General features: G+C 69.5%; 107 protein-coding genes, 1 tRNA gene, 1 pseudogene and 1 riboswitch (1 of these 110 running past the window's edge). Of the genes and pseudogenes, 69 read left to right on the forward strand and 40 right to left on the reverse strand.

The window, feature by feature from the left end:
• A pseudogene (locus CMO28_RS08880) lies at positions 1-84 on the forward strand (IS5/IS1182 family transposase); the annotation flags it as partial.
• 9 nt (positions 85-93) lie between these two features.
• Here the strand turns inward: CMO28_RS08880 and CMO28_RS08885 are convergent.
• Entirely contained in the window at positions 94-987 is an 894-nt protein-coding gene (locus CMO28_RS08885) for a porin (protein ID WP_296712692.1), read from the reverse strand.
• Positions 988-1,521: 534 nt separating this feature from the next.
• Here CMO28_RS08885 and CMO28_RS08890 point away from each other — a divergent pair.
• The 4 genes from CMO28_RS08890 (at position 1,522) to holA (ending at position 6,402) form a co-directional block, all read left to right on the forward strand.
• Positions 1,522-2,070: a DUF3576 domain-containing protein gene (locus CMO28_RS08890; protein ID WP_296712695.1), complete on the forward strand. Its 549-nt coding sequence runs from the start codon at positions 1,522-1,524 to the stop codon at positions 2,068-2,070.
• 131 nt (positions 2,071-2,201) lie between these two features.
• Positions 2,202-4,787, forward strand: a complete 2,586-nt coding sequence (gene leuS, locus CMO28_RS08895) for a leucine--tRNA ligase (protein WP_296712698.1) — start codon at positions 2,202-2,204, stop codon at positions 4,785-4,787.
• Positions 4,753-5,352, forward strand: a complete 600-nt coding sequence (gene lptE, locus CMO28_RS08900) for an LPS assembly lipoprotein LptE (protein ID WP_296712700.1) — start codon at positions 4,753-4,755, stop codon at positions 5,350-5,352. Before leuS ends, lptE begins: the two co-directional genes overlap by 35 nt.
• Before the next feature lie 15 nt (positions 5,353-5,367).
• A complete protein-coding gene (gene holA, locus CMO28_RS08905) occupies positions 5,368-6,402 on the forward strand; it encodes a DNA polymerase III subunit delta (RefSeq protein WP_296712703.1) in 1,035 nt (344 codons plus the stop codon).
• Between the two features lie 63 nt (positions 6,403-6,465).
• Here holA and CMO28_RS08910 read toward each other — a convergent pair whose 3' ends face one another.
• From CMO28_RS08910 to CMO28_RS08940, 7 genes are all read right to left on the reverse strand, one after another.
• The gene (locus CMO28_RS08910) at positions 6,466-7,398 is read right to left on the reverse strand and encodes a ParB/RepB/Spo0J family partition protein (protein WP_296712705.1); all 933 of its coding nucleotides are present in this window, start codon (positions 7,396-7,398) and stop codon (positions 6,466-6,468) included.
• The gene (locus tag CMO28_RS08915; protein ID WP_296712708.1) at positions 7,395-8,219 is read right to left on the reverse strand and encodes a ParA family protein; all 825 of its coding nucleotides are present in this window, start codon (positions 8,217-8,219) and stop codon (positions 7,395-7,397) included. The genes CMO28_RS08910 and CMO28_RS08915 overlap by 4 nt, the downstream gene beginning before the upstream one ends.
• Positions 8,191-8,910 (reverse strand): 16S rRNA (guanine(527)-N(7))-methyltransferase RsmG, encoded by a 720-nt coding sequence (gene rsmG, locus CMO28_RS08920; RefSeq protein WP_296712711.1) that lies wholly within the window; start codon positions 8,908-8,910, stop codon positions 8,191-8,193. The genes CMO28_RS08915 and rsmG overlap by 29 nt, the downstream gene beginning before the upstream one ends.
• Positions 8,911-8,915: 5 nt before the next feature.
• A complete protein-coding gene (gene mnmG / locus CMO28_RS08925) occupies positions 8,916-10,865 on the reverse strand; it encodes a tRNA uridine-5-carboxymethylaminomethyl(34) synthesis enzyme MnmG (protein WP_296713132.1) in 1,950 nt (649 codons plus the stop codon).
• A gap of 221 nt (positions 10,866-11,086) precedes the next feature.
• Positions 11,087-12,472, reverse strand: a complete 1,386-nt coding sequence (gene mnmE, locus CMO28_RS08930) for a tRNA uridine-5-carboxymethylaminomethyl(34) synthesis GTPase MnmE (protein WP_296712714.1) — start codon at positions 12,470-12,472, stop codon at positions 11,087-11,089.
• A 156-nt stretch (positions 12,473-12,628) separates the two neighbouring features.
• Complete coding sequence (locus CMO28_RS08935) at positions 12,629-13,039, reverse strand: (2Fe-2S) ferredoxin domain-containing protein (RefSeq protein WP_014746929.1); 411 nt, start codon at positions 13,037-13,039, stop codon at positions 12,629-12,631.
• 7 nt (positions 13,040-13,046) lie between these two features.
• Positions 13,047-13,301 carry a DUF6489 family protein gene (locus CMO28_RS08940; protein WP_014746928.1) on the reverse strand — a complete coding sequence of 85 codons (255 nt, stop codon included), beginning with the start codon at positions 13,299-13,301 and terminating at the stop codon, positions 13,047-13,049.
• Positions 13,302-13,431: 130 nt separating this feature from the next.
• Here CMO28_RS08940 and CMO28_RS08945 point away from each other — a divergent pair, with 130 nt between their 5' ends.
• The 4 genes from CMO28_RS08945 to CMO28_RS08960 all read left to right on the forward strand — a co-directional run bounded on the left by CMO28_RS08945 (position 13,432) and on the right by CMO28_RS08960 (position 18,034).
• Positions 13,432-15,498 (forward strand): thioredoxin domain-containing protein, encoded by a 2,067-nt coding sequence (locus CMO28_RS08945; protein WP_296712719.1) that lies wholly within the window; start codon positions 13,432-13,434, stop codon positions 15,496-15,498.
• Positions 15,495-16,070 (forward strand): methylated-DNA--[protein]-cysteine S-methyltransferase, encoded by a 576-nt coding sequence (locus tag CMO28_RS08950; protein WP_296712720.1) that lies wholly within the window; start codon positions 15,495-15,497, stop codon positions 16,068-16,070. The genes CMO28_RS08945 and CMO28_RS08950 overlap by 4 nt, the downstream gene beginning before the upstream one ends.
• 109 nt (positions 16,071-16,179) lie before the next feature.
• The gene (locus CMO28_RS08955) at positions 16,180-16,866 is read left to right on the forward strand and encodes a dienelactone hydrolase family protein (RefSeq protein ID WP_323755078.1); all 687 of its coding nucleotides are present in this window, start codon (positions 16,180-16,182) and stop codon (positions 16,864-16,866) included.
• Positions 16,867-17,059: 193 nt separating this feature from the next.
• Entirely contained in the window at positions 17,060-18,034 is a 975-nt protein-coding gene (locus CMO28_RS08960; RefSeq protein WP_296712727.1) for a quinone oxidoreductase family protein, read from the forward strand.
• A gap of 116 nt (positions 18,035-18,150) precedes the next feature.
• Here CMO28_RS08960 and rho read toward each other — a convergent pair whose 3' ends face one another.
• The 4 genes from rho to hemE all read right to left on the reverse strand — a co-directional run bounded on the left by rho (position 18,151) and on the right by hemE (position 22,772).
• Complete coding sequence (gene rho, locus CMO28_RS08965; protein WP_014746923.1) at positions 18,151-19,410, reverse strand: transcription termination factor Rho; 1,260 nt, start codon at positions 19,408-19,410, stop codon at positions 18,151-18,153.
• A gap of 706 nt (positions 19,411-20,116) precedes the next feature.
• Entirely contained in the window at positions 20,117-20,563 is a 447-nt protein-coding gene (gene hemJ, locus CMO28_RS08970; protein ID WP_014746922.1) for a protoporphyrinogen oxidase HemJ, read from the reverse strand.
• 56 nt (positions 20,564-20,619) lie between these two features.
• On the reverse strand, positions 20,620-21,711 hold the full coding sequence (gene hemH, locus CMO28_RS08975; protein WP_296712731.1) for a ferrochelatase: 1,092 nt from the start codon (positions 21,709-21,711) through the stop codon (positions 20,620-20,622).
• A gap of 8 nt (positions 21,712-21,719) precedes the next feature.
• The gene (gene hemE / locus CMO28_RS08980; protein WP_014746920.1) at positions 21,720-22,772 is read right to left on the reverse strand and encodes a uroporphyrinogen decarboxylase; all 1,053 of its coding nucleotides are present in this window, start codon (positions 22,770-22,772) and stop codon (positions 21,720-21,722) included.
• A 752-nt stretch (positions 22,773-23,524) separates the two neighbouring features.
• On the opposite strand from hemE, the gene CMO28_RS08985 reads away from it, so the two are divergent.
• From CMO28_RS08985 to dnaQ, 5 genes are read left to right on the forward strand one after another with little or no spacing between them, the layout of a single operon-like run.
• Entirely contained in the window at positions 23,525-24,478 is a 954-nt protein-coding gene (locus CMO28_RS08985; protein ID WP_296712735.1) for a pyruvate, water dikinase regulatory protein, read from the forward strand.
• A 4-nt stretch (positions 24,479-24,482) separates the two neighbouring features.
• On the forward strand, positions 24,483-25,121 hold the full coding sequence (locus tag CMO28_RS08990) for a Maf family protein (protein ID WP_296712737.1): 639 nt from the start codon (positions 24,483-24,485) through the stop codon (positions 25,119-25,121).
• A 14-nt stretch (positions 25,122-25,135) separates the two neighbouring features.
• Positions 25,136-26,032 (forward strand): shikimate dehydrogenase, encoded by an 897-nt coding sequence (locus CMO28_RS08995; RefSeq protein WP_296712740.1) that lies wholly within the window; start codon positions 25,136-25,138, stop codon positions 26,030-26,032.
• On the forward strand, positions 26,026-26,694 hold the full coding sequence (gene coaE / locus CMO28_RS09000; RefSeq protein WP_062766657.1) for a dephospho-CoA kinase: 669 nt from the start codon (positions 26,026-26,028) through the stop codon (positions 26,692-26,694). Before CMO28_RS08995 ends, coaE begins: the two co-directional genes overlap by 7 nt.
• Before the next feature lie 42 nt (positions 26,695-26,736).
• Positions 26,737-27,423, forward strand: coding sequence for a DNA polymerase III subunit epsilon (dnaQ, locus tag CMO28_RS09005; protein WP_296712744.1), 687 nt, complete (start codon positions 26,737-26,739; stop codon positions 27,421-27,423).
• Between the two features lie 4 nt (positions 27,424-27,427).
• Here dnaQ and CMO28_RS09010 read toward each other — a convergent pair whose 3' ends face one another.
• The 3 genes from CMO28_RS09010 to CMO28_RS09020 all read right to left on the reverse strand — a co-directional run bounded on the left by CMO28_RS09010 (position 27,428) and on the right by CMO28_RS09020 (position 29,568).
• Complete coding sequence (locus tag CMO28_RS09010) at positions 27,428-28,285, reverse strand: penicillin-binding transpeptidase domain-containing protein (RefSeq protein WP_296712748.1); 858 nt, start codon at positions 28,283-28,285, stop codon at positions 27,428-27,430.
• Between the two features lie 135 nt (positions 28,286-28,420).
• Positions 28,421-28,903, reverse strand: coding sequence for a protein-export chaperone SecB (secB, locus tag CMO28_RS09015; protein ID WP_062761288.1), 483 nt, complete (start codon positions 28,901-28,903; stop codon positions 28,421-28,423).
• Between the two features lie 140 nt (positions 28,904-29,043).
• Positions 29,044-29,568, reverse strand: coding sequence for an FxsA family protein (locus CMO28_RS09020; protein WP_296712751.1), 525 nt, complete (start codon positions 29,566-29,568; stop codon positions 29,044-29,046).
• Between the two features lie 201 nt (positions 29,569-29,769).
• Here CMO28_RS09020 and CMO28_RS09025 point away from each other — a divergent pair, with 201 nt between their 5' ends.
• The 8 genes from CMO28_RS09025 (at position 29,770) to CMO28_RS09060 (ending at position 37,065) form a co-directional block, all read left to right on the forward strand.
• Positions 29,770-30,459 (forward strand): Tim44/TimA family putative adaptor protein, encoded by a 690-nt coding sequence (locus tag CMO28_RS09025; protein WP_296712753.1) that lies wholly within the window; start codon positions 29,770-29,772, stop codon positions 30,457-30,459.
• On the forward strand, positions 30,456-31,748 hold the full coding sequence (locus CMO28_RS09030) for a murein transglycosylase A (protein WP_296712756.1): 1,293 nt from the start codon (positions 30,456-30,458) through the stop codon (positions 31,746-31,748). Before CMO28_RS09025 ends, CMO28_RS09030 begins: the two co-directional genes overlap by 4 nt.
• A 120-nt stretch (positions 31,749-31,868) precedes the next feature.
• Complete coding sequence (locus tag CMO28_RS09035) at positions 31,869-32,687, forward strand: (Fe-S)-binding protein (RefSeq protein WP_062761281.1); 819 nt, start codon at positions 31,869-31,871, stop codon at positions 32,685-32,687.
• 16 nt (positions 32,688-32,703) lie between these two features.
• A complete protein-coding gene (locus CMO28_RS09040) occupies positions 32,704-34,185 on the forward strand; it encodes a LutB/LldF family L-lactate oxidation iron-sulfur protein (protein ID WP_062761279.1) in 1,482 nt (493 codons plus the stop codon).
• Complete coding sequence (locus tag CMO28_RS09045; RefSeq protein WP_062761276.1) at positions 34,182-34,877, forward strand: LutC/YkgG family protein; 696 nt, start codon at positions 34,182-34,184, stop codon at positions 34,875-34,877. The genes CMO28_RS09040 and CMO28_RS09045 overlap by 4 nt, the downstream gene beginning before the upstream one ends.
• A gap of 8 nt (positions 34,878-34,885) precedes the next feature.
• Positions 34,886-35,764, forward strand: a complete 879-nt coding sequence (locus tag CMO28_RS09050; protein WP_296712764.1) for a Smr/MutS family protein — start codon at positions 34,886-34,888, stop codon at positions 35,762-35,764.
• Positions 35,761-36,174 (forward strand): helix-turn-helix domain-containing protein, encoded by a 414-nt coding sequence (locus CMO28_RS09055; RefSeq protein WP_296712767.1) that lies wholly within the window; start codon positions 35,761-35,763, stop codon positions 36,172-36,174. Before CMO28_RS09050 ends, CMO28_RS09055 begins: the two co-directional genes overlap by 4 nt.
• 18 nt (positions 36,175-36,192) lie before the next feature.
• Positions 36,193-37,065 carry a carbohydrate kinase family protein gene (locus tag CMO28_RS09060; RefSeq protein WP_296712770.1) on the forward strand — a complete coding sequence of 291 codons (873 nt, stop codon included), beginning with the start codon at positions 36,193-36,195 and terminating at the stop codon, positions 37,063-37,065.
• Here the strand turns inward: CMO28_RS09060 and CMO28_RS09065 are convergent.
• Complete coding sequence (locus CMO28_RS09065; protein WP_322111323.1) at positions 37,043-38,257, reverse strand: MFS transporter; 1,215 nt, start codon at positions 38,255-38,257, stop codon at positions 37,043-37,045. The genes CMO28_RS09060 and CMO28_RS09065 overlap by 23 nt on opposite strands.
• Positions 38,258-38,385: 128 nt before the next feature.
• On the opposite strand from CMO28_RS09065, the gene CMO28_RS09070 reads away from it, so the two are divergent.
• The 10 genes from CMO28_RS09070 to mbnC all read left to right on the forward strand — a co-directional run bounded on the left by CMO28_RS09070 (position 38,386) and on the right by mbnC (position 46,851).
• On the forward strand, positions 38,386-39,357 hold the full coding sequence (locus tag CMO28_RS09070) for an AraC family transcriptional regulator (RefSeq protein WP_296712776.1): 972 nt from the start codon (positions 38,386-38,388) through the stop codon (positions 39,355-39,357).
• 125 nt (positions 39,358-39,482) lie between these two features.
• Positions 39,483-39,851 carry a hypothetical protein gene (locus CMO28_RS09075; protein WP_296712779.1) on the forward strand — a complete coding sequence of 123 codons (369 nt, stop codon included), beginning with the start codon at positions 39,483-39,485 and terminating at the stop codon, positions 39,849-39,851.
• Entirely contained in the window at positions 39,844-40,368 is a 525-nt protein-coding gene (locus CMO28_RS09080) for an ImmA/IrrE family metallo-endopeptidase (RefSeq protein ID WP_062761497.1), read from the forward strand. The genes CMO28_RS09075 and CMO28_RS09080 overlap by 8 nt, the downstream gene beginning before the upstream one ends.
• Before the next feature lie 92 nt (positions 40,369-40,460).
• Positions 40,461-40,898, forward strand: coding sequence for a DUF2946 family protein (locus CMO28_RS09085; RefSeq protein WP_296712782.1), 438 nt, complete (start codon positions 40,461-40,463; stop codon positions 40,896-40,898).
• 135 nt (positions 40,899-41,033) lie between these two features.
• Positions 41,034-43,112, forward strand: coding sequence for a TonB-dependent hemoglobin/transferrin/lactoferrin family receptor (locus CMO28_RS09090; protein ID WP_296712783.1), 2,079 nt, complete (start codon positions 41,034-41,036; stop codon positions 43,110-43,112).
• 13 nt (positions 43,113-43,125) lie between these two features.
• Positions 43,126-43,983 (forward strand): MbnP family copper-binding protein, encoded by an 858-nt coding sequence (locus tag CMO28_RS09095; protein ID WP_296712785.1) that lies wholly within the window; start codon positions 43,126-43,128, stop codon positions 43,981-43,983.
• Entirely contained in the window at positions 43,980-45,098 is a 1,119-nt protein-coding gene (locus tag CMO28_RS09100) for a methanobactin export MATE transporter MbnM (protein WP_296712786.1), read from the forward strand. Before CMO28_RS09095 ends, CMO28_RS09100 begins: the two co-directional genes overlap by 4 nt.
• A gap of 168 nt (positions 45,099-45,266) precedes the next feature.
• Complete coding sequence (gene mbnA, locus CMO28_RS09105; protein WP_082828188.1) at positions 45,267-45,356, forward strand: methanobactin; 90 nt, start codon at positions 45,267-45,269, stop codon at positions 45,354-45,356.
• A gap of 90 nt (positions 45,357-45,446) precedes the next feature.
• The gene (gene mbnB / locus CMO28_RS09110; protein WP_416370964.1) at positions 45,447-46,253 is read left to right on the forward strand and encodes a methanobactin biosynthesis protein MbnB; all 807 of its coding nucleotides are present in this window, start codon (positions 45,447-45,449) and stop codon (positions 46,251-46,253) included.
• Positions 46,246-46,851 (forward strand): methanobactin biosynthesis protein MbnC, encoded by a 606-nt coding sequence (gene mbnC, locus CMO28_RS09115; RefSeq protein ID WP_296712792.1) that lies wholly within the window; start codon positions 46,246-46,248, stop codon positions 46,849-46,851. The genes mbnB and mbnC overlap by 8 nt, the downstream gene beginning before the upstream one ends.
• Here the strand turns inward: mbnC and CMO28_RS09120 are convergent, their stop codons facing one another.
• From CMO28_RS09120 to hisB, 11 genes are all read right to left on the reverse strand, one after another.
• Positions 46,852-47,484, reverse strand: coding sequence for a 2-dehydro-3-deoxy-6-phosphogalactonate aldolase (locus CMO28_RS09120; RefSeq protein WP_296712794.1), 633 nt, complete (start codon positions 47,482-47,484; stop codon positions 46,852-46,854).
• A gap of 42 nt (positions 47,485-47,526) precedes the next feature.
• Positions 47,527-48,441, reverse strand: coding sequence for a 2-dehydro-3-deoxygalactonokinase (locus CMO28_RS09125; protein ID WP_296712795.1), 915 nt, complete (start codon positions 48,439-48,441; stop codon positions 47,527-47,529).
• A gap of 73 nt (positions 48,442-48,514) precedes the next feature.
• On the reverse strand, positions 48,515-49,879 hold the full coding sequence (locus tag CMO28_RS09130) for a ferredoxin reductase family protein (RefSeq protein WP_296712797.1): 1,365 nt from the start codon (positions 49,877-49,879) through the stop codon (positions 48,515-48,517).
• A 128-nt stretch (positions 49,880-50,007) separates the two neighbouring features.
• Positions 50,008-50,376, reverse strand: a complete 369-nt coding sequence (locus tag CMO28_RS09135; protein ID WP_014746880.1) for a histidine triad nucleotide-binding protein — start codon at positions 50,374-50,376, stop codon at positions 50,008-50,010.
• Between the two features lie 100 nt (positions 50,377-50,476).
• Positions 50,477-50,851, reverse strand: a complete 375-nt coding sequence (locus CMO28_RS09140; protein ID WP_296712801.1) for a phosphoribosyl-ATP diphosphatase — start codon at positions 50,849-50,851, stop codon at positions 50,477-50,479.
• Positions 50,832-51,290, reverse strand: coding sequence for a phosphoribosyl-AMP cyclohydrolase (gene hisI, locus CMO28_RS09145; RefSeq protein WP_296712802.1), 459 nt, complete (start codon positions 51,288-51,290; stop codon positions 50,832-50,834). The genes CMO28_RS09140 and hisI overlap by 20 nt, the downstream gene beginning before the upstream one ends.
• A 104-nt stretch (positions 51,291-51,394) precedes the next feature.
• Positions 51,395-52,162 carry an imidazole glycerol phosphate synthase subunit HisF gene (gene hisF / locus CMO28_RS09150; protein ID WP_014746877.1) on the reverse strand — a complete coding sequence of 256 codons (768 nt, stop codon included), beginning with the start codon at positions 52,160-52,162 and terminating at the stop codon, positions 51,395-51,397.
• Between the two features lie 54 nt (positions 52,163-52,216).
• A complete protein-coding gene (gene hisA / locus CMO28_RS09155) occupies positions 52,217-52,948 on the reverse strand; it encodes a 1-(5-phosphoribosyl)-5-[(5-phosphoribosylamino)methylideneamino]imidazole-4-carboxamide isomerase (RefSeq protein WP_296712803.1) in 732 nt (243 codons plus the stop codon).
• 70 nt (positions 52,949-53,018) lie between these two features.
• The gene (gene hisH / locus CMO28_RS09160) at positions 53,019-53,663 is read right to left on the reverse strand and encodes an imidazole glycerol phosphate synthase subunit HisH (RefSeq protein ID WP_296712804.1); all 645 of its coding nucleotides are present in this window, start codon (positions 53,661-53,663) and stop codon (positions 53,019-53,021) included.
• Positions 53,664-53,803: 140 nt separating this feature from the next.
• A complete protein-coding gene (locus CMO28_RS09165) occupies positions 53,804-54,262 on the reverse strand; it encodes a DUF2628 domain-containing protein (protein WP_296712806.1) in 459 nt (152 codons plus the stop codon).
• 65 nt (positions 54,263-54,327) lie between these two features.
• Complete coding sequence (gene hisB / locus CMO28_RS09170; protein ID WP_014746873.1) at positions 54,328-54,933, reverse strand: imidazoleglycerol-phosphate dehydratase HisB; 606 nt, start codon at positions 54,931-54,933, stop codon at positions 54,328-54,330.
• Between the two features lie 152 nt (positions 54,934-55,085).
• Here hisB and CMO28_RS09175 point away from each other — a divergent pair, with 152 nt between their 5' ends.
• Positions 55,086-56,015 carry a LysR family transcriptional regulator gene (locus CMO28_RS09175; RefSeq protein ID WP_296712808.1) on the forward strand — a complete coding sequence of 310 codons (930 nt, stop codon included), beginning with the start codon at positions 55,086-55,088 and terminating at the stop codon, positions 56,013-56,015.
• On the opposite strand, the gene CMO28_RS09180 is transcribed toward CMO28_RS09175, so the two are convergent.
• Entirely contained in the window at positions 56,012-57,415 is a 1,404-nt protein-coding gene (locus CMO28_RS09180; RefSeq protein WP_296712810.1) for a PLP-dependent aminotransferase family protein, read from the reverse strand. The genes CMO28_RS09175 and CMO28_RS09180 overlap by 4 nt on opposite strands.
• Positions 57,416-57,530: 115 nt before the next feature.
• Here CMO28_RS09180 and CMO28_RS09185 point away from each other — a divergent pair, with 115 nt between their 5' ends.
• From CMO28_RS09185 to CMO28_RS09225, 9 genes are all read left to right on the forward strand, one after another.
• Positions 57,531-58,253 (forward strand): GNAT family N-acetyltransferase, encoded by a 723-nt coding sequence (locus CMO28_RS09185; protein ID WP_296712812.1) that lies wholly within the window; start codon positions 57,531-57,533, stop codon positions 58,251-58,253.
• The gene (locus CMO28_RS09190) at positions 58,250-59,173 is read left to right on the forward strand and encodes a DMT family transporter (protein ID WP_296712813.1); all 924 of its coding nucleotides are present in this window, start codon (positions 58,250-58,252) and stop codon (positions 59,171-59,173) included. The genes CMO28_RS09185 and CMO28_RS09190 overlap by 4 nt, the downstream gene beginning before the upstream one ends.
• A 4-nt stretch (positions 59,174-59,177) precedes the next feature.
• Complete coding sequence (locus CMO28_RS09195; protein ID WP_296712814.1) at positions 59,178-59,636, forward strand: GNAT family N-acetyltransferase; 459 nt, start codon at positions 59,178-59,180, stop codon at positions 59,634-59,636.
• A gap of 472 nt (positions 59,637-60,108) precedes the next feature.
• Positions 60,109-60,939, forward strand: a complete 831-nt coding sequence (locus CMO28_RS09200; RefSeq protein WP_014746867.1) for an alpha/beta fold hydrolase — start codon at positions 60,109-60,111, stop codon at positions 60,937-60,939.
• A gap of 57 nt (positions 60,940-60,996) precedes the next feature.
• On the forward strand, positions 60,997-61,710 hold the full coding sequence (locus CMO28_RS09205) for a hydrolase (protein WP_296712818.1): 714 nt from the start codon (positions 60,997-60,999) through the stop codon (positions 61,708-61,710).
• 113 nt (positions 61,711-61,823) lie between these two features.
• Entirely contained in the window at positions 61,824-63,476 is a 1,653-nt protein-coding gene (locus tag CMO28_RS09210; protein ID WP_296712820.1) for an MFS transporter, read from the forward strand.
• Positions 63,477-63,589: 113 nt separating this feature from the next.
• Positions 63,590-64,150 carry an ATP-dependent protease subunit HslV gene (gene hslV, locus CMO28_RS09215; RefSeq protein ID WP_014746864.1) on the forward strand — a complete coding sequence of 187 codons (561 nt, stop codon included), beginning with the start codon at positions 63,590-63,592 and terminating at the stop codon, positions 64,148-64,150.
• Positions 64,150-65,463 carry an ATP-dependent protease ATPase subunit HslU gene (gene hslU / locus CMO28_RS09220; protein ID WP_296712824.1) on the forward strand — a complete coding sequence of 438 codons (1,314 nt, stop codon included), beginning with the start codon at positions 64,150-64,152 and terminating at the stop codon, positions 65,461-65,463. Before hslV ends, hslU begins: the two co-directional genes overlap by 1 nt.
• 208 nt (positions 65,464-65,671) lie before the next feature.
• Positions 65,672-67,168: an ABC transporter substrate-binding protein gene (locus CMO28_RS09225; protein ID WP_296712826.1), complete on the forward strand. Its 1,497-nt coding sequence runs from the start codon at positions 65,672-65,674 to the stop codon at positions 67,166-67,168.
• A gap of 61 nt (positions 67,169-67,229) precedes the next feature.
• Here the strand turns inward: CMO28_RS09225 and xth are convergent, their stop codons facing one another.
• The 5 genes from xth to CMO28_RS09250 all read right to left on the reverse strand — a co-directional run bounded on the left by xth (position 67,230) and on the right by CMO28_RS09250 (position 73,508).
• Positions 67,230-68,036 (reverse strand): exodeoxyribonuclease III, encoded by an 807-nt coding sequence (gene xth, locus CMO28_RS09230; protein WP_197465138.1) that lies wholly within the window; start codon positions 68,034-68,036, stop codon positions 67,230-67,232.
• An 83-nt stretch (positions 68,037-68,119) separates the two neighbouring features.
• The gene (locus CMO28_RS09235) at positions 68,120-69,130 is read right to left on the reverse strand and encodes an AraC family transcriptional regulator (protein WP_062763711.1); all 1,011 of its coding nucleotides are present in this window, start codon (positions 69,128-69,130) and stop codon (positions 68,120-68,122) included.
• A 179-nt stretch (positions 69,131-69,309) separates the two neighbouring features.
• The gene (locus tag CMO28_RS09240; RefSeq protein ID WP_296712828.1) at positions 69,310-70,017 is read right to left on the reverse strand and encodes a sulfite exporter TauE/SafE family protein; all 708 of its coding nucleotides are present in this window, start codon (positions 70,015-70,017) and stop codon (positions 69,310-69,312) included.
• Between the two features lie 35 nt (positions 70,018-70,052).
• Complete coding sequence (locus CMO28_RS09245; RefSeq protein ID WP_296712830.1) at positions 70,053-71,975, reverse strand: primary-amine oxidase; 1,923 nt, start codon at positions 71,973-71,975, stop codon at positions 70,053-70,055.
• Between the two features lie 69 nt (positions 71,976-72,044).
• Complete coding sequence (locus tag CMO28_RS09250; protein ID WP_296712832.1) at positions 72,045-73,508, reverse strand: APC family permease; 1,464 nt, start codon at positions 73,506-73,508, stop codon at positions 72,045-72,047.
• 363 nt (positions 73,509-73,871) lie between these two features.
• On the opposite strand from CMO28_RS09250, the gene CMO28_RS09255 reads away from it, so the two are divergent.
• Entirely contained in the window at positions 73,872-75,380 is a 1,509-nt protein-coding gene (locus CMO28_RS09255; RefSeq protein ID WP_296712834.1) for an isocitrate/isopropylmalate family dehydrogenase, read from the forward strand.
• Between the two features lie 102 nt (positions 75,381-75,482).
• Here the strand turns inward: CMO28_RS09255 and CMO28_RS09260 are convergent.
• Positions 75,483-75,557: transfer RNA gene (locus tag CMO28_RS09260), tRNA-Gly, on the reverse strand.
• A 157-nt stretch (positions 75,558-75,714) separates the two neighbouring features.
• On the opposite strand from CMO28_RS09260, the gene CMO28_RS09265 reads away from it, so the two are divergent.
• The 7 genes from CMO28_RS09265 (at position 75,715) to folE (ending at position 83,328) form a co-directional block, all read left to right on the forward strand.
• Positions 75,715-76,575, forward strand: a complete 861-nt coding sequence (locus CMO28_RS09265; protein WP_296712836.1) for a hypothetical protein — start codon at positions 75,715-75,717, stop codon at positions 76,573-76,575.
• 68 nt (positions 76,576-76,643) lie between these two features.
• Complete coding sequence (locus CMO28_RS09270) at positions 76,644-77,927, forward strand: ABC transporter substrate-binding protein (protein WP_296712838.1); 1,284 nt, start codon at positions 76,644-76,646, stop codon at positions 77,925-77,927.
• A 7-nt stretch (positions 77,928-77,934) separates the two neighbouring features.
• The gene (locus CMO28_RS09275) at positions 77,935-79,635 is read left to right on the forward strand and encodes a hypothetical protein (protein WP_296712840.1); all 1,701 of its coding nucleotides are present in this window, start codon (positions 77,935-77,937) and stop codon (positions 79,633-79,635) included.
• Entirely contained in the window at positions 79,632-80,282 is a 651-nt protein-coding gene (locus tag CMO28_RS09280) for an ATP-binding cassette domain-containing protein (RefSeq protein WP_296712841.1), read from the forward strand. The genes CMO28_RS09275 and CMO28_RS09280 overlap by 4 nt, the downstream gene beginning before the upstream one ends.
• A 69-nt stretch (positions 80,283-80,351) precedes the next feature.
• Positions 80,352-80,431, forward strand: a riboswitch (SAM riboswitch).
• A 56-nt stretch (positions 80,432-80,487) separates the two neighbouring features.
• Entirely contained in the window at positions 80,488-81,768 is a 1,281-nt protein-coding gene (gene metZ / locus CMO28_RS09285; protein WP_296712843.1) for an O-succinylhomoserine sulfhydrylase, read from the forward strand.
• A 161-nt stretch (positions 81,769-81,929) separates the two neighbouring features.
• On the forward strand, positions 81,930-82,337 hold the full coding sequence (apaG, locus tag CMO28_RS09290; protein WP_062767251.1) for a Co2+/Mg2+ efflux protein ApaG: 408 nt from the start codon (positions 81,930-81,932) through the stop codon (positions 82,335-82,337).
• Positions 82,338-82,692: 355 nt separating this feature from the next.
• Entirely contained in the window at positions 82,693-83,328 is a 636-nt protein-coding gene (folE, locus tag CMO28_RS09295) for a GTP cyclohydrolase I FolE (RefSeq protein ID WP_051045408.1), read from the forward strand.
• Positions 83,329-83,442: 114 nt separating this feature from the next.
• Here folE and CMO28_RS09300 read toward each other — a convergent pair whose 3' ends face one another.
• Positions 83,443-85,686, reverse strand: coding sequence for a glycosyl hydrolase family 28-related protein (locus CMO28_RS09300; protein ID WP_296712846.1), 2,244 nt, complete (start codon positions 85,684-85,686; stop codon positions 83,443-83,445).
• A 239-nt stretch (positions 85,687-85,925) separates the two neighbouring features.
• Between CMO28_RS09300 and CMO28_RS09305 the strand changes: the two genes are divergently transcribed.
• The 8 genes from CMO28_RS09305 to CMO28_RS09340 all read left to right on the forward strand — a co-directional run bounded on the left by CMO28_RS09305 (position 85,926) and on the right by CMO28_RS09340 (position 96,259).
• Positions 85,926-87,377 (forward strand): TrkH family potassium uptake protein, encoded by a 1,452-nt coding sequence (locus CMO28_RS09305; protein ID WP_014746846.1) that lies wholly within the window; start codon positions 85,926-85,928, stop codon positions 87,375-87,377.
• A 153-nt stretch (positions 87,378-87,530) separates the two neighbouring features.
• Entirely contained in the window at positions 87,531-88,817 is a 1,287-nt protein-coding gene (argE, locus tag CMO28_RS09310) for an acetylornithine deacetylase (RefSeq protein ID WP_296712850.1), read from the forward strand.
• A gap of 55 nt (positions 88,818-88,872) precedes the next feature.
• Positions 88,873-89,274, forward strand: a complete 402-nt coding sequence (locus CMO28_RS09315; RefSeq protein WP_296712851.1) for a DUF952 domain-containing protein — start codon at positions 88,873-88,875, stop codon at positions 89,272-89,274.
• Positions 89,271-90,353, forward strand: a complete 1,083-nt coding sequence (locus CMO28_RS09320) for a quinone-dependent dihydroorotate dehydrogenase (RefSeq protein WP_296712853.1) — start codon at positions 89,271-89,273, stop codon at positions 90,351-90,353. The genes CMO28_RS09315 and CMO28_RS09320 overlap by 4 nt, the downstream gene beginning before the upstream one ends.
• The gene (locus tag CMO28_RS09325) at positions 90,322-91,611 is read left to right on the forward strand and encodes an EAL domain-containing protein (protein ID WP_014746842.1); all 1,290 of its coding nucleotides are present in this window, start codon (positions 90,322-90,324) and stop codon (positions 91,609-91,611) included. Before CMO28_RS09320 ends, CMO28_RS09325 begins: the two co-directional genes overlap by 32 nt.
• 69 nt (positions 91,612-91,680) lie before the next feature.
• Positions 91,681-92,553 carry a TIGR01459 family HAD-type hydrolase gene (locus tag CMO28_RS09330; RefSeq protein ID WP_062768945.1) on the forward strand — a complete coding sequence of 291 codons (873 nt, stop codon included), beginning with the start codon at positions 91,681-91,683 and terminating at the stop codon, positions 92,551-92,553.
• A gap of 120 nt (positions 92,554-92,673) precedes the next feature.
• Positions 92,674-95,427: a bifunctional acetate--CoA ligase family protein/GNAT family N-acetyltransferase gene (locus CMO28_RS09335; RefSeq protein WP_062768986.1), complete on the forward strand. Its 2,754-nt coding sequence runs from the start codon at positions 92,674-92,676 to the stop codon at positions 95,425-95,427.
• A 4-nt stretch (positions 95,428-95,431) separates the two neighbouring features.
• The gene (locus CMO28_RS09340) at positions 95,432-96,259 is read left to right on the forward strand and encodes a glycerophosphodiester phosphodiesterase family protein (RefSeq protein ID WP_296712857.1); all 828 of its coding nucleotides are present in this window, start codon (positions 95,432-95,434) and stop codon (positions 96,257-96,259) included.
• A gap of 295 nt (positions 96,260-96,554) precedes the next feature.
• Here CMO28_RS09340 and CMO28_RS09345 read toward each other — a convergent pair whose 3' ends face one another.
• The gene (locus CMO28_RS09345) at positions 96,555-98,111 is read right to left on the reverse strand and encodes a PLP-dependent aminotransferase family protein (protein WP_296712859.1); all 1,557 of its coding nucleotides are present in this window, start codon (positions 98,109-98,111) and stop codon (positions 96,555-96,557) included.
• A 172-nt stretch (positions 98,112-98,283) separates the two neighbouring features.
• Here CMO28_RS09345 and CMO28_RS09350 point away from each other — a divergent pair, with 172 nt between their 5' ends.
• From CMO28_RS09350 to CMO28_RS09365, 4 genes are all read left to right on the forward strand, one after another.
• Complete coding sequence (locus CMO28_RS09350) at positions 98,284-99,519, forward strand: benzoate/H(+) symporter BenE family transporter (protein ID WP_296712861.1); 1,236 nt, start codon at positions 98,284-98,286, stop codon at positions 99,517-99,519.
• A gap of 77 nt (positions 99,520-99,596) precedes the next feature.
• Positions 99,597-100,754: an aspartate aminotransferase family protein gene (locus CMO28_RS09355; RefSeq protein ID WP_322111324.1), complete on the forward strand. Its 1,158-nt coding sequence runs from the start codon at positions 99,597-99,599 to the stop codon at positions 100,752-100,754.
• A 35-nt stretch (positions 100,755-100,789) separates the two neighbouring features.
• Complete coding sequence (gene glyA, locus CMO28_RS09360; protein WP_296712865.1) at positions 100,790-102,091, forward strand: serine hydroxymethyltransferase; 1,302 nt, start codon at positions 100,790-100,792, stop codon at positions 102,089-102,091.
• Positions 102,088-102,432 (forward strand): antibiotic biosynthesis monooxygenase family protein, encoded by a 345-nt coding sequence (locus CMO28_RS09365; protein WP_014746834.1) that lies wholly within the window; start codon positions 102,088-102,090, stop codon positions 102,430-102,432. The genes glyA and CMO28_RS09365 overlap by 4 nt, the downstream gene beginning before the upstream one ends.
• Here the strand turns inward: CMO28_RS09365 and CMO28_RS09370 are convergent.
• The gene (locus CMO28_RS09370; protein ID WP_296712867.1) at positions 102,426-102,944 is read right to left on the reverse strand and encodes a SixA phosphatase family protein; all 519 of its coding nucleotides are present in this window, start codon (positions 102,942-102,944) and stop codon (positions 102,426-102,428) included. The two genes, CMO28_RS09365 and CMO28_RS09370, sit on opposite strands and share 7 nt — an antisense overlap.
• A 145-nt stretch (positions 102,945-103,089) precedes the next feature.
• Between CMO28_RS09370 and CMO28_RS09375 the strand changes: the two genes are divergently transcribed.
• Both CMO28_RS09375 and CMO28_RS09380 read left to right on the forward strand, forming a co-directional pair.
• Positions 103,090-105,477: an RNA degradosome polyphosphate kinase gene (locus CMO28_RS09375; RefSeq protein WP_323755080.1), complete on the forward strand. Its 2,388-nt coding sequence runs from the start codon at positions 103,090-103,092 to the stop codon at positions 105,475-105,477.
• A 69-nt stretch (positions 105,478-105,546) separates the two neighbouring features.
• Positions 105,547-107,085 carry a hypothetical protein gene (locus tag CMO28_RS09380; RefSeq protein ID WP_296712869.1) on the forward strand — a complete coding sequence of 513 codons (1,539 nt, stop codon included), beginning with the start codon at positions 105,547-105,549 and terminating at the stop codon, positions 107,083-107,085.
• 4 nt (positions 107,086-107,089) lie between these two features.
• On the opposite strand, the gene CMO28_RS09385 is transcribed toward CMO28_RS09380, so the two are convergent.
• Together CMO28_RS09385 and CMO28_RS09390 are read right to left on the reverse strand one after the other, a co-directional pair.
• Positions 107,090-107,815 (reverse strand): MarC family protein, encoded by a 726-nt coding sequence (locus tag CMO28_RS09385; protein ID WP_296712871.1) that lies wholly within the window; start codon positions 107,813-107,815, stop codon positions 107,090-107,092.
• Positions 107,816-107,914: 99 nt separating this feature from the next.
• Complete coding sequence (locus tag CMO28_RS09390) at positions 107,915-108,343, reverse strand: nuclear transport factor 2 family protein (protein ID WP_296712872.1); 429 nt, start codon at positions 108,341-108,343, stop codon at positions 107,915-107,917.
• A gap of 138 nt (positions 108,344-108,481) precedes the next feature.
• On the opposite strand from CMO28_RS09390, the gene CMO28_RS09395 reads away from it, so the two are divergent.
• Positions 108,482-109,222, forward strand: coding sequence for an alpha/beta hydrolase (locus CMO28_RS09395; protein WP_296712873.1), 741 nt, complete (start codon positions 108,482-108,484; stop codon positions 109,220-109,222).
• A gap of 37 nt (positions 109,223-109,259) precedes the next feature.
• Positions 109,260-109,964, forward strand: coding sequence for an alpha/beta hydrolase (locus tag CMO28_RS09400; RefSeq protein ID WP_296712874.1), 705 nt, complete (start codon positions 109,260-109,262; stop codon positions 109,962-109,964).
• A gap of 6 nt (positions 109,965-109,970) precedes the next feature.
• Here the strand turns inward: CMO28_RS09400 and CMO28_RS09405 are convergent, their stop codons facing one another.
• Positions 109,971-110,828, reverse strand: a complete 858-nt coding sequence (locus CMO28_RS09405) for a LysR family transcriptional regulator (RefSeq protein WP_296712876.1) — start codon at positions 110,826-110,828, stop codon at positions 109,971-109,973.
• A 121-nt stretch (positions 110,829-110,949) separates the two neighbouring features.
• Here CMO28_RS09405 and CMO28_RS09410 point away from each other — a divergent pair, with 121 nt between their 5' ends.
• The 3 genes from CMO28_RS09410 to CMO28_RS09420 all read left to right on the forward strand — a co-directional run.
• Positions 110,950-112,074, forward strand: a complete 1,125-nt coding sequence (locus tag CMO28_RS09410) for a nitronate monooxygenase (protein WP_296712877.1) — start codon at positions 110,950-110,952, stop codon at positions 112,072-112,074.
• Between the two features lie 107 nt (positions 112,075-112,181).
• Positions 112,182-112,526 (forward strand): TM2 domain-containing protein, encoded by a 345-nt coding sequence (locus tag CMO28_RS09415; RefSeq protein ID WP_296712879.1) that lies wholly within the window; start codon positions 112,182-112,184, stop codon positions 112,524-112,526.
• 69 nt (positions 112,527-112,595) lie between these two features.
• A protein-coding gene (locus CMO28_RS09420) for a mechanosensitive ion channel family protein (RefSeq protein ID WP_296712880.1) crosses the window boundary here: on the forward strand, positions 112,596-113,273 show its 5' portion. 225 nt of this gene lie beyond the right edge of the window; the window shows 678 of its 903 coding nt (coding positions 1-678); the start codon lies at positions 112,596-112,598; the stop codon falls past the right edge of the window.

The following is a 113,273-nucleotide window of genomic DNA, read 5'->3' on the forward strand; positions in this document are numbered from 1 at the left end:
GCCACTCGCTACGACAAGCGACCGGAGAACTATCTCGCCGCCGTCAAGCTCGTGGCCGCGAGGATCTGGTGCCTGAGCTTATGAGTCTACGCCCTAGGTCAGGCCCACATTCCACTGCTCCATGTCCTCATCGAGCTGCAGGCCCATATTGTTCTTCTGGTAGCCACCGCCGAAGGTGAAGCCGGCATAGCCCAGCTGCGCGCCCACGGTGAAGGCTTCCTGATCATCGGAGCCTGCCCGGTCCGCTTCCTGCTGCCCCGTGAGATAGCCAACCGCGATGGCCACGTCGACGCCACCGAAGCTGTTCACGTAGTTGGCACCGATTTCCACGATCTTCTCTTGACGGGAAGGATCAGCGGGATCAACACCGCCATTGTTGTTCGGCAGGTTGCCATAGGAATTCGACGAGCCGCCCGTACCGCCCGCGAGGCTGGGCGTATACGACAGACCCAGCTGAAAGCCCGAGAAGCGTGGGGTGAAGTAGGTCAGCTTGTTGGCGTCGCCGGTGGTGTTCAGGAAGGTGTAGTTCGACGCCAGCACATTGGTGCCCGGCTGCGAGGCGTGGAAGAAGTTCGGGCTGTCGACGCCATGGCCGGCAATGGCGGTCGGGGCCGAATAGTGCATCAGATAGGCGGCCGAGTCGGCGGCACCCAGCTGCACCCGACCGAAGCCGCCTTCGAAATAGACGAAATGCTCGTCGATCTGGTCGCCGGGACCGCTCGCGCTGGCAGTGGTATAGGCCTCGAGCTGCACGTTCACGCCGACGGTGACACCGTTGTCGAGCGTGGTCTCACCCAGGAAGTAGATCTCGCCTTCCTGCTTGATGCTGTCGGTGCGGGTATCTGCCACATCCTCGTCGATCAGGACGAAGGCGCTCTGATAATAGCCGCCGAGGCCGAGCTTGATGTTCTCGGCCGCCGAAGCGGGAGCGGCGAAAGCGGCGGCAGCGGCGACGATGGCAGTGCTGCCGAGCAGGATCTTCTTCATCGGGTCGGGTCCCCTGGTGAGAACGTTCAGAAATTTTCAGTCCGGCCGGGTGCCGGGACGTCCGGGATACAAGTCTGGTCGGCCGGCCCGCTTCGGGTTCCGGCCTGGTCGTGATTGGCCTGATGCTGGCCGGAAGCTCTTCACGGTCGGCGGTCTTGGCCGCCATCCGGACGCCGGGCGTGCGGGGAATTCGCCCATGCGGCAAGTTCATGTTCTTCCGCAGCGCACGCGCCGTCAACGCGGCGCAATACGACGCGTCAGTGATTTCCGTCACAATGTAGCAGGATTGCAACAGGGATGACACGGCGGCGTCACGGCCCCCTGATCCGGTTACCGGGGCTGCCCGGTGCCGCGGACGGCCTGCTATCGGCTTCGGTTGAGGCAGGAAGCGGCTTGCCATATAGTTCAGCCGACCGAAGCATCCGACGGAGCGCAAATGCCTCTCTCGGACAGATTTCGGCGACGCCCTGTCGGGACCAGAGACAACGCCGGCGGGACCACGTCGGACAATAGCCAGAGAGGTTTGGAACGGCCATGGCAGTCACGGGCAAGGATCTGTTGCGGTACGCGACGCTCGCAGGCGCGCTCGCGCTGCTCGCGGGCTGCAGCGGCGTGGAGACCGAAGCCAGCTATCCGCGCTCGATCCCCGGCGGAACCGGCGGCACCTACGAGACCCAGCGCCAGACCATCTTCGGCGACGGCGGTCTCAACATCTTCGACAATGAGAAGAGCCGCGACGGCACCGGCGGCGCCTCGCCGATCGGCGTGAACAGCTTCCTGTGGCGGGCCTCGCTCGACACCATCAGCTTCATGCCGCTGGCCTCCGCCGACCCCTTCGGCGGCGTGCTGATCACCGACTGGTACAGCGCCCCCGAGACGCCGGGTGAGCGGATGAAGCTCACCGTCTATATCCTCGACCGCCAGCTCCGGGCCGACGGCATCCGCGTGGCCGCCTTCAAGCAGCGCCGCGACGAGACCGGCACCTGGGTCGACCAGCCCGTCGAGCCCGCGGTCGCGACGCGCATCGAGGACGCCATCCTCACCCGCGCCCGCCAGCTGCGCGTTTCAAGCTCGGCGAGCTGACGGCGCCTCCCAAGCCTGGCGGCAGGGAGGCCCCCGCCGCCATCCTCTCCAACCGGGTGACCGGCAGCGGCATGCCCCTTTCGACAAGGGGGCGGTGCCGGTTGCGGTCACCCGCACTTCGTACCGGAAAAATGGCCCGCTACAACCCCAAGGCGATCGAGCCCAAGTGGCAGCAGGTGTGGGACGAGAACGGCACCTTCACGACCGATGAAGCGTCGTCGAAGCCGAAATACTATGTGCTCGAGATGTTCCCCTACCCCTCCGGCCGCATCCATATCGGCCATGTCCGCGTCTATACGCTGGGGGACGTGACGGCACGCTACCGCCGCGCCAAGGGGTATAACGTGCTGCATCCGATGGGCTGGGACGCCTTCGGCATGCCGGCCGAGAATGCCGCCATCGAGCGCGGCATCCATCCGGGCAAATGGACCTACGACAACATCGCGGCCATGCGTGGTCAGTTGAAGTCGATGGGCCTGTCCTATGACTGGAACCGGGAGATCTTCACCTGCGCGCCGGATTATTACGTCCACGAGCAGCGCATGTTCCTGAAGTTCCTGGAAGCCGGTCTCGCCTATCGCAAGGAAAGCTGGGTCAACTGGGACCCCGTCGACCAGACGGTGCTGGCCAATGAACAGGTGATCGAGGGCCGCGGCTGGCGCTCGGGCGCCCTGGTGGAACGGCGCAAGCTGTCGCAGTGGTTCCTGAAGATCACCGCCTTCGGCGACGATCTGCTGGACAGCCTGTCGACGCTGGACCGCTGGCCCGACCGGGTGAAGACCATGCAGGAGCGCTGGATCGGCCGTTCCGAAGGTGCCCGGCTGAGCTTCCGCCTTGAGGGCGCGCCCGAGGGGCTGGACGGGCTGGAGGTCTTCACCACCCGCCCCGATACGCTGTTCGGCGCCGCCTTCTGCGGCATCGCCCCCAACCACCCGCTGGCCGAGGCGCTGGCGGCATCCGCCCCCGAGCTTGCCGCCTTCATCGAAGAGTGCAACCGCACCGGCACCAGCGAAGAGGTGCTGGAGAAGGCCGAAAAGAAGGGCTACCGGCTGCCGGTCGATGCCGAACATCCCTTCGTGCCGGGGCTGAAGCTGCCGGTCTATGTGGCGAATTTCGTGCTGATGGAATACGGCTCGGGCGCGATCTTCGGCTGCCCGGCCCACGACCAGCGCGACCTGGATTTCGCCCGCAAATACGACCTGCCGGTGAAGCCGGTGGTCCGGCCCGCGGGCCTGGAGGACGCGTCCCCGCTGGAGATCGGCAGCGAAGCGCTGACCGGCGACGGCGTGATCGTCAATTCGGGGTTCCTGGACGGGCTGTCGGTCGCGGATGCCAAGCGCCGCGCGATCGAAGAGCTTGAGAAGATCGGCATCGGCAAGGGTGAAACCACTTTCCGCCTGCGCGACTGGGGCGTGTCGCGCCAGCGCTATTGGGGCTGCCCGATCCCGGTGATCCACTGCCCGGATTGCGGCGTGGTGCCGGTGCCGGAAGACCAGCTGCCGGTCACCCTGCCCGAGGATGTGGTGTTCGACGGCCAGGGCAACCCGCTGGACCGCCACCCCAGCTGGGCGCATGTCGATTGCCCGAGCTGCGGCAAGCCCGCCCGGCGCGAGACCGACACCTTCGATACCTTCTTCGAGAGCAGCTGGTATTTCGCCCGCTATACCGGCCTGACCACCGACCGGCCCTTCCCGCGCGAAGCGGCCGATAAGTGGATGCCGGTGGACCAGTATATCGGCGGCATCGAACATGCCGTGCTGCACCTGCTCTATTCCCGCTTCTTCACCCGCGCCATGCGCGAGGTGGGACTGCTGGACGTGAAGGAGCCCTTCGCCGGGCTGCTGACCCAGGGCATGGTGGTGCACGAGACCTACAAGGACGATCAGGGCCGCTGGGTCTTCCCCGAAGAGGTGACCAAAGACGCCGACGGCCAGCTGGTCCATGTGGAAACCGGCCGACCGGTTACCCGCGGCCGCATCGAGAAGATGAGCAAGTCCAAGCGCAACGTCGTGGACCCGATGGCGATCATCGAGGCCTATGGCGCCGATACCGCGCGGCTGTTCATGCTGTCCGACAGCCCGCCGGAACGCGACCTGGAATGGACCGATGCGGGCGCCGAAGGCGCGCACCGCTATCTGGCCCGGCTGTACCGGCTGGTGGATGAATGGACCGCCGCCCTGCCCGCCCCCGGCACCGATATCGGCGCCGACCTGGCGGCGGCCGAGGGCGCGGCGCTGGAGATCCGCCGCAAGCTGCACCGGACGATCCGCGACCTGTCGGAGGATCTGGAGCGCTTCCACTTCAACAAGGGTGTGGCGCGGCTGCGCGAGCTTTCGAACGCGCTGTTCGACTTCACCCCGGCCTCGCCCGCCGATGCCGCCGTCGCCCGCGAGGCGGTGGATGCCGTCATCCGGCTGATCGGGCCGATGACCCCGCATCTGGGCGAAGAGCTGTGGCGGATGGCCGGCCATGACGGCTTGCTGGCCGAACAGCCCTGGCCCGATTTCGACCCGACGCTGGTGACGGTGAACACCATCACCCTGCCGGTGCAGGTCAACGGCAAGGTGCGCAGCAAGCTGGATGTCGCGCCGGATCTGGATCAGGATGCGGCTGTGGAACGTGCCCTCGCCGACCACAAGGTCAAGACCGCTCTCGACGGCCGCACCCCGCGGAAGGTGATCTATGTCCCGAACCGCATTCTCAACCTCATCGGCTGATCGCATCAGCCCGACCGGGCCCGCCAGCCGCCGCAGCCGGCGGCTGGTGCTGGCGGCGGCCATGGCCGCGGCGGCGCTGACGCTGTCGGCCTGCGGCTTCCGGCCGCTCTATGGCGACACCGCCGCCAACCGCCCCGCGGTCACCGAACAGCTGGCCGCGGTGGCGGTCGGACCGGTGCCCGACCGGGCTGGCCAGATCTACCGGAACAGCCTGGAACGCCTGCTTGCCGGGGAGGGCCGCGGTCATCCCGGGCGCTACCGGCTCGACAGTTCGATCAGGATCACCGAGACCGGGCTTGCCATCAACGAAGACGCCACCGCCAGCCGCTATAATGTGCGGATCGTGGTGAGCTATCGCCTGATGGCGCCCCATGCGGGCGAGAACAACGCCGACAGGCTGCTGGCCGACGGCACGGTCACCCAGATCAACGGCTATGACCAGATCTCTGCCCCCTATGCGACGCTGGTATCGCGGCAGGATGCGATCGAACGTGCGCTGAAGGAAGCCGCGCGCGAGGTCCACACCCGGCTGTCGATCTATTTCGACCAGCATGGCGAGGTTTAGGGCGGCGGCGAGCGGATGGTGAAGGTCGCCCCCCGTGATGCGGAAACCAAAAGCGGCCGGCCCGATGCCGCCTGGCGGGCGGTTCTGGTCTATGGTCCCGATCGCGGGCTGGTGAAGGAACGGGCCGACCGGCTGGTGCGTGCGGTCGTGCCGGACCCCACCGATCCGTTCCGGATCGCCACCCTCGACGGCAAGACCCTGTCGGATGATCCGGCCCGGCTGGCGGACGAAGCGGCCGCCATCGCCTTCGGCGGCGGCCGGCGGGTGGTCCGCCTCAGGGATATCGGCGATGCCCAGGCGCCGGCGCTGGCCGGTTTTCTGGACGATCCGGCCGGCGATGCGCTGATCGTGGTCGATGGCGGCGAGCTGGGACCGGGATCCAAGCTTCGCAAGCTGTTCGAAACCGCCGCCAATGCGGCCGCCATCGCCTGCTATGCCGATGAAGGCCGTGATCTGGCCGAGGTGATCCGCAACCACCTGTCGGAAGCGGGGCTCCAGGCCGATGCCGATGCGCTGATGGCGCTGGCCGGCTCTCTGGGCGCCGACCGGGCGATGACCCGGATGGAGCTGGACAAGCTGGCCCTCTACGCCCATGGCCGCGGCCGGGTCACGCTTGAAGATGTCGAAGCGGTGATCGGCGATGCCCGGACCGTGGCGCTGGACGATGTGGCGCTGGCGGCGGCCGGCGGCGATGCCGCGGCGCTGGACCAGGCGCTCGACCGCGCCTTTGCCGAAGGCACCTCCGCCATTGCCCTGCTGCGCGCCGTTTCCCGCCATTTCGGCCGGCTGCTTCAGGCCCGCGCCGAGATCGATGCCGGTGCGGATCCGGAGATGGCGATGAAATCGCTGAAGCCCCCGGTGTTCTTCAAGCAGACCGGCAGTTTCAGGGCCGCCCTGGCGGTGTGGCCCACCGCGGCCCTTGCCCGGGCCCTGGGCCGGCTGGCCGATGCCGAGGCGCGGGCCAAGCAGGGACTGCCCCAGGAGACCCTGGTCGGCCAGGCATTGCTGGGTATTGCCGCCGAAGCCGGGCAGCGCAAACGCCGCCGCTGAGGCCTGAAAACCCGCCTCCACGATCGATAATTTTTGACCGGAAATCTGCCCGCGATCGGGGCGTCAGCCGCGCCCGCCCAACCGGGCCAGCAGGTCGTCGAGGTCTTCGAGCGAGCCATAGGCAATGGTCATCGACCCCGCCGTCGGCGAGACGGGGTTGATCGACACCTTCAGGCCCAGGCTCTCGCTCAGATCCTCTTCCAGGCGCAGCGTGTCGCTGTCTTTGGTCGAGCTGCCGGCGGCATCGGCACGGCGCGGCCGGCCGCCCACGGGCTTGCGCTGCGCGCCCTCCCGATGAGCCCGCTTCTCGGCCTCGCCCCGGGCGAGGGTCTCGGCCTCGCGCACCGTCAACCCGCGATCGACGATCCGCTTCGCCAGGGCCGAGGGGTCGTCGGCGGTCGCGATCGCCCGGGCATGCCCCATGGACAGCCGGCCGTCGTCGAGCATCTCTTTGACCGCCTCGGGCAGGTTCAGCAGGCGGAGCATGTTGGCGACATGGGCGCGGCTCTTGCCGATCACCCGGCCGAGTTCCTCCTGGGTGTAGGAGAACTCGCCCATCAGCCGGCGATAGCCGTCGGCTTCTTCCAGCGGCGTCAGATCCTGGCGCTGGATGTTCTCGACCAGGGCGATTTCCAGCGCGTCATGATCCGCCATATGGCGGACGATGACCGGAACCTCATGCAGCCGGGCAAGCTGCGCCGCCCGCCAGCGCCGCTCGCCGGCGACGATCTCGAAACCGCCGTCATCGAGCGGCCGGACCAGGATCGGCTGGACCACGCCACGTTCGCGCAGGCTGGCGGCCAGCTGCGACAGGGCCTCTTCGTCGAAATGCCGGCGGGGCTGATAGCGGCCGGGGCGCAGCCGCTCGACCGGCATCATCCGGACATCGGCCGTTGCGGTCGCAGGGGCCGCATCCTCGATCGCCGTATCCCCGAGCAGCGCAGACAGGCCACGCGCCAGGCCGCGCTTGCGGCCGCCGGTTTCTTCCGCACTCACGCGGCCACCCCCCGTTCGCGCTTCAGCACCTCACCTGCCAGATGGATATAGGCCTTGGCCCCGGCGCAGCGGTGATCATAGAGCAGCACCGGCTTGCCATGGCTGGGCGCTTCCGACACGCGGACATTGCGCGGGATCACGGTCTTGTAGACCTTGTCGCCGAAGAAGTTGCGCACATCCGCCGCGACCTGGTTGGACAGGTTGTTGCGGTTGTCGAACATGGTCAGCACCACGCCCTGAATGTCGAGCCGCGGGTTGAGCGAGCGGCGCACCCGGTCGACCGTCCGCACCAGCTGGCTGACACCCTCCAGGGCGAAGAACTCACACTGCAGCGGCACCAGCACCGCATCGGCGGCGACCAGGGAATTCAGGGTCAGAATGCCGAGCGAGGGCGGGCAGTCGATGAAGATGTAGTCGTACTGCGGTAGTCCCTCGGCACCCAGCGCCATGCGCAGCCGGCGCTCGCGGGCCGGGCGCTCGATCAGCTCGATTTCGGCACCGGTCAGATCGACCACCGCCGGCACCCCCGCCAGCCCGGGCACATCGGTTTCGACGATCGCCTCGGCAAGGCTCGCCTCGCCCATCAGCACATCATAGCTCGACGGATTCCGCTGGCTGGCACCGATGCCCAGCCCGGTCGACGCATTGCCCTGCGGATCGAGATCGATCACCAGAACCCGCTTGCGCGCCGCGGCCAGCGCGGTCGCCAGGTTGATCGCGGTCGTGGTCTTACCGACGCCGCCCTTCTGGTTTGCGATGGCCAGCACGCGACCGGTGCCCTGAGGCGCCGCATCAGCGGGATTGGTCACGGTCTTGGACACGAGACAGCCCCTTCGCTTCAAGGATGACGCCACCCTCGTCGGTCATACTTCTATGGCATACCACCTGCATTGTCCAGCGGGTGCGGGCGGCTGCAATCTCGGCCTCGGCCTGGGCGCCTTTCAGGAACCAGAATACGGCATCCGGGCGGGCAAGCGGAATGGCCATCTCAAGAAGCTTGTCCAATGGGGCGAGCGCGCGGGCGGAGACCAGCTCGGCGCCCAGGGCTTGCAGGCGTTCGATCCGTTCGGCATGGACGGTGACGGTGATGCCCATCGCCCGGGCCGTCTCCCGCAGGAAGATCGCCTTGCGGGTGTCGCTTTCGACCAGATGAACATCCAGATCGGCCAGCGCCGCCAGCACCAGCCCGGGAAAGCCGGCGCCGGAGCCCAGATCGACCAGACGCCGGCCGGCAGCCGGGCCGATCAGCGGCAGAAGCTGGGCCGAATCGAGCATGTGCCGCCGCCACAGTTCGGGCAGGGTCGCCGGGCCGACCAGATTGATCGCCCCCTGCCAGCGGATGAGCCTTTCGGCGTAAATCTCCAGCCGGTCGAGAGTTTCACGTGGAACCCCGGCGAGCAGCGCATCGATCCGCGGCCGGATGATGTCGTGGTCGGCGCCGGCGGGGCCGGCCGTGCGCGGCTGAGCCGCCGGCCTGGAGCTGAAGCGGCGGGGATCGGGCCTGCGTGCCATCTGCCCTACTCCGCCGCCAGTGCCGCGCCGCGCCGGATGGCGCCGATCACCAGGCTGAGCGCCGCCGGGGTCACGCCGGGGATCGCCTGGGCGGCGGCGATGGTCGCCGGCCGGCTGCGGTTCAGTTTTTCCTGCATCTCGGCCGACAGGCCGCCGACCCGGCCATAATCGAACCCGTCGGGAATGGCGAGTCCGCCTTCCCGGCGCCAGGCCGAGACATCCGCCTCCTGCCGGCCGAGATAGCCGTCATAGCGGGCCTCGATCTCGATCTGCTCGTAGACGTCGGCGCGGATCCGGGCCAGCTCGGGCCAGATCGCGGTCAGCACGGGACGGGTCGCCTCGGCATGCACCAGCAGCTGGTGCAGCGTGCGCGGCCGGCCGTCGCGGTTGGCGGGGATGCCGTGACCGCGGGCCCGTTCGGGGGTGAGGGTCAGGCTGCGGGCCAGCCTGCGGGCCTCGTCGAGGGCGGCCAGCTTGGCCTCGTGGGCGGCACGGCGTTCGGCCCCCACCAGCCCCAGGGCCATCGCTTCGGCGGTCAGCCGCAGATCGACATTGTCTGCCCTGAGCAGCAGCCGGTATTCGGCGCGCGAGGTGAACATTCGATAGGGCTCGTCGGCGCCACGGGTGGTGAGGTCGTCGATCATCACACCGGTGAGCGAGCGGCCGCGATCGGGCAGCAGCCGGGCGCCCTGGCGACGATCGCCCCCCGCCTCGCCCGCCGCCAGCGCGGCATTGGCGCCGGCCAGCACACCCTGCGCCGCCGCCTCTTCATAGCCGGTGGTGCCGTTGATCTGGCCGGCCATGTAAAGCCCGGGCATCACCCGGCTCTCCAGCGTCGGCAGCAGCGACCGCGGGTCGACGAAATCATATTCGATGGCATAGCCCGGACGGATGATCGACACCCGCTCCAGCCCCGGGATATGGCGGAGCATCCGGGCCTGGGCCTCGGCCGACAGGCTGGTAGAGATGCCGTTGGGATAGACGGTGTGATCGTCCAGCCCCTCGGGCTCCAGGAAGATCTGATGGCTGTCGCGGTCGGCGAAGCGCACGACCTTGTCTTCGATCGACGGGCAGTAGCGGGGGCCGCGGCCGGCGATGCGGCCGGAATAGACCGCGCTCTCGTGCAGATGATCGCGGATCACCTGATGGGCCGCCGGCGTGGTCGCGGTGATATGGCAGGCGATCTGCGGCACGGTGATCCGGTCGGTCAGCACCGAGAACGGCTTGGGCGGCGTGTCGCCATGCTGCTCGGCCAGCGCAGCCCAATCGATGGTCCGGCCGTCGAGCCGGGGCGGCGTACCGGTCTTCAGCCGACCCATCGGCAGGCCCAGGGCTTCGAGACGCGCCCCCAGCGCCACGGCCGGCGCCTCCCCCACCCGGCCGGCGGGGATGCGCTGATCGCCGATATGGATCATGCCGCGCAGGAAGGTGCCGGTGGTCAGCACCACCGCAGCCGCCCGGATCCGGCGGCCATCGGCCAGCACCACCCCGGCGACCCGCGGGCCCGTGCCCTCTTCCGCCACGATCAGATCATCGACCGCGCCTTCGACGATGCGGAGCCCGGCGGTGCCGGCGACGAGGTCCTGCATCGCCGCGGCATAGAGCCGGCGGTCGGCCTGGGCGCGCGGCCCGTGGACCGCAGGGCCGCGGCTGGCATTCAGCACCCGGAACTGGATACCCGACCGATCGATCGCCCGGGCCATCAGCCCGTCGAGAGCATCGACCTCTCGCACCAGCGTCCCCTTGCCGATGCCACCGATCGCCGGATTGCACGACATGGCGCCGATGGTCGCAAAGGCATGGGTGACGAGGACAGTCCGCGCGCCCACCCGCGCCGCGGCGGCGGCCGCCTCCACACCGGCATGGCCGCCGCCGATGACGATGACATCGACCGCCGACGGATCGACGACGGCCTCTGGCGTGGCCGGGGTGGAACGGGGCAGATCGCTGGGCATCATGGTCTCGTCTGGTCGTCGGGTGAGGTGGTCGGATGATGGCGGGCGGGCTGGTGATGGCGGGCGGGCGGATGATGGCGGGCGGGCCTGGGACCCTCCGGCGGAGCCGCGCGTTTCACGTGGAACATCCGCCGCCAACCCCCTGTGCCACACACGAAAAGCCGGGGCAGTTCAGACATGGTCTGAAGGGGCGGATACCGCGCGGGCTCGCCCTTCAGATATCATTTCCCGATGCAGAACTCACGGAAGATCGCATCCAGAAGGTGTTCGACATCGATCCGGCCGGTGATCCGGCCCAGCGCGTCGCAGGCCCGGCGGAGGTCTTCGGCCACCAGCTCCAGCATCGGCAGCGGATGGGTGAGCCCGGCCGCGGCGGCGTCGAGCGCCATCGCCGCCTGATCGAGCGCCGCCCGGTGGCGGGCCCGGGTGATCATCGCCCCCTCCCCGCCGCCGGTGAGCCCGGCGGCAAGCCCGGCCAGAGTGGCGGCCAGATCGCCCATGCCGGCGCCGGTGACGCAGGAGACCAGCACCATCGGATGGTCCCTGGCCACCACCGCCCGAAGCCGGTCGGCGGCATCACCCGCCAGACGGTCCCGGCGGGTGAAGACGATCGGGTCGCCCGGCAGCACCCCTGCTTCGGCCATCGCTTGGGCCGGGTCGGTGGTCTCGGGATCGATCACCACCAGACGCAGATCCGCCTCGGCCGCCCGGGCCCGGGCGCGACGCACCCCCTCCTGCTCGATCGGGTCGTCGGTGTCGCGCAGCCCGGCGGTATCGATCAGGGTCAGCGCCACCCCGTCGAGGTCGAGCGCCACCTCGATCGCATCGCGGGTGGTGCCCGGACGATCGGTCACGATCGCGATCTCGCGGCCGGCCAGCGCATTCACCAGGCTCGACTTGCCGGCATTGGGGCGGCCGACCACGGCCACGACCACGCCTTCGCGCAGCCGCTCCCCCGATCGGCCATCGGCCAGACAGGCGCGAAACTCGGTCGCGATCGCCTCAAGCTCGGGTGCCACCGTCAGGGCGATGCCGTCGGGCACCTCTTCGTCGGGGAAATCGATCTCGGCCTCGATCATGGCGGCGGCGCGGATCAGACGCACGCGCCACCCCTCCACCTGCCGCCCCAGCCGGCCGCCCAGCTGGGCCAGGGCCTGCGCCGCCTGGCCGGCGGTATCGGCGGCGATCAGATCGGCGACGGCTTCGGCCGCGGTCAGATCCATCCGGCCGGACAGCACCGCCCGTCGGGTGAACTCTCCCGCCTCGGCCGGCCGGAGCCCGGGCAGACGGCCCAGCACCTCGATCCCCGCCGCCACAACCGCCGGGCCGCCATGCAGCTGCAGCTCGGCCGCGTCCTCGCCGGTATAGCTGGCCGGGGCGGGGAAGCGCAGCACCAGCGCCTCGTCGATCACCCGGCCCGAGACCGGATCGGCGATCCGGCGGAGGCTGGCCAGGCGGGGTTCGGGCAGCGCGCACCCGGGCGTCAATGCCCCGAGGGCAGCATCGGTGTCGGGGCCGGACAGGCGGATGATCGCCACGGCACCACGGCCGGGCGGGGTCGCCCGGGCGAAGATGGTCCCGGGGCGCGAGGTCGCCGATGTCGTCATGGGAATTCAGGGTCCGATCAGGCAGGCGCAGGACAAGAAAGGCCGGCATCCCGTCCCTCGGGATGCCGGCCCATCATAGCCCGATGGCCCTGCATGAACAGCAGCCCGAACAGTCGGAGCGGGCCGTATGGTCAGCAGGCCGAACGGCCGGAACCGTCAGCCGCCACTCGCCGCCGCGCGAGCGGCCTTTTCGGCGGCGCGCCGCTCGGCGATGTCGGCCTTGGCGATCTCGTCATCGCCCGGCTTCAGCATCAGCCGATCGACCCGGCCGCCTTCGGCGACATGGGTGGTCAGGATCTCGTCGATATCGTCGGTGCTGCGATAGCCGTACCAGACGCCTTCGGGATAGATCACCAGCGTCGGGCCCAGTTCGCAGCGGTCCAGACAGCCGGAATTGTTCACCCGCACGCCCTTGAGCCCCATCTCCTTGGCGCGGGCCTTCATGTAATTGCGCAGCTTCGTCGCCCCGCCGGCCTCGCAGCAGCCGCGCGGATGGCCCTCGGGCCGCTCGTTGGTGCACACGAAGATGTGCCGCTCGTAATAGAGCGGCGGGTCGTTGCGGACCACACTCACCTCAGCCGTCCTTCTTCACGCCCCCGGTGGTGCCAGCGGTGGCGAGCCCCGACCAGAATTTCTGCATCTGGTCCCAGCCCTGCCCGCCCGGCATCCAGCTCCGGATGATGTTGTCGCCATCCATGGTCTTCATGGCCTGAGCCATCTGCTTTTGCATCTCGGTCAGGAACATGTTGTGCAGCGGCGTCAGATCCGGAAGGCCAACGGCGCGGCGGGCCTCTTCGGGGGTGCAATCGAGGTCGATGGAGATCTTCATCGGGCAGATTCCCTGATCTTTGCTTTGGCTCGTCTGCGCTTGCCGATGGTCGCCACTGACGCCACGTACCCTGGACAGTCCGCGATCCCCGCACCGATTGCAAGCGCCAACACACTCTCGGGTTTAAAAGATGTCCGGAAACTCACTCCACAGGGAAGTCAGCCCGTACCTCCTTCAGCATAAGGACAATCCGGTGAACTGGCTGCCCTGGGGCCCGGAGGCCTTCGCGCGCGCCAGGGCGGAGAACCGGCCGATCCTGCTGTCGATCGGCTACGCCGCCTGCCATTGGTGCCATGTGATGGCCCATGAGAGCTTCGAGAACCCCGAGACCGCCGCCGTCATGAACCGGCTGTTCGTCAACGTGAAGGTCGATCGCGAAGAACGACCCGATGTCGACGACGTATACATGGCCGCTCTTCAGGCTCTCGGCCAGCCGGGGGGCTGGCCACTCACCATGTTCCTCACGCCCGATGGTGCGCCCTTCTGGGGCGGCACCTATTTCCCGCCCGAACCTCGCCACGGACTTCCCGCCTTCCGCGACATGCTCGAGCAGATCGCGACAATATATCACGATCAGGCGGAAGACGTCCGCCACAACGCATCGGCGATCGGTGCCCGTCTGGGCCGGCTGGCGGCCCGCCGTCCGGGGCCCGTGCCATCGGCCGATACCGTGGCCGGCGCGGCCGCCCGGATCGCCGGGGTGTTCGACATGGAGCGCGGCGGCGTGCGCGGTGCGCCCAAATTCCCCAACGCGCCGCTGCTGGCCCTGTTCGATGCGCTGGCGAGCCCGGGCGGCCCGGCTATCGGGCGAGAGAATGGGACCGAGGCCGCCCGCGCGGCCCTGGACCGGACGCTGCGCCGCATGGCCGCGGGCGGCATTCACGACCATCTGGGCGGCGGCTTCGCCCGCTATTCGGTCGATGCCGACTGGCTGGTCCCCCATTTCGAGAAGATGCTGATCGACAACGCCCAGCTGCTGCCGCTCTACGCCCGCGCCTGGGCCCGGGCCGGCAGCGCGCCCCATGCCGCGGTCTTCGCAGAGGCCGCCCAGGGGATCATGGCCTGGCTGGCGCGCGAGATGGAGACAGGTGACGGCGCCTTCGCCAGCAGCCTGGATGCCGACAGCGAGGGCGAAGAAGGCCTCTATTACCTCTGGACGGCCGACGAGATCGCGGCGGTTCTGGGCGCGGACGATGCCGCCCTTTTCGGCCGGGTCTACGACATCCGGCCGGGCGGGAATTTCGAGGGCCGCGCCATCCCCAACCGGCTGGCCCATCCCGACCCGCTGAGCGGAGAGGACGAGGCGCGGCTTGAGGCGATGGCGGCACGGCTGCACGAGCGGCGCTGGTCGCGCAGCCATCCGGGCCGCGACGACAAGGTGCTGGCCGACTGGAACGGGCTGATGATCGCGGGCCTCGCCGAAGCCGGCATGATCTTCGACCGGCCGGACCAGGTGGCCCGGGCCGCCCGGGCCTTCGACGCGGTGCTGGCGAGCCATGACCGCAACGGCCGTCTGGGCCATGCGGCGCGGGACGGCCGGCTGGTCTGGCCGGGGCTGCTGGACGATCACGCCGCCATGATCCTGGCGGCACTGGCGCTGGACCAGGCCGAGGGCGGTACGGCACGCCTGGCCCGGGCGGAAAGCTGGGCGGAGGTAGTGATGCGGCATCACATGGCCGAGGGCGGGGGCTGGCACATGACGGCAGACGATGCCGAGGTGCTGCCGGTGCGCAGCCGCCCCGGCACCGATGCCGCCCAGCCCTCCGGCAACGGGCTGATGGCGCAGGCCCTGGCCCGGCTGGCGCTCGCCACCGGCAACCCCGCCTATGCCGAGGCGGCCCGCGCGACCATCGCGGCCTTCGGCGCCGAGGTCGACGGCAACCCCTTCGGGGTGGCATCGCTGATGGTCGCGGCCCTGCTGCTCGAGACCGCGGACCAGGTGGTGGTGGTGGGCCCCGCCGGCGACGAGGCGACCCGCGCGCTGCTCAGGGCGGCGGCGGCCAGCGGCAGGCCCCTGCTCGATCTGCGCCGGATCGAGCCCGGCGCCCCCCTGCCCGCCGGCCATCCCGCCTATGGCAAGGGCATGGCAGACGGCCGGCCCACGGCCTATCATTGCCGAGGCCCGCGCTGCGGGCTGCCGCTGCACGACCCCGCGGCACTGGCCGCCGCCCTTGCTCCGGAGCCTGTCCGATCATGACATCCACCCAGCCGGGTGCCCGCATCCGCGACGCCATCCTGCGCACGACCGGCCCCCGCGCCGCCGCAACGCGGCTGATGGCCGACACCCCGCTGGGGCCGATCCGCCTGGCCGCCGACGGCGAGGCGCTGCTGGCGCTGGACTGGATCGACCCCAGCGATGCGGCATCGGCCGCAGAGGCGGCAAAGGCCGGGCCCGATGCCGCGCGGATTCTGGACGAGACCGAGACCCAGCTCCGGCAGTATTTCGCCGGCACGCGCAACCGTTTCGACCTGCCGCTCAACCCCGCCGGCACGGAATTCAGGCGCGCCGTCTGGACCGCGATGCTCGATATTCCATATGGTGAGACGGAAACCTATGGCGACATGGCCCGCCGGGTGGGGTCGGTGGCCCGCGCCGTGGGCGGGGCCTGTGGCGCCAATCCGATCCCGATCGTCATCCCCTGCCACCGGGTGGTGGGGGGTGGATATTCAATCGGAGGTTTCTCTGCGCGGGGTGGCGTTGACACCAAACGGTTTCTGCTTCACCTTGAGCGGGCCCGGACGCCGGAACGGCAGCCGCGGCTTCTGTGACGCCTCGTGTTCCGCACACCGGAAAGCGGGCTGCCCCACGGAAACCTGGCGCCGGGCCGTTCATTCCGCATCCCGACCAGACAAGCAAAGGGGCCGAACAGTGGGCAGCATGGTGCAGATCACCGCCAGGGACGGCGGTACGTTTGACGCATATCTGGCGACGGCGCAGGGCGGCAGCGGCCCGGCGCTGGTTCTGATTCAGGAGATTTTCGGCGTCAATCACCTGATGCGCTATCAGGCGGACTGCTTCGCCGCCAAGGGCTTCACCGTCATCGTCCCCGACCTGTTCTGGCGGCAGGAGCCGGGCGTGATGATCACCGATCAGAGCGAGGCCGACTGGCAGAAGGCCTTCCAGCTGTTCCAGGGTTTCGACGCGGACAAGGGCGTCGAAGACATCGCCGCGACGGTGGACTATATCCGCGGCCAGAGCAGCACCGGCAAGGTGGGCGCCATCGGCTGGTGCCTGGGCGGCCGCCTGGCTTTCCTGACCGCAGCCCGCACCAATATCGACGCGGCGGTCGCCTATTACGGCGTGGCGCTGGACGACAATCTGGGCGAGGCGGCGTCGATGGGCGGCAAGCTGCTGATGCATGTGGCGGCCAAGGATGATTTCGTGCCGCCGGAGTCGCAGGAGAAGATCAAGTCGGCGCTGGCCGACAACCCGAAGGTGGAGCTGCATGTCTATGAGGGCTGCAACCACGCCTTCGCCCGCCCGGGCGGTGCCAATTTCGTGCAGGAGGCGGCGCTGAAGGCCGATGACCGCACCCTCGCCTTCCTGAAGAGCACGATCGCCTGACAGACGGCGGCATGACGCAGACAAAGGGGGACGGTCCTGACGGGCTGTCCCCCTTTCTTTTGTCGTGGCGGAAACAGGCCGTTCCGGCGGCGGATCCGGCAGGGGCATTGCACGATCGCCCGGCCTCGCCGATCATCGGGAACCGAAACACCCCTGCGTCCCCAGAGACGTGCGCATATGGAGGAGATACCCGATGGTGAAGGCGATCCGGATCGAACGGACCGGCGGCCCCGAGGTGATGGCGTTTGTCGAGGTCGAGGTCGGTGGGCCCGGGCCTGGCCAGATCCGCATCCGTCACACGGCAATCGGCCTGAACTTCATCGACGTCTATTTCCGCACCGGTCTCTACCCCGCCCCCCTGCCCGCGATCCTGGGCATGGAAGGTGCCGGCGTGGTGGTCGCGGTGGGCGACGGCGTCGACGATCTGAAGCCCGGCGACCGGGTCGCCTATGCCAGCGGCCCGATGGGCAGCTATTCGGAAGAGCGGCTGATGCCGGCCGACCGGGTGGTGCCGGTGCCCGATGCCATCGACGACCAGACCGCCGCCTCGATGATGCTGAAGGGCATGACCGCGCAGTATCTGCTGCGCCGCACCTTCCCGGTCCAGGCCGGCCAGACGATCCTGATCCACGCCGCCGCCGGCGGTGTCGGCCTGATCGCCTGCCAGTGGGCCAAGGCGCTGGGCGCCACCGTCATCGGCACCGTCGGTTCGCCCGAAAAGGCCGAGCTGGCCCGCGCCCATGGCTGCGACCACCCGATCCTCTATCGTGAGGAAGACCTGGTGGCGCGGGTGAAGGAGCTGACCGGCGGCAAGGGCGTGCCGGTGGTCTATGACTCGGTCGGCAAGGACACCTTCATGGCCTCGCTCGACTGCCTGCAGCCGCGCGGCTATATGGTGAGCTTCGGCCAGTCCTCGGGCCCGGTCGGCCCGGTGGATCTGGTGGTGCTGAACCAGCGCGGCGGCCTTTATGTCACCCGCCCCTCCCTCTTCCACTACACCTCGACCAAGGAAGAGCTACGCGCCACGGCGAAGGATCTGTTCGATGTGGTCGGCTCGGGCAAGGTGAAGGTCGGTGCCGCCCGCACCTATCCGCTGGCCGAAGCCGCCCAGGCCCATCGCGATCTGGAAGCCCGCGCCACCACCGGCGCCACCGTATTGCTGCCCTGAGCGCCCCGGGATCGGGCGACCATATCGTTCCACGTGGAACACAGACGAGAAAGGCCGCCGTCCCATCCCGGGGCGGCGGCCTTTTCCATACGGCGTTCCACGTGGAACAGCGGCGGTCAGCTGTTCATGGAATCGAAGAAGTCCGCATTGCTCTTGGTGTGCTTGAGCTTGTCGAGCAGGAAGTCCATGGCGTCGATGGTGCCCATGGGCATCAGCACGCGGCGCAGCACCCACATCTTCGACAGCGTGCCGCGGTCGACCAGCAGCTCTTCCTTGCGGGTACCGGACTTGCCGATATCGATCGCCGGGAAAGTGCGCTTGTCGGCCAGCTTGCGGTCCAGGATCAGCTCGGAATTGCCGGTGCCCTTGAATTCTTCGAAGATGACCTCGTCCATGCGCGAGCCGGTGTCGATCAGCGCGGTGGCGATGATGGTGAGCGAACCGCCCTCTTCGATGTTGCGGGCGGCACCGAAGAAACGCTTCGGGCGCTGCAGGGCATTGGCATCGACACCGCCGGTCAGCACCTTGCCGGAGGACGGCACCACGGTGTTGTAGGCGCGCGCCAGGCGGGTGACCGAGTCGAGCAGGATCACGACGTCGCGCTTGTGCTCCACCAGCCGCTTGGCCTTTTCGATCACCATCTCGGCGACCTGGACATGACGCGAGGCCGGCTCGTCGAAGGTGGAGCTGATCACCTCCCCCTTCACCGAGCGGATCATGTCGGTGACCTCTTCCGGGCGCTCGTCGATCAGCAGAACGATCAGATAGCACTCGGGGTGGTTGGTGGCGATCGCATGGGCGATGTTCTGAAGCAGCACCGTCTTGCCGGTGCGCGGCGGCGCCACGATCAGCGCGCGCTGGCCCTTGCCGAAGGGCGCCACCAGGTCGATCACCCGGCTGGCGGTGGTGGTCTTCTTCGACGGGTCCGAGAGTTCCAGGTTCAGCCGTTTGTTGGGATAAAGCGGCGTCAGATCATCGAAATTGATCTTGTGCCGGGCATTGTCCGGCGCGTCGAAATTGATGCTGTTGATCTTGAGCAACGCGAAATAGCGCTCGCCCTCTTTGGGGGCCCGGATCTGACCATCGACGGTATCACCGGTCTTCAGGCCGAAACGGCGGATCTGCTGGGGGCTGACATAGATGTCGTCCGGCCCCGCCAGATAGTTGCTCTCGGGCGCCCGCAGGAAGCCGAAACCGTCCTGGAGCACTTCGAGCACGCCGCCGCCATGGATGGCGACGTTCTGTTCGGCAGACTGCTTCAGGATCGCGAACAGCAGATCCTGCTTGCGCAGCGTGCCGGCGTTCTCGACGCCCAGGGTCTCGGCGTACTGGAGCAGCTCCGCCGGGGTTTTCGTCTTCAGTTCCTGAAGGTTCATGCGATGGATTTCCGATCGGGGGTCGACGGACGGGGGGCGCCGGAATGGCGGGATCCCGTTCAACGACGAAGCCGGGGCGACGCCTGGCTCAACCTGTTTTACGCAAGCCCGGCAGACAGGCTGCGTGCGTGTGTGTCGAATGGTCGGGCCGAACCACCCGGACAGTCCGGTCATCCAGAACGGGCCGGCAGGGCGCCGGCCGGACACAAACCATGTGAGCGGAGACGTCGAGGATCATCGACGTCGATCACGAACCGGTAACGGCCCGGTTCGGTTCCGGAAACGGATGTGGTCCTGAAGGGGTTCGATCGACGAGGAGAGGACTGAAAGACCGCGTCGGCGCAGAGAGCCTGGCGATCCGGACCGGTACCCGCAACTGCGATCCCTGAATGCCCACCGCCCGGCCAATGCGGCGGCGCGGGTGGTGACGGGTGAAGCATGTCGCCCGGCGACGTCCGTCTGTCCGTTCCGTCCCGGCATGCCGCAGGCATGGGACGAACGTCACGATACCGGCTTCACCGGCACGTCAACCGTGCCGATGCCTAATCAGTTAGCGCGTCACATGGCCGCTGTCAAACCCGATACGCGCGAAAACGTTGCGACCTTGGTCGATTTCGGAGCTCTGCGGCAGTTTTCACCGCCCGCGCGGCCCGATCCGGGCCACCGGCGGGGCTGTCATGCGGCCCGCCCGAAGGGTCGGGCCCGATCAGAAGGGCTTCACGATCACCAGGATCACGATGCCGATCATCAGCACCGTCGGCACCTCGTTCATCCAGCGATAGAAGCGCGCGGAATGGCGGTTGCGATCTTCCGCAAAGGCCCGGCGCCAGGCGCTGAAGGCGCCATGCATGCCCGACATGATCAGCACCAGGGCGATCTTGGCATGCAGCCAGCCTTCGGACAGCGAGACCGCCCCGGTGGTCAGGATCAGAATGCCGAACAGCCAGGTGGCGATCATCGCCGGATTGATGATCGCCTTCAGCAATCGACGCTCCATCACCTTGAAGCGCTCGGACAGTTCGGACCCCGGGGCGGCATCGGCGTGATAGACGAACAGCCGCGGCAGATAGAACATGCCGGCCATCCAGGCGATCACCGAGATCACATGCAGGGCCTTGAACCAGGGATAGGCGCCGGCGAATGCGTCGATCATGGGATTGGCTGCCTCGTCTCGGATGGCTGGTTGCGGTCGCGGCAGGGAGTCGTGCGTCAGGTATGGGCGCGGCAGGCGCAGCGGCCGAATTTTGCGGGACAGGACGGCCCTGCCCGATCGGGCGCCACCCCCTCGCGCCCCGCCGCCTGCATCACCAGATCGCCCAACCCGCGGATGAAGGCCGGATGGGTGGTGGGTGTGGGCGCCCGCAGATAGGGCGCGACGCCGGATTTTTCGGCGAGGTGGCGGTATTCGACGTCGAGCTCGACCAGGGTCTCGACATGTTCCGAGACGAAGGCGATCGGCACCAGGATCAGGCCGCAACCGTCCCGCCCTGCCCGTTCGACCTCGGCATCGGTCGAGGGGCCGATCCATTCCAGCGGCCCCACCCGGCTTTGATAGCAGACCTGCCAGTCGATGGTCTCAAGCGGCCGGCCGAGCATCGCCGCCACCCGGTCCATCACCGCGGCACAGCTCTGTTCCACCTGCCACTGATAGGGGTCGCCCCGCTCGATGATCTTCTTCGGCAGGCCATGGGCCGAGAGCAGGATGCGCATCGGCCGGCCCGGTGCCTCGGCCTCGGCCTGGTGCCAGCGCTCCACGATCAGGCTCGCATGCGCCTCGACCAGGCCGGGTTCGACCGGCCAGCAGCAGACGGTCGAGGTCGGCACCCTGAGCCCGGCCTTGCGAGCGGCCCGATCCCAGTCCTTGAGCGACGAGGCGCTGGTCGAGGTGGAGAACTGCGGATAGAGCGGCAGGGCGATGATCCGGTCGGGCGCCCAGGCCTTGACCTCGGCCACCACCTCGGGCGCGAAGGGATGCCAGTAGCGCATCACCGGCCATGCCCTGACCGTTTGCCCGCGACCCGACAGCTCCGCCTCCAGCGCCCGGGCCTGGCGCAGGGTTTCCGGCAGAAGCGGCGAGCCGCCGCCCATCAGGGCGTAGTTTTCCCGCGCAAAGGGCGCACGACGGGTGCTGATCAGCTTCGCGATCGCCCAGCGCAGCGGCAGGGGCAGCGAGATGATCGCCGGGTCGAAGAACAGGTTGAACAGGAACGGCTGAACGGCATCCGGCCCGTCGGGCCCGCCGAGATTGAACAACAGGACAGCGATTCGTCCCGTTTCCTTATTGTCACGTTCCTTGATCATAACCTGTATCAGACTCTCGCGGCATCGGCCTCGCGCACTGCAGCGATCACCTGGGCGACATGGCCGGGATCGGTCGGCGGCAGGACGCCATGGCCGAGATTGAAGACGAAACCGCCCATCGGAGCCAGCCGGTCACATATCTTCCGCACCCTGCGGGTGAGATCCGGCCCGCCCGCGACCAGACGGCCGGGATCGAGATTGCCCTGAACCGCGACATGCGGCCGGAGACGGGTGGCGATCGCCTCCACGCTCCAGGTCGGGTCGACGCTGACCGCATCGACACCGGCATTCCGGACGAAATGCTCATATAGCGTGCCGGCCCGGTTCGGAAAGCCGATGATCGGCAGATCCGGATGCGCGGCACGGATCCGGCTGGCGATGCTGCGGATGGGCGTGACCGTCCAGCGATCGAACCCGTCTTCGTCCAGCGCCCCGGCCCAGCTGTCGAAAATCTGCACCGCCTCGGCACCCGCGGCGATCTGCGCCTCCAGATGACGGACGGTCGCATCGACGATCAGATCGATCAGCACCTGGAAGCCGTCCGGGTCACCATAGGCCCAGCGCTTGGTGTTGAGGAAATCCTTGCTGGAACCGCCTTCGACCATATAGGTCGCGATGGTCCAGGGGGCGCCGGCAAAACCGATCAGCGCCCGGCCCTCGGGCAGTGCCGCCTTCACCCGCGCGGCGGTTTCGTAGACCGGCGCCAGGAAAGAGGTGACCCGTTCGGGATCGAGCGCGGCCAGGCCCGCGGCATCACGGATCGGATCGAGCCGCGGCCCCTCGCCTTCGGCGAACCAGACCGTCTGACCCAGCCCGTGGGGCACGACCAGGATGTCCGAAAACAGGATCGCCGCATCCAGATCGAAGCGGCGCAGCGGCTGAAGGGTCACTTCGGTGGCGAGATCCGGGCTGTAGCAGAGATCGAGGAACCCCTTCGAGCGCGCCCGAAGCTCGCGATATTCCGGCAGGTAGCGGCCGGCCTGACGCATCAGCCAGATCGGGGTCCGATCCGGATGCCCGCCTTTGAGGGCGGCGAGCAGCGGCTTGGTGGTCTCGGTCATCGATGCGGTCCTCGGATCTCTGGCAGGCAGACGGCCGCGTCGGCAAAGGACGGTCGGCCGGCCCTGCCGCCGGTCGCGCGGATCATGCCCGTTCGGAAGATTCGATTCCAGCGGAGTCCGTGGGCGATTTTCGTTTTCGGCTGCGACCGAACGTCTCTGCCGTTGCCGGATCGGCATGGCGTTGCCGAAACGGCAACGCCTGATGATGGCAAAAGCCACCCGTTCGGCTGCACAACCCCGTTGCGCTCCGGCTTTCGTTCGAACCATGCGAACCGCATGTTCCGGCCCCAGACTGCAGTTCTCTCGCCCTGTGGACAAGGCCCCATCTGCAGAAAGGAAGGGATTCGGGATGGAAAGGTTGTAGAGGATAGAGGGTGCCTGTGGATATCGGGGATCCCCACCCATTCACAAACCATCCACAGAAAAGCCCCCATGTGGACGATCTGGCGGCACCCTTGGGAGGCCCGCGTGGATAACTCCGGAGTCGCGCGCGGAGTCTCGGGGGATAATGTCGTGGATAACGTGGAAAACTCCACCCTCCCCGACGGCCGTCCTCGCTCCGTCGCCGCCATCCCCGGGCGGCTGCCCACATGGAGACGGCTCGGCGGATGACAGATGAAGAGCGGTGACGCAATATGAGCGCCCGACGCCAGACCCCGTTCGGCCCCCGTAATTCCGGGTTATCCACAGCCGTGAACGGGGCATGAACAGGGCGCGAACATCGCCCCCGACGACGCTTGCTGGAGATCCGGATGGCCGAAGACGAGCCGACCGCGGCGCCGCCGCGCCCCCCCCCCGCAGCCCCCGCGCTCAGCCCCTCTGCCGACGGGGCAGCGGGTGCCGCGCCGGCATTGCGCGGCGGCGGCCATGGTGCAGATCTGCATCGCGAACAGGTTTTGTTCGACCTGCATCTGGTGTCGGATTCAAGCGGCGAGACCGTGAACACGGTCGCCCGTGCCGTGCTGGCCCAGTTCGACGGGGTGGATGCGCGCGAGCATGTCTGGTCGCTGGTCCGCTCTCCGGCGCAGCTGGAAAAGGTGATCCAGTCGATCGAGGCCCATCCGGGCCTGGTCATGTATACGCTGGCGCTCAGCGAATTGCGCGAGCGGCTGGAAGAGGCCTGCCGGCGGCTGAAGGTCCCCTGCGTGCCGGTGCTGGACCAGATCACCGACATCGTCAGCGGCTATCTGGGGGTGTCGGTCTCCCGCCGGCCCGGGCGGCGGCATATGCTCGACCAGGAATATTTCGCCCGGATCGATGCGATGCATTTCGCGCTGATCCATGATGACGGCCAGTCGCTCTGGGACATCGACGATGCCGATATCATCCTGGTCGGCGTGTCGCGCAGCTCCAAGACGCCGACCGCGATCTATCTGGCCAATCGCGGGGTGAAGGCCGCCAATGTGCCGCTGGTGCCCGGCCAGCCCCTGCCGGAGGAGGTGGAGGGCGCCACCCGGCCGTTCATCGTGGGGCTGACCACCAGCCCCGAACGGCTGGTGCAGATCCGCCGCAACCGGCTGCTGAGCCTGAACCAGCCCGATGACGGGGAATATATCGACATCGATGCGGTGCGCACCGAGGTGATCGCCGCCCGCCGGCTGTTCGAGCGCAAGGGCTGGCCGGTGATCGACGTGACCCGCCGGTCGATCGAGGAAACCGCCGCCGCGATCTATCAGATGTATCTGCGCCATCTGGGGGAGAGTTGATCGGATGACCCCTGTGCCGACCCGTGACGACACCGACGCCGCCGCGGAACCGCGGCTGATCCTGGCCTCCCAGAGTGCCGCCCGTGCGCAGCTGCTGAAGGGCGCCGGGCTCGATTTCCTGGCCCTGCCCGCCCGCATCGACGAGACGGCGGTGAAAGAGGCGATGGCCGCCGAGGGTGCGCCGGCCGAGGATGTGGCGGTGATGCTGGCCGAGATGAAGGCCCGCCGGATCTCGGGCCGTGCCGGCCGGGTGCCGGTGCTGGGCTGCGACCAGATGCTGGTGGCCGACGGCCGCTGGTTCGACAAGCCCGCCGATCGCGACGGCGCCCGCGCGACGCTGGAGGCCCTGTCGGGCCGGCGCCACGAGCTGATCTCGGCCGCGGTGGTCACCATCGACGGCGCCCGGGTCTGGCATGCCATCGGCCGCGCCCGGCTGACCATGCGCCCGCTGTCCCCCGCCTTCATCGACCAGTATCTGGACCGGGCCGGAGAGGCGGTGCTGGGCTCGGTCGGCGCCTATCAGCTGGAGGGGCTGGGGGCGCAGCTGTTCTCGAAGGTCGAGGGCGACTATTTCACCATACTGGGCCTGCCGCTGATCGAGCTGCTGGACTTCCTGCGCCTGCGCGGCGTGATCCCGAGCTGACGGACGGGCGCCCGATGACCGAACCCCTGCATCCCGTCTGGATCAGCGGCGCCGCACGGCTGGCCGGCGTGATCGGACACCCCGTCACCCATTCGCGGTCGCCGCGCCTGCACGGCTTCTGGCTGGCACGCCACCGGATCGACGGCGCCTATCTGCCGCTGGCGATCCGGCCCGGGGATCTGGCCGAGACCCTGCCGGCCCTGCCCCGCATGGGCTTCCGCGGCGTCAATCTGACCCTGCCGCACAAGGAACTGGTGCTGCCGCTCTGCGACGAGGTCGAGCCGGTGGCCCGCGCGATCGGTGCGGTCAACACCCTGGTCTTCGGCGAGGACCACCGGATCACCGGCACCAATACCGACGCCTGGGGCTTCGGTGCCGCCCTGGCGGCCGGGGCGCCGGCACGCGATGCGGCGGCACCGGCCCTGGTGCTGGGGGCGGGGGGGGCTGCGCGCGCCGTGGTCTATGCCGTGGCCGAGGCCGGCGCCGAGCGGATCCTGATCGCCAACCGCACGGCCGAAAGGGCTGCGGCCCTGATCCGTGATCTGGCGCCACATTGCCCGGCGACGGTGCTGGAGGCGGTGGACTGGGCGGCCAGATCGGATCTGCTGGCCGGGTGCGGCACGCTGGTCAACACCACCAGCCTGGGGCTGCACGGCCAGCCGCCGCTCGAGATCGATCTTGCGCGGGCGGATGACCGGCTGGTGGTGTCGGACATCGTCTACGACCCGCTGGAGACCCCGGTCCTGGCGGCGGCCCGCGCCCGCGGGCTGGTCGCGGTCGACGGGCTGGGCATGCTGCTGCACCAGGCGGTGCCGGGCTTCGAGCGCTGGTTCGGGGTGCGGCCCGTGGTCGATGCGGCGCTGCGCCGGCATGTCGCCGCCGATCTGATCGGAGCGGAGGCCCCATGCTGATCATCGGCCTGACCGGTTCCATCGGCATGGGCAAGTCGACGACCTCGAAGATGTTCCGGCGGCTGCGCGTGCCGGTCTTCGATGCCGATGCGACCGTGCATGCCCTGCTCGCCCCCGGCGGCCGCGCCTTCCGGCCGGTGATCGAGCGCTTCCCCGAGGCACTGAAGGACGGGCGCATCGACCGGGTGGCGCTGGGCGCCCGGGTCTTCGGGCGCAAGGCGGAGCTGCGCGCGCTGGAGCGGATCATCCATCCGCTGGTGCGCGACGAGCAGCGCCGCTTCATCGCGACCCATGCCCGCCGGCGCGCACCGATGGTGGTGCTGGACATTCCGCTGCTGTTCGAAGGCGGCGGCGATGCCCATGTCGATGCCGTGCTGGTGGTGAGCGCGCCCAACTGGGTGCAGGCCCGCCGGGTGCTGGCCCGTCCGGGGATGACGCGGGCCAAGTTTCGCGACATTCTGTCGAAACAGGTGCCGGATGCCGAAAAGCGCCGCGGCGCCGATGCCGTGATCCAGACCGGGCTGGGCCATGGCCATGCCTTCCGGTCGCTGAAACTGGCGCTGGACGGGTTCGGCCGGCATCGCCACCAGATGTGGAAGCATCACTGGCACCGGCCACGGATCCGGCGGCCCACGGGGCCGCGCCGGCGCCCCGGCGGCTGAGATCGTCTTTATCCGCGTCTGCCGAACGAGGAGACGAGAAGCGTGCGTGAGATCGCCTTCGACACCGAAACCACCGGCTTCGACCCCGCCACCGGCGACCGGCTGGTCGAAATCGGCTGCGTCGAGATCCTGGATCAGGCGCGCACCGGTGCCGAATTCCATGTCTATATCAACCCCGAGCGCGACGTGCCCGAGGCGGCCGTGGCGGTGCACGGGCTGACGGCCGAGCGCCTGAAGACCGAGCCGGTCTTCGCCGAGGTCGCCGACCGCTTTCTGGACTTCGTGGGCGATGCGCCGCTGGTGGCGCATAACGCCGCCTTCGACATGCGCTTCATCAATGCCGAGCTGACCAGGCTGGGGCGCCAGCCCATCCCGATGTCGCGGTCGATCGACACCGTGCAGATGGCCCGCATCCGCTTTCCGGGCGCGCCGGCCAGCCTGGATGCGCTCTGCCGCCGCTTCGGCGTCGACAACAGCAACCGCCTGCTGCACGGCGCGCTGCTCGACGCCCAGCTGCTGGCCGAGGTGTATCTGCACCTTCTGGGCGACCGCCAGCGCGGTTTCGACCTGGCCGCCGACCGTCGGGGCGGACCGGGCGAGACCGACGGCCGCCGCCGCACGATCGCCCGGCCGCCCCGGGTCCACACGCCCACCCCGGCCGAGCTGGAGGCCCATCAGGCTTTTATCCTGAAGGAGGTGAAGGCGGCGATCTGGCTGGCTGAGGATTGACGCGTCAGCGCAGCAGCCCGTCGGTGCCGAAAAGATCGGCGAACAGGCTGTCGCGGGCGTGCGGGCCGGGGGGATCGCCGGGCCGGAAGCCACGCTCGTCCAGGATCAACCGGGTGAAGATCACCCGCCGGGTGGTGTCGCCCAGGCCCTGTTCTGCCCAGCCGACGAACCAGCCATAGGCCCCGCGCGATCCTTCCGCGCCCTGGCTGTCTGCGCCCTGGCCGTCGGCGGCCGGGCGCTTTGCGGCACCGGTCTTGCCCCAGACGCGCCAGCCCTGCGGTTGTGGTGACTGCTCCAGGATCTCTCGGGTCAGCGCCACCGTCCGTGCTGAGACCGGCAGCCGGCCCGTGATCAGCCGGGTGAGGAAATCGATCTGGCCTTCGGGCGAGATCCGCAGCGACGAGCCGATCCACGATCGGGTGAGACCGTTATCCGCCCCGGGATCGCCCGAGACATCGGCATTGCCGTAGCCGAGATCACGGGTGAGCGTCGCGAAACGGTCTGCGCCGAGCCGGGCGGTGATCGCTTGCGAGTACCAGACGACCGACTCATCGATCCAGCGGGTGGGGTGGGTATCCTGCTTCCACGATGCTCGCCAGGCCGGGTAGCCCGCGCGCCAGGGCAGGACCGGATGATGGGCGTCACCGAGGATGCCGGTCTCGAAACCCATGACCGCAAGCGCGATCTTGAAGGTCGAGGCGGGCGTGACCGGCACGGCGCAGGCCCCGCCCTCCCGCAGCAGCACCCGGTGATCGGCCGGATCGGTCACGAGGGTGCAGAGTGTGAGGGGGTTGGCACCGGCCGCGGTTGCAGGAAGCCACAGCGCAAGGGCCGGGAGGATGTGGCGGAAGGGGCCCGGCATTCCGATATCCTTCCAGGAAGAGGGTGTTCTGGGACGACGGTGGCTCTGAAAACGAAACGCCGCCGCCCCTGATCGGGGCGGCGGCGTTTCAGGCAGACGGCTGCGCTGCAGCGGCCGGGCCGCCGCCTCTGCGGCTTACTGCGGCTGGGCGCGGCGCTGCTGCTCGGCCTGGAACAGCTGCACGAAATCGATCGGGTCCAGCATCAGCGGCGGGAAGCCGCCGTCGCGGGTGGCATCGGCGATGATGCGGCGCGCGAAGGGGAAGAGCTGGCGCGGACCTTCGATCAGCAGGAAGGGCTGGATCTGCTCCTGCGGGAAGTTCTCGAGCATGAACACGCCGCCATAGGACAGCTCGCAGAGGAAGGTGGTGTTTTCCTCGTGCTTCGCCGAGGCGGACAGCTTCAGCTCGACCTCGTAATTGTCGTCGCCGAGCGGCTGGGCGCCGACATTCACCGAAACCTGGATGTTCGGCCGGCTCTGGGCCGAGGCGATCAGGGAGCGCGGCGCGTTCGGGTTCTCGAACGACAGGTCCTTGATGTACTGGATGGCGAGGCGGAAGCGCGGCGAAGCCTCGGCGCCGGCTGCGCCGTTGCCCTCGGGCGTCTGGGTGTCGGCCATGGGGTGCTGGTCTCCGGGTGACGCAGGTGTTGATCTGGGGCCGACCGGATCGCCGGCCATGTCGGGCGTAACATGTGCGCCCGCGCGGTGCAAGTGCAGCGCCGGGGATGGTGACCGGTGGTCGATCGCCGTCCTGTCGGTCAGCGGCCGATCAGCGGCGGCTCGTCGTCGTCGGGCCGGCGGCGACCGTCTGCCGGGCCGGGACGATCGGCGGGCGTCGAGTATTCGCCCTCGATGATCACGCTGCCGTCACGGCTGCGCCACTGGCTGCCGGGCTGGCCCGGCCCCGGGCGGCCGGTCATGACGAAGCGGGTGCGGGAGAGGATCTGGGTCTGCAGCAGCCGGCGGATCGCCGGCACCAGCAGCAGGCCGCCGATCGCATCGGTGAAGAAGCCGGGGACCATCAGCAGCACGGCCGCCAGCCCCAGGAACAGGCCGTCGAAGACCTGATCGACCGGCGCCTCGTTGCGGTTGAGCCGGGCCCGGGCCTCGGTCAGGGCCTTCAGACCCTGATGGCGCAGCATGGCGGCACCCGCCACCGCGGTCAGCACGCAGAGCGCCACCGTCGGCAGGGCGCCGATCTCGCTGCCCACCTGGATGAACAGGAAGACCTCGATCAGCGGCACGAAGAGGATTGCGAGAAGCAGAGAGACTGCGGCGACCATGCTTGCCCTTTCCTGAACCGACCCTTATGTAAGGGTGGAGGCGGCGCCGTCCAACCCTCGTCGCGTTCGTGCGACCCCATTTCCGCACCCATGCCATCGGGTGCCGGGATCCGCGGGTGCGAATGCCGGCCGGACGCGGCCGACCGATCGTGTTCCGCCGCCGAAATCCTTCGTGCGGACGTCTCCGACGGCCAGGTCCTGATGTCCATGGAATATCTCGACATCCTCTTCTTCGCCCTCGTCGCCGTGTTCGTGGCGCTGCGCCTGCGTGGCGTTCTGGGCACGCGCACCGGCCACGAACGGCCGCCGGAAGAGACGCGCAACCCGCTCTCCCCCCGCAGCGGCGACCCCAAGGCCGCCGAGGCCGGCGCCCAGCAGCCGGGGCCCGCCCGGGGGCTGCCCTTCCCGATGTCCGAGAAGGTGATGTCGCTGATCGACCAGCCGGCGCTGGAAGGGGTGGAATATATCCGCCGCGCCGATCGCAACTTCGATCCCAAGGGCTTCCTCGACGGCGCCCAGCAGGCTTTCGAGATGATCCTCGACGCCTTCGCCCGGGGCGATCGCCAGACGCTGGCCATGCTGCTGTCGCCGCAGGTGCTGGCCGGCTTCAACCAGGCGATCGATGCGCGTGAGCAGGCGGGCGAGACCCACAGCACCCGCATCGTGTCGGTGCGCGAGCCGCGCATCGCCGAGGCCCGGCTGGCCGGCAGCATGGCGCAGGTGACGGTGCGCTTCTCCACCACCCAGATCAACCAGACGCTGGACGCCGAGGGTCGCGTGGTCGCCGGCGGTGCCGAGGAGATCGATCTGATCGACCTCTGGACCTTCGAGCGCGATACCCGGTCGAGCGATCCCAACTGGATCCTGACCGCGACCCGCAGCGGCGAATGACCGCAATGCGCGGCCGCAGCCTGCGCCTTGCGGGCGCCTTCGCCGTGCTTGCGCTGGCCGGCGCGGCGCTGATCGGCGGCTGGTATCTCAGCACGCGCAACCTGCCGGAACCCGAGACGCCGCCGGCCCCGCAGCCGGCGGTGACCGCCGAGGGGCTGCGCTTCACCCGCATCGCCTTCGGCGACCTGCCCGGCTGGGACGACGACGACCAGTCGGCCGCACTCGGCGCCTTCCAGATCTCGTGCCGGATCATCCTGCGCCGGCCGGTGGCGGCGCCGCTCGACCGGGGCGGGCGCTTCGGCACGGTCGGTCACTGGCGGGATGTCTGCGGTGCGGCGGTGGATCTGCCGCTGGACGATGCCGGCGCGGCCCGTGCCTTCTTTGAACGCCATTTCAACGCCTGGCAGGTGGCGAAGCCGGATGGCGACACCAACGGCCTGTTCACCGGCTATTACGAGCCGGAACTGGCCGGATCGCTGACCCCCGACGCCCGGCACGACGTGCCGCTCTACCGCCTGCCCGAGGATCTGGTGGTGGCGGATCTGGGCGCCTTCGACGATGCGCTGGACGGTCGCCGTCTGGTCGGGCGGGTGGCCGACGGGCGGTTCGCCCCCTATTACGACCGCGCGGCGATCGCCGACGGCGTGCTCGACGGCCGCGGGCTGGAACTGCTCTGGGTCGACGACCCGGTCGATGCCTTCTTCCTGCAGATCCAGGGCTCGGGCCGGGTGCGGCTGCCCGACGGGCGGGTGCTGCGGGTGGGCTATGCCGGGGCCAATGGCCGGCCCTATCGATCGATCGGCAAGGTGCTGATCGATCAGGGCGAGATGAAGCCCGAAGAGGTGTCGCTGCAAAGCCTGCGCGCCTGGCTGGCCGCCCATCCCGACCGGATGGTCTCGATCCTGGATCAGAACCCCTCCTATGTGTTCTTCCGGCTGCTGGACGACGACGGGCCGCTGGGCGCCATGGGCGCGGTGCTGAGCCCGGGCCGGTCGCTGGCGGTCGACCGGTCGATGCTGCCGCTGGGGGCGCCGGTCTGGCTGGATGCCAGCTATCCGGCGGGCGTCGGCGCGCTTTCGGAAACGCCGCTCCGGCGGCTGATGATCGCGCAGGATACCGGCGGCGCGATCAAGGGGGCGGTGCGCGGCGACGTGTTCTGGGGTCCGGGCGATTTCGCCGAGCTGGTCGCCGGGCGGATGAAGGAGCGCGGCAGCTATGCCGTGCTGCTGCCGCTCGCCATCGATCCGTCGACCGTACCGGCCCCGGAGACGGAAGCAGCGGGCGGTTGAGCGCCCGGAGGTGAGCGGCAGGCTTGCCTCCGCGGCCACATCGCCCCATCCTCGTCCGCAAATGCCGGCCGGCCCCGCAGAAGCGCGGGCCTGTCCGAAGCTTCAGAAGGACGAGCGACGGTGAATACCCCAAGCGAGACGGCGGCAAAGCCCGCCCGTGCGCGCGAACCGGCCACGGTCGGCCTGTTCGCGACCTGTCTGGTGGATCTGTTCCGGCCGAGCGTGGGGTTCGCCACGGCGAAGCTGCTGGAAGAGGCCGGCTGCCGGGTGGTGGTGCCCGACAGCCAGACCTGTTGCGGCCAGCCGGCCTTCAATTCGGGCGACCGGGCCGATGCCCGCGCGATCGCGCGCGAGGTGATCGCTGCCTTCGAGCCCTTCGACTATGTGGTCGTGCCGTCGGGATCCTGCGGCGGCATGATCTCGCACCATTATCCCGAGCTGCTGCGCGACGATCCGGACTGGGGGCCGCGGGCCCGCCGGCTGGCGGCGAAGACCTATGAGCTGATGGCCTTCCTGGTCGATGTCCGCGGCATGGAGGGGGTGAAGGCGAGGCTGGATGCCACCGTCACCTATCACGACAGCTGTTCGGGCCTGCGCGAGCTGGGGGTGAAGGCACAGCCGCGCAAGCTGCTGGGCACCGTCGAGGGGCTGACCCTGAACGAGCTGCCGGGGGCCGAGGAATGCTGCGGCTTCGGCGGCACCTTCTGCGTGAAATACCCTGAAATCTCGGGCCGCATGGTCTCCAACAAGGTGGCGGATATCCGCGCCACCAATGCCGATCTGCTGCTGGCGGGCGATATGGGCTGCCTGCTGAACATGGCCGGGCGGCTGAAGCGCGAGGGCTCCACCATCCAGGTCCGCCACGTGGCCGAGGTTCTGGCCGACATGACCGACACCGCAGCCATCGGCGACACCGCCGCCGGCGCGGACCGGCGCTGAGCGGGAGGGCGATCCGATGGAGGCGACCAGTCACCGCTTTAAGGACAATGTCCACGACGCCCTGGGCGATGCCAATCTTCAGGCCTCGCTCGCCAAGATCCGCTCGGGCTTCGTGCCCAAGCGGGCGGCCGCCGCGGCGGCCCTGCCCGAGTTCGAGACGCTGCGCGACCAGGCGCGCGACATCAAGAACCACGTGCTCGGCCATCTCGACATCTATCTGGAGCGCTTCGCCGAGGCGGTGGAGGCCCGGGGCGGCAAGGTCCATTGGGCCGAGACCGCGGCTGATGCCCGGCGGATCATTCTGGACCTGGCGCGCGCCGGCAATGCCCGGACCGTCACCAAGTCGAAATCGATGGTGACGGAAGAGATCGCGCTCAACGATGCGCTGGAAAAGGCCGGGATCGAGCCGATCGAGACCGATCTGGGCGAGTACATCATCCAGCTGGCCAAGGAGCCGCCGAGCCACATCATCGCGCCGGCGATCCACAAGACCAAGGAACAGGTGGCGGAGCTGTTCCTGCGCCATCACGGCCGCTATGGCAAGACCCGCCGCCTGACCGAGCCGACCGACATGGTCCGCGAGGCGCGCGAGGTGCTGCGCCAGAAATATCTGGACGCCGATGTCGGCATCACCGGCGCCAATTTCCTGGTCGCCGAGACCGGATCGATCATCCTGGTGACCAATGAGGGCAATGCCGACCTGACCCTGTCGCTGCCGAAGCGCCATATCGTGCTGGCCGGCATCGAAAAGCTGGTGCCGACGCTGGAAGACGCCTCGACCATGCTGAGAGTGCTGGCACGGTCGGCCACGGGGCAGGAGTTCTCGTCCTATACCACGCTGGTGACCGGCCCGAAGCGCGAGGGCGATCTGGACGGGCCCGAGGAATTCCATGTGGTGCTGCTGGACAACGGCCGCTCGGGCATGGTGGGCACCGAATTCCAGGACATGCTGCGCTGCATCCGCTGCGGCGCCTGCATGAACCATTGCCCGGTCTACGGCACCGTCGGCGGCCATGCCTATGGCTGGGTCTATCCGGGCCCGATGGGGGCGGTGCTGACCCCGGCGCTGATCGGCGTGGAAGAGGCGGGCCACCTGCCCAATGCCTCGACCTTCTGCGGGCGCTGCGAACAGGTCTGCCCGGTGCGGATCCCGCTGCCGCGGATGATGCGCGCCTGGCGGACCCGGGAATTCGAACGCCATCTCAGCCCCGCCTCGCAGCGCTGGGGGCTTGGGGTCTGGGCCTGGTTCGCGAAACGGCCCCGGGCCTATCGCCTCGTCACGCGCACCGCGGCCGCCCTGCTCGGCCGGATGGGCCGGTCTCAGGGTCGGCTGAAGCGGCTGCCGCTCGCCGGGGGCTGGACCCGTGTCCGCGACATGCCGGCGCCCGAAGGCCGCAGCTTCGTGGCCGCCTGGAAGGCCGATGGCCGCCCGACCCAGGCGCCGGGGGACGCCACCGCCCGCCGCCATCGCGGGTCAGCGAAGGAGCAGGGCCGATGACCATCTCCCAGGGCGACGATGCCCGCGCCCGCATTCTGGGCGCGGTGCGCGCCGGCATCCGCCGCGATCCGGCGAACGAGGCCGAGGCCCGGGCCCGGGTCGCCGCCCGGATCGAGGCCCACCGCCCCAACACCATCCCGGCCCGGGCCGATCTGGACCCGGCCGGCCGGGTGTCGCTGTTCATCGACCAGCTGCAGAAGGTGGCGGGCACGGTGACCCGGGTCGCGCGCCTGGACGAGGTGCCGGCGGCGGTGGTCGACTACATGGCCGCCTGCAACCTGCCGATGGCCGCCGGCCGGGCGCCCGACCCGCTGCTCGACCGGATCGACTGGGCGGGGGCGGCACCGCTGCTGACCCTGCGCGCAGGCCCGGCCGAGGCGGCCGACGAGGTCTCGGTGACCAGCGCCTTCGCCGGCATCGCCGAAACCGGCACGCTGGCCCTGGCGTCGGGGCCCGAGCATCCGACCACGCTGAATTTCCTGCCCGAGACCCATATCGTGGTGCTGCCCGCCTCACGCGTGGAACGCGCCTACGAGGATGTCTGGGCCAGGCTGCGCACCGAACGCGGTGCCCCGCCGCGTACCTTCAACCTGATCACCGGCCCCAGCCGCACCGGCGACATCGAGCAGCAGATCGAGCTTGGTGCCCACGGACCGCGGCGGCTGCATGTGGTGATCGTCGACGAGGTCTGACCCTGCCCATGCCCGCACGTCCTCCCCGAACCGGCGACCAGGACGCGCTTCGGCCCGATCCCGAGGCCGAGGCGCGGTTGTTCGAACGGGCGATGCGCTCGGAAGACGTCGCCGAACGCTCGTCGCTGCGCGGCCCCGATCTGCCCTCGGTTCATGCAACCGCGGCGGCGGGGGACGAGCAGGGCGTGGCGCCCGCCACCCGCCGGCGCGCGGCCGCCGTACCGCCCCCCGCCCCGCAGGCCAGGCCGGTGCCGCGTTCCGCCCGCGGCATCAGCCGGGGGGAGCTGGACCTGTTCGGCTCGGCGATGAGCGATGTGAAACCGCTTCCCGGTCACGCGGTGGCGGTGCCGCCCCCGCCGCCACCTCTGCCGCCGGTTCCCGAGCTGCCGGGGACCATGGTTGCGGCGGCCGTGCCCGGGCCCGCATCTTCAGGCCGCCGGCCGGCCGCACCCGAACCGCTTCAGGCGCTGACCGGCAAGGCCTTCGACGGGCTGGACCGGCGCAGCCAGGCCCGGCTGCGCCGCGGCGCCATGCCGGTGGAGGCGATGCTGGACCTTCACGGCCATGGCCGCGAGGTGGCCCGCGGCATGCTGGTCGATTTCATTGCCCGGTCCCATGCCCGCGGCCTGCGCTGCGTGCTGGTGATCACCGGCAAGGGGGGGCCCAGGCCGCAGCCGGTGGTGCGCCGCCGCGGCATGGCCGTGCCCGAGACCCCCGAGCCGCCGCGCGAGCCCTGGGCGACCAACCCGGCCGGCGTGATCCGCAGCGAGCTGCCGCGCTGGCTGAACGAGCCCGAGACCCGGTCGAAGGTGCTGGCCTTCACCCAGGCCCGGCAGATGCATGGCGGCTTCGGCGCCGCCTATATCCTGCTCAAACGCGAGCGGTGACACCCTTCGGAGAGCGCCTGCGCCAGCTTCGGGCCGCGCGCGGGATCAGCCAGAAGCAGATGGCCCGCGATCTGGAGATCTCCAACGCCTATCTCTCGGCGCTGGAACATGGCCGGCGCGGCGTGCCGACCCGGTCGCTGCTGATCCAGATCTGCACCTATTTCAACATCATCTGGGACGAGGCCGAGGAACTGGAGCGGCTGGCCGGGCTGTCCGATCCCAAGGTGACGGTAGACCCCGCCGGCCTGGATCCCCGGGCCACCCGCCTGGCCAATCTGGTGGCCCGGCGGATCGCCACGCTGGACGGGCCCACCCTCGACCGGCTGCTCGCGGTCCTCGACGCGGCGCGCCCCGACGGTCAGACTGGTCGGGGTCGGGCCGGCGAGCGGCTACCCGACCCCGCTGACTGATCGGAGGACATTCCGCCCATGGTTGCCCCCTTCCCTGCCCGTATCGCCGTCGTCGGCAGCCTGAATGCCGATCGGGTGATCCGCCTGGACCGGCCCATCGTCTCGGGCGGACGGCCGCGCGGGGTGGACGAGGGCCCGCGCATCGGCGGGTCCGGCGCCAATGTCGGCACGGCGCTCGCCCTTGCCGGCCATCACCCGGCGCTGATCACCCGCGTGGCCCATGATGCGCTGGGCGACCGGCTGGTGGCGGATGTGACCGCCTGCGGGCTGGATGTCTCCAGGCTCGACCGCAATCTCGACCACTCGCCCGAGACCATGCTGCTGCTGGATCCCGAAGGCGAGCGGACCATCCTGAAGATCGGCCATCATCTGGCCTGGGTGCCGCCGGAAAGCGTGCTCGACGGCATGGATGCCCTGTTCCTGAACAGCCGCAACCCCGAGGCTGGCCGGCTGCTGGTGGCCGCCGCCGAACGCGGCCTGCCGGCGATCGCCCAGATCCCGCCGGCCGAACATGAACCGACCCTGCCGGCCGGCAGCTGGCCGGCGCGGGTCTTCGTGGCCTCGATCGACGATCTGGCGCCGGCCGCGGCGGCGGACCCGCTCGGCGCCGCACAGCGGCTTGCCGGTGACCGGCTGGAGTGGGTGGTGGTCACCCACGGCGCCGAGGGGTCGGAAGCTTTTGCCGCCGACGGCCGGAAGATCAGCTGCCCGGCCCGGAAGGTCGACCATGTGATCGACACCACCGGCGCCGGCGACGCCTTTGCCGGCGGGCTGACCGACGCCTGGCTGCGCGGGCTGGAGATGGGGCAGGCGCTGGCGCGGGGCAGTGCCTTCGGCGCCCGGGCGGTGCAGACCGAAGGCAGCGTGCTCAAATCCCTTCCCGCGGACTGAGTGTGCCCCGCGGACTGATCCTGACGCGCGTCAGGATCAGCAGGGCGGCGGCGGCCAGCACCAGGGTGGCCGCGAGGAAAACCCCCGGGGCGCCGTTCAGATCGAAGATGACCCCGCCCGCGGCCGCACCGGTGGCGATGGCGAGTTGGATCGCGGCCACGATCAGCCCGCCGCCGCTTTCGGCCTCGTCGGGGGCCGCCCGGGTCAGCCAGGTGGACCAGGCGACCGGCACCGCGCCGAAGGCCATGCCCCAGAGCGCCAGCATCACCGCATCGCCGAAGACGGTGCCGCCGGCCAGCACCAGCCCCAGGCCCAGCACGACCATCAGCGCCGGCATCGCCACCAGCACCGCCTTCAGGTTGCGGGCGATGGCCGGCCCCGCAAGGCCGGTGCCCAGAAAATTGGCGAGGCCGAAGCCGAGCAGGATGGCCGACACGCCCTGGATGCCCACGCCGGTCACCGTCTCCAGGAAGGGACGGACATAGGTGAAGACGGCGAAATGACCGGTGAAGACCATCAGCACCGCGACCATGCCGGCACCGACCCGGGGCCGGCGCAGCACCAGCACCAGCGTGCCGAGCCGGGTGGTGGCCGAGGCGGCCATGCGCGGCAGGGTGGCGAACTGGACCAGGAAGGCCGCGAGGCCGAGCCCGGCCGCCATCAGGAAGACCGCCCGCCAGCCCAGCTGATCCCCCAGGAAACTGCCGAGCGGCGCCGCGGCGACGGTGGCGGCCGAGACGCCGCCGAAGACCATCGACAGCGCCCGGGGGATCGCCGCTTCCGGCCCCAGCCGCATCACGGTGGCGGTGGACATGGCCCAGAACCCGCCCAGTGCCACGCCCAGCACCAGCCGGGCCGCGATCAGCACGGGCAGGCTTGAGGCAACGGCCGCGAGCAGGTTGGAGGCGACGAGCAGGCCCGAGAAGCCGAGCAGCACCACCCGCCGGTCCAGCCCGCGGGTCGCGGCCGGGATCAGCAGGCTGGCGAGGAGGCCGATGGCGGCGGTGGCGGTGACCGCCTGCCCGGCCAGGCCTTCGGTGACGCCCAGATCTGCGGCCATGGGAGTGAGCAGGCTGGCCGGCAGGAATTCCGCCGTCACCAGCCCGAAGACGCCGAGCGCCATGGAAAACACGGCCCCCCAGGCGGGGGCGGCGCTGCCTGCCGGAGCGGCCGTCGCGACAGCCTCGTTCATCATCTGATCCTTGTCGACGGAAGGCGGGGAGAGGGGGGGAGGTTGGAGGAAGAGAGCGGAAGGTAGGCTGGACTTGCCGGACGATCCATGCCATCTGATCCGGAAGCTTTGATCGAAAGTCCGGAACCATGGCCGAGCTTCTGTCCGATCCGATGAGCGAGCTGCTGATGGGCATGCGGCTCGACGGTGTCCGCTATCGGCGGATCCAGATCGCCCGCCCGCGCGGGGTGCGGTTCGGGCCGCGACAAGACGACCCCTCTGATGAAGGGCGGGCACAGTTCCACTTCGTGGCCCGCGGCGAGGTCTTCCTGCAAAGCCCCTCGGGCGAGCTGCTGCGGCTGGGGCCTGGCGATGCGGCATTGTTGCCCCGCGGCGGCATCCATGCCCTGCTCTCCGATCCCGCCCGGCCCGGACAGGATCTCGACGATTTCGCGGCCCGGACGCTCTGTGCGCAGGTAGAGGCGGTGCAGGCCTGTGATGCGGAATGCTGCCCCAGGACGGGTGCTGTGGTGTTCAGCGGTTGCATGAGCTTCGATCTGGGGGGCATGCAACCCCTGGTGGCGCTGATGCCCGAGGTGATGTCGGTCGCCACCCTGATCGACCGCACGCCCGAAATCCTGCCGATGCTGGAGGCGATGGAGCGCGAGGCCTGCGCCGAACGCGCCGGTTTTGCCGCGATCCTGGCGCGGCTGGCCGATGTGGTCGCGGCCTCGATCCTGCGCGGCTGGGTGGAGAACGGCTGCGGCGAAGCCTCGGGCTGGGTGCAGGCGCTGCGCGATCCGCGCCTGGGCCGGGCGCTGGCGGCCCTGCATCGCGACCCCGGCCGCGACTGGACGGTGGCGGAGCTGGCCGGCCTTGCCGGTGCCTCGCGCTCGGTGTTTGCCGAACGCTTCCTGGCCGCCACCGGCACCACGCCGCTGCGCTATCTGGCCGGCCTGCGCATGCGCCTCGCCACCCGCTGGATCGGCCGCGACCGGCTGCCGATCGACATCGTCGCCGACCGGCTGGGTTATGCCTCGCAGGCGGCGTTCAGCCGGGCATTCAAGCGGGTGACGGGGCAGTCGCCGGGGGCGGTGCGGAGCACGCTGCCGGCGGTGTAGCCTCTCTCCAATTACTTGATAAACAAAAATTTAAATCTTGCGGTTGAATATCATCGAATGAACTTGATGTTCTTGACCTGTTAACGGAAACTGCCCTCTCGTAGATCCTGAGGGGGGAGGCGAGCTTGGACTCGATCGAGGCGGCTGCCGGCGCCGTTCTGCGCAATGCACCCCAGTTCAGTTCGGTGGAGACCGCCACGATCGTCATGACCGCGGCGACCATCGTGCTCGGGGCGGTGGCGCTTCTGATAGCGGTGGTGGCGCTGTTCGGTGCCACCTATATTACTCGCAAGGCGACACGCCAGGCGGAGATGGTTGCCGAGAAGGCCCTGGGCAGCGCCGTCAGGGCCTATCTTGACGGTCCCGAATTCCAGGCGCGCATGGCGGCTCTGATCGACCGCGGAATCGCGGGGGTTGCCTCGGCCAATGTCGTTGCCGCAGAAGAACAGAGACCGGGCGCGCCCGGACCTCAGGAGACCATGTCGGATGATTGAAGATGCCGTGCGGGAGTGGCCTGCCGCCTTGGATGCGCCGGTCACTGCGGACGTGGCGGTGCCCGACGTCGTGTCCCGCCATCAACAGTCGGCACCGGTCAAGATCGTTGCGCTGGCACGGGATCTTGGGCTGCGGGTCTGGACCGAGCCCTTGCCGGAGTCGCTTTCGGGCAAGCTGGTGCGGGATGCCGAACGGGGCGGCCCCTCGGGCTGGGCGATCGTGGTCAATGCGCGGCATGTCAAAGTCCGCCGCCGTTTCACCATTGCCCATGAAATCGCGCATTTCCTGCTGCATCGGGACGTCGCCACAGGAGGTGTTCAGGACGATGCCTTCTATCGCAGCCATCTCTCAGGGGCGATCGAAACCGAGGCCAACCGTTTCGCGGCGCAGCTGCTGATGCCCTGGCCGTTGATCCGGGCGCTCAACAGCGAGGGCGTGACGGAGATCCGCGATCTGGCGACCCGGCTGGAGGTCTCTGAAACCGCCATGCGCATCCGCCTGGGCCTGCCCACCTGAGGGGCGCCCTCTGCGACGATGGGTCGCATGGTAGAAAATACCTGTGCGCAGGACGCGAGCCGGTGTAGCGTCATCGGATGCAGCATCGCCGGGTGTCATATCCTCATCGGACCACGGGGCCGCGCGGTCGGCTTCGGGAGCGGCTGCGCCGGGCGGGGCTGCTCGCGGGCGCGCTCGCCTTCCTGTTCCAGATGATGATCTGGTCGGTCTATGCCCCGGCCATGGCCTTCGGGCTGCTGACGCCGATCTGCACCGCCGAAGGCGTGCGGCTGGTTCTGGCCGATCAGGTCGGGGACGACCGGCCCGCAGACACGGATGCCGATGGCCGGCCCGATCAGGCCGTGCCGTCGGCCGATGATTGCCCGCTCTGCCTGCTGGTGCAGGGCAGTTCCACGCCGCCGCTGCCGATCCTGGCGCCGGCCCCCAGGCTGGTGCGGCTCCACGATGCCCCCCCTCTTCCCGGCGGGCTGATTGCGGCCGGCTGGTATCTGGCCACCCTTAAGGCCAGGGCACCCCCGATCGGGGCCTGATCCGACCTTCAAGAGCTGCCCCTGTCGGCCGCCTGTCCGGTGGCTGGACGGGGCGTCCGGTCCGGCAGGCCCCTGGCTGCGCGTCCATCCGCGCCCGGGCCGCCGGCTGCCCGCCCGCTTTCGGATCCGCACCCCATGACCCGACCCGCCGCACCCGTGCTGCGCGGCCGGCTGCCGCTTGCCGGCACCGCCGCCGCCACCCTTCTGCTGGGTATCACCGTCCAGCCCGTCCCTGCCCATGCCGAAGAGACCGACGCCTCCGGAGCGGAAGTAAAATCCGCCCCGATCAGCCGGCTTGAGGCGATCACCGTCACCGCCACCCGCACCGAAGCCACAGCCTTCGATCTGCCGGCCTCCGTCAGCCAGATCGATCGCACGGCGCTGGATGATGTCCAGGCCGCCGACCTCACCATCCTGCGCCGCCTGCCCAATGTCGACATGGGGGGTGGTCCACGCCCTGCCGCGCAGAACCCGTCGATCCGCGGCTTCATCGGCCCGCGGATCATCCTGTCGGTCGACGGGGTGCGGCGGAACAACGAGGGCGGCGTGCTCTCGCCGCTGCTGATCGATCCCGACATGATCGGCGCCATCGACGTGGTGCGCGGCCCGGTTTCCGCCAGCTATGGCAGTGGCGGGCTGGGCGGCGTGATGGCGATCCGCACCCTGGAGCCCGAGGATCTGCTGGCGCCGGGGGAAACCACCGGCGGCCGGGCGAGCCTGGGCTGGCGGAGCGGCAATCACGCCTTTTCAAGCCATGTGGCCGGCACCACCCGTACGGTGGATGGCGACCTCCTGGCGGCGCTGACCTATCGCAGCACCGACAACATCCGCACCGGCACCGGCGACAAGCTGGAGAACGAGGGCGATCTGCTCTCGGGCCTGTTCAAGGGCGGGCTCGACCTTGGCCCCGACCATCGGATCGACATCTCGTATCAGCGCTTCGACGATGATCTGACCGGGCCGAACAATCCCGGCGGCAGCGCCCTCTTTCCCTATTCGCAGCTGCTGGAGCGTCGCCAGGACCAGTATTCCGGCCGCTGGTCCTTCGCCGATGCGGACCGCAGCTGGCTGGACGGCAGCCTGCAGCTCTATTACACGAAACTGCGCTTCGACACGACGAGCCGTGAAACCCCGCCCTTCGACGCCACCTCGACCGAAACCGAGACCCGCGGCCTGTCGCTTCAGAACACCAGCCGGTTCGAGACCGGGGCGGCGCTGGCGCATAAGCTGACCTATGGCGTCGACCACTATGTCGACACCAATACCAACCGGACGGCGGGTTCGGCGAATGTGGTGCTGCCGGATGGCGATCTGACCGCCACCGGCGTCTTCATCCAGGACGAGCTGACGATCTTCGAGGACTGGACCCTGATCGGGGCCCTGCGCCACGACCGCTATGAAATTGATCCGGAAGGCCAGGCATCCTCGTCCCACGACCGGCTGTCGCCCAAGGTGGCGCTGCACTGGCAGGCAACCCCGGTGCTGGGCCTGTTCGTCGGCTATGGCGAGGCCTTCCGCGCGCCGACCCTGGCCGAGATGTATCCGAACCTGACCGCCACCCGGGCGCTGTTCAACTTCATCCCCAACCCCGAGCTTCAGCCCGAGACCGCGCATACCACCGAAGCCGGTTTCACCCTCGCCTTTGACGATCTGGCCTTGCCGGGCGATGCGCTTCGCTTCAAGGCGACCGTGTTCCATGAACGGGTCGACGATCTGATCGACAGCCAGGTGGTCGGCACCTTCACCCGCACGCCGCCCTTTTCCGGCACCGGGCTGATCTTCCAGCGTCGCAACGTCGCCGAAGCGAAACGCCGCGGCATCGAGGCCGAGGCCAGCTATCAGGCGGGACCCGTCGATGTCTCGATCGCCTATTCGAAGCTGCGGTCCAAGGATGCCGATACCGGCGCCCAGCTCTATGCGCCGCCGGACAAGGTGGCGGCCGGGATCGGCTATGCGGTGAACCAGGACTGGCGGGTCTGGTATGCCGGCATTTATGCGGCGGCGCAGGATTACGACTCGACCCCGCTCCGCCGGCGCAGCGGCTATGCGGTGCATGATCTGGGTGTCGCCTTCGATCGCGACTGGTACCGGCTGGACGTGGCGGTGACCAACCTCTTCGACGAGGCCTATGTCACCTACCGCCAGTCGCTGGCCGAGACCTATGCCTACGAGGAAGGCCGCAGCGTCAATCTGCGCCTGACGGCACGGTTCTGAGGCGGAGGGGCCGATGATGACCTGCCGCCTTACCGGCCTTGTCACCCTTCTGCTTCTGCTTGCCGCCGGGCCTGTCCTGGCGGCGGAGCGGAGCGTCACCATCGGCTTCGGCATCGTTGCAGGGGCGGCGCCGGTCGACTGCGCCACCCCTGCCGCGGCGCTGGGCAGGCCTGCGGTTGCAGCCGGCCTGCGCGATGGCCGCTTCTATGTCCACGACCTGGCCCTGATCGATGCGGCCGGCAAAGCCTGGCCGGTCATGCTGGACGAAACGCTCTGGCAGCATGACGGCGTCGCCCTGATCGATGCCGAAGACGCCACCGGCGCATGCCGCGAGGGCACGCCCGAGACCAATACCCGCGTCACCGGCCGGGTGGATGACGGGGCCGGGGCCGGCCCCTGGCGGTTGGCCTTCACCCTGGGCGTGCCACAGCGGCTGAACCATACCGCCACCGATCTGGCGCCGCCGCCGCTGGATCTGGCGGCGATGGGCTGGGGATGGCAGGCCGGGCGCAAATACGTGAAGCTGGAACTTGTGCCCGAGGGCGGGGTGGCACGGCCGGATGGCGGCCGGGCCGGCACCTGGTTCCTGCATCTGGGCGCCACCGGCTGCACCGGCAATCCGGTCACCGGTGAGATCGTCAGCTGCGACCGGCCCAACCGGCCGGGCGTGGTGACTGCTCCCTTCGACCCAGCCCGCGCGCGCGTGGTGCTGGATCTGGCGGTGCTGTTCGCCGCCACCGACCTTGCGCGCGACCAGGGCGGGGCGGTGGGCTGCATGAGCGCGCCCGACGATGCCGATTGTGCGGCGGTTTTCGAACGGCTGGGGTTGGCCGGGGGCGTCGCCACCGCCTTTCGGGTGGTGGAGAAATGATCCGGCGGTTGCTGGCCCTGGCCGCGGTCTGGCTGGCGGTGGTTGGCGGTGCCCGTGCGGAGGGCTGGGTCTGGGATCTGCCGGCCCATGTCCCGCCGCCGCGCGTGCCGGCCGACAATCCGATGACCCCGGCCAAGGTGGAGCTTGGCCGGCGGCTGTTCCACGACCCCAGACTGTCGGGCAACGGCAGGCTCGCCTGTTCGGGCTGTCATCTCCAGGCGCTGGGCTTCGCCGATGGCCGCGCCCATCCGGTGGGTGCCACGGGCGATGTGGTGCGGCGCAATGCCCAGGGGCTGGCCAATGTCGCCTGGAATGCCAGCCTGACCTGGGCCAACCCGGCGCTGGTGACGCTGGAAGCGCAGATGGCCGTGCCGCTCTTCGGCACCGATCCGGTGGAGATGGGCCTGACCGATGCCAATCGCGAGACGGTGCTGAACCGTTTCCGGTCCGATCCGGAAATGGTCGCGGCCTTCCGGACCGCTTTCCCCGAGATGGCCGCGCCGGTGAGCCTGACCTCGATCATCCGCGCGATTGCCAGTTACGAACGCAGCCTGGTCTCGTTCTCGTCGCGCTATGACCGCTGGCTGGCGGGCGAGGAGAGCTTTACCGAGGCCGAACGGCGCGGCCACGACCTGTTTTTCGGCGAAAAGGCCGAATGCCATCACTGCCATGGCAGCTTCAACTTCAACGATCAGGTGGTGCACGCGCGCAGCCGCGTGGTCGACCGCGCCTTCCACAACACCGGGCTTTATGACCTGGACGGGGCCGGCGCCTATCCGGCGACGGATCGGGGGCTGAACGAGATGACCGGCCGGGCGGAGGATATGGGCGCCTTCCGGGCGCCATCGCTGCGGAATGTGGCGGTGACCGCCCCCTATATGCATGACGGCAGCGTCGGGACGCTGGAAGAGGTGCTGGAGATCTACGCCGCCGGCGGCCGGCAGATCACCACCGGCCCGGATGCCGGCGACGGCCGGCGCAATCCGTGGAAGAGCGATCTGATCGTGCGCATCGATCTGGATGCGCGCGACCGCGCCGATATCGTCGCCTTCCTGAAGACCCTGACCGACGCGCAGTTTCTGACCGACCCACGGCATGCCGCGCCCCAGGATTGAGTCAAATTTAAAGACTCGTGGTATGGTGAAAATACGAGTCGACTCAACATCAGGATAAACATAGAGTCCTGAAAGCATCTTAAGACCGATACGGGTCTGATGCGTACGTGAAGACCGGATGAATACATCATTCGGACCCCATGATTATTGTCAAAAGGAGACGCTCTCATGTCGATCAAGATCAGCGCCCGCAAGACCCTGCAGATCGCCGGCCGCGCCGGTGCGCGCTGCGCCACCATCTGCGCCGTCGCCGGCTGAGCGGGTGCGGGCATGTGGGGAGCGGCCATCCGGCCGCTCCCCATCCCCGATACCATTCCTGACGATATGCCCGACGACGGAGGTGCCGCCTTGCGGATCGGCTTCAACTTCACCCTGGGGGCAACCGCACCGATGGTGCGGCGGCTGATTGCGGCCGGGCGGATCGACTATGTCGAACTGCTGGTCGACAATTTCCTGGCGGTGCCGCCGGCGCAGATCGCGGCCGCCTTCGATGCCCCGGTCGGGCTGCACATCATGTTCTCGAAATTCATGGAACGGCCCGAGGCGGAGCTGGACGAGCTGGCCCTGCGGCTGACGGCGATCATCCGCGAAACCCGGCCGATCTATGTGTCGGACCACATCGCCCGCTTCACCCATCAGGGCCGGCATCTGCTGCATCTGGCCGAGATCGATTATGCGGGCGAGTTCGAGCGGGTGGCGGACCGGGTGGCGCGCTGGCAGGACCGGCTGGGCTGCACCATCGCTTTTGAAAACTATCCCTCGATCATGGATGGCGGGCGGGATGCGCCGGATTTCTTCCGGCGCCTGACTGCACGGACCGGCTGCACGGTGCTGTTCGACGTGTCGAACGCGGTCTGTGCGACCCATAATTGCGGCCTGCCGTTCGAGGCCTGGACAGAGGTGATCCGCAGCGCCCGGCAGTTTCATGTCGCCGGCTATGACCACTCGGTCGGCCAGCCGCCGATCGTGCTCGACACCCATGACCGGGCGCTGGCGGCCGATACCCGCGCGGCCCTGGCCCTTTGCCGTGCGCTGGTGACCGACCCCGAAGCCACCATCACCTATGAGCGCGACGACGACCTGGACGAGGATCGGATCATCGCCGATATCGATACGCTGCGTGCGGTGATGGGGCGGGAGCCGGCCCATGTCTGAGCGGCGGATCGACAACGACCTGCTCGACCATCTGACGGTGCCGGCCCGGCATGACGAACTGGGCGTCGGCTCGCGGGCCTGGGTGAGGGTCGATACCAGCCTCAGGATCTACTGGCACACCCTGTTCGACATCTGCCCGGGACTGTTGAGGCTGGACGGCGAGGATGGCCAGCTGTCGGACGGCCAACCGTCGAACGGCATGAGTATCTTCCGTCCGTTCATGGCCTTTGCGGCCGAGCGCGGGCTCAGTTTCGACTGGACGTATTATCTTTGGGTGGATGTCTGGCTGCAGGGCTCAGGGTTTCGCGACCGGGTGGATGACGACCTGCGCCTGACCCTGATCGGGGCGGCGGCGGCACGCTGGGCGGTGACCGACCGCAGCCCGGCGGTGGGGCTGGTGATCGGCACCCGGAGCGCCGATCGCGGGGCCCTGCCGCTGGTGGTGGGCTGGAAGCCCGCCGATCTGGAAAGCGGGCGCGAGATCGAGACCCTGGAGCTGGAAGACCCCCTGCCCGATCCGACGACCCCCTTCGGCTGGTTCACGACCGCCAGCCGGTCGCTGGACCATTTCCCCGGCTGGCGGGATCTGCCGCTCTGATCAGCCGCCCCGGTCGGCATCATAGGCCGCGATGGTGGCGTCGGCCCGGGCACGAACATCGGCGGCACTCATGCCCGGTTTGTAGAGGCTGGTGCCGAGACCGAAGGCGGTGATGCCGGCCCGGATATAGTCGGCGAAATTGCGGTCGGACACGCCGCCCACCGCGGCGATCACCAGCTCGGGCGGCAGGACCGCGCGGATGGCGGCGATGCCCTGGGGGCCGAGCACGCTGGCCGGGAAGAATTTGAGGCCGGTGGCGCCGGCGGCCGCGGCGGCGAGCGCCTCGGTGGCGGTGAACACGCCCGGCATCGAGACCATGCCGAGACCATGGGCGGTGCGGATCACCACCGGGTCGCAGTTGGGGGTGACCAGCAGCCGGCCGCCGGCCTGGTGCAGGCGGGCGACATCGGCCGCCGTCAAGACCGTGCCGCCACCGACGATGACATGCGCGGGCGCCAGTCGCGCCGCGATCCCGATCGAGCGGAAGGGGTCGGGCGAGTTCAGCGGGATTTCGATCGCGGTCAGCCCGGCCTCGATCAGCTCCGACACCACGGCTTCGGTCTCGTGGGGCTGGATGCCGCGCAGGATGGCGATCAGCGGCCGCGCCATCGGCGGAAAGGGAATGCGATCCATCAGGCAGGTCTCCGTCGGTGGGCCCGGTCAGGTGTGTGGCAGTCAGGTCCGGGATGGCCAGATGCTGCGGGCGGCAAGCGAGAGGCCGCCCAGCACCGCGGCATCGGCATCGATCACCCGATGGGTCAGGCCCGCTACGCCGAGGGCCTCGCCATAGAGCCGGGCAAGGCGGCCCGCGGCGATCAGCACCAGTTCGCCGCCGTCGGCGACATGGCCTCCGGCGATTTCGAGCCCGATCAGGCTGCCCGAGATGGTCTCCCGCGCGGCGGCGGCGCCCCGGCCGAACAGCAGCTGACCGCCGCGAACCTGGAACAGCAGGTTCGCGATCCGCGCCGGTGCGGCGAGGACCGCGGCGACGGCCTGGCGGAAGGCCTCCATATCCTCGTCGTCGGGGGCGTCGGCCACCGCATGGGCGAGGATGGTGTGGCCGGTGACGGCGGCAAAAAGCTCGCCGGTCATGAAGGTGCTGAAGGCGCTGAGGCACCCCTCGGCGACCCGGCCCCATTTCGAATGGGTGCCGGGCATGCAGAGGGTGGCGGTTTCAAGGTCATGGGCGGCAAGGGCGCCCAGGATCTGGGTCTCCTCGCCGCGGATGACGTCGGGGGCGGCCGGGTCGCGTCGGGCGATGCCGGGCAGGATGCGGACGTCGCGGGCGATGCCGGGCACGCGCACCGCGCCGGCCGCGATCCCGGCCAGCCGGGCCGGGGTGTCGACATAGCCGGCCTCGACCCAGCCCTGGCGGGCGCCGACCATGCCGCAGGCGAGCGCCGGCACGGTGGCGGGCACGCCCAGATCGGCGAGGTGGCCTTCGAGCACCGCCTCGAAACCGGTTGTGGCGGCCGTGGTCATGCCTTCGGCGCTGCGGCGTTCGGCGAGCACCCGGCCGTCATGGCCGATCAGCCAGAGCCGGAAACTGCTGGTGCCCCAGTCGAGGGCGATGAAGGCTGCGTCATACATCAGGTCACCATGCCGCTGGGTCAGGCAGGCAGGGCACGCGCCCCGACCCCCGGATGCTGACCCGTCCGGCCGCTCAACGGAAGCGGAAATCCTCGGCGATGATCCGGTCGGGGGCGAGGCCCTCGGCCAGGAACTGGCGGGTCATGTCGCGGACGAAAGCGGGCGTGCCGCAGAGCATGACGGCGATGCCGTCATCGAGCGGCCGCACGGTTTCCAGCACCCGGGCGGCGGTCAGCCGGCCGCGATCGGCGGTGGTCCACAGCTCGTAGTCGATCCAGGACTCGGCCTTGGGCACGGTCTCGCGGATCTCGGCATCATAGGGGGCATGGGCGGCATCGCGGGCCAGATACCACAGCCAGACCCGGCGGAAATCGTCGTTGACGGTTTCAAAGCGCAGCATGCCGAGAAAGGGCGTGATGCCGATGCCGGCGCCGATCCAGATCATCCGCCGATGCCGGCCATGGCGATGGGGCGAGAAGCCGCCGAAGGGGCCGAAGACATCGATTGGATCGTCGGGCGCGAGCGTGACCAGCCCACGGGTGAAATCGCCCGCCATGCGGATCGAGACCCTGAGATCGCGCTCTGCCGGCGAGGAGGAGATGGAGAACGGGTGCAGTTCCGCAAGGCCGGGCCGGGCGATGAACACGAAGGTACCCGGCTCGTAGATCATCCGCCGGGCGGTGGGGCGCAGCACCAGATCGAGCGTGTCGTCGGAGACCTGCCGCAAGGCCCGCAGCCGATAGGGGTAGCGCGGCGCCAGCCGCCGGTAGAGCAGCACCCGCCAGACCCAGGCCCCCGTGCCGGTCAGCACCAGCACCCACATCCAGAAGCGCAGCGGTTCATAGGCCCGGATGGTCGGGCCGGCGCCCAGGGCATGGGCGGCGGTGGCGATGAAGATCGGCCCCAGCAGGCCATGCAGCGACAGCCAGCGTTCGTAGCGCAGCCGGCCGCTATAGGCGAGCCCGGTCCAGAGGATCACCACCCAGAGGATCAGGGCGTTGAAGCCTGCGGCCCCACCGGACCAGAAGGGGATCAACAGCCCCGCCACCGAGCCGTCCGGCCTGAGTTCCGAGGGGATGTAGAGGGCGACATGCACCAGCACCAGGCCGATGGCGATGGGGCCGAGCTGACGGTGCAGCCGGACCGCGCGGTCCAGCCCGCCGAACAGCGGTTCTATGCTGCGGGCCCGGGCGGTGGAGAGCAGCAGCACCGCCATCAGGGTGATCGACCAGGCCGAGAGCAGCAGGCTGGGCGGCCGCCAGTCCGGCAGGGGCCCCGTATGCAGAAGATCGCCATGCAGAAGATCGCCGTGCAGAGGAGCGGCCTGGAGCATCGCCGCCCGCCCCAGCCCCCAGAGCAGGGTGGTGACGGCGAGGGCTGCCAGGGTCAGCCACCATCCCGGTGCCACGGCGGCCAGACGGCGCCGGACCTTTTTCAATCTGCCGCTCATTTCCCTCTACCCGTCTGGCCGTATCCCGTTTGGCCGTTTGGCCGTCTGGCCGTCTGGCCGAACGGAAAACGGCGGACACCAGGGGTATCCGCCGTTGCGTCAGGCCGGTCGCACCGTCAGCCGCGGGCGTCGGGCAGCATCCGGCCCAGCGGCCGGCCGCCGATCACATGCACATGGAGGTGCGGCACCTCCTGATGGCCATGGGCGCCGATGTTGGAGATGATCCGATAGCCGGTTTCGGCGACGCCGGTGATACGGGCGATCTCGCCCACCACCTTGAAGAAGTGGCCGACCACCTCGGGCCCGGCGCCGGCAGTGAAATCGTCGAGCGAGACATAGGCGCCCTTCGGGATCACCAGCACATGGACATCGGCAAGCGGCCGGATGTCGCTGAAGGCGAGCACATGCTCGTCTTCGTAGACGGTCTTGCAGGGCAGCTCGCCGCGCAGTATGCGGGCGAAGATGTTGTTCGGATCATAGGCCATGGGAGGGCGGCTCCGGATGGACGGTCTGAGGTCGGCCGCCATGTTCCGGTGTGCCGCCCCGGTTCGTCAACCCTGGCGGCCACCCCCGGCTCCGATGCCTTCAGTTCTTGCGGTTCTTCTTCTCGTCGATGCCCGAACGGCCCTCGCGGCGGCCGAGCGTGGTCATCACATCGGCCGGGTCGAGGCCGGCATCGGCCCAGAGCACCATCAGGTGGAAGAGCAGATCGGCGCTTTCGTCGATCAGCGCGTCCTTGTCCTGGGCGACCGCGGCGATGGCGACCTCGACCGCTTCTTCACCCACCTTTTGGGCCATCTTCAGCCGGCCCTTGCCCAGCAGCTTGGCGACATAGGAGCTGGACGGATCGGCCCCCTTGCGCGACCGGATGGTGGTCACAAGGCGGTCGAGCACGTCCCAGTCGGTCTGGCCGGCGGTCTCGTTCTTGGTCTTGATGGGTTCAGTCCGTCCGTCGGCCATACAGCGTCTCCGGGTCGATCTCTGGGGTCATGATGGTGGTGATGTCGCCGGTCTCCGGGTTCACCTCGTCGAAAAAACAGCTCCGCCGGCCGGTGTGGCAGGCGACGCCCTGCTGGTTCACCAGCAGCAGCACCGTATCGCCGTCGCAGTCGATACGGAACGCCTTCAGGTGTTGCATCTGGCCGGAGCTTTCGCCCTTGCGCCACAGCCCTTTGCGGGACCGCGACCAATAGACGCCGCGGCGGGTGGCCAGCGTCTCGCGCACCGCCGCCTCGTTCATCCAGGCCATCATCAGGACCTCACCGGTTGCGGCATCCTGAGCGATGGCCGGAACCAGACCGTCGGCGTTGAAATGGATGCGCGCCACCGCCGCGTCGAAACGGTCCGCAGCGCCGGTCGCGGCCGGCACGGTCGCATCGGTGTCGTGGGTGGAGCACATGGGATGCGGTTCCTTGGAACAACAGGGGGAAAATTATGACAGTTGCGATCTGGTTCCAACCAGATACGCATACCTTCATACGATATTCATGGAGAGTGGGCGGGCTATTGGCCCGGCAGGCGCACCGGGATGCCGGCCGCGGCCATGTGCTGCTTGGCCTCGGCGATGGTGTGCTGGCCGAAATGGAAGATCGAGGCGGCCAGCACCGCCGAGGCATGGCCCTCGCGCACGCCTTCGACCAGATGGTCGAGCGTGCCGACACCGCCGCTCGCGATCACCGGCACCGTGACCGCATCGGCCATGGCGCGGGTCAGCGGCAGGTCGAAACCCGCCCGGGTGCCGTCGCGGTCCATCGAGGTCACCAGCAGCTCGCCGGCGCCGTATTCCGCCATCCGGACCGCCCAGTCGACCGCATCGATGCCGGTGGGCTTGCGGCCGCCATGGGTGAAGATCTCGAAGCGGCCGCTGTCGCCCAGCTTGGCATCGATTGCGACCACGATGCACTGGCTGCCGAACTTGCCGGCGGCTTCGGCGACCAGTTCGGGGCGGGCGACGGCGGCGGAGTTGATCGAGACCTTGTCGGCACCGGCCAGCAGCAGGGCGCGGATATCCTCCAGCGCCCGCACGCCGCCGCCCACCGTCACCGGCATGAAGCAATGTTCGGCCGTGCGGGCGACGACATCCAGGATGGTGCCGCGGTTCTCGTGCGAGGCGGTGATGTCGAGGAAGGTGAGTTCGTCGGCGCCGGCGGCGTCGTAGAGCCGGGCCTGTTCGACCGGATCACCGGCATCGCGCAGGCCGACGAAGTTGACGCCCTTGACCACGCGGCCGTCCTTCACGTCCAGGCAGGGAATGATGCGGGTCTTCAGCATGGCCGGGTCCTTGGCAGGAAAGGGACGTCCGCGTGGGAAGAAGGCAGGGTCGGATCAGGCGCGGCCGGCAGCCACCGCCAGGGCCGCGGCGGGATCCAGCCGGCCGTCATAGAGCGCACGGCCGGTGACGACGCCGGCGACGCCGCGATGTTCCACCGCCTTGATCGCGCGGATGTCGTCGATCGAGGCGACGCCGCCGCTGGCGATCACCGGGGTGGTCAGCCGCTCGGCCAGGCGCGCGGTCTGTTCGGCATCATGGCCCTGCAGCGTGCCGTCGCGGCCGATATCGGTGTAGATGATTGCAGCCGCCCCGGCATCCTCGAAGGCGAGGCCCAGATCCCCCGCGCTCATGGTCGAGGTCTCGGCCCAGCCTTCGACCGCGACCATGCCGTCACGGGCATCGATGCCGACCGCGACCTTGCCCGGGAACAGCCGGCAGGCCTCGCGCACCAGCGCCGGATCGCGCACCGCGATCGTGCCCAGGATCACCCGCGCCAGGCCGCGGGACAGCCAGTCCTCGACTGTGGCGAGATCGCGGATGCCGCCGCCCAGCTGCACCGGCAGATCCACCGCCTTCACGATCGCCTCCACCGCGGCCGCATTCACCGGCCGGCCGGCGAAGGCGCCGTTCAGATCCACCACATGCAGCCATGCGAAACCCTGGTCGCGGAAACGGGCGGCCTGGGCGCCGGGATCGTCGGCGAAGACCGTGGCACGGTCCATGTCGCCCTGCACCAGACGCACGCAGGCGCCGTCCTTCAGATCGATGGCGGGATAGATGATCACGGGGCTGTCGTCCTGTCGAAGTCGCGGAAGTCGGAAGGAAGCTTTGCCTGCAGATGCGAGGCCGGGCCGCTCAGGGCCGCCAGCGCAGGAAGCCGGCGATCAGCCTCTGGCCCACCGCCTGGCTCTTTTCCGGATGGAACTGGGTGCCGATCAGATTGTCGCGGCCGACGATCGCCGTCACCCGGCCGCCATAGTCGGCGGTGGCGAGCAGATGCGCCGGATCATCGACGGTCATGGCATAGGAATGCACGAAATAGACATGCGCCCCCGGCTCCACCCCGGCCAGCACCGGATGGCGGCCCGGTTCGAAATCGAGCGCGTTCCAGCCCATATGCGGGATCTTGAGCGCGGGATCCGACGGCGCCAGCGCCTCCACCCGGCCGCCGATCCAGTCGAGCCCGGGGGTGACGCGGTGCTCGAAGCCGCTGGTGGCGAGCAGCTGCATGCCGACGCAGATGCCGAAAAAAGGCGTGCCGCGGGTGGTGACCGCCTCGGTCAGCGCCTCGGCCAGACCGGCGGCGCCATCCAGTCCCGCCCGGCAATCGGCGAAGGCGCCCTGGCCGGGCAGAACCAGCCGGTCGGCCGCCAGGATGCGGGCGGGATCGGCACTCACCAGCACCTCGGCGGCGATCCCGGCCTCGTCTGCGGCATGGGCGAAGGCCTTGGCGGCAGACCTGAGGTTGCCGGAGCCGTAATCGATGACGACGATGTTCATGGGTGCTTCCGGGTAGAGGGGCCAGACTGGGTCGTGGCCGGATCAGACAGCCGGGCGGGGGCCGGCACAGAGGCCGAGGTCGCTTCCGGTGGGGGCGACCGGTCTGGTTTCGGGGCCCGGGCGCCGGGGCCGTCAGGCCCTCAGACGCCGAGGCCCCCGGCGTGGCCGAAGGCACCGGGCGCGGGGCCCCGCCCTCCCTGGTCGTAGCCGCGTGCATCGCGGCGGATGGCGGCGTCGCGATGCAGGATCGCGGCCTTGTACAGCGCCTCGTCGGCGTCATCCGCGGCGATCGGGCCGATCTCGCGCCAGCCCAGACGGTCGTAGCGCCGACGGCGAAGATCGTTGGCGACGACGCCGTAGATCGCATTCACCGCCACGGCGGCGATGGTGATCGTGGTCTCGCCCGCACCGATCACCCCCAGACCCCCCGCCAGCACCATGCCTGCCACCAGGATCGCTACGGCCGCCGCCCATTGCCGGTGCCAGAGCGCCCAGAGCACCCCCAGCACGAAGGCCGCCCACGAAAAGCCCTCGGCGACGACGCGGGCGCGGTCGACCGGGCTGACCAGAGGTGGGACATGGACCGAATAAATGCGCATGGGCTTCGGGATGGAAGGAAGTGTGTGACGGAAGACGTTCGGCGGGGCGGGACGGAAGGACAGGGTCAGAGCGAGCCGCCGAGCACGCCCTTGGTCGAGGGCACCGAGCCGGCCGCGCGCGGGTCGATCGAGATCGCCTGGCGCAGCGCCCGGGCCAGACCCTTATAGCACGACTCGACGATATGGTGATTGTTCTCGCCGTAGAGATTTTCCACGTGCAGCGTGACCCCGGCCGCCTGGGCGAAGGCCTGGAACCACTCCTTGAAGAGTTCGGTATCCATCTCGCCCAGCTTGTCGCGGGTGAAATTCACCTTCCAGATCAGATAGGGCCGGTTGGACAGGTCGAGTGCCACCCGGGTCAGGGTCTCGTCCATCGGGATATAGGCATGGGCGTAGCGGGTGATGCCGCGCCGGTCGCCCAGCGCCTTCGCCACCGCCTCGCCGATGGCGATGCCGGTATCCTCGGTGGTGTGGTGGAAATCGATATGCAGGTCGCCTTCGGCACGCAGGGTGAGGTCGATCAGGCCATGGCGCGAAAGCTGTTCCAGCATGTGGTCGAGAAAGCCGATGCCGGTCTTCACGTCGTAGCGGCCCTGGCCGTCGAGATCGACGGTCACGGAAATCCGGGTCTCACGGGTGTTGCGCGTGATCGTGGCGGTGCGCTCGCTCATCTCGTCTCCACTGGGGTCGTCGCCGCAGGTGCGGTGTAGATGTATGAAATTCCGCGGGAAAACCCAATTGAAATTCGTTGCGGTGCAAATTCGCAGGCAGCCGCAGGGCGCGCTATGATGCGGGTGACCCGTCTGCGATGCGAGACCCGCCCTTGAACGACCCGCTGAAAAAACTGTCCTGGGACGATCTGCGCATCGTGAAGGTGATCGGGGAAGCCGGCAACCTGGCGGCGGCGGCCGGCCGGATCGGCATCAACACCTCCACCGCCTTCCGCCGCCTGGGCGAGATCGAGGCCGTGCTCGACCGGCCGCTGTTCGAACGCCGGCGCAGCGGCTATGTCCCGACCCCGGCGGGCGAAGAACTGGTGGCCCTGGCCCAGCGGCTGGAGGTCGACATCGTCTCGGTCACCCGCCGGATCACCGGTCAGGACCAGGACGAGGCGGGCGAGATCCGGATCGCGACCAGCGACACTTTCGCAACCTGGCTGCTGCCGCCGGTGCTGGCCGGCTTCACCGCGCTGCATCCGGGCGCGCGGGTCGAGGTGGTGGTCGGCAATGGCGCGCTCAACCTTGCCCGCGGCGAAAGCGACGTGGCGCTGCGCGCGACCGACGACCCGCCCGAAAACCTGGTCGGACGGCGGGTGGCGCGCATCGCCTGGGCGCCCTATCGCCAGCGCCGCGCCCATGACGAGGCGGGCGGGCACATGCCCGACGATCTTGCCTGGGCCGCCTATTGCGACGAACTGGCCGGGCTGAAGGCCAACCGCCATCTCGAAACCCGGGTGCCGGCGGAACGGATCGTGTTCCGGACCAACACGGTGCAGGGCATGGCGGCGACGCTGGCTGCGGGGCTGGGCGCCGGCTGGCTGCCCTGCCTGGTGGGCGATGCCCTGCCCGATCTCGCCCGCCTGGCCCCCGCCGACGAGGCGCTGTCGGACGGGCTCTGGCTGCTGACCCATCCGGATCTGCGCAAATCCGGCCGGGTGCATGTCTTCCTGGAGTATTGCGCGGCGGCGCTGACCAGGCGCCGGCCGTTTATCGAGGGGCGTGGCATCGAGGGGCATGGCGCCAGCTCTGGCTAGCGGCCGACCAGGATCGCCGCGATCCGGGCCATGGCGGCATCGATGCGGGCGGGGTCGACGTCGGCGATGCCGAACAGCAGGCCCGGCCGGGGCGGGCCCAGATGGAAGCCCGACATCGGCTCGGGTCCGTAGCCTTCGGCGGCAAGCCGGCGGGCGGCGGCGGCATCGTCGGTGGCGGGGTCGCGGAACCAGCTGGCGAGCTGCAGCCCGCCCTCTGCCGCGGGGCCGGTTACCAGCAGATGGCCGAGGCGGGCCTCCAGGGCCGCCGTGACCGCGGCCCGGCGTTCGGCATAGGCCGGGATCATCCGCCTCAGATGGGCGCGCAGCCGGCCGTCGCGCATGAAGCGGGCAAGTGCCGCCTGGACATGGCCCGACACCGCGGCACCGCCGCGGCGATGGGCCTCTGCCAGCGCCGGCAGCAGGGCGGGTGGGGCAATCAGATAGGCGACGCGAAGCCCCGGGGCCAGGGTTTTGGAGAAGGTGCCGAGATAGACCACCACCCCGGCCCGGTCGATGCCCTGCAGGGCGGCGATCGGGTGGCCGGCATAGTGGAACTCGCTGTCGTAATCGTCTTCCACCACCACGGCCCCCGAGATGCGGGCCAGATCGAGCAGGGCCAGCCGGCGCGGCAGGGTCATGGTGACGCCGGTCGGATACTGGTGCGAGGGGGTGGTGTAGATCAGCCCGGGCGGTGGTGCGCCCGCGGCGGCGGCGACATCGATGCCCTGGGCATCGCAGGCGACCGGCACCAGCCGGGCACCTGCCGCCTGAAACACCGCCCGCGCCGAGGCATAGCCCGGCTCCTCCATCCAGACCGTGCCGCCCGGCGGCAGCAGCACCCGGGCGAGCAGGTCGACCGCCGCCCGGGTGGAGGGCAGGATCAGCACCCGTTCGGGCGTGGCCGAAACACCGCGCACCGCCGCGACATGGTCGACGATCAGGGCGCGCAGCTCCGGCAGGCCGGCGGTGCCGGCATAGCCCAGATCGGTGGCGCGGACCGATCGCGCCGCCGCCCTGAGACAGGCCGCCCAGTCGGCATAGGGGAAGGATCCGAGGTCGGGCACACCGGGCGAGAAGCGGCGGCGCGGCGCACCGGCCCCCGGCAGGGGGGCGATGGCTGCTGCGACGGCAGGTACGGCCGGACGCGGCACCAGCGCCGCCACCCGGGTGGCGGAGCCGGCGCGCCCCTCCAGATAGCCCTCGGCCTTCAGCCGGTCATAGGCGTTGACCACGGTGGAGCGGGCGACACCCAGCGCCGCGGCCAGCGCCCGGCTGGGCGGCAGGCTTTGCGGCGCGGTCAACCGGCCGTCGAGAATCCGGTCGCGGAGGCTGCGATAGATCTGCCCCTCCAGATCGCCGGCCGCACGGTCCAGCGCCAGCCAGGCCGGTATCGCCGCCATTGCCGCCCTCCCCTTCACGATTGGTCTGCTGGATATTCCAGAAGTGGACGTTTACATCGGACCTGTCGGCGGCGCAATTTCCAGAAACCGGATCATTCTGTGGAACGCTTGCGCCATGACCGCCACCGACCAGACCACCGGCCCCGACCAGACCACCGGCCCCGATCTTTCCGGCTCCCGCGATCTTTCGGCCTGGGCGGGCGTGCCGCGCCCCGACCGGGCACCGATCGAGGGGCGCTATGCCCGGCTTGAACCGCTGGAGGCCGCCACCCATGCGGCGGCGCTGTTCGAGGCCTCGGCCGCCCCGGGGGCGGAGGCGCGCTTCCGCTATCTGTTCGAGGAACCGCCCGTGGACGCGGCATCCTTTCAGGCCTGGGCAGAGGCGGCGCAGGCGAAGACCGATCCGCTGTTCTTTGCGGTGATCGACCGCGCGACCGGCCGCGCCGAGGGCCGCCAGGCGCTGATGCGGATCGACACCACCCATGGCGTGATCGAGATCGGCAACATCCTGTGGGGGCCGGCGATCGCGCGAAGCCGGGTTGCGACCGAGGCGCTGTTCCTGTTCGCCGATCTGATCTTCCGGATGGGCTATCGCCGCTTCGAATGGAAGTGCAATGCCGACAACGCCCCGTCCCGGCGGGCGGCCGAACGCTTCGGCTTCGCCTTCGAAGGCATCTTCCGCCAGCACATGGTGGTGAAGGGCGCCAATCGCGACACGGCCTGGTTCGGCATGACCGACGGCGACTGGTCGCGGCTGAAGCCCCGCTATCTGGCCTGGCTCGACCCGGCCAATTTCGATGCGGAGGGCCGGCAGCGCACCCGGCTCGGCGTCTCGTGACCACGGCGGCCGGGGCCGGAAGCCCGCGCACCGACCTTGCCGCCCGCGCCTCGATGCTGCTGGTGACGGTGGTCTGGGGGCTGAACTGGCCGGCGGGCCGGCTGGCGCTTCAGGACCTGTCACCCTGGGCGCTGCGCGTGGTGTCGTTCGGCTGCGCCGCCGCCGTGCTGATGGCGGTGGCCCGCAGGCAGGGCGTCAGCCTCAGGATCGAAGGCCGCCGCCAGCGCCTGGATCTGGCCATTGCCGGCCTGCTCAACACCGGCGGCTTCGGCATCCTCGCGGCCTTCGCCCAGCTTGGCACCTCGACCAGCCGCACGGCGATCTGTGCCTATACCATGCCGATCTGGGCAACGGCGCTCGCCTGCCTGTTCCTGGGCGAGCGGCTGGACCGGCGGCGGATCGTGGCCCTTCTGCTCGGCATCGCCGGTCTCGGCGTACTGATGCAGCCGCTGATGGCGGGTGGCCTGCCGTCGGGCGTGATCTTCGCGCTCGGTTCCGCCGTCAGCTGGGCGGCGGGGACGGTCTGGCTCAAACGGGCGCGGATCCAGGGCCACCCGATCGCGATCGCCGCCTGGCAGCTGGTGGCCGGCACCGCGGCGGTGACGCTGGGCTTCCTGCTCGACGGGGCGGATATGGGCGACGGGCTGCATCTGCTGCCGGCGCTGGGCCTTGCCTACAACACCCTGATCGGCTCGGCCCTCGCCTATCTGCTCTGGTTCCAGGCCGTGGCCCGGCTGCCGGCCAGCGTTGCCGGGCTCGGCACCCTGCTGGTTCCGGCGGTGGGGGTGGTCGCCTCGGTGCTGCTGCTCGGCGAGCGGCCCGCCGCCACCGATCTCGCCGGCTTCGCCCTCATCTCGCTTGCGGCCCTGGCCGCCCTTGCCCCCGCAACCCTCCCCTCCCGCTCCCGTTCGAGGCCCTGATCCCATGACCACGACCGATATCGTCATCCGGCCGATCGGGCCGGCCGATCACGCCGCCTGGATGCCGCTCTGGCGCGGCTATCAGCGTTTCTATCAGGTCGATATTCCCGACGAGGTCTCGGCCGTCACCTGGGCGCGGCTGCTCGACCCGGCCGAACCCATGGGCGGCGCCCTCGCCTGGCAGGGCGATCGTGCGGTCGGGCTGGTCCATCACATCCGCCACCGCTCCTGCTGGACCACCGGCGACTATTGCTACCTTCAGGACCTGTTCGTCGCCGCCGACATCCGCGGCAGCGGTGCGGGCCGCCGGCTGATCGCCCATGTCTACGATATCGCCCGGGCCGCCGGCTGTGCCCGGGTCTACTGGCTGACCCACGAGACCAACACCACCGCCATGCAGCTCTACGACAAGGTCGCCGACCGGTCGGGCTTCGTGCAGTACAGGAGGAGTCTTCAGGTCTAGCCCCTCGCCGGGCGGGCGCTCCGCGCCCTTGGCCGCCGCCGCAATGGCGGCTGGCACCCGCACGAGGTGTGCGGATGCGGCCTCTTCCGGAGGCTCTTGAACAGACGGCCCGCGCCTCGGATTTCGGGGGGCGGGCCGTTTGCGTTCGGGCAATGGGGGAGCGGGGTTCGACGGCATTTCTGCAAGGATCGTCTTGCAGCATCGCAATTTGCAGTTTCATGCCATCCGGCTATTCTGAAGACACGGAACGACGACGAGACAGACCCGAAGCTGAAACAAAACCCACGCAGACTTCTTCCGGGACTGCCTCTCGCACAGAAGATTTTCGATCCCGACCGGCCGGGAACATGGCCTGGACTTCAGGGATCTGGCCTCTCCGCTCAGCGAAACATCATCCAGGTCATGCCCCCGGCCGCAGAATCTTCACGGCCGCAACGGGACCGGTCTGCGCTTCTTCAGGGGAAAACGTGTCATGCCCAGCATCCTGACCCGCGACAATGTCGAGATCCACTACAAGGATTGGGGCCCGAAGGACGGGCCGGTGGTGATCCTGAGCCATGGCTGGCCGCTGAACGCGGACAGCTGGGACCGCCAGGCGATGTTCCTGGCCGATGCAGGCTACCGGGTCATCGCCCATGACCGCCGCGGCCATGGCCGGTCCAGCCAGCCCTGGGACGGCAACGACATGGACCACTATGCCGACGACCTCGCCCAGCTGATCCAGGCCCTGGACCTGCACGAGGTGTCGCTCTTCGGCTTCTCGACCGGCGGGGGCGAGATCACCCGCTATGTCGGCCGCCACGGCACAGGCCGGGTTGCGAAGCTGGGCCTGATTTCGGCGGTGCCGCCGCTGATGCTGAAGACCGACGCGAACCCCGGCGGCCTGCCGATCGAGGTGTTCGACGGGATCCGCGCCGGCAGCCTGGCCGACCGGTCGAAGCTCTACCAGGACATCGCCTCGGGCCCCTTCTTCGGCTTCAACCGGCCGGGCGCCACGCCGTCTCAGGGCATGATCGACGCCTTCTGGTTCCAGGGCATGACCGGCGGCCACAAGAACACCTTCGACTCAATCAAGGCCTTCTCGGAAACCGATTTCACCGAAGACCTGAAGAAGTTCGACCGGCCGACGCTCATCGTTCATGGCGACGACGACCAGATCGTGCCGATCGACGCCGCCGGCCGGGCCTCGAAGCGCCTGGTGCCCCATGCGGAACTCAAGGTCTACGAAGGCGGCCCTCACGGCATCACCGATACCCATGCCGACCGCCTGAACCACGACATGCTCGCCTTCCTGCAGAGCTGACCTCCCATCCGGCCCTTCCCGACCCTTATCAAACAGAAAAATCAGGAGACCACGGTCATGTCGAACGCGAAGCTCGAAGTCCTCACCCCGCAGAACAGCCAGCTCATCTTCATCGATCAGCAGCCGCAGATGGCTTTCGGCGTGCAGTCCATCGACCGCCAGGTGCTGAAGAACAATGTCGTCGGCCTCGCCAAGGCGGCGAAGGTCTTTGGGGTGCCGACCACCATCACATCGGTCGAAACGCTGGGCTTTTCGGGCCACACCTACCCGGAACTGCTCTCGGTCTTCCCCGAACAGCCGATCCTGGAGCGCACCTCGATGAACTCCTGGGACGACCAGAAGGTCCGGGATGCGCTGGCGGCGGCCGGGCGCCGCAAGATCGTGGTCTCGGGGCTCTGGACCGAGGTCTGCAACACCACTTTCGCCCTCTCGGCGATGCTCGACGGCGGCTACGAGATCTACATGGTCGAGGATGCATCGGGCGGGACCAGCAAGGCGGCCCACGACTATGCCATGCAGCGGCTGATCCAGGCCGGCGTGGTGCCGGTGACCTGGCAGCAGGTGCTGCTGGAATGGCAGCGCGACTGGGCCCGCAAGGAGACCTATGACGCGGTGATCTCGATCGTGAAAGAGCATTCGGGTGCCTATGGCATGGGTGTCGACTATGCCTACACCATGGTCCATGGCGCGCCCGAGCGGGGGACCCACGGCCCCACCCTCGATCCGGTGCCGGCGACCCATGTGCCCGCCACCCCGTTCAAGCCGGCGTGATGCCCCCCGCGCCCGACGCCGCCTGACGCCCGATGCCGCCTGAGCCATCCCGGGCCGGCCGGAGCCTGCAAGCCCCGGCCGGCCCGTCTTCTTCCCGAAGGGAGACGGAGCCCATGACCACCACCCGGACCGACCCATCCGATGCGGCGGCATCGGGCGCCCCCGGCGCCTGGGCGCCGCTGCGCAACCGGGTGTTTCTGGCCATCTGGCTGGCGGTGATGGTATCCAATACCGGCACCTGGGTGCGCGACGTCGCCTCGGGCTGGCTGATGACCGAGCTTTCGCCCTCGCCGCTGCTGGTCTCGCTGGTCCAGGCCGCCACCACCCTGCCGGTCTTCCTGCTCTCGGTGCCGGCCGGCGCGCTGGCCGACATCGTCGACCGGCGCCGGTTGCTGATCACCGTGCAGTCGGGGCTGCTGGTGGTGGGCGCCGTGCTCACCCTCTCGGCCCATCTGGGGCTGATGTCGCCGGGGTTGCTGCTGGCGCTGATCCTGGTCGCCGGTGCCGGTGCCGCCCTGTCGGGCCCGGCCTTCCAGGCGATCGTGCCCGAAGTGGTCGGCCGCGCCGAGCTGCGCCCGGCCGTCGCCCTGAACTCGCTCGGGCTCAACATCTCGCGGGCGATCGGCCCGGCCCTCGGCGGGTTGATCGTCGCCACCGCCGGCGTTGCCGCCGCCTATCTGTTCGACGCCATCTCGTATCTGGCGGTGGTGGGCGTGTTCCTGCTCTGGCGGCGCCCGGCCCGGACCTCGGACCTGCCGCCCGAAAGCTTCCTGCCGGCGATGCGGGCGGGGCTGCGCTATGCCGCCGGCTCCCGCGCGCTCGGCCGGGTGCTGCTCCGCGCCGGCGGCTTCTTCCTCTTCGCCTCGGCCTATTGGGCGCTGCTGCCCCTGATCGCCCGGGAACGGCTGATGGTCGATGCCGCGGGATATGGCGTGCTCCTGGCCGCGATCGGCGCCGGTGCGGTGGCGGGCGCCATCGCCCTGCCCCGGCTGAAACTGCCGGGCCATGTCCTGGTCCTGGGCGGAACCCTGATGACCGCGCTGGTCACCCTTGCCCTGGCGCTGGTCCAGGATCGCTGGGCGGCGACCGGCGCGCTGGCGGTGGCGGGGGCGGCCTGGATCGCGGTGCTGACCACGCTCAACGTCGCGGCCCAGTCCACCCTGCCCGACTGGGTGCGGGCCCGCGGTCTTGCGGTCTATCTGATGGTGTTCTTCGGCGCGATGACCGCGGGCTCCACCGTCTGGGGTCTGGTCGCCCAGAGCGCCGGGATCGAGCCGGCGCTGGTGATCGCCGCCATCGGCGGCAGCATCGCCGGCCTCGCCCTCGCCCGGCTGGTGAAGCTGCCCGCAGGCACAGACGACCTCACCCCCTCTCACCACTGGCCGGACCCGGCCTCGGCCGCACCCGTCCCGGGGGATCGCGGGCCGGTGCTTGTCACCATCACCTATCGGATCGACCCGGCCGACCGCCGGGCCTTCCTGGACGCGGTTCGGGAGCTTGCCCGCATCCGCCGGCGCGACGGCGCCTTCGGCTGGCGGGTGCTGGAGGATGCGGAAGATCCGACCCGGTTCGAAGAGATCTTCTTCGCCGCCTCGTGGCTGGAGCATCTGCGCCATCACCGCCGGGTCACCCGTGCAGATGCCGGGCTTCAGGCCGGGGTGAACCGGTTCCACAGGGGCGAGACCCCGCCCGTGGTCCGGCATCTGGTGGGGGCGGATCCCCGGGACGAACCCCTGCCCGCCATGGGCCATGATCATCACGACTGACGGGGCCCCGGGCGGTTGCTCTTGACCGCCCGGTCGATCTCGACCACATGAGCGGGCATTCCGGCGGTGATCCATCACCGCCGGCCTCCCATCGAGGACAGGCTCTGCAGACGATGAGCAACGGCGAGACGACGACGACATGGCACGGCACCACGATCCTTTCGGTGCGCAGGGGCGGCCGGGTGGTGATCGCGGGTGACGGGCAGGTGTCGCTCGGTCAGACGGTGATGAAGGCCAATGCCCGCAAGGTGCGGCGCATCGGCGACGGCAGCGTGATCGTGGGCTTCGCAGGCGCCACGGCGGATGCCTTCACGCTGGTCGAGCGGCTGGAAGCGAAGCTCGAACGGCACCCGAAGCAGCTGGCGCGCGCCTGCGTGGAGCTGGCCAAGGACTGGCGCACCGACCGCTATCTGCGCCGGCTGGAGGCGATGATGGCTGTGGCCGATGCCAAGGTCTCGCTGGTGCTGACCGGCAATGGCGACGTGCTGGAGCCGCAGGACGGCATCATCGGCATCGGATCGGGCGGCACCTATGCGCTGGCCGCCGCCCGGGCGCTGGCCGATATCGAGGGGCTGGACGCCGAGACCATCGCCCGCAAGTCGATGAAGGTTGCGGCCGAGATCTGCGTCTATACCAACCACGAAGTCGTCGTCGAGAGCCTGGAGACCGCGTGATGGACACCCCCGCCTTTACCCCGCGCGAGATCGTCTCGGAACTCGACCGCTATATCGTGGGCCAGGGCCAGGCCAAGCGCGCCGTGGCCGTGGCGCTGCGCAACCGCTGGCGCCGCCAGCAGCTGCCGGAAGGGCTGCGCGAGGAAGTTCTGCCCAAGAACATCCTGATGATCGGCCCGACCGGCGTCGGCAAGACCGAGATCGCGCGCCGGCTGGCCAAGCTCGCCAACGCGCCCTTCCTGAAGGTCGAGGCGACCAAGTTCACCGAGGTCGGCTATGTCGGCCGCGACGTGGAACAGATCGTCCGCGACCTGGTCGAGGTGGCGCTGGTCCAGGTGCGCGAGCAGCGCCGGCGCGATGTCCGCGCCCGGGCCGAACTCGGCGCCGAAGAGCGGCTGCTGAACGCCCTGGTCGGCGAGACCGCCAATGCCGACACCCGGCAGAAGTTCCGCAAGATGCTGCGCGAAGGCACGCTCGACGATCGCGAGATCGAGATCGAGGTCGCCGAGGCCTCGGTCGCGGCACCGGCCTTCGAGGTGCCGGGCATGCCGCCCGGCCAGATGGGCATGGTGAACCTGTCGGACATGATGTCGAAGATGTTCGGCGGCCGCCAGGCGCGACGCAAGCTGACGGTCAAGCGGGCCATGGAGCTGCTGCTGACCGAAGAAAGCGACAAGCTGCTCGACCAGGAAGAGATCACCCGCACCGCCCTGGCCCAGGTGGAGCAGAACGGCATCGTCTTCCTGGACGAGATCGACAAGATCTGCGCCCGTGAAGGCCGCAGCGGGGCGGATGTCAGCCGCGAAGGCGTGCAGCGCGACCTGCTGCCGCTGATCGAGGGCACCTCTGTCGCGACCAAGCACGGCGCGGTCAAGACCGACCACATCCCGTTCATCGCCTCGGGCGCCTTCCATGTCGCCAAGCCCTCGGACCTCTTGCCCGAACTTCAGGGCCGCCTGCCGATCCGGGTGGAGCTGGAAGCGCTGTCGCGCGACGATCTGGTCCGGATCCTGACCGAGCCCGAGGCGAGCCTGGTGCGCCAGTATGCCGCCCTGCTCGGCACCGAGGGGGTGACGCTGGACTTCCAGACCGACGGCATCGCCGCCATCGCCGACATCGCCGCCGAGATCAACCGCGGTGTCGAGAATATCGGCGCCCGCCGTCTGCACACGGTGATGGAACGGCTGCTCGACGAGGTCAGCTTCGGCGCGACCGACCATTCCGGCCAGACGGTCGCGATCGATGCGGCCTATGTGGAGAAGCAGCTGGGCGGCATCTCGCGCGATGCCGATCTCTCCAAGTTCATCCTCTGATCCCGGGGATGGCGCCGGCCGCAACCGGCGCGTAATATTCCGGACCCGAACGGCGCCCGCATCGAAAGGATCGATGCGGGCGCTGTCATATAAGTGTCATATTTTTGCAGAACTTCCGTCGCGATCCGCTACCATTCTCTGGCTCACCGGCACTCCCCCGGCGTTGCCGCCGTCTTCAGGCTGCAGATAAGAACAGGATCGCACCCGCATGCACCGTCGCACGCTCAAAGCTGCCGTTGTCGCCGCCTTCGCGGTGTTCGGCGCTGTCATGGCGGCCGAGGCCGCCCCCCGTGATACCCTCGTGATCGGCATCCAGCAGGAGCCGACCTCGATGGACCCGACCTCGGACGCCACCGCGTCGATCGACACCGTCCTGACCCGGAACGTGTTCGAGACGCTGACCACCGCCGACGAGACCGGCACGGTGCAGCCGCTGCTGGCGAAGTCGTGGGAGGTGTCGCCCGACGGCAAGGTCTATACCTTCAAGCTGAACGATGGCGTGACCTTCACCGACGGCAAGCCGCTGGATGCCTCCACGGTCAAATTCGCCTTCGAACGGGCGATGGCGCCGGACAGCACCAATCCCAGCAAGACGATCTTCGCGCTGATCACCGGCATCGAAACCCCGGACGCCACCACCGTGGTCATCCGGCTGAAGGAGCCCGACGCCTATTTCCTGGCCAATCTGGCGATGGGCGATGCCGCGATCGTGCATCCGGACACGGCGGCCAACAACAAGACCACGCCGGTCGGATCGGGCCCCTACAAGGTGAAGGAATGGGTGCGCGGCGATCGCGTGGTGCTGGAGCGCAACGACGCCAACCGGCTGGCGGCGAAGGCGAAGCTGCGCGAGGTGAGTTTCCGGGTGATCCCCGATCCCAACACCGCCGCGGCGGCGCTGTTCTCGGGCGACATCAACGCCTTCCCGGTGATCCCGGCGCCCGAGACGCTGGAGCAGTTCAAGCAGGACAAGCGCTTCGTCGTGGTCTCGGGCACGACCGAGGGCGAGGTCATCCTGGCGATGAACAACGCCAAGCCGCCTTTCAACGACATCCGCGTGCGCCGGGCGATCAACCATCTGCTCGACCGTCAGGAGATCATCGATGGCGCGATGTCGGGCTACGGCACCCCGATCGGCAGCCATTTCCCGCCCCACAACCCGGCCTATGTCGACCTGACCGGCCGCTACCCGCATGACGTCGCCAAGGCGAAGGAACTGCTGGCCGAGGCCGGCTTCCCCAACGGCTTCGAGACCACCCTGCAGCTGCCCCCGCCGCCCTATGCCCGCCGCTCGGGCGAGATCATCCGTGAGCAGCTGGCGGAAGGCGGCATCCGCGTCCAGCTGGCGAATGTGGAATTCCCGTTCTGGCTGTCGGAGGTCTACAAGAAGAAGCTCTACGACATGACGATCATCGCGCATGTCTCGCCGCGCGACCTGTCGAACTACATCAAGGGCACGGAGTACTTCTACGGCTATGACAGCCCCGAGTTCCGCGCGATGTACGACGATTTCCGCAAGACCGTCGACCCGCAGCAGCAGATCGAAAAGCTGAAGGGCCTGCAGACCAAACTGGCCGACGATGCCGTGCACGGCTTCCTGTTCCAGCTGGCCCAGGCCGGCGTCTACGACGCGAAGCTGCGCGGCTACTGGAAGAATGCGCCGGAGCTGATCACACCGCTGACCGACATGTATTGGGCGGATTGAGGGCGTCCCTCGGATCCGTGCCGGACGGGCGTTTTACCTCCCGTCCGGCGGCCCCGCCGGATCAGGCCGGATCGATGTCGACCATCACCGGCACATGGTCGGAGGGCTGTTCCCAGCCGCGCGCCTCTTTCAGGACCAGGGCGCCGCGCACCCGGGGCGCCAGGGTCGCGTCGGTCCAGATGTGATCGAGCCGGCGGCCGCGATCGGCGGCGGCCCAGTCGCGGGCACGGTAGGACCACCAGGAATAGAGCTTCTGTTCGGGCGGGATGACCTGGCGGACCACGTCGACCCAGGCGCCGGCGGCCTGGACGGCGTCGAGCTTTTCGACCTCGACAGGCGTGTGGCTGACCACCTTCAGCAGCTGCTTATGGCTCCAGACATCGGTTTCGAGCGGCGCGATGTTGAGGTCGCCGACCATGATCCGCGGCGCGGTGCTGCCGGCGATCTCAGGTCCCCAGGCGGTCAGATCGTCCAGGAAGCGCAGCTTGTGGGCGAATTTCGGATTGACCTCGGGGTCGGGGACATCGCCGCCGGCCGGCACGTAGAAATTGTGCACGACCATGCCGTCGGGCAGGCGGGCCGAGATGTGGCGCGCATCCTCGACACCACCCCAGAAGCGGTGGCCGGCGGGTTCGATCGGCCGCTTCGACAGGATCGCGACGCCGTTATAGCCCTTGTCGCCGCGGAACGAGACATGGGCGAAGCCCAGCGCCTGCACGGCTTCCAGCGGAAAATTGGCGTCGTCGACCTTGGTCTCCTGCAGGCAGACCACGTCGGGGCGGGTCTCCTCCACCACCCGGCCCAGCAGCGGCATGCGCAGCCGCAGCGAATTGATGTTCCAGGTGATCAGGCGCAGGCGGTCGGTCATCGGCGGCGTCTCCGGCGGGAACGGGTCGCCGATCTTCGCGGACCCGGCTGCCGGTGACAAGCCCGGCTGCCGGCGATCTGGAGTTATGCCGCCCTGAAGGCGGCGGGTGACCGGCCGGTCATCGCCTTGAAGGCACGGGTGAAGGCGCTGGTTTCGCTATAGCCCAGATGCAGCGCGATCTGGGTGACCGGCATCCGGGTTTCGGTCAGCATCGCCCGGGCGAGGCGCAGCCGGACCCGGTTGCGCAGATCGGCGAAGGCCACGCCCGCGGCGTCGAGCTTGCGCTGCAGGGTGCGCGGGCTCATGCCCAGATCGGCGGCGAGGCCGGCCAGCTCCACCGGCATGCCGCGATGCAGCGCCTCGACCATCCAGGCCTCGATGCCGGCGGTGAAATCGATCCGGGCGGTGTGGCGGGCCATCCGGCGGGCGAGATCGTCTTCCACCCGTCGGCAGCGGCCGGGATCGGCGGTCGGGATTGCGGCATCCAGCCAGTGGGCGGGGAAGAGCAGCGCGTTCTCGCGCGCACCGAAGCGGACCGGGCAGTCGAAATGATGGCGATAGTCGGGCACGTCGCCCTGGGGCTGGTGGCGGAACTCCACCCGGCTCGCCCGGAAGCGCGGCCCGGCCAGCCAGGCCACGACATGATGCTGCAGCGCCAGGGTGAAATTGGCGTCCTGCGCCCGTTCATGCACCGTCGGATCCTCGATTTCGTAGGACAGCCGGGCCAGATCGCCCGAGACCTCCAGCCGGACCCGGGTGTTGTCCTGGGCGGTGGGCAGATAGCGGCAGAACTTCTCCAGCGCGCCACCGACCGTCAGATCGCAGTGAAACACCTCCCCCACCCCGCCCAGCCGGCGGATGTCGAAGACCCGGCCGTAATCGAGCCCGAAGGTGGTGGAGCCGGTATCGGCGGCGGCGGCTTCCAGGGTGGCGGTGAAGCTGGCGAGCGGCAGAACCTCGGCCCCGCCCGGCTCGGGCGGCAGGCCGATCCGGGCATAGACCTCTTCCGGCCTGCCGCCCTTCGACCTGATGATCGAGGTCAGTCCGTCAATGGCGCCCGAGGTGATGGTACCGAAGTGATGGGGCGAGATCATGGGCCGGACTCTCGTTTTACTCGGAGTCGGGGGCCCCTTCGTCTTGCAAGATGCGTACCGTTATTTCGAAGAGCGAAAGAGCGGCCCGGTCTGCGGGATAAAACCGCCGGGCGGGGCCGGTTCTTCGGCTTTGTCTGCCCTGTTTTTAGTCAATCAGAATGATTCCAGGAATCATGCATCTAAAACAGGCAGATTTCGGTGAGCAGGGCCGGCGGCACCGCCAGGGTGACGAGGCCGATCAGACCCAGACCGACACCCGCCGCCAGCCGCAGCCGTGGTGCGCCGTGGCGGGCCCGGGTGATGAGCCCGCCCGCCCCGAGTGCCGCGGCGGCGACCGCCGGCATGGTGCCGAGGGCGAAGCCCGCCATCACCAGCGCGCCGCCGGTGGCGGATCCGGCGAGCAGGGCGGTGAGCAGGGCGGCATAGACCATGCCGCAGGGCATCAGCCCCCAGACCGCCCCCAATGCGACGGCGCGGACAGCGGGGCCGGCGGGAACCGGCTGCGGCAGCAGCCCGGCTGCGGCGGCACCCGCCCGGCGGGCCAGGCCGTCGAGCAGCCGGGGGCCCCGGCCGATGCCGGCCAGGGCAGCCCCCACCCAGAGCAGGTTCAGCGCCGCTGCAACCCTGAGCAGCTGGTTGGCGCCGGCCAGATCGAGCAGCCCGGCGACCCCGGCCGAGCCGGTCCCGGCCACGGCGCCGGCCAGGGTGTAGGTGAGCGCCCGCCCCGACTGGATACGCAGCAGCGCCCCGGCCCGGCCGCGGGCCGTGGCGGCGGGCCGGGCGGCAAGCAGGGTGGCCGAGGCGATGCCGCCGCAGATGCCGGCGCAATGCAGGCTGCCGGCCAGCCCCAGCAGCAGCCCGCCCATGAAGGTCGGCAGCACGGCCATGACCCTCTCCTCCTCCTTCTCCCCCGTCTTGCACCTCAGGCCGAGGCGTGGGCGCAGCAGCTGGCGGCGTTGGTCTCGGGCGCCATGTCGATGCAGGGATTGCCGTTGAAGAAGCCCGACGGCATCAGCTTGAAGCCGGTCATCACGCAGGGTTGGACGGGGAAATCCTCGATCCGGACCGGGTGGTGCAGGCCGAAGACATGCCAGAGCACGATGTCGGCATTCTCGATCGGCCGGTCCTGCTTCACGAAATCGGGCAGGCCGCCGGCACCGGTCGAATGGTTCATATGCTCGCCCGCCGGGAAGCGCTCTTCCGGATCATAGGCGGTGACCCAGACATGGTTCTGCACGAAGCCCGCCCGTTTTCCCGAGGGGCTGTCGGGATGGACGAAGGGGGTGACGCAATGACCGGGTTCCAGCTTGTAGGCGACCGGCGTGCCGGCATGGTTCAGCCGGCCGGGGTTGATCACCTTCCAATAGCGATGGCTGGCGGGATCGATCCGCCGGCAGGCCTCCAGCTCGGTCTTCAGCACCGTCTGGGCCTCGTAGAAGGCATTGCCATAGGGGTTGTCGGGGCCCGGCGCCTCGGCATAGGTGTTGCACTCGACGAAGCTGTTGGCGTCGCCGTCGATCGCCATGTCCAGCCGGGCGCAGAAAATGTGCTGATGGATATGGCCGACCACCCCCGGCGCCACCTCGCGGCCGTATTTGGGCGGCTGGCCGGGGATGCAGGCGGCGGTGTTGATGATGCCCGTCGCCTTCATCTCGAACTCGATCGTGCCGTCGATGTGGAAGTACCAGTAGAGCGCGTATTCGTAATTGCCGACCGTGCAGATGCACGACACCACCAGCTTGCGCGCCCGGCGCACCTCGGCCCGTTCGGTGCGGAAATCCCAGTGCTTCCAGAGCAGGCCGGAATCTTCTTCATGGATGCAGATCGCCTTCTCGATGGTCATCACCTCGCCGCTCATGGTGGCGAGATGGACGTCGAGATATTCGATGGCGCCCAGGCAGTCGCAGCCGAGCTTGAGCGAATTGGCGAGCTTGCCGATGCCGTATTCGCCGATGTCGAACACGTTCTTGCGGAAATGGCCGTTGTCGGGGCTGCCATAGGGCACGACCATCTCGACCAGCGAGGCGCGATGGATGACCGGCCGTCCGTCATAGCGGATGTCGTGGAGGGTGAGCGATTCGCGGGCATTGAAGCCCACCACCAGCGACCACTTGTCCCAGCTGAGCACGGGGCCGTCGAGGCGGAAGCTGACGCCTTCGGGCTGAACCACGTTGAGCGGCTTCAGCGCCGGGCGGAAGCTGTCGCGGAACTGGGATTCGTAATTGTGCTCCCCCATCGGCACCGGCACGACGCCGTAATCGTCGACCCGGATGACCTCCTGCGTCTTCAGGTCGACCACCGCATTCACGCCCTCGATCGGATGGGCGTAGAAGTTCTCGTTTTCGCGCAGCCGCAGCCAGGCGAAGGTGTGGCAGAGATGGCGGTCTTCCTCTCCCGGCACCGAGAAATTGCCCGCCGACCAGGGGTCGACGCAGACCATCGCCATGTCGGTGATGCCGCGCTTCGCACAGGCGGCGACGAAATCGGGGCTCGCCTTCACGATGTCCTCGATCGCCATGAACTGTTCCAGCTGGATCATCGGCCGGGCATCCGGCGCTTCGGTGACCGCGGTGACGGCGCCCGCATCCAGGTCGACCACGGTGCGGGTGACGCCCAGCCGGTGCAGGCTGAACAGGTTGACCCGCGCCTCACGCGGGACCGGGCTTCCGGCCCGATAGGCGGCCTTGTCGGGCTCTTTCAACTCGACGGTTTCGATGGCGAGCCCGGCCAGTTCGGGCCGGGTGCGGACGATCGAGACCGCCTTGCGGATCTCCTCCGGTGACAGCGGACGCAGCGGGTGCAGCACGTCGAGGGTGCGGGTGGCCTGGCCGTGGCAGCAATCCATGGGGCGAACTCCTGAAGGCGGGACGTCTGAAGAGGATGCGGGGGCAGGTGCGGGGGCCGGAAGGATCGGTCAGGCGATCTCTTCAAAGGCCTTGCCGATGCGGGCATAGACGGCGGGCCTGCGGGCACGCAGGCCCAGGGCGAAGGCGATGCCGAGGGCGCCGATCGCCAGGATCAGCAGCGGGAAGGCGGCGACCAGGCTTGAATCCGATCCGCTGACCAGCTCGACATTTGCGATCACCAGCCAGAGGCAGACGGCGAGACCCAGCCCCGAGAGTGCCGGCGCGATCGCCCGGTTCCAGAGCCGGACGCCGCGCGCATCGCTGCGGAAGAAGCCCAGCACCGACAGCGAGACCAGGATCTGCATCACCAGAATGCCGATGCTGGCGAAGGTGCTCATCCAGGCGAAGACCACGGCGAAGGGGTCGAGACCCGAAAGCGCGAACAGGATGACGGCAGCCATGGCAAGCCCGGTCTGCACCAGCCCTGCCACATGAGGAGACTGGTGATCGGCATGGGTGCGGGCAAGGCCGGCCCAGGCCAGACCTTCCCGGCCGATGGCGAAGAAATAGCGGTTGATGGTGTTGTGGAACGACAGCGCGCAGGCGAACAGGCTGGTGATCAGCAGCAGGTTCATGATCGTGGTCACCGCCGGGCCGAGCAGCGCGTCCGAGGCATCGAAGAACAGGGTGGCGGTGTGTTCGGTGGCGGCGGCGACGATATGGGACGGGCCGTAATACTGGGTGATCGCCCAGGTCGAGAAGGCATAGAAGCAGGCGATCACCACCACCGCCACATAGGTGGCGATCGGGATGGTCCGCCGCGGATCGCGGGCCTCTTCGCCGAAGATGACGGTGGCTTCGAAGCCGATGAACGAGGCGACGACGAAGACCAGGCCGATGCCCAGCCCCTCGCCGCCGATGGTGGCGGGGGCGAAACTGGTGGCGGTGAAGCCTTCGGGGCCGCCGCCGGTGGCGACGATCGCGAGGTCCAGCACCAGCAGGATCAGGATTTCCGCCGCCATGCAGATGCCGAGCACCCGGCCGCTGAACTCGATCCGGCGCATGCCGCAGACATGGACGGCGAGACCCAGCGCCAGCGCGAAGGCCCACCAGGGCAGCAGGCCGCCGGTGGTGTCGGCCATGAAGAAGCCGAACAGGCCGAAGACCGCGATGTCGATGGCGTTGTAGGTGGCGAGCGCGATCAGCGCCCCGCCCACGCCGACCGGCTTGCCGAGGCCGGCGGCGATGAAGGGATAGAAGCCGCCGGCCGAGCCGACGAAGCGGTTCATGGCGGTGAAGCCGGCGGCGAACAGCAGATAGAGCGCGCCCACCAGCAGATAGGTGCCGGGCACGCCGGCGCCGTTGCCGAAGGCGAAGGCCGCGGGCGAGGCGCCGACCACCGCGGTCAGCGGCGCCGCCGCGGCCAGCACGAAGAAGACGATGTGCGAGACGCCGACGGCGTCGCGGCGCAGCGCGCCGGCCGTCGGCGCAGCCGGGCCCTTGGCACCGGTTGCTTCCGTGATCGTGGACATGAGACCCCCGTCTGCGGCCCGGCGACCCGCTCCCCGCGTGTCCCGTGCCACATGCCATGCGCCGTGGTCGGCGTCGTTTGCGATGTTCATCCACGAGCCTGGGGCCTTCGGCGCCCGGTCACTTGACATCGAGCGACAATTTGCCGCGCTGCATCATGAACGCGAGGGTCGGACGGGGGGCGATGCGGCTGCGCCCGGGGGTTCAATCTGCCCCCGACTTTGGTCCATCGGCGGCAAACTGTGATTGAAGCAACTTTACAAACGGCGGATCTGTGCCCAAATGCCGCGCGGGCGCGTGACCTGAGCGGTGTCGGGGGGATGCCGGGGGCCATGCACCCGTCCCGCATCGAGGAGAGCCGGAACATGCCGTCCACGACCACTGAGACCGTCAAGCCCGTCGCCCACGAAGTGGTGTTGATCGAAGGCGACGGGATCGGACCCGAGATCGCTGCAGCCGTGCGGCTGATCTTCGAGGCGGCGGCCGCCCCGGTGAGATGGACACCGGCGATCGCCGGCGGCCGCGCCTTTGCGGCCGGCGTCGCGACCGGCGTGCCGGCCGAGACGGTCGATGCGATCGAACGCGCCCGTCTGGTGCTGAAGGCGCCGCTGGAAACCCCGGTCGGCCATGGCGGCAAAAGCGCCAATGTGACGCTGCGCAAGCTGTTCGAGATGTATGCCAACATCCGGCCGGTGAAGGAACTGGCCGGCATCACCACCCCGTTCTCGGGCCGCGGCATCGACATGGTGATCGTGCGCGAGAATGTGGAAGACCTGTATGCCGGCATCGAGCACATGCAGACGCCGGACACCGCCCAGGCGCTGAAGCTGATCACCCGCCGCGGCTCTGCCAAGATCGCCCGCGCAGCCTATGAACTGGCCCGGCGCGAAGGCCGCAGCCGCGTGACGGCGGTGCACAAGGCCAATATCCTGAAGCTGACCGAGGGCCTGTTCAAGCGCACGGTCGAGGCGGTGGGCGCCGGCTATCCCGACATCACCACCGACCACATGATCGTCGATGCCTGCGCCCACAAGCTGGTGGTGGCGCCTGAGCAGATCGACGTCGCGGTCATGACCAACATGAACGGCGACATCCTGTCGGACCTGGCCGCCGGCCTGGTCGGCGGCCTGGGCCTCGCCGCCAGCGCCAATGTCGGCGACCATGCGGCGATGTTCGAGGCGGTCCACGGCTCGGCCCCCGACATCGCTGGCCGCGGCCTTGCCAACCCCACCGCCTTCCTGCAGGCCGGCCTGATGCTGCTGCGCCATCTGGGCGAGACCCGTGCGGCGGCGCGGATCGAGGCGGCGCTGGCGCTGACCCTGTCGGAAGGCAGGGTGCTGACCGGCGATCTGGCCCGCGGCAAGGTCGAGGCGGCATCGACCATGGCCTTCGCCGAGGCGGTGGCCGCCAATCTGGAGCGGGTCGACCCCGCCGCCCTGCCCGAGGTGGCGGCACCGGCCTGGGCGGACACAGCTTCCGCCCAGGCCTCCACTCCGACCCCTGCCCTCCCCGACCGCATCACCGTCACCACCCGTGACGATATCGGCTTCGACCTGTTCTTCGAGGTGGAGAACGCGGACCCTGCGGAACTGGGTGCCGAGATCACGGCGCTGGCCGAAGGCTCTCCCTTCCGGCTGAAGCACCTGTCCAACCGCGGCACCGCGATCTGGCCGGGGGCGGTGTCGCGCACCGAACTCACCCCTCACTGGCGCGCCCGTTTCGTGCGCCGCGCCGATGCCGCGGCCGGTTTCGACGATGCCGCGGCCCTGGCCCTGATCGGCAAGGTGGGCGCGCGCCATCGCTGGATGCATGTCGAGAAGCTGCTGGTGACCGATGGCGCCGACGGCTTCAGCCGCGACCAGGGCGAAGCCTGATCCGGACCCGTGCAGGGGGCGCCGTCCCCTGCACGGGGCGCATATCCGCCGCAGACGAAAACACCCCGCCAGGGCTGCCCTGGCGGGGTGTTTTTCTGAAACTGGAGCGGGCGATCGGGATCGAACCGACGACATTCAGCTTGGGAAGCTGACGTTCTACCGCTGAACTACGCCCGCGCGGTGCAGGCAAGATAGCCGGGCGCCCCGCCGCGATCAAGGCCGCAGATGCGGCCGAAGCCCACGGGGCCCATGGTTTCTGCATGGTTGACCTTCCGGCCGTTCCGGGCGTGTATGGGACCGAAGCTGGAAGACAGATGATGCAGGAGGGCCCCTGATGCCGCAGATCAGCCGCCACCTCGCCGTTCTGGCCCTGCTGGGGCTTGCCGCCTGTGCGACGAAGACGCCGGTGGCATTCCTGGCGGATGAACCGGTCCGGCCCTTCGACGGGCCGGTGACGCTGGCAGGGCCCGGGGCTGAGACCGAACTCGACTGCCGGCTGGCGATGCAGGCGACGCTGGATCCGCGGATCGGCGCGCGGGAAAGCCGCAGCGAGGGCCCGGTCGGGGTTGCCTATCACCCCCTGGAAGACGGCGCGGTCCGGCTTGCCGCCGCCTTCCGCAACGCCTCGGTGGGCGCGCGGATGGTGCCGGCCGAGGGCCGGGTGGTGGTGCGGATGGATGGGGATGCCGATCGCGACCCCGCGCTTCGCCCCGCCTATCTGCTGTCGGGCTATCTGGGCTTTCTGGGCGGGGCCGGCGTCTATGGCCGGCCGCTCGACCAGGGCGACGACCTGCCGGTGCCGCCAGATCCGCCGTTGATCGCCCTGTTCCAGCAGGCGCTGGTGGCCGATCCGGCGCAAAGCGTCTATGTGCGCCGGCCCGACGCCGCCGAACGCAGCCGGGGGGTGGCGGGCGGCATGGAGATCGACGGCCGCCCGGCGGTGATGATCCGCACCGTGTCGCATCAGATGACCGAGGTGGCGCCCGGGGTGGTGCGCGCGGGCTATCTGTCGTCGGACTATGTGACGGAAGAGATCTACGACACCGCAACCGGCCTGCCGCTGCGCCAGCAGCTGGACCTGACCATCGATGCGGTCGATGGTGCCGAGCGGACGCGGATGGTCCATCACGTCTCGACCATGACCTGTGATCCGGCGGGCGGGCCGGCGGGCGGAGATGCGCGCACGCCGACGTGATTTGTGCGTCCGCCGATGATCCGGCATATGCTTGAGACGACCGACAGCCTGGAAGGGGATGCCGAGGGATGACGCTGTGGATGCGGATCGGAGGACGGGTGGCCCTGGCGGTGGCGCTGGCCTGGGGGGCGGCGGCCCATGCGGCCGGGACCACGGCCCCCGCGCCGCAACCGGCACCGAAGCCTCAGGGGGCCCAGCTGCGGGCGCAGACCGACTGGCAGGCGGTGCTGGACGAGGCCCGCGGCCAGACCGTGCGCTTCAATGCCTGGGGCGGTGATCCCGACATCAACGAATTCATCGAACGCGTGGCGGCCGAGACCGAGGGCTGCTGCGATGTCGTCGTCGAGCTTGTGAAGCTGGCCGATACCGCCGAGGCGGTGGCCCGGATCAAGGCCGAGGCGGCGGCAGGGCGAAAGACCGAGGGCGGCTCGGTCGATCTCATCTGGATCAACGGCGAGAATTTCGCGGCGCTGCGCACGGCGGATCTGCTCTGGGGGCCGATGCTCGACCGGCTGCCCAATGCCCGTTTCATCGATCTGGGGGCCAATCCGGCACTTGCCCGCGACGGGTCATTGCCGGTCGACGGCTACGAGGTGCCCTGGGGGCTGTCGCAGTTCGGCCTGGTCTACGACCGGACGGTGACGCCCGAGCCGCCGCGCAGCCCCGCCGCCCTCGCCGACTGGATCGAGGCCCATCCCGGCCGCTTCACCTATCCGGCGCCGCCGGATTTCATCGGCAGCGCCTTTCTGAAGCAGATGCTGATCATGCTGCTGCCCAAGGAAAAGCGCCCGGCCCTGGCGCGCCCGGTGGATCCGGCCAAGGCGCCGGGCCTGACTGCGCCGCTCTGGGCCTGGCTCGACCGGATCCGGCCGGCGATGTGGCGCGAGGGGCGGGCCTTCCCGCCCAACGGCCCGGCGCTGGAGCGGATGCAGGCCGATGGCGCGGTGGATCTGGGCTTCACCTTCCATCCCGGCCAGGCGGCCTCGGCCATCGCCTCGGGGCTGATGCCGGCCTCCACCCGGGTGATCGGCTGGCAGGGCGGCAGCATCGCCAATGCCCATTTCATCGCCATTCCCGCCAATGCCGATGCCAAGGCGGGGGCGATGGTCTTCGCCAACATGCTGATCTCGCCCGAGGTTCAGGCCGCCAAGCTGGATCCGCAGATCTGGGGCGACATGACCGTGCTGTCAGCCGGGCGGCTGTCGGCAGAGGACCGGGCGGTGTTCCGCGACATCGATCTGGGCCCCGCCTGGCCGAGCGAAGAGGAGCTGGGCTCCGCCATCCCCGAGCCGCATCCCAGCTGGACCGACTGGCTGGAGGCCGAATGGGCGCGGCGCTATCTGGCCGGCTGAGCCGGGCGTGACCGGGCAGCCGGGTGCCGGAGACTGGCGGCCGGCGGCGCCGCCCGCGCGGTCGCCGCTGCTGGCCGCCGCCCCCTGGATCGCGGCCGCGGTGCTGGCACCGCCGCTGGCGGGCGGGCTGGTCGGGGCGGTCGCCGCGGCCCCGCTTTCCGCCTGGCGGCTGCTGGCGGCCGAGCCGGGCATCGGACGATCGATCCTGACCTCGGTTCTGGTGGCGGTGGCGGCGACCCTGATCTCGGCGGCGCTTGCCGGGGCGATCGCGGCCCTGGTCGCGGCACGCCCGGGCCGGGCCGGGGCGATCGAGCGGCTTGCCCTTGTCCTGGTGGCCGCCCCCCATGCCGCCGTGGCGGTGGGGCTCGCCTTCCTGATCGCGCCCACGGGACTGCTGTTCCGTCTGGCGGGCGACTGGGTCTATACGCGCGCCGACGGGCGGACGCTGCCGCCCGATCTGCCGTTGCCCGGCGATGCCTGGGGGCTGTCGCTGATCGCAGGGCTGGTGGTGAAAGAGATGCCCTTCCTGCTGGCGCTGACCATCGCGGCGCAGGAACGGGTGGGCGCGCACGCCGCACTCGATCGCGCGCGCAGCCTGGGCTGGCCGGCCGCCAGCGCCTGGTGGCGGGTGGTCGCACCGCAAATCTGGCCGCTGCTGCGCCTGCCGGTCGCGGCGGTGGCGGTCTATGGCCTCGGCACGGTCGACATGGCGCTGGTGCTGGGGCCCAGCCTGCCGCCGGTGCTGGCGGTGCGCAGCCTGTCGCTGCTGTTCGACCCCGATCCGGCCCGCGCGGCGGCCGGAGCCGCGGCCGCCCTGCTTCAGCTGGTCCTGGCGGTCGGTGTGATCCTGGCCGGGCTTTGCATCGAACGGCTGGTGCGGTGCGGCGGGGCTGACCGGCTGACCACCCGCCCCCGTCGGCCGCTGGCGCCCTTTGCCTCCCGCCTTGCCGCCGGGCTGGGGCTGCTGGTGCTGGTGATGGCGGTGCTGGCCGTGGTGACGCTGGTCTTCTGGGCCGGGGCTGCGGTCTGGCGCTTCCCCGACCCGCTGCCCGCCGGCTGGTCGACGGCACGGCTGACGGGCATGGCAGCCGGTCTGGCCCCTGCGGCGGGGGCAAGCGCGCTCTATGCCCTGCTGCCGGTGATCATCGCGGTGCCGCTGGCCCTGCTGCTGCTGGAAGGCCGGGACAGCCGCCCCGCAGGTGATGCTGGCGACGCGCTGATCTATCTGCCGCTGCTGCTGCCGCCGGCGGCGTTTCTGGCCGGGTTGCAGGGCCCCGTGCTGCGGCTTGGCCTGGATGGTACCGGGCTTGCCCTGGTCTGGTGCCATCTGGCGACGGTGTTTCCCTATGTCTTTCTGGCGCTGCGCGAAAGCTATCGCCGGACCGATCCGCGGCCGCGCCGGCTGGCCCGCAGCCTGGGCCGCAGCGGCTTCGGCGCCTGGGCGGCGGTGATGCTGCCGCTGACCGCACGGCCGCTGGCGGTGGCGGCGGCGATCGGCTTTTCGGCCGGGGTGGCGCAGTATCTGCCGGCGGTGATGATCGGTGGCGGCCGGATCCCGCTGCTAGCGACCGAAGCGGTTGCGGCTGCGGCCGGGCTGGACCGTCGGGCGGCGGCGGCGGCAGCCCTGCTGCTGGCCCTGCTGCCGGCGGCGGGCTTTCTGCTGGCGAGCCTGATCCCCGAGCCGGCCGGTGGCCGGAGGCGCCGATGAGCCTGGAGCTTGAGGAGGTGGCGGTGGCGATCGGCGGCCGCCGGCTGGTGGGGCCGCTGAACCTCGGCGTGTCGCCCGGGGTGATCGGGGCGGTGCTGGGGCCGTCGGGCATCGGCAAATCGACCCTGCTGGCGGTGATCGCCGGCATCGCCGACCCGGTCGTGGCCATGAGCGGCCGCATCCTTCTGGACGGAAGGCCGATCGACGACCTGCCGCCCGAGCGGCGCCGGGTGGGGCTGATGATGCAGGACGACCTGCTGTTTCCGCATCTGACGGTGGCCGCCAATATCGGTTTCGGCCTGCCGGCCGGGCTGGATCGGGCGGCGCGGCGGGACCGGATCGCCGCGGCGCTGGCCGAGGCCGGGCTGGACGGGCTGGGCGGGCGACATCCGGCGACCCTGTCGGGCGGGCAGCGGGCGCGGGTGGCGCTGATGCGCATGCTGGCTGCGGATCCCCGGGCGGTGCTGATGGACGAACCCTTCGCCCGGCTGGACCGGCCGCTGGCCGCACGCCTGAGGGCGCTGGTCTTCGACCGCCTGCGGAGGCGTGGTGTGCCGGCGCTGATCGTGACCCATGATCCCGACGAGGCCGCCGAGGCGGGCGGGCCGATCCTGCATCTCCATCCGCCGGATGGGGAATTCTCCTGACATGATCGGTACTTGACCCCCCGTGGCGGGCGGGCGTATCGTGCCTGTCGCGTCGCCGGGGCAGGACCTGGCGGCGATCGTGGGGATTTGGGCCGGCCGGCTTGCGGACCACGTTAATCACGCCGCTAAAAGGTCGGGGGCCGCGCACCGAACCCTTCACGCGCAGACCCGGCCAGAGGCCGGGTTTTTTTGTGGGCCGAAGACCATGCGGGATACCGAAGACCGGACGGATGTCGACGCCGACTGTGGCGACGGATTGTGGAAGGCCACGGCTGCAGCGGCCGGAACGGAAGCCGCGGCAGAGCGCGGGCTTGCGACACGCGGGCTTGCGACACTGGCGGTACGCGCCGGGCTGGACCGCAGCCCCCATGGCGAGACCGCCGAGGCGCTGTTCCTGAATTCGGGCTATGTCTATGACGACGCCGCCCGCGCTGAGGCGCGGTTCCGCGGCGAAGAGCCGGGCTTCGTCTACAGCCGCTACGGCAACCCGACGGTGCGGACCTTCGAGGCCCGCCTGGCGGCGCTGGAAGGTGCCGAGGCCTGCCGGGCGACCGCGTCGGGCATGTCGGCGGTGTGGAATGTGCTGATCTGCCAGCTTCGCGCCGGCGACCATGTCGTGGCGGCCGAGGCGCTGTTCGGATCCTGCCAGTACATCCTGGCCGAACTGCTGCCGCGCTTCGGCATCACCACCAGCTTCGTGCGCGGTGCCGATCTCGACGCCTGGGCGGCGGCGGTGCGCCCCGAGACCAAGCTGTTCTTCCTGGAGACGCCGTCCAATCCGCAGCTGGAGCTGATCGACCTGGCGGCGGTGGCCGAGATCGCCCATGCCCATGGCGCGACGCTGGTGGTCGACAACGTCTTCGCGACCCCGATCCTGCAGAAGCCGATGGCGCTGGGCGCCGATGTGGTGGTCTATTCCGCCACCAAGCATATCGACGGCCAGGGCCGGGTGCTGGGCGGGGCGATCCTGGCCAGCGAGGCGTTCTGCGACGGGGCGCTGCGCGACTTCCTGCGCCATACCGGCCCGACCCTCAGCGCCTTCAACGCCTGGGTGCTGCTGAAGGGGCTGGAGACGCTGCCGCTCAGGGTGCGGGAACAGACCCGCAGCGCCACCACCCTCGCCCGCCGTTTCGAGGGCCATCCCGCCCTCAACCGGCTGGTCTATCCGGGGCTCGCCTCCCATCCCGGCCATGATCTGGCCCGGCGGCAGATGGCGGGCGGCGGCACGTTGCTGGCCTTCGATTTCAAGGGCGGCAAGGAAGCGGCCTTCCGCTTCCTGAACCGGCTGGAGATTGCCGACATCTCGAACAATCTGGGCGACGCAAAGACGCTGGCGACCCATCCCGCCACCACCACCCATCAGCGGCTGCCGGCCGAGGTGCGGGCGGCGGTGGGCATCGGCGACGGCCTGGTCCGGGTGTCGATCGGGCTTGAGGATGTCGAGGATCTGGCGGCCGATCTGGCGGCGGCACTCGACGCCGCCTGAGGCCATTGCTGCCCCTGAAACGGGTGTCGGGACACCCCGTCCCGACATCCTGGGGGCATCACCGCTTGCGCTCCGCCCTGGAAATCGGTTGCATGGGTCGCGATATTCCCTGTCCGGGCCCCTTCCGGGCCCGTCGATCCACGTTGCAGCAGGTAGGACCCATGGCGGCGGACCACGAATACAGCGCGACCACCCGCTCGATCATGGTGGCGGTGCGCCCGTTCTACGTCGACGACCAGTCCTCGCCCGAGGACGGGCAGTTCGTCTTCGCCTATCGCATCCGGATCGAGAACCACGGCGACGAGACGGTGCAGCTGCGTGCCCGCCATTGGCGGATCATCGACGGCCTGGGCCGGCTGCAGGAGGTTCGCGGTGCGGGTGTGGTCGGCGAACAGCCGGTGCTGGCGCCGGGCGAGAGCTTCGAATACACCAGCGGGGCGCCGCTCACCACGCCTTCGGGCATCATGGGCGGCAGCTACCAGATGGAGAGCGCCGGCGGCGAGACCTTCGAGGTCCAGATCCCGACCTTTTCGCTCGACAGCCCCCATGCGGCGCACACGATCAACTGATTCTGATCCCGGTTCTGCCGTGGCCCGCGCTTGCAGGTGCCTGCGCTGCGACCTATAGTCAGAGTTACGTCGAACACATCATCAGCAATCAATGGTTGATATGTGCTTCGGATCGTGGGCAGGATGATCCGCCGTATCGCGGCTCGCCGGCCCACACCATCGCGGCTCCGTCGCGATACGCTCTCCACCCCGGTGATCCATCGGTTGCGGGCTTGCGTAAACGAAACGGAATCCGCACACGGCCGGAAGCCCGATGCGCCGTCCCCCGCCGTTCGCGTGGGCCCGCTGCGCACCTGCCGGCCGCACCCTGGGAGTTGCACGTCAGATGACACGTGAAAACGTCGTGGCCGTGAAAATGGGAGGCCCGGCAGAGGTCGGCGCATCCGAGGCGCCGAAGGCCGCTGCCCCCGAAGGCCGCCCCAGCCGCGCCGAGGCGGAAGCCGCCGTGCGGACCCTGATCCGTTGGGCGGGCGACGACCCGGACCGCGAGGGCCTGCTGTCCACGCCCGACCGCGTGGTGCGGTCTTACGAGGAATTCTTCGCGGGCTATGTTCAGGATCCGGTCGAGATCCTGCAGCGGACCTTCGAAGAGACCGACGGCTATGACGAGGTCGTCGCCCTGCGTGGCATCCGGATCGAGAGCTATTGCGAGCATCACATGGTGCCGATCATCGGCGTCGCCCATGTGGCCTATCTGCCGCGCAGCCGCGTGGTGGGCATTTCCAAGCTCGCCCGCGTGGTGGAGGCCTTCTCGAAGCGCCTGCAGATCCAGGAGAAGCTGACCTCGCAGATCGCCAATGCGATCGAGGAAGTGCTGCAGCCCAAGGGCGTGGCCGTGGTGATCGAGGCCGAACACCAGTGCATGAGCACCCGCGGCGTTCACAAGCCGGGGGTCAGCATGGTGACCAGCCGCATGCTGGGCGAGTTCCGCCACAATCCGACGCTGCGCCGCGAATTTCTGACCCTGATCGGCAATCCGGCGGGCTTCTGACCGTCGCAGCTTCCGATCCAAAGCCGACAGATGAAGGCCCCCGCCGGTGCACACCGGCGGGGGCCTTCATGTTCGATCTGGCCGGACGCCCTCGTTCAGTGGGGTGCCCGTCGATCAGTGGGTGGAGGCGTCGAAGGGCACCACGACCACCCGGCTGGCGATGGGCTGCGTCGCCGTCGACGTGACCGTGATGTCTTTGTTGGCATCCAGCGCCAGGGTGTAGGCCGTGCCCGCGCCGAGTGGCACCATGACCAGGGTGTCGTTCACCTCCGATTTCATCAGCAGGGCCGTGTGCTGATAGCTGAGCCCCAGCGAGCTGACGATGACCAGTCCGCGGAAGCCCGCCGGCAGCTCGGTGTTGTTGACCACGACCGTCGGCGTGCCGGCCGGAAGAGTTACGCGGCGGTTGATGAAGCGATTGTCGATCGTGCTGTCGAACTGGACCGAGGTATTGAAGTCGATGCCTCCCAGTTCGACGATCGGTCCCTCCAGCGCCTGGATCGCGGCCGCATCCCACTGCCGGTCGAACCGGCCGCGGATCACTTTCTGGAGATTCCGGACCACGATTTCGAAACGATTGCGCCCCTGGATGTTGGCGGGGTCACCCGGCTCGTAGTCATAGATCCCTGACACAGGGGCCGTGAACGAGGCCGTCGAGCGAATTGTGGCCCGGATATCGAGCCCGGTCGGACGGACATGGGGGAGATGCTTGACCAGCAGACCGTGATGCTGGCCAACCTCAAGCTCGGCCTCGACCAGACAGTCGAAGACGCCGCCGGTGGCGGTAGCTGGCGCGAAGGCATAGTTCATCACCGGCGTGAAGACCGCGCCGGTCCCGCTGCCACCTGCCGTGACGGTCGGCGGACGCTGATACCCCTTGCCGGTGTCCAGGGTCGCCGCCCCCTGAAAGAGCGCCTGGTCCGACAGATTGATCTCCGTGATGCTGCCGCTGCCGTCCACGGCGATGGTCGCTGTCTGATGACTGGCAGGGCCGCCGCCGATGGAATCATTCGTGAAGCTGAGGGGCAGGGGGCCGGCCGTATAGCCCGTACCGCCATGGATGATGGTGAGGCTTGAAACCCTGGCATCCTGCTGCGGCAGGGTTGCATTCCACAGATGGTTGAGATGGGCGACATAGCCCTTGATCCGGATCTGGGTGTTGCGCGCCGTGCCGCGGATCAGATCGCTCTTGCCGGTGACGTCGCCGAGCCCGGTGGTGTTGTCGTTGGTGATGCGGATATCAGCCTTCAGGTTGTTGGCGTTCTGGAGCGTCAGCACGCCGCCGATCCGGCGCTTGTCGTCGATGAAGTTCGCATAGGTCGTGCCGTCGACATGGCCGTCATGGGCATTGTTGCCGACGTTCCTCAGCCAGACGTTCCGCAGGTCGCAGGAAGAGTCCATCTGCGAGGTGGTACCGTGGATCACGAAGCCGTATTTGCAGTCGGTCGCCATCAGTGTGTCGACCACCACCTGACGCAGGCCTCGTCCGTTGGACGAGGTTCCTTCGATAGTGCCGACGAAATCGCAATCGTCGATCAGAAGATTCTGAAGGATGATTTCGCTTTGCCCGAGCTGGATCGTGAAGGCCTTGCCGCCGCCATTCACGAAGATGTCGTTCAGCCCAGGAACCATGTTGTTGCGGAAGCGGCGGATCTGCAGATCACGCACCACGATCCGTTCGCCTGCCGAAACCTTCGAGGCAAGAGGAGCCGAGATCCCGAGCCCGTTGAACCCTGCACGGATCAGGATGTCGTTGCCATCCAACGTCCCGCCATGCCAGTAGACGTTCTGGGCATGCCGGATTGAAAGAATGCCGCCCAGATGTCCGATACCGCTCTTGGTCGTGGAAACCGGCTCGGTCGTGCGCGCATCCCAGTAGCCTTCGACCCAGACGGTCTCAGGGTCAGTGGCATTGACCGGCAGTGCCTTCAGGATGGCACCATAGGCGAAGACCACGGTCTTGGACCGTACAGAGATGGCCCGGCTCAGCCGGTAGGTTCCCGGCGGGATCAGGATCACCTTCCAGCCGTCGCCCCAGACTTCGGGATAGCTGCCGGTGGCCGAGGTCTTGCCCCAACCGGTTCCCGCGAAGCGTGCATCGAAAACTGCACGCAGGGCAGCGGTGTCGTCAGTCACGCTGTCGCCGGTGGCGCCGAAATCCCTGACATCGAGGTACTGGGCATTGAGCTTTTCGGCAAGAGTTCGCGCCACACTGGCGGCCGTGCTGGCGCGGTCATACCTTTTGGCCAGGTCTGCATCGGGCGTGCCGGTGACGAAGCTGCCGAAAGCGATATAGAGGTCATCCTGAATATCGGATTGCGGATACTGGTAGATCACGTCCGAGGCGTCGGTGCTCATGTCTGATGATCCATCGGATGAGGAGGGGCCGACCATCTGTTGCCGGTGCAGCCAGTCCATCCGAAAGTGCCGGCCTGACCCAGGTCTCAGCTGTTGCCACCTTGGGGCAACACCTCCCCCATGGACAGCCGCGACGCTTTCCCCGATCATCGCGGGCGGCGCCGCATGCCCGATCGGGGGTGCGGCTTGGGTTCCGTGCGCCTGATCAGGGGCGCCGCACTGCTCGGGGGTCCGCGGCCGTGATCGACGTCAAGCCGGTGCTGTTCATCATCGGCGTGCTGCTGGCACTGCTGGGCGCCACCATGCTGGTCCCGGCGGCCTTCGATGCCGTGGCGGCCAGTCCCGACTGGTCGGTCTTCGTGGTGTCGTCGCTGGTGACCATCTTCGCCGGCGTCAGCCTGGTGCTGACCACGCGCACCGCGCATCCCACCTCGCTCAGCCTGCGCCACGCCTTCCTGACCACCACGCTTTCCTGGCTGTCGGTGGCGGCCTTCGCGGCGCTGCCGCTGCTGTTCGCATCGCCCCATATCACCTATGCGGGTGCGTTCTTCGAATCCATGTCGGGGCTGACCACCACCGGATCGACGGTGCTGTCGGGCCTGGACACCGCTCCGCCCGGGGTGCTGATCTGGCGCGGCATGCTGCACTGGCTGGGCGGCATCGGCATCATCGTCACCTCGGTCGCGATCATGCCCATGCTCCGCATCGGCGGCATGCAGCTGTTCCGGACCGAAAGCTCGGACAATTCCGAAAAGATCGTGCCGCGGGCCGCCCAGCTGGCGGCGGCCTTCGGCCGGGTCTATGTGGTGATGACGCTGGCCTGCATGGCGCTGCTCTGGGCGGCAGGCATGACCGGGTTCGAGGCGCTGGTCCATGCCATGGCGACCGTCTCCACCGGCGGCTTCTCCACCTCCGACGCCTCGATCGGCCATTTCGACAGCCCGCTGATCGAGATGATCATCGTGGTGTTCATGATCGGCGGCGCCCTGCCCTTCGTGCTCTATATCCGGGTGCTCGGCCAGGATCGCGATGCGCTGTGGCGCGACACCCAGGTCCGGGCCTTCTTCCTCGCCATTCTGGTCTGGACCGTGACGCTCAGCCTGTGGCTGGTGCTGCATGAACATGTGGCACCCCTGCAGGCGCTGCGCGTGTCGCTGTTCAATGTGGTCTCGGTCATCACCACCACGGGCTTTGCCACGGCCGATTACAATCTGTGGGGCACGTTCCCCTTCGCGGTGTTTTTCTGGCTGATCCTGGTCGGCGGCTGCACCGGCTCCACCTCGGGCGGCATCAAGGTCTTCCGCTTCGTGATCCTGGTGACGGCGGCCCGGCGCCATCTCCGCCAGCTGGTCCACCCGAATGCGGTGATCGTGCCCACCTACAACCGCAGGCCGGTGCCCGAAGCCATTCTGCTGTCGGTGTTGAGCTTCACCACCGTCTTCTTCGCGGTCTTCGTGGTGCTGTCGATCGTGGTGGCGCTGCTGGGGGTGGACTTCATCACCGCCGCTACCGCGGTGTCCCAGGCGCTGGCCAATGTCGGCCCCGGGCTTGGGCCGATCATCGGCCCGGCCGGCAATTATGCCACCATGACCGACCCGGTGCTGACGGTTCTGGCCTTCGCCATGCTGCTCGGCCGGCTGGAGCTGTTCACCGTGCTGGTCCTGTTCACCCGCGCCTACTGGCGGGGGTGACCCTGCCGCCTCCGTTGCACCGAAGCCCGGACCTGTTTACGGTTTGAGAAACCGGAACGGTCTTCGCAGGTGCACATCTCGCCGGGATGGCCGCTCTCTCGTCTGCCAGCTTCCTTCTCTGTCAGCCTCCCTCCCTGAAGGTCGCCGTCTGCCATGGACGCCTCGATTGACCTCGCCGGCCGGATCGGTCCGGCGGCCGACCCGGCGGTACCGGATGCCGAAGCTGCGGCCCTGATCGCCGCCCTGCCGACGGCTGCCGCCCGGCGCGATGCGCTGCTGGCGCGGCTGATCGCCTTCGATACCACCAGCCGCTACAGCAACCTGCCGCTGATCGCCTTCGTCGAAAGCTGGCTGGATCTCTATGGGGTGCGGCACGAGCGCATCCCCTCGGCCGACGGCACCAAGGCGAATATCTTCGCGACCCTCGGCCCCGACGGCCGGGGCGGCGTCATGCTGGCCGGCCATACCGACGTGGTGCCTGTGGACGGCCAGCCCTGGACGACCAACCCGTTCCGGCTGACCGAACGCGGCGGGCTGATGCTGGGGCGCGGCACCTGCGACATGAAGGGCTTCATCGCCTGCGTGCTGGCCAAGCTGCCCGACTGGGCGGCCCTGCCGCTGACCGACCCGGTGCATTTCGCCTTCACCTACGACGAAGAGGTCGCCTGCATGGGCGCCCCCGACCTTGCCCGCCACATCCGGGGCCTTGCCGCCCGGCCGCGGCTGGCGGTGGTTGGGGAGCCGACCTCGATGCGGGTGGTGACGGCACATAAGGGCGTCTGCCTGTGCCGCACCCGGGTGACCGGGGTGGAGGCGCACAGTTCGCAGCCGCATCTGGGTGCCAATGCGATTTCGGCCGCGGCCCGCATCACCGGCTTCCTTGAGGAGCTGGAGGCCGAATATGCCGGGATCGGCCAGCCCGACAGCGGTTTCGAGCCGCCCTATACCACCGTCACCGCGGTGATGGTGCGGGGCGGCACCGCCGTCAACATCATCCCCCGCGATGCCGAACTGGACTGGTCGGCCCGGCTGATGCCCGGTCATTCGATCGACGACATCGTCCGTCGCCTGGATGCACGGGTGGAGACCGAGGTGCTGCCGCGGCTGAAGGCGGTGTCGGACGAGGCCGGCGTGACCACGGTGGTGGACGTGAATGTCGAGCCGCTGACGCCCGAGGCCGACAGCCCGGCCGAGGCGATGGCGCTGGCGCTGACCGGCAGCAACAGCACCCATGTGGTGGCCTTCGCCACCGAGGCCGGCATTTTCCAGCGCGCCGGCGTGCCGGTGGTGGTCTGCGGGCCGGGCAGCATCGACCAGGCCCATCGGGCGGACGAATTCGTCGCCCGCGAGCAGCTGGACCAGTGCATCACCTTCCTGGACAAGCTGGACGGCTGGCTGGTCGACGGGCTGGACAGGCGCCTTGCGGCGCGGATTGCATGACGATCCGGACGGCGGAGACCATGCGACGGGGAGAGACCATGGCGGGAGACGACCGATGACCGACATCACCGACCGGCCCGCCCAGGCGGGCGAGGACAAGGGCTGGATCTTTCACTTCGCCGAGGCGGCACGCTGGGCGGCGGCCAATCCGGGCGCCTATCGGGGCGGCCGGCTGTGCGAGACCGACGGCTTCATCCACTGTTCCACCGCCGGCCAGCTGGCCGAAACCGCCCGGCTGCATCTGAAGGGTCGTGACGACCTGCTGCTGCTGACGATCGACATCCGCCGGCTGGGCGCGCTGCTGCGCTGGGAACCGTCCCGCGGGGGGCAGCTGTTCCCGCATATCTACGGGCCGCTGCCGTCGGTGGCGGTGGTGCGCACCGACCCGCTGCCGCTGGGGCCCGACGGGTTGCACATCTTCCCCGCCCATGCCGGGGCCGGCGGAGCCGGGGCATGAGCGATGCCTGGGGGCGGCTTGCGCCGCTCGTCTACCGCCTGGATCCGGAACGTGCCCACGGCCTGTCGCTGTTCGGCCTGACCAGCGGCCTGGCCCGGCTGGCGGTGCCGCCGCACCCGGCCCGGCCGGTGCCGGCGCTCGGCCGCCGGCTCTGGGGGCTGGATTTCGCCCATCCGCTGGGCCTGGCCGCCGGCTACGACAAGAACGCGGTCGCCGTGGATGCGCTGTTCGGCTATGGCTTCGCCTTCATCGAGATCGGCGGCGTGACGCCCAGGCCCCAGCCGGGCAACGACCGGCCGCGGCTGTTCCGGCTGACCGAGGACCGGGCGGTGATCAACCGCATGGGCTTCAACAATGACGGGCTGGACGTGGTGGCCGGCCGGCTGGCCGCCCGCGCCCCGCACCGGCGGGCGACCGGCCCGGTCTTCGCCAATCTGGGCAAGAACAAGACCAGCGAGGATGCGCTGGCCGATTATACCGCAGGGCTCGCTAAGCTGGGGCCGCTGGTCGACGCGGTGGTGGTGAACGTCTCGTCGCCCAACACGCCGGGGCTGCGCGACCTGCAGGGGCGGGCGTATCTCTCGGGCCTGCTCGGCGGCCTGAAGGCGGCGCGTGACCAGGGGGTCGCCGGCACGGCGCGGCCGCCGATCCTGGTCAAGATCGCCCCCGATCTGGACGAGGCGGGCCTGGCCGACACGGTGGATGCCGCCCGCGATGCCGGGATCGACGGCATGGTGGTCGCCAACACCACCATCGCCCGGCCGGACACGCTGCAAAGCCCCCATCGCGGCCAGACCGGCGGCCTGTCGGGGCGGCCGCTGAAGGCCCGGGCCCTGGCGCTGACCCGCGAGGTGTTCCGGGCGCTGGACGGCACCATGCCGATCATCGGCGTCGGCGGGATCGAGACCGCCGACGATGCCTGGGACCGGCTTGCGGCCGGCGCCGACCTGCTCCAGCTCTATTCGGCGCTGGTCTATGAGGGGCCGGGGCTGGTCGGGCGGATCGTCGAAGGCCTGAACCGGCGCATCGCCGCCGAGGGGGTAAGGGATGTTGGGGAGATCGTCGGCCGGGCGGCGTGAACCACGGATCGCCCCCGAAGACCTGGTCGAGGACGATGTCCTGGGGGATGTCGATGCCGTCGACGTAACCGGCCGGCCGGTGCCGCCGCCGGTGGAGCCCTTCGCGCTCGACCGGCGCGACCGGCTGTACATGGCCGGCTATGCCGCCGTGGGTCTGCTGCCGGCCGCCCTGATCCCCGCCGAAGGCGTGCTGTTCCGGCTGATCGTCTGGGCGGCGGCCTCGGGCGGCCTGGCGCTGGCCCATCTGGTCGTCGCCCTGCTGTCCAGGCTTGCGGTCGAAAAGCGGGAGCGGATGCAGCTGGCTATCGACCTTCGCGCCCTGTCGGACCGGGTCGCCCGGATCGAGAGCGGGGGCCAGTCGGGTGATCTGGTCGACGAGCTGCGCAGCCTGCAGCGCCTGCTGCCCGAACTGGCCCGCAACCGGCGCGAGCCGGCGACGGGGCCCGCCCGCGCCACCGCGACCGCCCGGGCCACGGCCCAGGCCGGCCCTGCCGACACGCGTCCGCCGCCGCCGATGCCGCCGCTCGACCCCGAAGCGGTGCTGGATGCCGCGGTCGGTGCCGGGGCGATCGACGTGATGGTGACCTCCATCGTCCGCCTGCCCAGCCGGCGCCCGGCGCTGGTCGAGGCCCGCGCCGTGGTCCACGGCCCCGACGGCCGCGTGATCGGCCTGGATGTGGTGGAGGACCGGGCCAAGGTGCCGGGGCTGGCCCAGCGGCTGGACAACCATCTTCTGCTGCGCGCACTGCGCGTCGGCCGCCGGCCCAGGGCGGGGGAGCCGAACCTGCCGGTGGTGGCCTATGTCACCGGCCACGGCCTGGCCGACCCGCTGGTGCACGAGGATCTCGCCGATTATCTGGCCGAGGATGCGGGCGTGCCGTCCTCGGTGATCGTCGCCGCCCCGGCCACCACCTGGATGGCGCTCGGCGATCCGCAGATCGAGGCGCTGCAGCGGCTGACACGGCTGGGCTGCCGCTTCCTGGCCGACGGGGTCGACCCCAAGCGGATGAGCACCGATATCCTCGCCCGCGGCCGGCTGCTCGCCTATGTGAAGATCCCGGCCGCGGTGGCGCTGGCCGGCGCCCGCACGCCCGACGGGGCGGCCGCCTTCCGCGACCTGCTGCGCGAACTGCGTGCCCGCAGCATCCGGGTGGTGGTCGACCATATCGACGACGAGCAGCGGCTGATCGACCTCTTGGACCTTGGCATCGAATACGGTGCGGGCTATCTGTTCGGCGAACCGCGGCGCCTCGGCTGACCCGCCCGCCCTCTCCCTCCCCCCCCCGCCCTCTCCCTCCCCGCTGCCCAGAACGGATCCGCCTCTCCGATGTCCATGACCGTATATGATGGCGTCGCCGCCATCGCGCCCGCCCATGACGGTTTCATCCTCGACCTCTGGGGTGTGATCCATGACGGCCGCCAGCTCTATCCCGGCGCCGTCGACTGCCTGACCCGGCTGCGCGAAACCGGCCGGCGGATCGTGTTCCTGACCAATGCGCCCCGGCGGGCCTCGCGGGTGATCGAGCAGCTGGACCGTTTCGGCGTCGATCGCGGCCTCTATGACGGGGTGGTGTCGTCGGGCGAAACCGCGCGCGATGCCGCAGCCGCCATGCTGGCGGCGGGGGAGATCGGCCGGCGGGTGCTGCATCTGGGCCCGCCGCGCGATGCCGGCCTGCTCGACGACCTGCCCTTCGTCGACGTCGACGATGCCGCCGGGGCCGATCTGGTGCTCAACACCGGCTTCGACGACGAGGATCCGCGGCTGGAACCGCTGATGCCGGCGCTGGAAGCGGCGGCCGCCCGCGGTCTGCCGATGATCTGCGCCAATCCGGACATGGTGATCGTGCGCATCGACGGCTCGCGGTTTCCCTGCGCGGGCGTGATGGCCGAGGCCTATGAGCGGCTCGGCGGCAAGGTCATCTCGTTCGGCAAGCCCTATGCCTCGGTCTACGAGCGCTGCCTGACCATTCTGGACCTGCCGCGCGAGCGGGTCGCCGCCGTCGGCGACGGCCCCCATACCGATATCCAGGGGGCCACCGGCTTCGGCATCCCGGGCTATTTCATCGCCGGCGGCATCATGGCCGAGAAGCTGGGCCTGGCCCATGGCGACCTGCCCGACGCAGACCGGGCCGAACGGGTCTGCGCCGAAGAGGGCTTCATGCCCACCGCCATGCTGCCGGCCTTCGTCTGGGCGCGCTGACGGATGCCGTAGCCCGTGGGCAGCCGCGCCACGACGACGCACCGTCTCGCGATCGACGCCATCCTGATATAGGGTGATGTGCATCACATCCGCGGCGACCGGACCGGAGCGGCCACCCACATGACCATCCGAAATCTCGACGCGATCTTCGACCCCAAGGCGGTGGCCGTGATCGGCGCCAGCACCCGGCCGGGCAGCGTGGGGCGCATGGTGATGCGCAACCTGCTGGATGGCGGTTTCGCCGGCCCGATCATGCCGGTCAACCCGCGCTACAATTCGGTCGAAGGCGTGCTGGCCTATCGCACCATCGCCGATCTGCCGGTGACGCCCGATCTGGCGCTGATCTGCACCCCGCCCGAACAGGTGCCGGAGATGGTTCGCCAGGCGGGCCAGCGCGGCGTGCGTGCCGCGGTGCTGATCGGGGCCGGGCTGGGGCGGACCTATACCGCAGGCGGCGCCTCGCTCGCCCAGGCGGCGGTAGAGGCGGCGCGGCCGACGGGGCTGCGCCTGGTGGGCCCCAACACGCTGGGGCTGGTGGTGCCGAAAGTGGGCCTGAACGCCAGCTTCGCGCCCGCCCGGGTGCCGCGCGGGCGCATCGCCTTCCTGACCCAGTCGGGCGCGATCGGCACCGCGGTCATGGATCATGCCGTCGCCCACGGCATCGGCTTTTCGGCCATGATCAGCCTGGGCGACTGCCGCGATGTCGGTTTCGCCGACGTGATCGACTATCTGGCCGGCGACCCCGCCACCCGTGCGATCCTGCTTTATGTCGAAGCGATCGATTCCGCCCGCCGCTTCCTGTCGGCGGCGCGGGCGGCGGCGCGCAACAAGCCGGTGCTGGCGATTAAATCCGGCCGGGTACCGGCAGGGGCCCGCGCGGCCTTCACCCATTCCGGCGCCGCGACCGGCGAGGACGAGGTCTACGAGGCGGCGCTGCGCCGCGCCGGCATTCTGCGCGTGGGCGAGATCGACGAGCTGTTCGACGCGGTCGAGACCCTGCACCGGCTGCAGCCGCCGCGCGGCGACCGGCTGGCCATCCTGTCCAATGGCGGCGGGCCGGGGGTGATGGCGGTCGACAGCCTGATCGCCGCCGGCGGCAGCCTGGCGGAGTTGGCACCCGAAACCGTGGCGAAGCTCGACGGCGTGCTGCCGGGGGTGTGGTCGGGCGGCAATCCGGTCGATATCGGCGGCGATTCCGATGCCGGGCGCTATGCCGAGGCGCTGGACATCCTGCTGGAGGACAAGGGGGCCGATGCGGTCCTGGTGCTGCATGCGCCGACCGGCGTTGCCGACGGCGCCGATGTTGCCCGGGTGGTGACCAAGGCGGCGGAGCGCACCCGCCGGCCGATCCTGACCAGCTGGCTGGGCGGGCAGGGCGCGGCCCCGGCCCGCCGGGTGCTGAACGAGGCCGGCATCGCCACCTATGACACGCCCCATCACGCCGTGCGCGGCTTCATGCACCGGGTCGGCTATCGCCGGATCCAGGACATGCTGATGGAGACCCCGTCCTCGGTGCCCGAGACCTTCACGCCGGATGTCGCGGCCGCCCGGGCGGTGATCGCCGGCGCGCGTGCCGAAGGCCGCAGCCGGCTGACCGAGATCGAGGCCGGCCGGATCCTCGGCGCCTATGGCATCGCGACCATCGAGACCCGCCTTGCGGCCGATGCCGAGGCGGCGGTGGCCGCCGCCGCGGCGCTGGGCTTCCCGGCGGTGCTGAAGGTCGCCTCCAGCGGCATCACCCACAAGAGCGAGGTGGGTGGTGTGGTGGTCGACCTGCAGAATGCCGACGAGGTGCGCGGTGCCGCCGCCAGCCTGGCCGAGCGGCTGCGCACCCGCGCGCCCGGCGCGCCGCTGGACGGTTTTCTGGTGCAGCGGATGATCCGCCGGCCGCGGGCGCACGAGCTGCGGATCGCGGTGATCCACGACCCCGTCTTCGGCCCGGTGATCAGTTTCGGCCAGGGCGGTACCGCCGAGGAACTGGTCGACGACCGGGCCCTGGCCCTGCCGCCGCTGAACACCGTGCTGGCGCGCGAGCTGATGATGCGCACCCGGGTGCACAAGCTGCTGCTGGGCTATCGCGACCGGCCGGCGGCGGATCTGGACGAGATTTCGGGCGTGCTGATCCGCGTGGCACAGATGGTGGTCGACCTGCCCGAGATGCGCAGCCTGGACGTCAACCCGCTGATCGCCGACGACATGGGCGTGCTGGTGCTGGATGCCCATGTCGAGGTCTTCCCCGGCGGCGGCGCCCGCAACCCGCTGGCCATCCGGCCCTATCCGCTGGATCTGGTGGAAACGGTGACGATGGCCGACGGCCGCCATGCGGTGCTGCGCCCGATCCGGCCCGAGGACGAGCCGGGCCATCAGGATTTCGTCCGCCATCTGACGCCCGAGGACATCCGCTACCGCTTCTTCGGCGTGGTGCGCGAGTTCAGCCATACCGAAATGGCCCGCTTCACCCAGATCGATTACGACCGCGAGATGGCCTTCATCGCCCGCACCCGCTTCGACGGCGGCGACATCCCGCCGGTGAAGCCCGGCGTGCTGCCCGACGAGACCGGGGCCGAGACGGTGGGCGTGGTGCGGGTGGTGTTCGATCCGGATGCGGTGGATGCCGAATTCGCCGTGGTGGTGCGATCGGACCTGAAGGGCCGCGGCCTGGGCATCCGGCTGATGAACAAGGTGATCGCCTATTGCCGGGCCCGCGGCATCCACCGGATCGTGGGGCAGGTGCTGCGCGACAACCGGCCGATGCGCAAGCTGATGGTGACGCTGGGCTTCACCGTGCGCGATTCGCTGGAAGACGACGTGGTCGAAGTGGTGCTGGACCTGCGCAAGACCGCAGAGAGCCCCGCGCCGCCGGTATCGCGCTGAACCGGTGGCGCGCCGGCCGGTCCTGCTGCCGCGCGGGCGGCTGATCGCCCATCGCGGCGGGGGCGCCCATGCGCCCGAGAACACGCTTCAGGCCCTGGCCGGCGTGCCGATGCTCGGCACCGACTGGGCCGAGGTGGATGTGCGGCTGACCGGCTGCGGCACGCCGGTGCTGCTGCATGATCCGGATCTGGATGCCACCACCAGCGGCCGCGGGCCGCTCGCGGCCGTGGCGGCGGCAGACCTTGCCCGCATGGATGCGGCGCTCTGGTTCGGGGCAGGGGCGGTGGCAGAGCCGCCGGCCACCCTGGCCCGCGCCCTGGCGCTGGCCGCCCGGATCGGGCTTGGTCTCAATCTGGAACTGAAGCCGCCGGCGGAGGCGGGGGAAGACGCGGCACTCGGGCTGGTGACCGCCGTGGCGCGCGCGATCGAGGCCGCGCCTTTGCCCCCCGGCCGGCTGGTGGTGACCTCGACCTCGGCGGCGGTGATGAGCCTGGCCGCGCGCCTGTTGCCGACCCTGCCGGTCGGGCCGGTGCTGCGCAGGCCGGCCGATGCCGCCGCGATGGCCGGGGTGATCGCTAAGGCGGATCTGGTGGTGGTGAACGCCCGCCGCTTCGGTCCGCGCGCGATCAGGGCGCTCCGCAGCCGCGCCGATCCGCCGCTGGTGCTGGTCTATGGCACCGACAGCCGCCGCCGCCTGCGCCGGCTGATCCGCGCCGGCGCCGCCGCCGCGATCGTCGACGCCCCCGACCGCATCCTGGGCGCCCCGCTGCCCACCCCGCTTCTGCCGGTCTGGCTGCGCCGGCTGCGGAACCGGTGGTCGGGGAAAGGTTGAGGACCAGGGGGCTGCCGTCAGGCGGTGTTGTTTCCGTCAGACCGCGGGAGACCCGCTTCATCGTACAGAAAATCCTGACTGCGGGCCGCGGTCGGTCCCACTGTCGCTTTTGCTGAAGCTGCGACGCGAAGTTTCTGGAGCAGGGTGCGGCGCGACCGGGTTGTGGCGGTGCCTGCCTCATCATCTTTGTTCAGTGTCGGAAAGGGCATGCGGTGCCTCTGCGTCGAGCCGCTGCGGATATGATCCTGTCGGATATAAGAACATGGCAGGGGGAGGGACGACAGAGCCTTATGCCTTACGGCACCCCGTTGCTGTGCCCCTGGCGCAACACGCCCCCCAGGCGGAGCATGGCGGCCTCGATCTCGTGGGCGGCGAGGGAGGCGTAGCCCAGCAGCCAGCCGGGGCGGGCGCCGGGGCCGATATGCAGGCGGCCCAGGCCCGGCAGCACAAGCCCGGCCGTGGCAGCGCGGGCGATGGTATCGGCCTCCGACCAGCCGGGTTGCAGAAGACATGGGATCTGCAGGCCGCCGGGCGGGCGGGCGGCGGTGGCGATGCCGTCCAGATGCCGGGCGATGGCATCGAGCATCACCTGCCGGCGGCCGGCATAGAGTTTGCGCATGGCCCGGATATGGGCGTTGTAATGCCCGTCGGCCATGAAGCGGGCGAGGGTGAGCTGCTGCAGCTGCGGCGTGTGGCCGTCGATGATGCTGCGGGCGCGGGTGAACGCTTCGACCAGCGTCGGGGGCAGGGCCATATAGCCGAGCCGCAGCCCGGGATAGAGCGTCTTGGCGAAGGTGCCGATATAGATCGTCCGCCGGTCGCGGTCCAGGCCCTGGACGCAGGCGGTCGGCAGGCCGTCATAGTGGAACTCGCTGTCGTAATCGTCTTCGATGATCCAGCCCCCGGTCTCTGCGGCCCAGGCGATCAGGTCGATCCGGCGGTCCAGCGACAGCGTGGCGCCGGTCGGATACTGGTGTGACGGCGTGACATAGACGCAGGCCGCACCGCTCTGATCGGCCCTGACCAGATCGGTCCGGATGCCCCGGGCATCGACCGGGATCGGTACGATCCGCGCCTCGGCCGCCTCGAAGGCCTTGCGGGCGCCGAAATAGCCGGGATTTTCCATCAGGATCGGCCCGCCGGCATCGACCAGAAGCTGGGCGCAGAGATAGAGCGCCTGACGGGTGCTGCTCAGCACCAGGATCTGATCCGCGGCCACCCCTGCGCCGCGCTCCAGGGTGAGATAGGCGGCGATCGCCTCGCGCAGGGCTTCGGCCCCCTGCGGGTCGCCATGCAGCAGAATGCCGTCGCGATGGTCGCGGATCACCCGGCGTTGCAGACGTTCCCAGATCTCGGTCGGGAAGGTGCAGGTCTCGGGCAAACCGGTCACGAAGGGGCGGACCGCGCGCTGGTCGGCGATGCCGCCGCTGTCCAGCACCATCCGGCCGCGCCGGCTCAACCCCTGTCCGCCGGCCGGGTCGTGGCGCGCCTCCGCCTGCCGGCGGAGCCGGCGGCGGGCAACCCCTTCCAGATCCGTGCCCAGGGTGGGGGAGACATAGCTGCCCGAGCCTTCGCGCCGGATGATGAAGCCGTCGCGGTGCAGCTGGACATAGGCGTTTTCCACCGTGTCGCGGGCGATGCCGAGCGAAGCCGCCAGCCGGCGACTGGCCGGCAGCTTCATGCCCGGGGCCAGCGCGCCGTCGAGGATCAACCCGCTCAACGCCCGCTGGATGCGCTGATGCAGGTCGAGGCGCTGCATCTCGGCATCAGCCAGCCGAATCTTCAGCGTGTCGAGTTCGAAGGTCTTCAGGGCGTGCGGCTTCACTGACGGGGGAGGGCGAAACCCGGACATTCTATGCAGCCGCCGCGATCGGCGCCATGGGCATGCACGTCCGCGGCGGTCTGGCAAAGTGGTCTGGTCATCCTGCGGAAAGTGTCCGGGCTCAACCAGCCATTGGCGCGCTATCACGTGGCGCGCCGCCCGGGAGCGGGCGGTCCCCTCGCTACGGAGGATCCCCGACGCCATGCGCTCATCCGCTCAACCGCGCGCCATCGGCCCCACCGACCTTATCCATCCGGTCGTGGCCGGCCTCGTCTCGGTCATCGTCAATTACGGCGGGACCTTCATCCTGGTTTTCCAGGCGGCCCGTGTGGCCGGGCTCGACCCGGCGCTGACGGCGTCCTGGGTGTGGTCGGTGTCGATCGGCGTCGGCATCACCGGGCTTCTGCTCAGCTGGCGGTTCCGCGCCCCGATCATCACCGCCTGGTCGACGCCCGCCGCCGCCTTTCTGGTGGTGGCGTTGCAGACCACACCCTATGCCGAGGCGATCGGGGCCTATCTGATCTCGGCCGCGGGCTTCGTGGTGCTCGGCCTTTCGGGCTGTTTCGACCGGGTGATCCGGCTGATCCCGCCGGGGGTGGCGGCCGGCCTGCTTGCCGGCATCCTGCTTCAGTTCGGCATCGGCGCCTTCGGCGGCATGAGCATCGATCCGCTGCTCGCCGGGTTGCTGATCCTGGCCTATGTGACCATCAAGCGCTTCACCGCCCGCTATGCGGTGGTGGGCATCCTGGTGCTGGGGCTGGGCTTCCTGCTGATCCAGGGGCGGGTGGATCTGGAGGGGCTGGAGCTTGCGGTCGCAGCCCCCGTCTTCACCCTGCCGGCATTTTCGCTCAACGCCCTGCTGTCGGTGGCCCTGCCGCTGTTCCTGATCACGCTGACCGGGCAGTACATGCCGGGGATGCTGGTGCTGCGCAATGACGGCTACAAGACCAGCGCCAGCCCGATCGTGACCGTCACCGGGCTCGGCTCTCTGCTGATGGCGCCCTTCGGCTCCCACGCCTTCAATCTGGCGGCGATCACGGCGGCGATCTGCACCGGGCCCGAGGCACACGAGGACCCGTCGAAGCGCTGGATCGCCGGCATCGCGGCGGGGGTCGCCTATATCCTGGTCGGCGTTTTCGGCGTGACTCTGGCCGCCGTCTTCATGGCCCTGCCCGCAACCTTCATCACCACACTCGCCGGACTTGCCCTGCTGGGCACGATCGGCGGCAGCCTGGCCTCGGCGCTCGCCGAACCGGCCGGCCGCGAGGCGGCGCTGATCACCTTCCTGGCGGCCGCCGCCAACATCACCATGCTCGGCATCGGCGGCGCGTTCTGGGGCCTGCTGATCGGTCTTCTGGCGCATCTGGCGCTCTGCCGCCGCAGCCCGTCGGCGCGGCCGGTCGCCGCCCGGCCCTCGCGGGAAGGAGCCGCCCGGTGATCCATCCCGACACCGCCCCCGCGAGCGACACCACCCCAGCGACCGGCGCCGCCACCGACACCGGCACCGCCTGTCTGATGCAGACCTATGCCCGCCTGCCCGTCGCCTTCGTGCGCGGCCGGGGCATGCAGCTTCAGGACGAGGCGGGCATCGACTATCTCGACGCCATTTCGGGTGTCGCGGTCACCGGTCTCGGCCATGCCCATCCCGAGATCACCGCGGCGATCGCCGGGCAGGCGGCCGAGCTGCTGCACACCTCGAACCTGTTCCGCATCCCCTGGCAGGAGGAACTGGGCCGCCGGCTCTGCGCCCTGTCGGGGATGACCCGGGCCTTCTTCTGCAATTCCGGCGCCGAGGCGAACGAAGCCGCGCTGAAACTCGCCCGGCTGCATGCCGCGGCGATGCGGGTGGCCGCCCCGCAGGTGGTGGTGATGGACGGCGCCTTCCACGGCCGCACCCTCGCCACCCTGGCGGCGACCGGCAATCCGGCGGTACAGCGGGGGTTCGAGCCGCTGATGCCGGGCTTCCTGCGCGTGCCCTATGACGATATCGATGCCGTCCGCAGGCTTGCCGACGAACAGCCCGGCATCGTCGCGGTGCTGCTGGAGCCGGTGCAGGGGGAGGGCGGGGTGCACCCGGCCTCTTCCGGCTATCTGAGGGCGCTGCGCGCCCTTGCCGACCGGCACGGCTGGCTGCTGATGATCGACGAGGTCCAGACCGGCATGGGCCGCACGGGCACCTGGTTCGGCCATCAGCATGCCGGCGTCGCCCCCGATGTGATCACGCTGGCGAAGGGGTTGGGCAACGGGGTTGCGATCGGTGCCTGCCTGGCCCGTGGCCCGGCGGCGGCGCTGTTCTCCCCCGGTCATCATGCCTCCACCTTCGGCGGCAACCCGCTGGCCTGCCGGGTGGGCTGCACCGTGATCGACGTCATGGCCCGCGACCGGCTGCCCGAGCGGGCGGCGATGCTGGGCGCGCGACTGCTCGCCGGGTTGAGGCGGGCGCTTGCCGGGCATCCGCGGGTGGTCGCCATCCGTGGGATCGGCCTGATGGCCGGTGTCGAACTGGATCGCCCCTGCGGCGATCTGGTCGGCCGGGCGCTGCTGGAGGAACGGCTGCTGATCACCGTCACCCGCGCCAACACCATCCGCCTGCTGCCGCCGCTGATCGCCGGCACGGCGGAGATCGACGAGGTGGTCACCCGCCTGGCCCGCCTGCTGGCCACCCTCGACTGACCCCGCCTCTTCCGGACAGATGGGAGCCTGCCGCCATGTATGATCCGTCCATCCGCCTTGCCGATGTCGATCCCGAGCTTGCCCGGGCGATCGCATCCGAGGAAGACCGCCAGGAAGATCATGTCGAGCTGATCGCCTCGGAGAATTATGCAAGCCCGCTGGTGATGGCGGTGCAGAACTCGGTCTTCACCAACAAATATGCCGAAGGCTATCCCGGCCGGCGCTTCTACAGCGGCTGCGCGCATGTCGATGTCGCCGAGCGGCTGGCGATCGACCGGGCGAAAGCCCTGTTCGACTGCGACTATGCCAATGTCCAGCCCCATGCCGGTGCCCAGGCGAGTGCTGCCATCTTCCTGGCGCTGGTCCGGCCCGGAGACACGGTCATGGGCATGAACCTGTCCGAGGGCGGCCATCTGACCCATGGCAACCCGGCCAACTTCTCGGGCCGGCACTACCGGATCGTGCCCTATGGGCTCAATCCCGAAACCGGGCTGATCGATTATGACGACATGGCCCGCATCGCCCGCGAGACCCGGCCGCGGATGCTGATCGGCGGCTTTTCGGCCTATTCCCGGCGCAAGGACTGGGCCCGCATGCGGGCGATCGCCGACGAGGTGGGGGCGATCTTCTGGGTCGACATGGCCCATGTGGCGGGCCTGGTGGCGGCGGGCGAATCCCCCGACCCCCTGCCGCATGCCCATGTGGTGACCAGCACCACCCACAAGACCCTGCGCGGCCCCCGCGGCGGGTTGATCCTGGCCAAGGGGCAGGGGGAGGAATTCTACCGCAAGCTCGACGGCGCGGTCTTCCCCGGCATCCAGGGCGGGCCGGCCATGCATGTGATCGCGGCGAAGGCGGTCGCGTTCAGAGAGGCGCTCTCGCCCGGGTTCCGGACCTATCAGAAACAGGTTCTGGCCAATGCGCGGGCGATGGCCCGGGTGATCATGGATCGCGGCTACCGGATCGTCTCGGGCGGGACCGACAATCACATGATGCTGATCGATCTCTCCGATCGCGCCTTCACCGGCCGTGATGCCGATGCGGCGCTGGCCGATGCCTGGATCACCGCCAACAAGAACGCGGTGCCGGGCGATCCGCGCTCCCCCTTCGTGACCTCGGGCCTGCGCATCGGCACGCCGGCCGTCACCACCCGCGGCTTCGGCGTCGCCGACTGCGAGGCTCTGGCCGGCTGGCTGGCCGATGTGCTCGACGCTCTGGGGACCGGTGCGGCCCCCGCCGTTCGCGATCGGGTCCGGGAGCAGGTCGTGACCCTTTGCCGCCGCCACCCGGTCTATCGCCCTGCCATTCACTTAAACCAGCGAGGAGTCGTTCAGTGATCGTCGTGACCTTCGAACTCGAAGCCGTGCCCGGACAGAATCAGACCTATGTGAACATGGTGAACCGGCTGCAGCCGATGTTGCAGAAGATGGAGGGCTTCATTTCGGTCGAATGCTTCCAGAGCACGCTCCATCCGGCCAAAGTGATGTCGGTGACGATCTGGGAAGACGAGGCGGCCGTCCTGCGCTGGCGAAATCTGGATCCTCATCTTTCGGCTCAGAAGGCCGGGCGCGACCGGATTTTCCATGATTACCATGTGCGGGTGATGACGGTGCTCAGGGATTACGGCCTGCACCAGCGTGCCGAGGCGCCGGAGGACAGCCTGATCGGCCGTCACTGACCGGCGGCGGCCTCCAGCATCCGCGGGGTGACGAAGCGGGTCAGGCGGGCGTCGCCCGGCCGCCATCCGGGGCCCGCCAGATCGAGGACGGCGAGGGCGGCGGTGGGGAATTTCGCGGCGAGGGCCGCGCGGGCCTGGTCGTCGCCGGCGGTCGCCATCGATGCCGCCAGCTCGTGCAGGCCCGGGTTGTGGCCGACCACCATCACCGCCGCATGGTCGGCCGCATGGGTGCCGACCACGGCCAGGATGGCGGCCGGGGCGGCATGGTAGAGCGCAGCGTCGTGGACCACGCGGCCGGCGGGGAAGGCACCGGCATCGACCATATGCTCCACCGTTTCCCGCGTGCGGCGGGCGGTGGAGCAGAGCACCAGGTCCGGGGCCGCCTCGGCCACAGGTTTGGCCATCAGCCGGGCGGCGGCGCGGCCGCGGCGGTTGAGCGGCCGGTCGTGATCGGCGAGGGCGGGATCGTCCCAGGCCGATTTGGCATGACGGAGCAGGATCAGGCGCGGCATTCGGGGGCAGTCTCCCGGACAGGTGAGGGGCGCGGTCCGATCCGCGGGCTCAGGCGCGAAATGGCATCTCGATCATGCATCCGCAACAAAGATCCGCTATCGTGAACATTGTTTTCACGCCTGATACCCGCCCAGGAGAGCCATCTTGCCGACCACCCCCCGCGCCGCGCAGCCTGCCACCGAAACCGACGCCGCCGCGGCCCCGGCGGTGGAAACGGCCGCCGAGGCCGGGACCTCCGCCACCCGCGGCGAGGCGGCTGCAGCCGAGGCCGCAGCGGCGGCCGGTGCCGCAAGCGTGGTGCCGAGTTCCGCCGAGAGTGCGGCCGAGGTCGAGGCCCGGGCGGTGGCGGCGGCGACGGTTGCGGTGGAACCCGTGGCAGCCCCGGCCCCGGCGGCAAGCCGGCCCGCCCGCGGCCAGCGGCGGATCGACATCACCTCGCCGCAGCGCTTCATCAACCGTGAATTGTCGTGGCTGGCCTTCAACAACCGGGTTCTGGAAGAGAGCTGGAACACCCGCCATCCGCTGCTGGAGCGGGTGCGGTTCCTGTCGATCTCGGCCAACAATCTGGACGAGTTCTACATGGTCCGCGTGGCGGGGCTGTGGAGCCAGGTGGAGATGGGCATCGAGCTGATCGGCCAGGACGGGCTGACGCCGGCCCAGCAGCTGCGCCAGATCCGCCAGCGCACCCACGACACCATGCGCGAGCAGCAGCGTTCGGTGCGCATGCTGCGCCGGGAGCTGAAGGAGCAGGGCATCCGGGTGGTCTCGCCGTCCGAACTGACCAAGAAGGAACGGGTCTGGCTGGACGAGCATTTCCGCAACCAGATCTTCCCGGTGTTGACCCCGCTGGCCGTCGATCCGGCCCATCCCTTCCCCTTCATCCCCAATGGCGGTCTGGCGCTGGTGCTGGAACTGCGCCGCAAGGCCGACGGCACGATGATGAACGCGCTGGTCCGCCTGCCGGCCCAGGTCGGCCGCTTCGTGCGCCTGCCCGAGACCGACGAGGTCCGGATGATCGGCATCGAGGACACGATCCTGCTGCTGATCGACGGCCTGTTCCCGGGCTATGACGTCATCGCCTCGGGCGAGTTCCGGGTGCTGCGCGACAGCGATCTGGAAATCGAAGAAGAGGCCGAAGATCTGGTGCGGCTGTTCGAGAGCGCGCTGAAGCGGCGCCGCCGCGGCAGCGTGATCCATCTCGAGATCGACGACGAAATGCCGGAAGGCCTTCGCAATTTCGTCTCGGGTCAACTGGGCGTGAAGAGCCCCGACATGGTGGTGGTGACCGCCATGCCCGGCATGGCCGACATCCGCCAGCTGATCATCGACGACCGGCCGGACCTGAAGTTCCAGAGCTTCAACAGCCGCTTCCCCGAACGCATCCGCGAGCATGGCGGCGACTGTTTCGCGGCGATCCGCCAGAAGGACATGATCGTCCACCACCCGTATGAGAGCTTCGACGTGGTGGTGCAGTTCCTGCGCCAGGCGGCGATGGATCCGAATGTCGTGGCGATCAAGCAGACGCTCTATCGCACCAGCAACGACAGCCCGATCGTGAAGGCGCTGGTCGCCGCCGCCGAGGCCGGCAAGTCGGTGACCGCCCTGGTCGAACTGAAGGCCCGGTTCGACGAAGAGGCCAATATCCGCTGGGCGCGCGACCTGGAGCGTGCGGGCGTGCAGGTGGTCTATGGCTTCATCTCGCTCAAGACCCACGCCAAGCTGAGCCTGGTGGTCCGGCGCGAGGGCGAGGGGCTGACGACCTATGTCCATTTCGGCACCGGCAACTATCACCCGATCACCGCCAAGATCTATACCGACCTGTCCTTCTTCACCGACGATCAGGCGCTGTGCCGCGATGCGGCCTATCTGTTCAACTACCTGACCGGCTATGCCGAGCCGTCGCATTTCGAGAAGATCGCGGTCAGCCCGCGCGGCGTGCGTCTGCGCCTGCTGGAGCATATCGACGGCGAGATCGCCAATGCCCAGGCCGGCCGGCCGGCGGCGATCTGGGCCAAGATGAACAGCCTGGTCGATCCGCTGATCATCGATGCGCTCTACCGCGCCTCTCAGGCCGGTGTCGAGATCGACCTGATCATCCGCGGCATCTGCTGCCTGCGCCCGGGCGTGCCGGGGCTGTCGGAGCGGATCCGGGTGAAGAGCATCGTCGGCCGCTTCCTGGAGCACAGCCGCATCGTCTGCTTCGGCAATGGCCAGGCGCTGCCCTCGCCCCAGGCGAAACTGTTCATCTCTTCCGCGGACTGGATGCCGCGCAATTTCGATCGCCGGGTGGAAACCCTGGTGCCGATCGAGAACCCGACCGTGCACCAGCAGGTGCTGGATCAGATCATGGTCGCCAATCTGAAGGACACGCTCCAGAGCTGGACGCTCGGTCCCGACGGCGTGTATAAGCGCATGGCCCCGGTTGGCGAGGGCTTCTCGGCGCATACATATTTCATGACCAATCCCAGCCTGTCGGGCCGGGGCAAGGCGCTGCGGAAGCGGGGGGAAGTGCCCCACCTGTCGCTGACCTGACGGGTCGGCCGCGTTGCCCGTGGCTGGTGACAGGATGGACGGACCGCACACCCCAAGCGGACGGAGTGGATGAGCGAACGGGTATTCCCGACCACGGCCGGCACCGATGCGGCGCCGGATCTGCGTCTTCCCGGCAACGGCCCGCGCCGCCTGGGCGTGATCGATATCGGCTCGAACTCGCTGCGGCTGGTGATCTTCGACGGGCTGAAGCGCATGCCGCAGCCCATCTTCAATGAAAAGGCGCTGTGCGCGCTGGGCGCCGGCGTGGCCGATACCGGCCGGCTGGACCCTGAACGGGCCGACGCCGCGGCGCTGGCCTTGCGCCGCTTCGCCGCCATCGGCCGCGAGCTTGCCGGCGATGCGATCATTGCGGTGGCGACCGCGGCCGTGCGCGATGCCGCCGACGGCCCCGCCTTCATCCAGAGGGTGGAGCGGGAGTGCGGCATTCCGATCCGGATCGTGACCGGTGTCGAAGAGGCGACGCTCTCGGCCCTGGGCGTGCTGTCGTCGGAACCCGAGGCCGACGGGCTGGTCGCCGATCTGGGCGGCGGTTCGCTGGAACTGGTGCGGGTGGAGCAGGGGGCCGTGGGTCGCCAGATCACCCTGCCGGTGGGAGCATTGCGCCTGGCCGCCCGCGGCTCGGATGCCAAAGCCTGGACCGAGGCGGTGGAGAAAGCGCTCGACGACGCCCCCTGGGCCGCAGAGGCGGCCGCGCGCGGGCTCTATCTGGTCGGCGGCGGCTGGCGCGCCATCGCGCGGGTCCATATCGCCGAGACCCGCCATCCGATCGCCGCCATCCACCGCTACACGCTCGACATGCCCCAGACCCTGGCACTGGCCGACAAGGTGATGGGCATGAAGCCGGCCGATCTCGCCCGGCTCAAGGCGGCGCCGGCCCGGCGGCTGGCGACCCTGCCCCATGCCGCGGCGGCGCTGGCCGGGCTGGTGCGGCGGGTGAAGCCGTCCGAGGTGGTGTTCTCCACCTATGGTCTGCGCGAGGGCGTGCTCTACGAGAACCTGCCGGCGGCGCTGAGGGCGGCCGATCCGCTGATGGCCGCCTGCCGCGACATCGCCGACCAGCATTCGGGCTTCGGCGCCTATGGCGACCGGGTCCATGACTGGATCGCGCCGCTGTTTGCCGGCGAGACGCCCAATGATCTGCGCCTGCGCCATGCCGCCTGTCTGCTGTCGGAAATCGCCGTCGCCGCCCATCCCGACCGGCGGGCCGATCATGCGATCGAAGAGATCCTGACCATGCCCTTCCTGCCGCTGCGCCATCGCGAGCGCGCCTTTCTGGCGCTGGCGGTCTATGCGCGCTATGCCGGCAACATCACCGGGTTGCATGCCCGGCCGGCGCGGGATCTGCTCGACCAGCCGGCCCAGGCCCGCGCCCGGCTGATCGGCCTGGCCCTGCGGCTGGGGGACACCTTCTCGGGTTGCGCCCCCGCTCTGCTCGACCGCGGAGAGCTGGAGCTGACGCCCCAGGCGCTGACCCTGCGCGCCCGCCCGGGCGGGCGCGACCTGATGGGCGAGGTGGTGGAACGCCGGCTGGAGGCCGTGGCCAAGGTGATGCGCCGCCGCTGGCGGATGACGGCCGAGGGCGCCTGAGCTATCAGGTTCCCTGGCGGATCACCCCGACGACCAGTTCTGCCGCGCCGTCGAGCACGAATTGCGCGGCAAGCGCCGCCAGCAGGATGCCCAGCACCCGGCTGATCACCGCGGCCGCGGTCTCGCCGATCAGGCGGTTCAGCCGGCCGGCGATCAGCAGCGCGCCCAGCGTCGAGGCCAGAACCAGGGCCAGGATGCCCAGCACCAGCAGCGTCGCCACCCAGTCGCCCCCGGCCCGGGTGGTGAGCAGCAGGGTGGAGGTGATGGCACCGGGGCCCGCGATCAGCGGGATGGCGAGCGGGAAAACCGAGACATCCTCGTGTTCGTGCTCGAAAGCCTCTTCCAGAAGTTCGGGGGCGGCGAAGGCGGATTCGGCCGCCAGCATCGCCGCGGCCCCGGCCTGGGTGTCGGCGGCATGGGCGGCTTCGACCTGACGCTTGCGCCGTTCCGTGCGCCGCTCGAAGACCATGTCGAAGGCGACGACGAACAGCAGGATGCCGCCCGCCACCCGGAAGGCATCGAGCGAGACGCCGATCGCATTGAGCAGCGCCTCGCCGCCCAGCGCGAAGCCGAGCAACACCAGCCCGCCCACGATCACACCGCGACAGGCCATCCGCCGGCGCTGCGCCTCGGTATGTTCGCGGGTGAGCGCGCCATACATCGGCGCCAGCCCGACCGGATCGATCACCACGAACAGGGTGACGAAGGCACTGATCGCCAGTTCCAGCATCGCACTCTCCCTTCGACGGGCACGGCCACCGCACCCTTCCGTCGACGATGTCACGGGCCGTGTGACGGTCGCAACCCTGCCGCAGGTGCGACAGGACGGTCAGTTCAGGCGATGCGGCGGGACGGTCGCGTATTCCGTGGGCGGCGGGGTCGGGCCCGACTGGTGGTGGACGATCCTCCAGGCCCCGTCCTCGCGCGCCAGCAGGTTGGTCGCGATCAGCACCGCATCGTTGATCCGCTCATAGGCCAGGATGCGGGCGGTGCTGTCATAGACGGTAACGTCGATCAGGTCGACCGCAAGCCTGGGGCTCGACGGGTTGGCCAGGATCGTCCGCCAGCTGGTCATCACCGCCTCGCGCCCGACCAGGGCACCCCAGCCGGGATGAATGCAGGCGATCGGCAGGCGCGTCGCCCAGATCGCCTGCATGGCTGCGAAATCGCGGGTCGCGAAGGCTTCATAGAAGGCGGCATGGGCGCGCAGCAGGGCCTGGATATCGGCCCGCTGCCGGGTCTCTGTGTCGTCGCTCATCAGCTTGGGTATCCTTGGCCGGCGTGATGTCCGAGGCGTCCTGACGCCACCGGACGATTGCACCCGAAGGAGATCTGCTCCAGGCTCGGCGGCGTCGCCGCCACCTCCGCCGCATGATCCTGACGTCAGGGAGCCCGCATGTCATCCGTCAGTACCGGTCTGGCCCATGATCCGGCCCATGAACTGCTTCTGCCCGAGGATGGCCCCGTGCGGCGGCTGGTCGTTCTGCTGCACGGCTATGGCGGCGACGGCCGCGAGATGATGGCGCTGGCCCGGCGCATGGCGCGGCGGATGACCACGGCGGCCTTCTTCTGCCCCGATGGCGGCGAAACCTGCCCCGAGGGGGTGAGCGGCCGGCAGTGGTTCTCCACCCCCGGCTTCCGCCCGGGCTGGGTGGCGGGCGATCCGGCGGCGATGCCGCCCGCAGATGCCGCGGGCCATGCCCTGATGGGCCGGAATGCCGCGGCCGTCTGCCCGGCACTCGATGCCCGGATCCGTGGCCTGCTGGCGGCCCTGGAGGTGCCGGCCGCCGCGACCGCCTTCGCCGGCTTCTCGCAGGGGCAGATGATGTCGCTGGCGATGATGATGGCGCGGCTGGCCACGGGGCAGCCGGCACCGGCTGCGGTGGTGGGGTTCTCGGGCACGCTGCTGGGGGCGCTGCCGGACCTGCCGGAGGGGGGACCCCGGCCACCGGTGATGCTGGTCCATGGCGAAGCCGACGACGTGGTGCCCTTCGCCTCGGCACGCTGGGTGCAGGCGCGGCTTGGGGCGGCCGGCTTCCGGGTGGAGCTTCTGGCCCGGCCGGGGCTGGATCACCGGGTCGATTTCGCCGGGCTTGCGGCGGCGACCGCTTTCCTCGACGATCACCTGCCGCAGTGATCCATCCGACCGCCTGTCCTTTCGGGAGACCAGACCCATGACCGCGCCCGCCACCCTGACCGGCCCCGATCTTCTGCCCAAGGACGGCATCGTCCGACGGATCGTGGTCTTCCTGCATGGCTATGGCGCCGACGGCCAGGACCTGATCGGGCTGGCGCCGTTCTTTGCCCAGGCGCTGCCGCACACCGCCTTCTATGCGCCGGATGCGCCGTATCCGTGCGAGATGTCGCCCTTCGGCCGGCAGTGGTTCGGCCTGGACGATTACGACCCCGACATGCTGCGCCGCGACCCGGCCAACATGGCGGCGGCCCATGCAAGGATGGCGGCGGGGGTTGCCCGCGCCGCGGCGCCGCTCAGGGCGTTTCTGGCCGAGAAGCTGAAGATCCACGGGCTGGGCACCGACCGGCTGGCCCTGATCGGCTTTTCGCAGGGCACGATGATGTCGCTGGGGGTGGGGCTGGCGCTCGACCAGCCGCCGGCGGCGATCGTGGGCTTTTCGGGGGCCATGCTGGGCCAGGTGCCGCCGATGGCCGAGGGCGCGCGCCGGCCCGACGTGCTGCTGATCCACGGCACCAACGACCCGGTCGTGCCGGTCGAGGCCTCGGGCCATGCGCTTGCCAAGCTGGAGGCGGCCGGCATCCAGGCGGCGCTGATCCGCCGGCCCGGCCTTGCCCATGGCATCGACCAGCAGGGCGCCGAGGCGGCGGCCCGCTTCCTGATGGAGCGGCTGCCGCAGGATTGAGCGCGCCTAGGCCGCCTCTGCCGCGGCGGCGAAGGCTTCGGCCAGACCGTCGCCGCGCCCGCGCGGCCAGGCCGCCAGCACCTCGACCTCTGCGGCGGCGGCGGGCAGGGGGGTGAGGGCGATGCCGGGGCCGGTATGACCCTGGAAGACCCGTTCCGGCAGGATGGTGAAGCCGAGCCCCGCCGCCACGCAGCCGATCACGCCGTCGAGCGTCCCCAGCTCCAGCACCCGGACCGGCAGGCGGCCCGCCTCTCGCAGCAGTTTCTCGGCCCGCGCCCGATAGGCGCAGCCCGACCGGAAACCGATCAGCGGCAGGGGCAGCCCGTCGCTGCCGGTCTCTGCCCCGGCGACAGGGGCCGCCTGGACCAGGCGTTCGGTCCAGACGCGGCGGCTGGCGAGGGCGGGGTGGTCGAGGGGGCCCGCGATCAGCGCCACATCCAGGCGATGGCGCAGAAGATCCGCGACCAGTTCGTCGGTGGTGCCGGTGGCAAGGCCGATCGGCCGGGCATTGCCGCCGGCCTGGCGACGGAAGTGGCCCAGAATGCCGGGCAGGCGGGTGGCGGCGATGGTTTCCATCGCACCGATCCGGACCGGCAGACCGGCCATACCGCCACCGGCCACCGCGTGGCGGGCCTCTTCGGCCAGCATCAGCAGCCGGTCGGCATAGTCTTTCAGCCGCTGCCCGGCCTCGGTGAGATCCAGCCCGCGGGAGCGGCGGCGGAACAGGGCGACATCGAGTTCGGCTTCAAGCCGCTTCAGGCGGGCGGTGACGGCCGAGGGCACGCAGTTCAGCCGCTCGGCCGCCGGGGTGGCGCCCCCCAGTTCCGCCACCGCCTTCACTGCCGCCAGATCCGCGAGGTCCATGACGGGTGCTCCTGATTGCACGAAATCTGCAAACAGGATCCATCGATCGTCGCTGGTGTGCAAGCAGCAAGGGGGGGTAGGCTGAAGACGGTCCAGAAGCCCCTGCCGGAGGTCGCCCGCCATGCCCGCCCGCGCCATGCCTACCCATCCCGTCGTCACCACCGATCTGACCCGTCGCTTCGGTCTTGCCCTGCCGGTGATCCAGGCCCCCATGGCCGGGGGGCCGACCACGGCCGCGCTGGTGGCCGGGGCCAGCGAGGCCGGGGTGCTGGGATCGCTTGGCGCCGCCTATACCCGTGCCCAGGACATACCGGCCGAGATCCGGGCCATCCGCGCGCAGACCGACCTACCGTTCGCGGTCAACCTGTTCTTCCATCAGGGACGGATCGCCGGGGCAGACGAGATCGCGGCCGCACGCCGGGCGCTGGAACCGCTGGCGGCGCGGGTGGGGGCGGAGCTGCCCGCGGATGTCTCGGATGCCGCGCCGCCGCTCGATGCCCAGATCCGTGCCGTGCTCGACGAGGCGCCGGCGGCGTTGAGCTTCACCATGGGCCTGCCCCCGGCGGGGCTGGTCGAGGCGGCGCGGGCGCGCGGTATCGCGCTGATCGGCACCGCGACCACGCCGCTGGAAGGCCGGGCCCTGATCGCGGCGGGGGGGGAGATGATCGTGCTGCAGGGCGCCGATGCCGGCGGGCATAGCGGCATGTTCGATGCGGACGGGCCGCCCCCGGCCTTCGGCTGGCCGGCCCTGCTGGAAGCGCTGGCCGCAGAGGCGGCAGCTGCCGGGGTGATGCTGATCGCGGCCGGGGGCATCATGACCGGGCGCGGCGTTGCCGGCGCGCTCGCCATGGGGGCCGCCGGCGCCCAGCTGGGCACGGCCTTTCTGTCGACCGCAGAGGCCGGCACGAAGCCCGGCCATCGCCGGCTTCTGGCCGAGGCGGCGGCGGCCGGCGAGGGGCGGACGGTGCTCACCCGCGCCTTCACCGCGCGTCAGGCCCGCAAGCTGCTGGCGGCCGTAGAGGCGATGCCGGTGGAACCGGCAGAGCTGGCGGCGTTTCCGGCCCAGCACGGGCTGACCAAACCGATCCGCGCCCGTGCCGACGCGGCGGGTGTGCCCGAGGCACAGGCCTGGTGGGCGGGGGCTGGGGCTGGGCTTTCCCGGTCGCTGCCGGTGGCCGGGCTCGTCGAGCGGCTGGGGCAGGAACTGGCCACAGCACTCGAGGGTCTGGCACGGTCCGACCGGTAGGGCCGGGCCCTTGTGTCCGGGGCCGAGGTTGCGGTGCGCAAGGGGGCATGGTTCCATGTGAAACCCCCCGGCCGCATCCCGCAGCCGCGTTCAGGACGGACCATCCCATGAGCAGAGACGAAGATTTTCTCCGGCCGGAAGAGCGCCGCACCGGCGGAACCGACCAGACCGTCATGATGATGCGCTATGACAATGAGAAGAAGAGTGCGCTGCTCGCCTATCTCCTCTGGTTCTTCCTGGGATGGTTCGGTGTGCACCGGATGTATCTGGGATCCTGGGTCTCGGGGTTGATCATGCTTGCATTGAGCGGCATATCTACGGCGCTGGTGTTCCTCCTGGTCGGATATCTCGGCTATGCGCTGCTTGCTCTCTGGCTGTTGCTGGACCTGTTCCTGATACCGGGCATGGTCCGTCGTCGCAACGAGGAGCTGATCGGCCGCCTGACCCGTTGATCCGCCCCGAGGGATCTCTGACCGGATCGGGCACCAGCCTGGATCGACCGAAAAGGAGACCTCGTCCGCATGGATCAGGTGACGACCGAAATCGATGCCGTGGTCGCGGCACTCAGCACGCTGGCGGTGACCTATGGCATGGCCGTCCTCGGCGCCATCGCCATTCTGATCGGCGGCTGGCTGATTGCGGGCTGGCTGGAGAAGGGGGTGGACCGCTCCCTCGGCCGCGTCAGCCACATGGACCCGACGCTCCGGCCGTTCATCGCCAGCCTGGTGCGCTATGGCATTCTGATTCTGACGGTGATCATCGTCCTCGGCCAGTTCGGGGTACAGACCGCCAGCATCATCGCCATTCTCGGCGCCGCCGGCCTCGCCATCGGCCTGGCGCTGCAGGGCACGCTGTCGAATGTGGCGGCGGGCATCATGCTGCTTTTCCTCAGGCCGTTCCGGATCGGCGATTTCATCGATGCCGGCGGCCGCGCCGGTTCGGTGATCAACGTCAACCTGTTCACCACCGAGCTGAAGATGGCGGACGGGGTGTTCATGAGCCTGCCCAACAGCCAGGTCTGGGGGCAGCCGATCACCAACTACGCCCGCAACCCGATCCGGCGCATGGATATCGTGGTTGGCATCGCCTATGACGACGACATCGACACGGCGATCGAGGCGCTGTCGGCGGTTCTGGCGGCAGATGAACGGGTGCTGAAGGATCCCGCACCGCAGGTGATGGTGACCAATCTGGGCGAA

It is taken from the genome of Tistrella sp. (genome assembly GCF_002684955.1).
In the GTDB taxonomy this organism is placed as follows: Bacteria; Pseudomonadota; Alphaproteobacteria; order Tistrellales; family Tistrellaceae; genus Tistrella; species Tistrella mobilis.

Coding starts and splice junctions, on each gene's coding strand:
- CMO28_RS08885 (WP_296712692.1), bottom strand. CDS start 987: ATGAAGAAGATCCTGCTCGGCAGCACTGCCATCGTCGCCGCTGCCGCC.
- CMO28_RS08890 (WP_296712695.1), top strand. CDS start 1,522: ATGGCAGTCACGGGCAAGGATCTGTTGCGGTACGCGACGCTCGCAGGC.
- leuS (WP_296712698.1), top strand. CDS start 2,202: ATGGCCCGCTACAACCCCAAGGCGATCGAGCCCAAGTGGCAGCAGGTG.
- lptE (WP_296712700.1), top strand. CDS start 4,753: ATGTCCCGAACCGCATTCTCAACCTCATCGGCTGATCGCATCAGCCCG.
- holA (WP_296712703.1), top strand. CDS start 5,368: ATGGTGAAGGTCGCCCCCCGTGATGCGGAAACCAAAAGCGGCCGGCCC.
- rsmG (WP_296712711.1), bottom strand. CDS start 8,910: ATGGCACGCAGGCCCGATCCCCGCCGCTTCAGCTCCAGGCCGGCGGCT.
- mnmG (WP_296713132.1), bottom strand. CDS start 10,865: ATGCCCAGCGATCTGCCCCGTTCCACCCCGGCCACGCCAGAGGCCGTC.
- mnmE (WP_296712714.1), bottom strand. CDS start 12,472: ATGACGACATCGGCGACCTCGCGCCCCGGGACCATCTTCGCCCGGGCG.
- CMO28_RS08940 (WP_014746928.1), bottom strand. CDS start 13,301: ATGAAGATCTCCATCGACCTCGATTGCACCCCCGAAGAGGCCCGCCGC.
- CMO28_RS08945 (WP_296712719.1), top strand. CDS start 13,432: ATGTCCGGAAACTCACTCCACAGGGAAGTCAGCCCGTACCTCCTTCAG.
- CMO28_RS08950 (WP_296712720.1), top strand. CDS start 15,495: ATGACATCCACCCAGCCGGGTGCCCGCATCCGCGACGCCATCCTGCGC.
- CMO28_RS08955 (WP_323755078.1), top strand. CDS start 16,180: ATGGTGCAGATCACCGCCAGGGACGGCGGTACGTTTGACGCATATCTG.
- CMO28_RS08960 (WP_296712727.1), top strand. CDS start 17,060: ATGGTGAAGGCGATCCGGATCGAACGGACCGGCGGCCCCGAGGTGATG.
- rho (WP_014746923.1), bottom strand. CDS start 19,410: ATGAACCTTCAGGAACTGAAGACGAAAACCCCGGCGGAGCTGCTCCAG.
- hemJ (WP_014746922.1), bottom strand. CDS start 20,563: ATGATCGACGCATTCGCCGGCGCCTATCCCTGGTTCAAGGCCCTGCAT.
- hemH (WP_296712731.1), bottom strand. CDS start 21,711: ATGATCAAGGAACGTGACAATAAGGAAACGGGACGAATCGCTGTCCTG.
- hemE (WP_014746920.1), bottom strand. CDS start 22,772: ATGACCGAGACCACCAAGCCGCTGCTCGCCGCCCTCAAAGGCGGGCAT.
- CMO28_RS08985 (WP_296712735.1), top strand. CDS start 23,525: ATGGCCGAAGACGAGCCGACCGCGGCGCCGCCGCGCCCCCCCCCCGCA.
- CMO28_RS08990 (WP_296712737.1), top strand. CDS start 24,483: ATGACCCCTGTGCCGACCCGTGACGACACCGACGCCGCCGCGGAACCG.
- CMO28_RS08995 (WP_296712740.1), top strand. CDS start 25,136: ATGACCGAACCCCTGCATCCCGTCTGGATCAGCGGCGCCGCACGGCTG.
- coaE (WP_062766657.1), top strand. CDS start 26,026: ATGCTGATCATCGGCCTGACCGGTTCCATCGGCATGGGCAAGTCGACG.
- CMO28_RS09010 (WP_296712748.1), bottom strand. CDS start 28,285: ATGCCGGGCCCCTTCCGCCACATCCTCCCGGCCCTTGCGCTGTGGCTT.
- secB (WP_062761288.1), bottom strand. CDS start 28,903: ATGGCCGACACCCAGACGCCCGAGGGCAACGGCGCAGCCGGCGCCGAG.
- CMO28_RS09020 (WP_296712751.1), bottom strand. CDS start 29,568: ATGGTCGCCGCAGTCTCTCTGCTTCTCGCAATCCTCTTCGTGCCGCTG.
- CMO28_RS09025 (WP_296712753.1), top strand. CDS start 29,770: ATGTCCATGGAATATCTCGACATCCTCTTCTTCGCCCTCGTCGCCGTG.
- CMO28_RS09030 (WP_296712756.1), top strand. CDS start 30,456: ATGACCGCAATGCGCGGCCGCAGCCTGCGCCTTGCGGGCGCCTTCGCC.
- CMO28_RS09040 (WP_062761279.1), top strand. CDS start 32,704: ATGGAGGCGACCAGTCACCGCTTTAAGGACAATGTCCACGACGCCCTG.
- CMO28_RS09045 (WP_062761276.1), top strand. CDS start 34,182: ATGACCATCTCCCAGGGCGACGATGCCCGCGCCCGCATTCTGGGCGCG.
- CMO28_RS09050 (WP_296712764.1), top strand. CDS start 34,886: ATGCCCGCACGTCCTCCCCGAACCGGCGACCAGGACGCGCTTCGGCCC.
- CMO28_RS09060 (WP_296712770.1), top strand. CDS start 36,193: ATGGTTGCCCCCTTCCCTGCCCGTATCGCCGTCGTCGGCAGCCTGAAT.
- CMO28_RS09065 (WP_322111323.1), bottom strand. CDS start 38,257: ATGAACGAGGCTGTCGCGACGGCCGCTCCGGCAGGCAGCGCCGCCCCC.
- CMO28_RS09070 (WP_296712776.1), top strand. CDS start 38,386: ATGGCCGAGCTTCTGTCCGATCCGATGAGCGAGCTGCTGATGGGCATG.
- CMO28_RS09080 (WP_062761497.1), top strand. CDS start 39,844: ATGATTGAAGATGCCGTGCGGGAGTGGCCTGCCGCCTTGGATGCGCCG.
- CMO28_RS09090 (WP_296712783.1), top strand. CDS start 41,034: ATGACCCGACCCGCCGCACCCGTGCTGCGCGGCCGGCTGCCGCTTGCC.
- CMO28_RS09095 (WP_296712785.1), top strand. CDS start 43,126: ATGATGACCTGCCGCCTTACCGGCCTTGTCACCCTTCTGCTTCTGCTT.
- CMO28_RS09100 (WP_296712786.1), top strand. CDS start 43,980: ATGATCCGGCGGTTGCTGGCCCTGGCCGCGGTCTGGCTGGCGGTGGTT.
- mbnA (WP_082828188.1), top strand. CDS start 45,267: ATGTCGATCAAGATCAGCGCCCGCAAGACCCTGCAGATCGCCGGCCGC.
- mbnC (WP_296712792.1), top strand. CDS start 46,246: ATGTCTGAGCGGCGGATCGACAACGACCTGCTCGACCATCTGACGGTG.
- CMO28_RS09120 (WP_296712794.1), bottom strand. CDS start 47,484: ATGGATCGCATTCCCTTTCCGCCGATGGCGCGGCCGCTGATCGCCATC.
- CMO28_RS09125 (WP_296712795.1), bottom strand. CDS start 48,441: ATGTATGACGCAGCCTTCATCGCCCTCGACTGGGGCACCAGCAGTTTC.
- CMO28_RS09135 (WP_014746880.1), bottom strand. CDS start 50,376: ATGGCCTATGATCCGAACAACATCTTCGCCCGCATACTGCGCGGCGAG.
- CMO28_RS09140 (WP_296712801.1), bottom strand. CDS start 50,851: ATGGCCGACGGACGGACTGAACCCATCAAGACCAAGAACGAGACCGCC.
- hisI (WP_296712802.1), bottom strand. CDS start 51,290: ATGTGCTCCACCCACGACACCGATGCGACCGTGCCGGCCGCGACCGGC.
- hisF (WP_014746877.1), bottom strand. CDS start 52,162: ATGCTGAAGACCCGCATCATTCCCTGCCTGGACGTGAAGGACGGCCGC.
- hisH (WP_296712804.1), bottom strand. CDS start 53,663: ATGAACATCGTCGTCATCGATTACGGCTCCGGCAACCTCAGGTCTGCC.
- CMO28_RS09165 (WP_296712806.1), bottom strand. CDS start 54,262: ATGCGCATTTATTCGGTCCATGTCCCACCTCTGGTCAGCCCGGTCGAC.
- hisB (WP_014746873.1), bottom strand. CDS start 54,933: ATGAGCGAGCGCACCGCCACGATCACGCGCAACACCCGTGAGACCCGG.
- CMO28_RS09180 (WP_296712810.1), bottom strand. CDS start 57,415: ATGGCGGCGATACCGGCCTGGCTGGCGCTGGACCGTGCGGCCGGCGAT.
- CMO28_RS09185 (WP_296712812.1), top strand. CDS start 57,531: ATGACCGCCACCGACCAGACCACCGGCCCCGACCAGACCACCGGCCCC.
- CMO28_RS09195 (WP_296712814.1), top strand. CDS start 59,178: ATGACCACGACCGATATCGTCATCCGGCCGATCGGGCCGGCCGATCAC.
- CMO28_RS09200 (WP_014746867.1), top strand. CDS start 60,109: ATGCCCAGCATCCTGACCCGCGACAATGTCGAGATCCACTACAAGGAT.
- CMO28_RS09205 (WP_296712818.1), top strand. CDS start 60,997: ATGTCGAACGCGAAGCTCGAAGTCCTCACCCCGCAGAACAGCCAGCTC.
- CMO28_RS09210 (WP_296712820.1), top strand. CDS start 61,824: ATGACCACCACCCGGACCGACCCATCCGATGCGGCGGCATCGGGCGCC.
- hslV (WP_014746864.1), top strand. CDS start 63,590: ATGAGCAACGGCGAGACGACGACGACATGGCACGGCACCACGATCCTT.
- hslU (WP_296712824.1), top strand. CDS start 64,150: ATGGACACCCCCGCCTTTACCCCGCGCGAGATCGTCTCGGAACTCGAC.
- CMO28_RS09225 (WP_296712826.1), top strand. CDS start 65,672: ATGCACCGTCGCACGCTCAAAGCTGCCGTTGTCGCCGCCTTCGCGGTG.
- xth (WP_197465138.1), bottom strand. CDS start 68,036: ATGACCGACCGCCTGCGCCTGATCACCTGGAACATCAATTCGCTGCGG.
- CMO28_RS09235 (WP_062763711.1), bottom strand. CDS start 69,130: ATGATCTCGCCCCATCACTTCGGTACCATCACCTCGGGCGCCATTGAC.
- CMO28_RS09240 (WP_296712828.1), bottom strand. CDS start 70,017: ATGGCCGTGCTGCCGACCTTCATGGGCGGGCTGCTGCTGGGGCTGGCC.
- CMO28_RS09245 (WP_296712830.1), bottom strand. CDS start 71,975: ATGGATTGCTGCCACGGCCAGGCCACCCGCACCCTCGACGTGCTGCAC.
- CMO28_RS09250 (WP_296712832.1), bottom strand. CDS start 73,508: ATGTCCACGATCACGGAAGCAACCGGTGCCAAGGGCCCGGCTGCGCCG.
- CMO28_RS09255 (WP_296712834.1), top strand. CDS start 73,872: ATGCCGTCCACGACCACTGAGACCGTCAAGCCCGTCGCCCACGAAGTG.
- CMO28_RS09265 (WP_296712836.1), top strand. CDS start 75,715: ATGCCGCAGATCAGCCGCCACCTCGCCGTTCTGGCCCTGCTGGGGCTT.
- CMO28_RS09270 (WP_296712838.1), top strand. CDS start 76,644: ATGACGCTGTGGATGCGGATCGGAGGACGGGTGGCCCTGGCGGTGGCG.
- CMO28_RS09280 (WP_296712841.1), top strand. CDS start 79,632: ATGAGCCTGGAGCTTGAGGAGGTGGCGGTGGCGATCGGCGGCCGCCGG.
- metZ (WP_296712843.1), top strand. CDS start 80,488: ATGCGGGATACCGAAGACCGGACGGATGTCGACGCCGACTGTGGCGAC.
- apaG (WP_062767251.1), top strand. CDS start 81,930: ATGGCGGCGGACCACGAATACAGCGCGACCACCCGCTCGATCATGGTG.
- folE (WP_051045408.1), top strand. CDS start 82,693: ATGGGAGGCCCGGCAGAGGTCGGCGCATCCGAGGCGCCGAAGGCCGCT.
- CMO28_RS09300 (WP_296712846.1), bottom strand. CDS start 85,686: ATGAGCACCGACGCCTCGGACGTGATCTACCAGTATCCGCAATCCGAT.
- argE (WP_296712850.1), top strand. CDS start 87,531: ATGGACGCCTCGATTGACCTCGCCGGCCGGATCGGTCCGGCGGCCGAC.
- CMO28_RS09315 (WP_296712851.1), top strand. CDS start 88,873: ATGACCGACATCACCGACCGGCCCGCCCAGGCGGGCGAGGACAAGGGC.
- CMO28_RS09320 (WP_296712853.1), top strand. CDS start 89,271: ATGAGCGATGCCTGGGGGCGGCTTGCGCCGCTCGTCTACCGCCTGGAT.
- CMO28_RS09325 (WP_014746842.1), top strand. CDS start 90,322: ATGTTGGGGAGATCGTCGGCCGGGCGGCGTGAACCACGGATCGCCCCC.
- CMO28_RS09330 (WP_062768945.1), top strand. CDS start 91,681: ATGTCCATGACCGTATATGATGGCGTCGCCGCCATCGCGCCCGCCCAT.
- CMO28_RS09335 (WP_062768986.1), top strand. CDS start 92,674: ATGACCATCCGAAATCTCGACGCGATCTTCGACCCCAAGGCGGTGGCC.
- CMO28_RS09345 (WP_296712859.1), bottom strand. CDS start 98,111: ATGTCCGGGTTTCGCCCTCCCCCGTCAGTGAAGCCGCACGCCCTGAAG.
- CMO28_RS09350 (WP_296712861.1), top strand. CDS start 98,284: ATGCGCTCATCCGCTCAACCGCGCGCCATCGGCCCCACCGACCTTATC.
- CMO28_RS09355 (WP_322111324.1), top strand. CDS start 99,597: ATGCAGACCTATGCCCGCCTGCCCGTCGCCTTCGTGCGCGGCCGGGGC.
- glyA (WP_296712865.1), top strand. CDS start 100,790: ATGTATGATCCGTCCATCCGCCTTGCCGATGTCGATCCCGAGCTTGCC.
- CMO28_RS09370 (WP_296712867.1), bottom strand. CDS start 102,944: ATGCCGCGCCTGATCCTGCTCCGTCATGCCAAATCGGCCTGGGACGAT.
- CMO28_RS09380 (WP_296712869.1), top strand. CDS start 105,547: ATGAGCGAACGGGTATTCCCGACCACGGCCGGCACCGATGCGGCGCCG.
- CMO28_RS09385 (WP_296712871.1), bottom strand. CDS start 107,815: ATGCTGGAACTGGCGATCAGTGCCTTCGTCACCCTGTTCGTGGTGATC.
- CMO28_RS09390 (WP_296712872.1), bottom strand. CDS start 108,343: ATGAGCGACGACACAGAGACCCGGCAGCGGGCCGATATCCAGGCCCTG.
- CMO28_RS09395 (WP_296712873.1), top strand. CDS start 108,482: ATGTCATCCGTCAGTACCGGTCTGGCCCATGATCCGGCCCATGAACTG.
- CMO28_RS09400 (WP_296712874.1), top strand. CDS start 109,260: ATGACCGCGCCCGCCACCCTGACCGGCCCCGATCTTCTGCCCAAGGAC.
- CMO28_RS09405 (WP_296712876.1), bottom strand. CDS start 110,828: ATGGACCTCGCGGATCTGGCGGCAGTGAAGGCGGTGGCGGAACTGGGG.
- CMO28_RS09410 (WP_296712877.1), top strand. CDS start 110,950: ATGCCCGCCCGCGCCATGCCTACCCATCCCGTCGTCACCACCGATCTG.
- CMO28_RS09415 (WP_296712879.1), top strand. CDS start 112,182: ATGAGCAGAGACGAAGATTTTCTCCGGCCGGAAGAGCGCCGCACCGGC.